The 115343-nt window shown below is 70.1% G+C and carries 101 protein-coding genes, 3 tRNA genes and 1 pseudogene (1 of these 105 running past the window's edge); 56 read left to right on the top strand and 49 right to left on the bottom strand.

From position 1 onward, the window contains the following. From ACWCPN_RS06400 to ACWCPN_RS06380, 5 genes are all read left to right on the top strand, one after another. Positions 1–1282: the 3' portion of an SDR family oxidoreductase gene (locus ACWCPN_RS06400; protein ID WP_451202795.1), read on the top strand. 473 nt of this gene lie to the left of the window's left edge; 1282 of the gene's 1755 nt are visible here — the last part of the coding sequence; its start codon lies off the left edge, out of view; the stop codon is at positions 1280–1282. A 75-nt stretch (positions 1283–1357) separates the two neighbouring features. Continuing rightward, positions 1358–2305, top strand: a complete 948-nt coding sequence (locus tag ACWCPN_RS06395) for a MerR family transcriptional regulator (RefSeq protein ID WP_451202792.1) — start codon at positions 1358–1360, stop codon at positions 2303–2305. 122 nt (positions 2306–2427) lie between these two features. Further along, on the top strand, positions 2428–2976 hold the full coding sequence (locus tag ACWCPN_RS06390) for an RNA 2'-phosphotransferase (RefSeq protein WP_451202790.1): 549 nt from the start codon (positions 2428–2430) through the stop codon (positions 2974–2976). 105 nt (positions 2977–3081) lie between these two features. Next, positions 3082–3984 carry an LLM class flavin-dependent oxidoreductase gene (locus ACWCPN_RS06385; RefSeq protein WP_451202787.1) on the top strand — a complete coding sequence of 301 codons (903 nt, stop codon included), beginning with the start codon at positions 3082–3084 and terminating at the stop codon, positions 3982–3984. An 82-nt stretch (positions 3985–4066) separates the two neighbouring features. Continuing rightward, complete coding sequence (locus tag ACWCPN_RS06380; protein ID WP_451202785.1) at positions 4067–4954, top strand: Cof-type HAD-IIB family hydrolase; 888 nt, start codon at positions 4067–4069, stop codon at positions 4952–4954. A gap of 40 nt (positions 4955–4994) precedes the next feature. Here the strand turns inward: ACWCPN_RS06380 and cydD are convergent, their stop codons facing one another. From cydD to hisC, 4 genes are all read right to left on the bottom strand, one after another. After that, positions 4995–8516, bottom strand: coding sequence for a thiol reductant ABC exporter subunit CydD (cydD, locus tag ACWCPN_RS06375; RefSeq protein WP_451202783.1), 3522 nt, complete (start codon positions 8514–8516; stop codon positions 4995–4997). Positions 8517–8576: 60 nt separating this feature from the next. Then, on the bottom strand, positions 8577–9581 hold the full coding sequence (cydB, locus tag ACWCPN_RS06370; RefSeq protein ID WP_199211193.1) for a cytochrome d ubiquinol oxidase subunit II: 1005 nt from the start codon (positions 9579–9581) through the stop codon (positions 8577–8579). A gap of 15 nt (positions 9582–9596) precedes the next feature. Continuing rightward, positions 9597–11105, bottom strand: coding sequence for a cytochrome ubiquinol oxidase subunit I (locus tag ACWCPN_RS06365; protein ID WP_451202780.1), 1509 nt, complete (start codon positions 11103–11105; stop codon positions 9597–9599). 245 nt (positions 11106–11350) lie between these two features. Next, positions 11351–12430 (bottom strand): histidinol-phosphate transaminase, encoded by a 1080-nt coding sequence (hisC, locus tag ACWCPN_RS06360; RefSeq protein ID WP_451202777.1) that lies wholly within the window; start codon positions 12428–12430, stop codon positions 11351–11353. Positions 12431–12859: 429 nt separating this feature from the next. Here hisC and ACWCPN_RS06355 point away from each other — a divergent pair, with 429 nt between their 5' ends. The 3 genes from ACWCPN_RS06355 to ACWCPN_RS06345 all read left to right on the top strand — a co-directional run bounded on the left by ACWCPN_RS06355 (position 12860) and on the right by ACWCPN_RS06345 (position 16457). After that, complete coding sequence (locus ACWCPN_RS06355; RefSeq protein ID WP_199211195.1) at positions 12860–13972, top strand: LacI family DNA-binding transcriptional regulator; 1113 nt, start codon at positions 12860–12862, stop codon at positions 13970–13972. A gap of 363 nt (positions 13973–14335) precedes the next feature. Continuing rightward, complete coding sequence (locus tag ACWCPN_RS06350; protein ID WP_451202774.1) at positions 14336–15412, top strand: metallophosphoesterase; 1077 nt, start codon at positions 14336–14338, stop codon at positions 15410–15412. Positions 15413–15593: 181 nt separating this feature from the next. Next, positions 15594–16457 carry a hypothetical protein gene (locus ACWCPN_RS06345; RefSeq protein WP_451202772.1) on the top strand — a complete coding sequence of 288 codons (864 nt, stop codon included), beginning with the start codon at positions 15594–15596 and terminating at the stop codon, positions 16455–16457. 86 nt (positions 16458–16543) lie between these two features. Here the strand turns inward: ACWCPN_RS06345 and thiC are convergent, their stop codons facing one another. Further along, positions 16544–18328 (bottom strand): phosphomethylpyrimidine synthase ThiC, encoded by a 1785-nt coding sequence (gene thiC / locus ACWCPN_RS06340; RefSeq protein WP_451202769.1) that lies wholly within the window; start codon positions 18326–18328, stop codon positions 16544–16546. Between the two features lie 237 nt (positions 18329–18565). On the opposite strand from thiC, the gene ACWCPN_RS06335 reads away from it, so the two are divergent. Then, positions 18566–19945 (top strand): YibE/F family protein, encoded by a 1380-nt coding sequence (locus ACWCPN_RS06335; RefSeq protein WP_451202766.1) that lies wholly within the window; start codon positions 18566–18568, stop codon positions 19943–19945. Positions 19946–20042: 97 nt separating this feature from the next. Here the strand turns inward: ACWCPN_RS06335 and ACWCPN_RS06330 are convergent, their stop codons facing one another. From ACWCPN_RS06330 to ACWCPN_RS06315, 4 genes are all read right to left on the bottom strand, one after another. Beyond that, positions 20043–20480: an SsgA family sporulation/cell division regulator gene (locus ACWCPN_RS06330; RefSeq protein WP_143630291.1), complete on the bottom strand. Its 438-nt coding sequence runs from the start codon at positions 20478–20480 to the stop codon at positions 20043–20045. A gap of 102 nt (positions 20481–20582) precedes the next feature. After that, positions 20583–21497 carry an IclR family transcriptional regulator gene (locus ACWCPN_RS06325; RefSeq protein ID WP_451202764.1) on the bottom strand — a complete coding sequence of 305 codons (915 nt, stop codon included), beginning with the start codon at positions 21495–21497 and terminating at the stop codon, positions 20583–20585. Between the two features lie 195 nt (positions 21498–21692). Further along, positions 21693–21905, bottom strand: a complete 213-nt coding sequence (locus ACWCPN_RS06320; protein ID WP_199211200.1) for a DUF5326 family protein — start codon at positions 21903–21905, stop codon at positions 21693–21695. Positions 21906–22070: 165 nt separating this feature from the next. Next, the gene (locus tag ACWCPN_RS06315) at positions 22071–22388 is read right to left on the bottom strand and encodes a cupin domain-containing protein (RefSeq protein ID WP_199213584.1); all 318 of its coding nucleotides are present in this window, start codon (positions 22386–22388) and stop codon (positions 22071–22073) included. Between the two features lie 58 nt (positions 22389–22446). On the opposite strand from ACWCPN_RS06315, the gene ACWCPN_RS06310 reads away from it, so the two are divergent. From ACWCPN_RS06310 to ACWCPN_RS06285, 6 genes are all read left to right on the top strand, one after another. Continuing rightward, entirely contained in the window at positions 22447–22824 is a 378-nt protein-coding gene (locus ACWCPN_RS06310) for a phage holin family protein (RefSeq protein ID WP_392293051.1), read from the top strand. Positions 22825–22831: 7 nt separating this feature from the next. Continuing rightward, complete coding sequence (locus ACWCPN_RS06305; protein WP_451202761.1) at positions 22832–23362, top strand: low molecular weight protein-tyrosine-phosphatase; 531 nt, start codon at positions 22832–22834, stop codon at positions 23360–23362. Beyond that, positions 23359–24507, top strand: a complete 1149-nt coding sequence (locus tag ACWCPN_RS06300) for a cystathionine gamma-lyase (RefSeq protein WP_451202758.1) — start codon at positions 23359–23361, stop codon at positions 24505–24507. The genes ACWCPN_RS06305 and ACWCPN_RS06300 overlap by 4 nt, the downstream gene beginning before the upstream one ends. A gap of 217 nt (positions 24508–24724) precedes the next feature. Beyond that, positions 24725–25630, top strand: coding sequence for a LysR family transcriptional regulator (locus ACWCPN_RS06295; protein WP_451202755.1), 906 nt, complete (start codon positions 24725–24727; stop codon positions 25628–25630). A gap of 87 nt (positions 25631–25717) precedes the next feature. Then, a complete protein-coding gene (locus ACWCPN_RS06290) occupies positions 25718–26200 on the top strand; it encodes an NUDIX domain-containing protein (protein ID WP_199211205.1) in 483 nt (160 codons plus the stop codon). Between the two features lie 182 nt (positions 26201–26382). Continuing rightward, positions 26383–27249: a GNAT family N-acetyltransferase gene (locus ACWCPN_RS06285; protein ID WP_451202752.1), complete on the top strand. Its 867-nt coding sequence runs from the start codon at positions 26383–26385 to the stop codon at positions 27247–27249. Positions 27250–27303: 54 nt separating this feature from the next. Here the strand turns inward: ACWCPN_RS06285 and ACWCPN_RS06280 are convergent, their stop codons facing one another. Next, the gene (locus ACWCPN_RS06280) at positions 27304–27723 is read right to left on the bottom strand and encodes a GlcG/HbpS family heme-binding protein (protein WP_451202750.1); all 420 of its coding nucleotides are present in this window, start codon (positions 27721–27723) and stop codon (positions 27304–27306) included. A 123-nt stretch (positions 27724–27846) separates the two neighbouring features. Continuing rightward, positions 27847–29055, bottom strand: coding sequence for an MFS transporter (locus tag ACWCPN_RS06275; protein ID WP_451202747.1), 1209 nt, complete (start codon positions 29053–29055; stop codon positions 27847–27849). 142 nt (positions 29056–29197) lie between these two features. On the opposite strand from ACWCPN_RS06275, the gene ACWCPN_RS06270 reads away from it, so the two are divergent. Both ACWCPN_RS06270 and ACWCPN_RS06265 read left to right on the top strand, forming a co-directional pair. Continuing rightward, on the top strand, positions 29198–29656 hold the full coding sequence (locus tag ACWCPN_RS06270; RefSeq protein WP_199211209.1) for a MarR family winged helix-turn-helix transcriptional regulator: 459 nt from the start codon (positions 29198–29200) through the stop codon (positions 29654–29656). A gap of 9 nt (positions 29657–29665) precedes the next feature. Further along, complete coding sequence (locus ACWCPN_RS06265) at positions 29666–30118, top strand: N-acetyltransferase family protein (protein ID WP_451202744.1); 453 nt, start codon at positions 29666–29668, stop codon at positions 30116–30118. Between the two features lie 56 nt (positions 30119–30174). Here the strand turns inward: ACWCPN_RS06265 and ACWCPN_RS06260 are convergent, their stop codons facing one another. Together ACWCPN_RS06260 and dnaB are read right to left on the bottom strand one after the other, a co-directional pair. Further along, positions 30175–31563: a serine hydrolase domain-containing protein gene (locus tag ACWCPN_RS06260; RefSeq protein ID WP_451202741.1), complete on the bottom strand. Its 1389-nt coding sequence runs from the start codon at positions 31561–31563 to the stop codon at positions 30175–30177. Between the two features lie 86 nt (positions 31564–31649). Further along, entirely contained in the window at positions 31650–33128 is a 1479-nt protein-coding gene (gene dnaB, locus ACWCPN_RS06255; protein ID WP_199211212.1) for a replicative DNA helicase, read from the bottom strand. 459 nt (positions 33129–33587) lie between these two features. On the opposite strand from dnaB, the gene ACWCPN_RS06250 reads away from it, so the two are divergent. Beyond that, positions 33588–34925, top strand: a complete 1338-nt coding sequence (locus ACWCPN_RS06250; protein ID WP_451202738.1) for an MATE family efflux transporter — start codon at positions 33588–33590, stop codon at positions 34923–34925. Positions 34926–35053: 128 nt separating this feature from the next. Here ACWCPN_RS06250 and rplI read toward each other — a convergent pair whose 3' ends face one another. The 4 genes from rplI to rpsF form a co-directional block, all read right to left on the bottom strand. Continuing rightward, positions 35054–35500 carry a 50S ribosomal protein L9 gene (rplI, locus tag ACWCPN_RS06245; RefSeq protein WP_199211213.1) on the bottom strand — a complete coding sequence of 149 codons (447 nt, stop codon included), beginning with the start codon at positions 35498–35500 and terminating at the stop codon, positions 35054–35056. Positions 35501–35518: 18 nt separating this feature from the next. Then, on the bottom strand, positions 35519–35755 hold the full coding sequence (gene rpsR, locus ACWCPN_RS06240) for a 30S ribosomal protein S18 (protein ID WP_003949403.1): 237 nt from the start codon (positions 35753–35755) through the stop codon (positions 35519–35521). Positions 35756–35795: 40 nt separating this feature from the next. Beyond that, a complete protein-coding gene (locus ACWCPN_RS06235) occupies positions 35796–36392 on the bottom strand; it encodes a single-stranded DNA-binding protein (RefSeq protein ID WP_199211214.1) in 597 nt (198 codons plus the stop codon). A gap of 73 nt (positions 36393–36465) precedes the next feature. Continuing rightward, the gene (rpsF, locus tag ACWCPN_RS06230; protein ID WP_004985983.1) at positions 36466–36756 is read right to left on the bottom strand and encodes a 30S ribosomal protein S6; all 291 of its coding nucleotides are present in this window, start codon (positions 36754–36756) and stop codon (positions 36466–36468) included. Between the two features lie 286 nt (positions 36757–37042). On the opposite strand from rpsF, the gene ACWCPN_RS06225 reads away from it, so the two are divergent. From ACWCPN_RS06225 to ACWCPN_RS06215, 3 genes are all read left to right on the top strand, one after another. After that, positions 37043–37360 carry a hypothetical protein gene (locus tag ACWCPN_RS06225; RefSeq protein ID WP_199211215.1) on the top strand — a complete coding sequence of 106 codons (318 nt, stop codon included), beginning with the start codon at positions 37043–37045 and terminating at the stop codon, positions 37358–37360. Between the two features lie 176 nt (positions 37361–37536). Further along, positions 37537–38658: a peptidoglycan bridge formation glycyltransferase FemX gene (gene femX / locus ACWCPN_RS06220; protein ID WP_358929689.1), complete on the top strand. Its 1122-nt coding sequence runs from the start codon at positions 37537–37539 to the stop codon at positions 38656–38658. A gap of 84 nt (positions 38659–38742) precedes the next feature. Further along, positions 38743–39774, top strand: a complete 1032-nt coding sequence (locus tag ACWCPN_RS06215) for an alanine racemase (protein ID WP_199211216.1) — start codon at positions 38743–38745, stop codon at positions 39772–39774. Between the two features lie 97 nt (positions 39775–39871). Here ACWCPN_RS06215 and ACWCPN_RS06210 read toward each other — a convergent pair whose 3' ends face one another. Both ACWCPN_RS06210 and ACWCPN_RS06205 read right to left on the bottom strand, forming a co-directional pair. Next, entirely contained in the window at positions 39872–41404 is a 1533-nt protein-coding gene (locus ACWCPN_RS06210) for a glycosyltransferase family 87 protein (RefSeq protein ID WP_451202734.1), read from the bottom strand. 129 nt (positions 41405–41533) lie between these two features. Continuing rightward, positions 41534–43801 carry a transglycosylase domain-containing protein gene (locus tag ACWCPN_RS06205; protein WP_451202731.1) on the bottom strand — a complete coding sequence of 756 codons (2268 nt, stop codon included), beginning with the start codon at positions 43799–43801 and terminating at the stop codon, positions 41534–41536. Between the two features lie 717 nt (positions 43802–44518). On the opposite strand from ACWCPN_RS06205, the gene ACWCPN_RS06200 reads away from it, so the two are divergent. From ACWCPN_RS06200 to ACWCPN_RS06190, 3 genes are all read left to right on the top strand, one after another. Continuing rightward, on the top strand, positions 44519–45202 hold the full coding sequence (locus tag ACWCPN_RS06200) for a PadR family transcriptional regulator (RefSeq protein ID WP_451202729.1): 684 nt from the start codon (positions 44519–44521) through the stop codon (positions 45200–45202). 43 nt (positions 45203–45245) lie between these two features. Beyond that, positions 45246–46328, top strand: coding sequence for an inositol-3-phosphate synthase (locus ACWCPN_RS06195; protein ID WP_451202727.1), 1083 nt, complete (start codon positions 45246–45248; stop codon positions 46326–46328). A gap of 111 nt (positions 46329–46439) precedes the next feature. Next, a complete protein-coding gene (locus tag ACWCPN_RS06190) occupies positions 46440–47756 on the top strand; it encodes an MFS transporter (RefSeq protein WP_451202724.1) in 1317 nt (438 codons plus the stop codon). 45 nt (positions 47757–47801) lie between these two features. Here ACWCPN_RS06190 and ACWCPN_RS06185 read toward each other — a convergent pair whose 3' ends face one another. Continuing rightward, complete coding sequence (locus tag ACWCPN_RS06185; RefSeq protein ID WP_451202721.1) at positions 47802–49268, bottom strand: CCA tRNA nucleotidyltransferase; 1467 nt, start codon at positions 49266–49268, stop codon at positions 47802–47804. A 256-nt stretch (positions 49269–49524) separates the two neighbouring features. Here ACWCPN_RS06185 and ACWCPN_RS06180 point away from each other — a divergent pair, with 256 nt between their 5' ends. The 7 genes from ACWCPN_RS06180 to trxA all read left to right on the top strand — a co-directional run bounded on the left by ACWCPN_RS06180 (position 49525) and on the right by trxA (position 59282). Beyond that, positions 49525–51891: a DUF6049 family protein gene (locus tag ACWCPN_RS06180; protein ID WP_451202718.1), complete on the top strand. Its 2367-nt coding sequence runs from the start codon at positions 49525–49527 to the stop codon at positions 51889–51891. Between the two features lie 46 nt (positions 51892–51937). After that, the gene (murJ, locus tag ACWCPN_RS06175; protein WP_451202716.1) at positions 51938–54295 is read left to right on the top strand and encodes a murein biosynthesis integral membrane protein MurJ; all 2358 of its coding nucleotides are present in this window, start codon (positions 51938–51940) and stop codon (positions 54293–54295) included. Positions 54296–54413: 118 nt separating this feature from the next. Beyond that, positions 54414–56111 carry a protein kinase family protein gene (locus ACWCPN_RS06170; RefSeq protein ID WP_451202714.1) on the top strand — a complete coding sequence of 566 codons (1698 nt, stop codon included), beginning with the start codon at positions 54414–54416 and terminating at the stop codon, positions 56109–56111. A 26-nt stretch (positions 56112–56137) separates the two neighbouring features. Then, the gene (sigM, locus tag ACWCPN_RS06165) at positions 56138–56863 is read left to right on the top strand and encodes an RNA polymerase sigma factor SigM (RefSeq protein ID WP_392293036.1); all 726 of its coding nucleotides are present in this window, start codon (positions 56138–56140) and stop codon (positions 56861–56863) included. Next, positions 56860–57744 (top strand): anti-sigma factor family protein, encoded by an 885-nt coding sequence (locus tag ACWCPN_RS06160; RefSeq protein WP_451202712.1) that lies wholly within the window; start codon positions 56860–56862, stop codon positions 57742–57744. Before sigM ends, ACWCPN_RS06160 begins: the two co-directional genes overlap by 4 nt. 170 nt (positions 57745–57914) lie before the next feature. Continuing rightward, positions 57915–58886 carry a thioredoxin-disulfide reductase gene (gene trxB / locus ACWCPN_RS06155; protein ID WP_199211224.1) on the top strand — a complete coding sequence of 324 codons (972 nt, stop codon included), beginning with the start codon at positions 57915–57917 and terminating at the stop codon, positions 58884–58886. Between the two features lie 63 nt (positions 58887–58949). Further along, positions 58950–59282 (top strand): thioredoxin, encoded by a 333-nt coding sequence (trxA, locus tag ACWCPN_RS06150; protein WP_199211225.1) that lies wholly within the window; start codon positions 58950–58952, stop codon positions 59280–59282. Between the two features lie 110 nt (positions 59283–59392). On the opposite strand, the gene ACWCPN_RS06145 is transcribed toward trxA, so the two are convergent. The 9 genes from ACWCPN_RS06145 to rpmH form a co-directional block, all read right to left on the bottom strand. Next, positions 59393–60010 (bottom strand): GNAT family N-acetyltransferase, encoded by a 618-nt coding sequence (locus ACWCPN_RS06145; protein WP_365121857.1) that lies wholly within the window; start codon positions 60008–60010, stop codon positions 59393–59395. Positions 60011–60320: 310 nt separating this feature from the next. Continuing rightward, complete coding sequence (locus tag ACWCPN_RS06140; RefSeq protein ID WP_451202708.1) at positions 60321–61418, bottom strand: ParB/RepB/Spo0J family partition protein; 1098 nt, start codon at positions 61416–61418, stop codon at positions 60321–60323. Further along, positions 61415–62488: a ParA family protein gene (locus tag ACWCPN_RS06135; protein ID WP_451203044.1), complete on the bottom strand. Its 1074-nt coding sequence runs from the start codon at positions 62486–62488 to the stop codon at positions 61415–61417. The genes ACWCPN_RS06140 and ACWCPN_RS06135 overlap by 4 nt, the downstream gene beginning before the upstream one ends. 287 nt (positions 62489–62775) lie before the next feature. Further along, complete coding sequence (rsmG, locus tag ACWCPN_RS06130) at positions 62776–63492, bottom strand: 16S rRNA (guanine(527)-N(7))-methyltransferase RsmG (RefSeq protein ID WP_199211226.1); 717 nt, start codon at positions 63490–63492, stop codon at positions 62776–62778. Positions 63493–63607: 115 nt separating this feature from the next. Then, positions 63608–64120: a Jag family protein gene (locus tag ACWCPN_RS06125; RefSeq protein ID WP_451202706.1), complete on the bottom strand. Its 513-nt coding sequence runs from the start codon at positions 64118–64120 to the stop codon at positions 63608–63610. 15 nt (positions 64121–64135) lie between these two features. Beyond that, complete coding sequence (gene yidC, locus ACWCPN_RS06120; RefSeq protein ID WP_451202705.1) at positions 64136–65410, bottom strand: membrane protein insertase YidC; 1275 nt, start codon at positions 65408–65410, stop codon at positions 64136–64138. 3 nt (positions 65411–65413) lie between these two features. Continuing rightward, positions 65414–65779 carry a membrane protein insertion efficiency factor YidD gene (gene yidD / locus ACWCPN_RS06115; protein ID WP_199211229.1) on the bottom strand — a complete coding sequence of 122 codons (366 nt, stop codon included), beginning with the start codon at positions 65777–65779 and terminating at the stop codon, positions 65414–65416. Then, complete coding sequence (rnpA, locus tag ACWCPN_RS06110) at positions 65776–66147, bottom strand: ribonuclease P protein component (protein ID WP_451202702.1); 372 nt, start codon at positions 66145–66147, stop codon at positions 65776–65778. The genes yidD and rnpA overlap by 4 nt, the downstream gene beginning before the upstream one ends. A gap of 20 nt (positions 66148–66167) precedes the next feature. Next, complete coding sequence (gene rpmH / locus ACWCPN_RS06105) at positions 66168–66305, bottom strand: 50S ribosomal protein L34 (protein ID WP_005482975.1); 138 nt, start codon at positions 66303–66305, stop codon at positions 66168–66170. A gap of 396 nt (positions 66306–66701) precedes the next feature. Here rpmH and dnaA point away from each other — a divergent pair, with 396 nt between their 5' ends. The 9 genes from dnaA (at position 66702) to ACWCPN_RS06060 (ending at position 79774) form a co-directional block, all read left to right on the top strand. Beyond that, positions 66702–68729, top strand: coding sequence for a chromosomal replication initiator protein DnaA (dnaA, locus tag ACWCPN_RS06100; protein ID WP_451202700.1), 2028 nt, complete (start codon positions 66702–66704; stop codon positions 68727–68729). 1073 nt (positions 68730–69802) lie between these two features. Beyond that, on the top strand, positions 69803–70933 hold the full coding sequence (dnaN, locus tag ACWCPN_RS06095) for a DNA polymerase III subunit beta (protein ID WP_358929641.1): 1131 nt from the start codon (positions 69803–69805) through the stop codon (positions 70931–70933). Positions 70934–71143: 210 nt separating this feature from the next. Continuing rightward, on the top strand, positions 71144–72019 hold the full coding sequence (gene gnd, locus ACWCPN_RS06090; protein WP_365121843.1) for a phosphogluconate dehydrogenase (NAD(+)-dependent, decarboxylating): 876 nt from the start codon (positions 71144–71146) through the stop codon (positions 72017–72019). A 52-nt stretch (positions 72020–72071) separates the two neighbouring features. Beyond that, positions 72072–73193 carry a DNA replication/repair protein RecF gene (recF, locus tag ACWCPN_RS06085; protein ID WP_392293029.1) on the top strand — a complete coding sequence of 374 codons (1122 nt, stop codon included), beginning with the start codon at positions 72072–72074 and terminating at the stop codon, positions 73191–73193. Continuing rightward, on the top strand, positions 73190–73723 hold the full coding sequence (locus ACWCPN_RS06080; RefSeq protein ID WP_451202697.1) for a DUF721 domain-containing protein: 534 nt from the start codon (positions 73190–73192) through the stop codon (positions 73721–73723). The genes recF and ACWCPN_RS06080 overlap by 4 nt, the downstream gene beginning before the upstream one ends. Positions 73724–74104: 381 nt before the next feature. Further along, a complete protein-coding gene (gyrB, locus tag ACWCPN_RS06075; protein ID WP_451202694.1) occupies positions 74105–76186 on the top strand; it encodes a DNA topoisomerase (ATP-hydrolyzing) subunit B in 2082 nt (693 codons plus the stop codon). A 42-nt stretch (positions 76187–76228) separates the two neighbouring features. Continuing rightward, entirely contained in the window at positions 76229–78826 is a 2598-nt protein-coding gene (gene gyrA, locus ACWCPN_RS06070) for a DNA gyrase subunit A (protein ID WP_451202692.1), read from the top strand. Between the two features lie 18 nt (positions 78827–78844). Next, positions 78845–79588, top strand: a complete 744-nt coding sequence (locus ACWCPN_RS06065; RefSeq protein WP_451202689.1) for a DUF3566 domain-containing protein — start codon at positions 78845–78847, stop codon at positions 79586–79588. Positions 79589–79697: 109 nt separating this feature from the next. Continuing rightward, a tRNA-Ile gene (locus tag ACWCPN_RS06060) sits at positions 79698–79774 on the top strand. 69 nt (positions 79775–79843) lie between these two features. Here ACWCPN_RS06060 and ACWCPN_RS06055 read toward each other — a convergent pair. The 3 genes and pseudogenes from ACWCPN_RS06055 to ACWCPN_RS06045 all read right to left on the bottom strand — a co-directional run. Continuing rightward, a pseudogene (locus tag ACWCPN_RS06055) lies at positions 79844–79993 on the bottom strand (site-specific integrase); the annotation flags it as partial. A 296-nt stretch (positions 79994–80289) separates the two neighbouring features. Continuing rightward, positions 80290–80847 carry a hypothetical protein gene (locus ACWCPN_RS06050; protein ID WP_451203041.1) on the bottom strand — a complete coding sequence of 186 codons (558 nt, stop codon included), beginning with the start codon at positions 80845–80847 and terminating at the stop codon, positions 80290–80292. 640 nt (positions 80848–81487) lie between these two features. Beyond that, entirely contained in the window at positions 81488–85798 is a 4311-nt protein-coding gene (locus ACWCPN_RS06045) for an nSTAND1 domain-containing NTPase (RefSeq protein WP_451202686.1), read from the bottom strand. Positions 85799–86293: 495 nt separating this feature from the next. On the opposite strand from ACWCPN_RS06045, the gene ACWCPN_RS06040 reads away from it, so the two are divergent. After that, positions 86294–86482: a ferredoxin gene (locus ACWCPN_RS06040; RefSeq protein ID WP_451202684.1), complete on the top strand. Its 189-nt coding sequence runs from the start codon at positions 86294–86296 to the stop codon at positions 86480–86482. Between the two features lie 15 nt (positions 86483–86497). On the opposite strand, the gene ACWCPN_RS06035 is transcribed toward ACWCPN_RS06040, so the two are convergent. Both ACWCPN_RS06035 and ACWCPN_RS06030 read right to left on the bottom strand, forming a co-directional pair. Next, positions 86498–87256: a glycosyltransferase family 2 protein gene (locus ACWCPN_RS06035; protein ID WP_451203038.1), complete on the bottom strand. Its 759-nt coding sequence runs from the start codon at positions 87254–87256 to the stop codon at positions 86498–86500. 251 nt (positions 87257–87507) lie between these two features. Then, complete coding sequence (locus ACWCPN_RS06030) at positions 87508–87849, bottom strand: DUF6344 domain-containing protein (RefSeq protein WP_451202681.1); 342 nt, start codon at positions 87847–87849, stop codon at positions 87508–87510. Between the two features lie 349 nt (positions 87850–88198). On the opposite strand from ACWCPN_RS06030, the gene ACWCPN_RS06025 reads away from it, so the two are divergent. Beyond that, complete coding sequence (locus tag ACWCPN_RS06025) at positions 88199–88327, top strand: DLW-39 family protein (RefSeq protein ID WP_003999697.1); 129 nt, start codon at positions 88199–88201, stop codon at positions 88325–88327. A gap of 397 nt (positions 88328–88724) precedes the next feature. Then, positions 88725–90002 carry a hypothetical protein gene (locus ACWCPN_RS06020; protein WP_451202680.1) on the top strand — a complete coding sequence of 426 codons (1278 nt, stop codon included), beginning with the start codon at positions 88725–88727 and terminating at the stop codon, positions 90000–90002. Here the strand turns inward: ACWCPN_RS06020 and ACWCPN_RS06015 are convergent. Together ACWCPN_RS06015 and ACWCPN_RS06010 are read right to left on the bottom strand one after the other, a co-directional pair. After that, positions 89966–91501 (bottom strand): protein kinase domain-containing protein, encoded by a 1536-nt coding sequence (locus ACWCPN_RS06015; RefSeq protein WP_451202679.1) that lies wholly within the window; start codon positions 91499–91501, stop codon positions 89966–89968. The genes ACWCPN_RS06020 and ACWCPN_RS06015 overlap by 37 nt on opposite strands. Positions 91502–91638: 137 nt before the next feature. Next, on the bottom strand, positions 91639–92187 hold the full coding sequence (locus ACWCPN_RS06010; protein WP_365121821.1) for a helix-turn-helix domain-containing protein: 549 nt from the start codon (positions 92185–92187) through the stop codon (positions 91639–91641). A gap of 183 nt (positions 92188–92370) precedes the next feature. Here ACWCPN_RS06010 and ACWCPN_RS06005 point away from each other — a divergent pair. Next, positions 92371–92443: transfer RNA gene (locus ACWCPN_RS06005), tRNA-Ala, on the top strand. A 152-nt stretch (positions 92444–92595) separates the two neighbouring features. Here the strand turns inward: ACWCPN_RS06005 and ACWCPN_RS06000 are convergent. Beyond that, on the bottom strand, positions 92596–93294 hold the full coding sequence (locus ACWCPN_RS06000; protein WP_199211239.1) for a DUF5324 family protein: 699 nt from the start codon (positions 93292–93294) through the stop codon (positions 92596–92598). Between the two features lie 242 nt (positions 93295–93536). Between ACWCPN_RS06000 and ACWCPN_RS05995 the strand changes: the two genes are divergently transcribed. Then, positions 93537–94070 carry a peptidylprolyl isomerase gene (locus ACWCPN_RS05995; protein ID WP_199211240.1) on the top strand — a complete coding sequence of 178 codons (534 nt, stop codon included), beginning with the start codon at positions 93537–93539 and terminating at the stop codon, positions 94068–94070. A gap of 118 nt (positions 94071–94188) precedes the next feature. Then, positions 94189–95076 (top strand): rhomboid family intramembrane serine protease, encoded by an 888-nt coding sequence (locus ACWCPN_RS05990; protein ID WP_451202677.1) that lies wholly within the window; start codon positions 94189–94191, stop codon positions 95074–95076. Positions 95077–95336: 260 nt separating this feature from the next. Here ACWCPN_RS05990 and crgA read toward each other — a convergent pair whose 3' ends face one another. Beyond that, complete coding sequence (gene crgA / locus ACWCPN_RS05985; RefSeq protein ID WP_143630171.1) at positions 95337–95591, bottom strand: cell division protein CrgA; 255 nt, start codon at positions 95589–95591, stop codon at positions 95337–95339. Positions 95592–95731: 140 nt separating this feature from the next. Here crgA and ACWCPN_RS05980 point away from each other — a divergent pair, with 140 nt between their 5' ends. The 5 genes from ACWCPN_RS05980 (at position 95732) to ACWCPN_RS05960 (ending at position 99360) form a co-directional block, all read left to right on the top strand. After that, entirely contained in the window at positions 95732–96520 is a 789-nt protein-coding gene (locus ACWCPN_RS05980; RefSeq protein ID WP_451202676.1) for a DUF881 domain-containing protein, read from the top strand. 222 nt (positions 96521–96742) lie between these two features. Further along, entirely contained in the window at positions 96743–96904 is a 162-nt protein-coding gene (locus ACWCPN_RS05975) for a hypothetical protein (RefSeq protein ID WP_390053729.1), read from the top strand. Next, the gene (locus ACWCPN_RS05970) at positions 96901–97539 is read left to right on the top strand and encodes an aminodeoxychorismate/anthranilate synthase component II (RefSeq protein ID WP_199211242.1); all 639 of its coding nucleotides are present in this window, start codon (positions 96901–96903) and stop codon (positions 97537–97539) included. The genes ACWCPN_RS05975 and ACWCPN_RS05970 overlap by 4 nt, the downstream gene beginning before the upstream one ends. Further along, positions 97536–98594, top strand: coding sequence for a class E sortase (locus ACWCPN_RS05965; RefSeq protein WP_451202675.1), 1059 nt, complete (start codon positions 97536–97538; stop codon positions 98592–98594). The genes ACWCPN_RS05970 and ACWCPN_RS05965 overlap by 4 nt, the downstream gene beginning before the upstream one ends. Positions 98595–98607: 13 nt before the next feature. After that, positions 98608–99360, top strand: coding sequence for a class E sortase (locus ACWCPN_RS05960; RefSeq protein WP_365121811.1), 753 nt, complete (start codon positions 98608–98610; stop codon positions 99358–99360). Between the two features lie 154 nt (positions 99361–99514). Here ACWCPN_RS05960 and pknB read toward each other — a convergent pair whose 3' ends face one another. The 6 genes from pknB to ACWCPN_RS05930 form a co-directional block, all read right to left on the bottom strand. Beyond that, complete coding sequence (pknB, locus tag ACWCPN_RS05955; RefSeq protein WP_451202673.1) at positions 99515–101512, bottom strand: Stk1 family PASTA domain-containing Ser/Thr kinase; 1998 nt, start codon at positions 101510–101512, stop codon at positions 99515–99517. A 173-nt stretch (positions 101513–101685) separates the two neighbouring features. Next, positions 101686–103164 (bottom strand): penicillin-binding transpeptidase domain-containing protein, encoded by a 1479-nt coding sequence (locus ACWCPN_RS05950; protein ID WP_199211245.1) that lies wholly within the window; start codon positions 103162–103164, stop codon positions 101686–101688. Then, the gene (locus tag ACWCPN_RS05945) at positions 103161–104612 is read right to left on the bottom strand and encodes an FtsW/RodA/SpoVE family cell cycle protein (RefSeq protein ID WP_199211246.1); all 1452 of its coding nucleotides are present in this window, start codon (positions 104610–104612) and stop codon (positions 103161–103163) included. Before ACWCPN_RS05945 ends, ACWCPN_RS05950 begins: the two co-directional genes overlap by 4 nt. A gap of 27 nt (positions 104613–104639) precedes the next feature. Then, positions 104640–106226: a Stp1/IreP family PP2C-type Ser/Thr phosphatase gene (locus ACWCPN_RS05940; protein WP_451202671.1), complete on the bottom strand. Its 1587-nt coding sequence runs from the start codon at positions 106224–106226 to the stop codon at positions 104640–104642. Between the two features lie 92 nt (positions 106227–106318). Then, entirely contained in the window at positions 106319–106834 is a 516-nt protein-coding gene (locus ACWCPN_RS05935; protein WP_365121802.1) for an FHA domain-containing protein FhaB/FipA, read from the bottom strand. 10 nt (positions 106835–106844) lie between these two features. Next, positions 106845–107699: an FhaA domain-containing protein gene (locus ACWCPN_RS05930; RefSeq protein ID WP_392293019.1), complete on the bottom strand. Its 855-nt coding sequence runs from the start codon at positions 107697–107699 to the stop codon at positions 106845–106847. 405 nt (positions 107700–108104) lie between these two features. Between ACWCPN_RS05930 and ACWCPN_RS05925 the strand changes: the two genes are divergently transcribed. From ACWCPN_RS05925 to ACWCPN_RS05905, 5 genes are all read left to right on the top strand, one after another. Next, positions 108105–108188 (top strand) — tRNA-Leu (locus ACWCPN_RS05925). A 213-nt stretch (positions 108189–108401) separates the two neighbouring features. Beyond that, positions 108402–109829, top strand: coding sequence for a DUF2252 domain-containing protein (locus tag ACWCPN_RS05920; protein ID WP_451202669.1), 1428 nt, complete (start codon positions 108402–108404; stop codon positions 109827–109829). Positions 109830–109842: 13 nt separating this feature from the next. After that, the gene (locus tag ACWCPN_RS05915; RefSeq protein ID WP_451202667.1) at positions 109843–110319 is read left to right on the top strand and encodes a hypothetical protein; all 477 of its coding nucleotides are present in this window, start codon (positions 109843–109845) and stop codon (positions 110317–110319) included. A gap of 49 nt (positions 110320–110368) precedes the next feature. Further along, entirely contained in the window at positions 110369–111181 is an 813-nt protein-coding gene (locus ACWCPN_RS05910) for a hypothetical protein (RefSeq protein ID WP_451202666.1), read from the top strand. Positions 111182–111229: 48 nt separating this feature from the next. Continuing rightward, positions 111230–111559 carry a rhodanese-like domain-containing protein gene (locus ACWCPN_RS05905; protein WP_199213588.1) on the top strand — a complete coding sequence of 110 codons (330 nt, stop codon included), beginning with the start codon at positions 111230–111232 and terminating at the stop codon, positions 111557–111559. A gap of 182 nt (positions 111560–111741) precedes the next feature. Here ACWCPN_RS05905 and ACWCPN_RS05900 read toward each other — a convergent pair whose 3' ends face one another. Genes ACWCPN_RS05900 through paaA form a run of 5 tightly spaced genes read right to left on the bottom strand, consistent with a single transcriptional unit; the run spans position 111742 to position 115343 of the window. Further along, positions 111742–112806 (bottom strand): 2Fe-2S iron-sulfur cluster-binding protein, encoded by a 1065-nt coding sequence (locus ACWCPN_RS05900; RefSeq protein ID WP_451202665.1) that lies wholly within the window; start codon positions 112804–112806, stop codon positions 111742–111744. Next, positions 112806–113330, bottom strand: coding sequence for a 1,2-phenylacetyl-CoA epoxidase subunit PaaD (gene paaD, locus ACWCPN_RS05895; RefSeq protein WP_451202664.1), 525 nt, complete (start codon positions 113328–113330; stop codon positions 112806–112808). Before paaD ends, ACWCPN_RS05900 begins: the two co-directional genes overlap by 1 nt. Further along, on the bottom strand, positions 113324–114043 hold the full coding sequence (gene paaC, locus ACWCPN_RS05890; RefSeq protein WP_451202662.1) for a 1,2-phenylacetyl-CoA epoxidase subunit PaaC: 720 nt from the start codon (positions 114041–114043) through the stop codon (positions 113324–113326). Before paaC ends, paaD begins: the two co-directional genes overlap by 7 nt. Continuing rightward, positions 114040–114327 (bottom strand): 1,2-phenylacetyl-CoA epoxidase subunit PaaB, encoded by a 288-nt coding sequence (gene paaB / locus ACWCPN_RS05885; RefSeq protein WP_451202661.1) that lies wholly within the window; start codon positions 114325–114327, stop codon positions 114040–114042. Before paaB ends, paaC begins: the two co-directional genes overlap by 4 nt. Then, positions 114324–115343 (bottom strand): 1,2-phenylacetyl-CoA epoxidase subunit PaaA, encoded by a 1020-nt coding sequence (gene paaA, locus ACWCPN_RS05880; RefSeq protein WP_451202660.1) that lies wholly within the window; start codon positions 115341–115343, stop codon positions 114324–114326. Before paaA ends, paaB begins: the two co-directional genes overlap by 4 nt.

The raw sequence follows: 115343 nt of genomic DNA, 5'->3' as shown, positions 1-115343 counted from the left end.
CCTCGGCCAGGGCGCCAAGTCCTGGTACGTCTACCTGCTGCACACCCCCGCCCTGCCGGAACTGGCCTGGCGGGGCCCGCTCGGCAAGCGCTGGCCCCGGATCCTGGAGCGGGCCGAGAAGATCCCCACCGGCGACTACCCGACCGCGTCCCTGCCCTCCGACGCCGCGCACGGCGCCTGGCTGTACCGGGACAACGTCCGCGCCCGCCTGCGCAGGCCCCGCCCGGACGCGTTCGCGCACGCACCCGTGCAGCTCATCACACCCCTGGGCGACGCGTTCCTGTCGGAGCGGCTCTACGACGACCTGGACGCGTGGGTACCGCGGCTGACCCGCCGCACACTGCCCGCCAAGCACTGGATCCCGCGCACCCGGCCCGACCAGGTGGCGTCATGGATCGAGGAGTTCGTCACGAGCGTCGAGGGCGGCCGGCCGGAGACGAAGGCCACCGGCCGCCACGCGGACCGATTCGGCGGCCGGCTGGTGCTCGTCACCGGCGCGGGCAGCGGCATCGGCCGGGCCACGGCGTTCGCCTTCGCGGAGGCCGGGGCGCGCGTGGTGGCCGTCGACCGCGACGCCGAGGCGGCCGCCCGCACCGCCGAACTGTCCCGGCTGATCGGGGCCCCCGAGGCCTGGGCGGAGACGGCGGACGTCTCGGACGAGCAGGCCATGGAGAAGCTGGCCGAGCGGGTGCACAGCACCTACGGCGTGCTGGACGTGCTGGTCAACAACGCGGGCATCGGCCTCTCGGGCTCCTTCCTCACCACGACCACCGACGACTGGCGCAACGTCCTGGACGTCAACCTGTGGGGCGTCATCCACGGTTGCCGGCTCTTCGGCGCGCGCATGGCCGAGCGCGGACAGGGCGGCCACATCGTCAACATCGCCTCGGCGGCCGCCTATCAGCCGTCCCGCGCGCTGCCCGCCTACAGCACCTCCAAGGCGGCGGTCCTCATGCTCTCCGAGTGCCTGCGGGCCGAACTCGCCGAACAGGAGATCGGGGTCACGGCCGTCTGCCCGGGACTGGTCAACACCAACATCACCGCCACGGCCCGCTTCACCGGCGTCGACGAAGCGGAGGAACGCCGCCGTCAGCAGCGCTCGGCCCGCCTGTACGGGCTGCGCAACTACCCCCCGGAGAAGGTCGCGGACGCCGTCCTGGACGCGGTGACCCGCAACCGGGCGGTGGTCCCGGTGACCCCGGAGGCCCGAGGCGCCCACCTCCTGTCCCGCTTCATGCCGGGAGCACTGCGAAGGCTGGCCCGCGTGAACCCGAAACTGTGAGGCCCGACCGCCGGATCCGTCACGGGCACCGCTCAGCCGCCCGGCCGGCTCCGGCAACCAGCCAAGGACGTCCACATGACCGACCTGCCGCCCCGGAAGACCTACCGCATCGAGGACTTGGCCCACCGTTCCGGCACCAGCGTGCGGACCATCCGCGCCTACCAGGACAAGAACCTCCTCCCCCGTCCGCAGCGCCAGGGCCGGGCCAACCTCTACTCCGACCTCCACCTCACCCGCCTCCGCCAGATCACCCATCTCCTGGACCGCGGCTACACCCTCGCGTCGATAGGGGAACTCCTGGACGCCTGGGACACCGGACGCGGCCTGGGCGGGGTCCTGGGGCTGGCCACGGAGGTGGAGGGCCCGTGGACCGACGAGCAGCCGGCCCGCGTCACCCGCGCGGAGCTCAACAGCCGCTTCAGCGGTGCCCCCGACGAGGACGCCGTGAGCGAGGCCCTCGAACTGGGTGTGCTCGAACCGGTGTTGGACGACCCTGACACGTTCCTCGTTCCCAGCCCCCAAGAGCTCTATGTGGCAGCCGAGTTGCACGCCGCGGGTGTACCACTTTCAGCGATCGCTGGCCATCTGCGGGAGTTGCGTGGCGACATCGAGCACATCGCGGCCCGTTTCCTGGAGTTCACCACCGAGCACGTCTTCGCCCGCTACCTGGACGATCCCGCGCACCGCACGGACGCGCACGCGGCCGAAGCGGCCTCGCTGGTGCGCCGGCTGCGCCCGTTGGCCAGGCAGACGGTGGACGCCGAACTGGCGCGCGCGATGCGGACGTTCGCGGTGCGGCACCTCCGGGAGGGCCTCGCCCCCGACCCTCCGTCGCAGTCGACGGAGGACAGGCGGTCCGTCGAGCTGCCCGAGGATGTGATCAGCGCTGTCGAGGCCCTGGTTGGCCGGGAGCACGCATCCACCTTCATAGCTCTGTCCACCGAACGGGAGTTCAGGGCAAGGGCTTTGGACAACATGATCACAAAGCGACACGGCAGAACAGTAGTTGATCAAACCCCATGAACCACCCGCCCGTTGTCCACACCTTCTCCAAATAGCCTGTGGATAACGCGAGTTGCCTGTGGATCAAACCTCAAGAAGAAAAACAACCTGCGTGATCCGTGTCTCTCCCGCACCCTGGAGAGATGGACGACAGACGCACCGTGAAGGTGTCGAAGTACCTCTCGAAACACCTCCGCCACCAGCCCGAGCGCATCGGCCTGACGCTGGACCCGGCCGGCTGGGTCGAGATCGACACACTGATCGCCGCGGCCTCCGCGCACGGATTCCGCCTCACCCGCGAGGAACTCGACCACGTGGTGGCCGTCAACGACAAGCGGCGGTTCGCCGTCGAGGGCACCCGGATCCGCGCCAGCCAGGGACACAGCGTCGAGGTCGACCTCGGCCTGCCCTCCGTGCCCCCGCCGCCGTACCTCTACCACGGCACCGTCGCCCGCAGCCTGGACGGGATCCGCGCCGAGGGCCTGCGGCCCATGAACCGGCACGACGTCCACCTGTCCGCCGACCGCGAGACCGCGACCCGGGTCGGCGCCCGCCGTGGCCGGCCCGTCGTCCTCACCGTGGACGCGGGCGCCATGCACCGCGACGGCCACGTATTCCACGTCAGCGCGAACGGGGTGTGGCTCACCCGCGCGGTACCACCCCGCTACCTGCGCTTCCCCGCCGCGCAGTGACCCCCGGCCCGCACCCCCGCACCGGCCCGCTCACCCCGTCGCCCGGCGGCCACACACAGTGACCGATTTCGGCCATTGCCGAGCCGTCCCCGTACGCTCGGACCCATGAGTCTGCGTCTGAGCACCGTGATCCTGCCGTACCGCCGCTGGAGCGAGGGCGGCCGTGCGGCCTGGGTACGGGCCGAGGAGCTCGGTTTCCACACCGCGTACACCTACGACCACCTGTCCTGGCGCAGCTTCCGCGACGGCCCCTGGTTCGGTGCCGTGCCGACCCTGACCGCCGCGGCGGGCGTCACCGACCGGCTGCGTCTCGGCACGCTGGTCACCTCCCCGAACTTCCGGCACCCGGTGACCCTCGCCAAGGAACTGATCTCCCTCGACGACGTCTCCGGCGGGCGCCTGACCCTGGGCATCGGCGCGGGCGGCACCGGCTTCGACGCCACCGCCCTCGGCCAGGAGCCGTGGACGCCGCGTGAGCGTGCCGACCGGTTCGCCGAGTTCGTGCCACTGCTCGACCGGCTGCTCACCGAGGACTCCGTGACACATGAGGGCCGGTTCTACTCGGCGGTCGAGGCGCGCAACATCCCCGGCTGCGTGCAGCGGCCCCGACTGCCCTTCGCCGTGGCGGCCACCGGCCCGCGCGGACTGCGGCTCGCCGCACGGTACGGACAGGCGTGGGTGACCACCGGCGACCCGAAGCTGTACGAGAACGGCACCCCGGAGGAGTCCGTCGCCGCACTGCGCGGGCAGACGGCCAAGCTGGCCGAGGCCTGCGCGGAGGCCGGCCGGGACGTGGCCGAGCTGGACAAGGTGCTGCTCACCGGCTTCACTCCGGACCGCGGCAGGCCGCTGGAGTCGCTGGACGCCTTCGTGGACTTCGCGGGTCGTCACCGGGAGCTGGGCTTCACCGAGATCGTGCTCCACTGGCCGATCCCGGACTCCGACTTCGCCGCCGACGAGAAGGTCTTCGAGCGGATCGCGATGGAAGGGCTCGCCCAGCTGTCCTGATCGGTGACGGAGACGTCCGCCGGCCAACCGTGGTGTGTCGGTGGACTCATCTGTGCGGACTCCCGCACGGGCGTGCGGGCATATGCGCCAGAATGGCCCGGTGACCTCAGCGACCAGACAGCCCGGGACCCCGGCCGCCGCCTTTCGGCCGCGGCTGATCGCCACCGACCTCGACGGCACTCTCCTGCGCGACGACAAGTCGGTCTCCCCGAGGACGGTCGCCGCGCTGGCGGCCGCGGAGGAGGCGGGCATCGAGGTCTTCTTCGTCACCGGCCGGCCGGCCCGCTGGATGAACGTCGTCAGCGAGCACGTGCACGGCCACGGCCTGGCGATATGCGGCAACGGCGCCGCCGTGGTCGACCTGCACGGCGGACCGGGCACACACCGGTTCGTGAAGGTGCGCGAACTGGCCCGTCGCAACGCGCTGGACGCCGTACGGCTGCTGCGCGACGCGGCACCCGGCACGGTCTTCGCGGTCGAGCAGACGTACGGCTTCCACCAGGAGCCCGCCTATCCCAAGCTGCACATGGAGACGCCGGACAACCTGCTGCCCGCGGAGGAGCTCCTCGCAGCCGACGGCCCGGACTCCGACCAGCCGGTGCTCAAGATCCTCGCCTACCACCCCGAGCTCGACCCGGACGCCTTCCTCAACCTGGCCCGGCCGGCGGTCGGCGAGCGCGCCAACGTCACCCGCTCCAGCCCCAGCGCCCTGCTGGAACTCAGCGGCCCGGGCGTGTCCAAGGCCAGCACCCTCGCCCTGTGCTGCGCCGAACGCGGCATCTCGCACGAGGAGGTCGTCGCCTTCGGCGACATGCCCAACGACGTCGAGATGTTGACCTGGGCCGGCCGGTCGTACGCGATGGGCAACGCCCACCCGGACGTCATCGCGGCCGCCTCGGGCCGTACGGTCGCCAACAACGAGGACGGCGTGGCGATCGTCATCGAGCGGATGCTCGCCGGACGGGACTGACCTCCGTCCGGCGCCGGCCGTACCGGTTCCGGCGCGCCCCTCAGCGCGCCGCCATCAGCGACTCCGCGGCCGCCTCCCGCCGTGCCATCGCCCGCAGCGGCCCGTCCACGGCGGCCAGCTCCGCGTACGGTCCCCGCTGCACCACCCTGCCCTCGTCGAGCACGACCACCTCGTCCACCGCGTCGAGCCCGGCCAGCCGGTGGGTGATCAGCAAGGTCGTACGGCCCTCGGTGGCGGACAGCAGGTCCGCGGTGAGCGCGTCGGCCGTCGGCAGGTCCAGATGCTCGGCGGGCTCGTCCAGAACGAGCACCGGGAAGTCGGCCAGCAGCGCCCGGGCCAGGGCGAGACGCTGACGCTGCCCGCCGGACAGCCTCGCCCCGTGCTCGCCGACGAGCGTGTCCAGGCCGTCCGGCAGCCCGTCCACCCAGTCCAGCAGCCGGGCCCGGGACAGCGCGTCCCGCAGGTCGGCCTCGCCGGCGTCCTTCCGGGCGAGCAGCAGGTTCTCGCGCACCGTGCTGTCGAAGAGGTGGGCGTCCTGGGCGCACAGTCCGACGAGCCGCCGCACGTCGTCGCCCTCCAGGGCGTAGGCGTCCACACCGGCGAGCGTGTACGAGCCCGCCCCGGCGTCGAGGAACCGCAGCAGCACCTGGGCGAGGGTCGTCTTGCCGGAGCCGGACACACCGACCACGGCGATCCGCCGTCCGCGTTCCAGGGTGAGGTCCAGCCCGTCGAGGGCGTCGCTCCGCTGACCCGGGTGGCGGGCGGTGAGGTCCCGGACCACGAGGGGGAACGGCGAGAGGGGCGCCTGCCGCGGCCGGTCCGGCTCGGTGACGGGTTCCGGGGCGTCGAGCACCTCGAACACCCGCTCCGCGCTCCGGCACATCCGCTGGCGGTGGCGCACCGCGAGCGGGAGCCCCAGGACGGCCTCGAAGGCGGCCAGCGGGGTGAGCACCACCACGGCCATCGCCACTCCGCCGAGCCGGCCCGCGGCCACCGCCTGGGCACCGAGCAGCGCGGTCGCGGCGACGGTCAGCCCGCAGACCAGCGCGGTGAGCCCGTCGCCGAGTGCGGTGGCGGCCGCGCCGCGCGCGGCGATCCGGGTGAGGGTGCCGTCGGCCCGCCGGGCCGCCGCGGTACGGGCCGGCAGGGCGCCGGCGACGGTCAGCTCGGCGGTGCCGGTGAGCAGGTCGGTGACCCGGGTGGCGAGCGCACCGCGGGCGGGCGCCAGTCGGCGCTCGGCGCGCCGGGCCGCGGCTGCGGTGACCATGGGGACACCGGCGCCGGCCGTGAGGAGGCCGGCGGCGAGGGCGGCCCCGGCCTCGGGCAGCAGCCAGGCCGTGAAGGCGACGGACACCGTGGAGACGGCGGCCGCGACCCCGGCGGGCAGCAGCCAGCGCAGCCAGTAGTCCTGGAACGCGTCCACGTCGGCGACCAGGCGGGTGAGCAGATCGCCACGGCGGGCCATCCGCAGCCCGGCGGGTGCCAGCCGCTCCAGCCGCCGGTACACCGCGACCCGGGTGTCTGCCAGCATCCGCAGCACGGCGTCGTGCGAGACGAGCCGTTCGGCGTACCGGAAGACGGCACGGCCGATCCCGAACGCCCGCGTCGCCGTCACGGCCACCATCAGATAGAGCACCGGCGGATGCTGCGAAGCCCGCGAGATGAGCCAGCCCGAGGTGGCCATCAGTCCGACGGCGCTGCCGAGTGCCAGGCCGCCGAGCAGCAGCGCGAGCAGCAGCCGGCCGCGCCGGGGGCCCGCGAGGCCTCGTACCCGGGCCAGTGTCCGGCCGCGCGGTGCCGGGACCCCGGTCTCCGGCTCCGGCCCGGCCCCGGCAGGGCCGCCGGCCTCGACCGAGCGCACGGGGTCGGACGTGTCGGCCGCCCTGGCCGCCGCGAGCGTCCCGGCATCGGCCGTCCCGACGACGGGCGGCGCGGAAAGGTTCAGCCGGACCACCCGGTCCGCCACCTCCAGCAGCGCCGGCCGGTGCACCACCAGCAGCACCGTACGGCCGACCGCCAGCCGGCGCACCGCCGCCACGACATCGGCCTCCGTCGCCCCGTCCAGCGCGGCCGTCGGCTCGTCCAGCAGCAGTACGGGCCGGTCGGCGAGGAAGGCACGGGCCAGCGCGAGCCGCTGGCGCTGACCGGCGGACAGTCCCGCCCCGTCCTCCCCGAGCACCGTCCCGGCACCCTCGGGCAGCGCGTCCACGAACTCCAGCGCGCCCGCGTCCCGCAGTGCCCGGCGCACAGCGGTGTCGTCCGCGTCCGGCCGGGCCAGCCGTACGTTCTCCGCGATGGTCCCGGCGTACAGGTGCGGCCGTTGCGGCACCCACGCGATCCGCGAGCGCCACTCCTCGAGGTCGATGCCGGCGAGGTCGGTCCCGCCGACGCGCACCCGGCCCTCGGTGGGACGGACGAAGCCCAGCAGCATGTTCAGCAGGCTTGTCTTGCCCGCGCCGCTCGGCCCGACCAGGGCCACGGTCTCACCGGGCTCGACGGTGAAGGACACGTCCGTCAGGGCATCGGCCGAGCGCTGCGGGTAGCGGAGCGTCACCGCGTCGAAGGTGATGGCGCCCGGAGGTACCGCTGCGGTGCCCGACACCGGAACCGGTGTCTCCAGCACGGCGAAGATTTCCTCCGCCGCGGCGAGCCCCTCCGCCGCCGCGTGGTACTGCGCCCCCACCTGGCGCAGCGGCAGATAGGCCTCGGGGGCCAGCACCAGGATGACCAGCCCGGTGTACAGGTCCATGTCGCCGTGCACGAGACGCATGCCGATCGTCACGGCGACCAGCGCGACCGAGAGCGTGGCCAGCAACTCCAGGGCGAACGAGGAGAGGAAGGCGACGCGCAGCGTACGCATGGTGGCCTGGCGGTACTCACCGGTGATCCGCCGGATGGACTCGGCCTGCGCCTTGGCCCGGCCGAACACCTTCAGCGTGGGCAGCCCGGCGACCACGTCCAGGAAGTGACCGGACAGCCGGGACAGCAGCCGCCACTGACGGTCCATCCGGGACTGGGTGGCCCAGCCGATCAGCATCATGAAGAGAGGGATGAGCGGCAGGGTGCCGACGATGATCGCCGCGGACACCCAGTCCTCGGTGACGATGCGCGCCAGCACGGCCACCGGGACGACCACCGCGAGCCCCAACTGCGGAAGATAGCGGGAGAAGTAGTCGTCGAGGGCGTCGACTCCGCGCGTGGCCAGGGTGACCAAGGAACCGGTCCGCTGCCCGCCGAGCCAGCCGGGACCGAGCTGAACCGCTCGGTCCAGAACGCGTCCACGCAGCTCCGACTTCACGGCCGCGCTGGCGCGGTGCGCGGCGAGTTCAGTGAGCCACGCGATGATCGACCGGCCCACGGCCACGGCGGCCAGCGACAGCAGGGGAGTGCGGAGTTCGGCGACCGCCTGACCGTGCTGGAACGCCCCGGTGACCACCTCGGCGATGAGCATCGCCTGGGCGATGACCAGCACGGCCCCGACGGTTCCCAGAGCGACGACGGCCACCAGGAAGAGGCGGGTGGCGCGGGCGTGTCGCAGCAGGCGCGGATCGATCGGTTTCACGTGAAACATGCCCTTCCGTCCGGAGGGTGTGTTTCACGTGAAACACACCCTCGGCGGGTCTCAGTGCGCGGCGTCGGCTATGTGCTGCGTGCCGATCCGCTTGCGGAACACCCAGTAGGTCCACCCCTGGTAGAGCAGCACGAGCGGCGTGGCGACGGCCGCGCACCACGTCATGATCTTCAGGGTGTACGGGCTCGACGAGGCATTGGTGACCGTGAGGCTCCAGTCGCCGTCGAGCGTGGACGGCATGACGTTCGGGAAGAGCGACAGGAAGAGCATCGCCACAGCGGCCACGATCGTCACGCCGGACAGGGCGAACGACCAGCCCTCACGCCCCGCCTGGTTGGCCGCCAGCGCAGCCACCAGTGCGGCGACCGCCACGATCAGCGCCACCAGACTCTTGCCGTCACCGCTGTCGGCCTGCGTCCACAGCAGGAAGGCGAGCGCCACCACGGCGGTGACGAGCCCGACCTTCAGCGCCAGCTTCCGCGCCCGCACCCGGATGTCGCCCACGGTCTTCAGTGCGGTGAACACCGCCCCGTGGAAGGTGAACAGCGTCAGCGTCACCAGACCACCGAGCAGGGCGTACGGGTTGAGCAGATCCAGGAGGCTGCCGACGTACTCGAAGTGCCGGTCGATCTTCACGCCCCGCACGATGTTCCCGAAGGCCACGCCCCACAGAAACGCCGGGACGAGCGAGGTCCAGAAGATGGCCGTCTCCCAGTTGCGCTGCCAGTTCTCCTCGGGCCGCTTGGCCCGGTACTCGAAGGCGACGCCCCGCACGATCAGGCAGACCAGGATGGCGAGCAGCGGCAGGTAGAAGCCGGAGAAGAGGGTGGCGTACCACTCCGGGAAGGCGGCGAAGGTCGCGCCGCCCGCCGTGAGCAGCCACACCTCGTTGCCGTCCCAGACGGGCCCGATGGTGTTGATGAGCACCCGCCGTTCCGGCCGGTCCCGGGCCAGGAGCTTGGTGAGGATGCCGACCCCGAAGTCGAAGCCCTCCAGGAAGAAGTAGCCGGTCCACAGGACGGCGATCAGGACGAACCAGACGTCGTGAAGTTCCATGACTGTCCCCTCGGCCTAGTACGAGAAGGCCATCGGCTTGTCGGCGTCACGGGTGTCGCCGCCGATCTTCGTGGGCGGGTTGAGGTCGGCCTCGGTCAGCTCGGGCGGGCCGGCCTTGACGTACTTCGCGAGCAGCTTGACCTCTACGACGGCGAGGACCGCGTACAGCGCGGTGAAGACGAGCATCGAGGTGAGGACCTCGCCCTGGGAGACACCGGGGGAGACCGCGTCACGGGTCTGCAGGACGCCGTAGACCACCCACGGCTGCCGGCCCATCTCCGTGAAGATCCATCCCCAGGAGTTGGCGATCAGCGGGAACGCCAGGGTCCAGATCGCGAACCGCCAGCACCAAGGGGTCAGCTTCGGACCGAGCGCCTTGTTCCGGAACAGGACCAGGTGCGGCACCTCGTCGTCGCCCACCCGTAGGTGCTGCGGCAGCATGAACCTCTTGCGGGTCAGCCAGAGACCGGCGAGGCCGATGGTGAAGGAGGCCATGCCGAAGCCGATCATCCAGCGGAAGCCCCAGAAGGCGACCGGGATGTTGGGCCGGTAGTCGCCGGGCCCGAACTTCTGCTGCTCCGCCTTGTTGACGTCTTTGATGCCGGGCACGTACGAGCTGAAGTCGTCGTTGGCGAGGAACGACAGCAGGCCCGGGATCTCGACGGCCACGCTGTTGTGGCCCTTGTCCACGTCGCCGTAGGCGAAGACGGAGAACGGCGCGGGTGCCTGGCCGTCCCACAGCGCCTCGGCGGCCGCCATCTTCATCGGCTGCTGCTTGAACATGACCTTGCCCAGCACGTCACCGCTGACCGCGGTGAGCAGACCGGCGATGACCACGGTGATCAGGCCGAGCCGCAGTGAGGTCTTCATCTCGCGGACGTGCTTCTCGCGGGCCAGGTGGTAGGCGGCGATGCCCACCATGAAGGCGCCACCGGTCAGGAAGGCCGCGGACAGGGTGTGGAAAGCCTGGCTCAGCGCGGTGTTCTGGGTCAGTACGGCCCAGAAGTCGGTCAGCTCGGCCCGTCCCCGCACCTTGTCGATCTTGTAGCCGACCGGGTGCTGCATCCAGGAGTTGGCGGCGAGGATGAAGTACGCCGACAGGATCGTGCCGATCGACACCATCCAGATGCAGGCCAGGTGGATCCTCTTGGGCAGCTTGTCCCAGCCGAAGATCCACAGGCCGATGAACGTGGACTCGAAGAAGAAGGCAATCAGGGCCTCGAAGGCGAGCGGGGCACCGAAGATGTCCCCGACGAAGCGCGAGTAGTCCGACCAGTTCATGCCGAACTGGAACTCCTGCACGATGCCGGTGACCACACCCATCGCGATGTTGATCAGGAAGAGCTTGCCCCAGAACTTCGTCGCCCGAAGGTACTTCTCCTTCTCCGTGCGCACCCACGCCGTCTGCAGCCCGGCCGTGAGGGCGGCCAGGGAGATCGTCAGGGGGACGAACAGGAAGTGGTAGACGGTGGTGATGCCGAACTGCCAGCGCGCCAGTGTCTCCGGCGCCAGAGCCAGGTCCACGTCGTCACTCTCCTTACTACGCCGGGTACAGCGGCGGTTTGCTCCTTTTGTCACGCACAAACAGAGCAATCGGGACGCGCTTGTGAACGCGTTCACATTCACAAGCCATTATGACGCACTGATATTCGGTAACCGCAAGGGGGTACCCCCACGGGGTTTCCCGGCAGAACGGATCAACGAGAAGGGCCCCGCACATGGCGGGGCCCGGACGAGGCCGCCGGTACTCCGGCCGCGGCCACGCGTTCTCAGATCTCCCGGTGGAACGCCTCCGCCACCTTCAGGAAGATGTCGTTGGCCTCGGTCTCGCCGACCGTCACCCGCACACCCTCACCCGGGAACGGCCGGACCACCACACCGTGCTCCTCGCAGGCCGCGGCGAAGTCGAGCGTGCGCTCCCCCAGCCGAAGCCACACGAAGTTGGCCTGGGTCTCCGGCACCGTCCACCCCTGGGTGCGCAGCGCGTCGACCACGCGCGTGCGCTCGCACACCAGCGAGCCGACCCGGCCCAGCAACTCGTCCTCGGCCCGCAGGGAGGCGACCGCCGCCTCCTGCGCGAGCTGGCTGACACCGAACGGCACCGCCGTCTTGCGCAGCGCCGCCGCCACCGGCTCGTGGGCGATCGCGAAACCGACGCGCAGCCCGGCGAGACCGTAGGCCTTGGAGAACGTGCGAAGGACGCAGACGTTGGGCCGCTCCCGGTACAGCTCGACGCCGTCCGGCACCTCGGGATCGCGGATGAACTCGCGGTAGGCCTCGTCCAGGACCACCAGCACGTCCTTGGGCACCCGGTCGAGGAACCGTTCCAGCTCGGCCCGTCGCACCACCGTGCCGGTCGGGTTGTTGGGGTTGCAGACGAAGATCAGACGCGTCCGCTCGGTGATCGCGTCCGCCATGGCGTCCAGGTCGTGGACGTCGCCGGGGGTCAGCGGCACCTGGACCGAGCGCGCCCCGTTGATCTGCGTGATGATCGGGTACGCCTCGAAGGAGCGCCAGGCGTACATCACCTCGTCACCGGGCCCGCTGGTCGCCTGGATCAGCTGCTGGGCGACGCCCACCGAACCCGTGCCGGTGGCGAGGTGGGCGAGCGGGACGGCGAACCGCTCCGAGAGCTCCTCCATCAGCCCGCTGCAGGCCATGTCCGGGTAGCGGTTGAAGTTGGCGGCGGCCGCGGTCACGCTCTCCATCACGCCGGGCAGCGGGGGATACGGGTTCTCGTTGGAGGACAGCTTGTAGGCGACCGGCCCGCCGGCCGCGGCCGGCTTGCCCGGCTTGTAGGTGGGGATACCCTCCAGCTCGGCGCGCAGCTTGGGGCTCGTCTCGCTCACCGCAGTCCTCCTCGCGACCACCGGCGGCCCGTCGACGCCGCCGGCTTCCAATACTCCACACCTTATGAGGATTCGGCCCCGCTGCGTACAGGTGCGGGACGACGGGAGTCCAGCCTCTTCCGTCACACCGGCATCAGGGGCATCACCGTACGAAGGCGTACGTACCAGGGGGCGCGCCACACATATATCTACGCGCCGGTGGCTCGCGCCCTGGCGCGCATCCCTCGTGAAGGTGAGTTGAGACCTCTTCGAGACATCGGCCCCTTGGCAGGCCCACGCCCGTCGGCACGTCACGTCCTGTGATCGAAACGTTCAAGTGCCTTGCTTTCCAAGGCAGTTAGTCGCCTTCAGCCATGCAGAAACGTGCCTGTCAACGCGTGCATATGCGTCCGCACTACCCCACCGCATGAGCCCTACTATCGGCTCGCCATGACAGCAGCAGGGAAGCACCAGGTGAGCCGCGCGGAAACCTCACGTCGAGGCAGCCGGCCGGGCCGGGCGGGCATCAGAGACGTGGCCGCCGCCGCCGGGGTCTCCATCACGACCGTGTCCGACGCCCTCAACGGAAAGGGCCGGCTCCCGGACGCCACCCGGCGCCACGTCCGCGAGGTCGCCGACCGCCTCGGGTACCGCCCCTCGGCCGCCGCCCGCACCCTCCGTACCGGCAAGTCGGGACTCATCGGCCTGACCGTGACGACGTACGGGGATGAACCTTTCACCTTCACGGAGTTCGCCTACTTCGCCGAGATGGCCCGGGCCGCCACCTCCGCCGCGCTCGCCCGCGGCTACGCCCTGGTGATCCTGCCCGCGACCTCCCGCCACGACGTGTGGTCCAACGTCGCCCTGGACGGCACGGTGGTCATCGACCCCTCCGACCATGACCCGGTGGTCAGCGAGCTCGTCCGGCAGGGCCTGCCGGTCGTGTCCGACGGCCGCCCGGCCGGCTCCCTGCCGGTCACCGCCTGGGTCGACAACGACCACGAGGCGGCCGTCCTCGACCTCCTCGACCACCTCGCCGACGCCGGCGCCCGCCGCATCGGCCTGCTCACCGGCACCACGACCGACACGTACACCCATCTGTCCACCACCGCCTACCTGCGCTGGTGCGAGCGGGTCGGCCAGGACCCGGTCTACGAGGCCTACCCCGCGCACGACCCCTGCGCGGGCGCCGTCGCCGCCGACCGGCTGCTCGCCCGGCCCGACCGGCCCGACGCCGTGTACGGGCTCTTCGACCCCAACGGCACCGATCTCCTCGCCGCCGCCCGCCGGTACGGCCTGCGCGTCCCGGACGACCTGCTGCTGGTGTGCTGCAGCGAGTCCACGGTCTACGCCAACACCGAGCCGCCCATCACCACGCTCTCCCTGAAGCCGCGCCGGATCGGTACGGCCGTGGTGCAGCTGCTCATCGACGCCATCGAGGGTGTCGAGTCGGACCAGCCCGTCGAACAGGTGATACCGACCGAACTGATCGTGCGTACCTCGTCCCAGCGACGTCCCCCGCGCACGACCATCAGCCCGCCGCGGGCCCCGGAGAAGGGGTAGCGGACGGGTCTCGGCCCGGACGGTGACCGCGGGACGCACGGTGGCCGCCCCGGGGCGAAGGGCCCGAGGGAACCGAAGCGGCAGGGCCGGCCCGTGCGCGACCCGCCGGGCCCGCGGCTCCGTGCACCCCGGGGCGGGCCGCCCGGCCGGTGCGTGACACGGCAGACCGGCATTGGGCAACCGGTCGAAACCCCGCCCAAACGGACCGAAAGCCGCGGCGAACTGGAGTCTCGCTCCGATTCACCACCCCTGGGTCATCACACGGAACGACGCGCATTCCTATGATGGGCCCACGACACCGCGGGCCGCTGCGACCAGGCAGTCCGAAGCGGTGCAGTTGCGGCGCGATGGTGGAGGGGTCTGATGACTCAGGGGGCCGGTCAGGGACCCGAGGTGGAGCGGACGGCGACGTTGCGCGACTTCCGGGTGCCCGCGTACGTCAACGAGACCGGTCCGTACGCCCACACCCACCCCGGTGACACCGTGCCGCCCCTGGACGAGGCCTACCCCGAGGGCTACACACCCACCCAGCGCGACCTGCCCGTCATCAACCGCGGCGACACGCTGCAGGTGTCCGTCGAGCCGGGTCCCGCGGCGCCGGACCCGCAGCCGTCGACCGGTCCGGGCCCGCTGTACGTCGTCGGTGACGTCCACGGCTACCTCGACGAACTGCTGGCCGCCCTCAGGGAGAAGGGGCTGGTCGACGCCGAGGGCCGGTGGAGCGCGGGCACCGCCCGGCTGTGGTTCCTCGGCGACTTCACCGACCGCGGCCCCGACGGCATCGGCGTCATCGACCTGGTCATGCGGCTGTCGGCCGAGGCGGCCGCGGCCGGCGGCTACTGCAAGGCCCTCATGGGCAACCACGAGCTGCTGCTGCTCGGCGCGAAGCGGTTCGGCGACACCCCGGTCCACTCCGGCGCGGGCACCGCCACCTTCCAGGCGGCCTGGCTCCTCAACGGCGGCCAGAAGACCGACATGGACCGCCTCCAGGACCACCACCTGCAGTGGATGTCCCGCCTCGACGCCGTGGAGGAGGTCGACGGGCATCTGCTCATCCACTCCGACACCACCGCCTACCTCGACTACGGCGACTCGATCGAGGCGGTCAACGACACCGTCCGCGAGACCATCACCCGCAACGACGCGGACGAAGTCTGGGACCTGTTCCGCAAGTTCACCAAGCGCTTCTCCTTCCGCGACGAGGGCGGCGCGGAAGCCGTGCGCTCCCTCCTCGACATGTACGGCGGCACCCGCGTCGTGCACGGTCACAGCCCCATTCCCTACCTGCTCGGCGAGGTCGGCTCCGAGGACACCGAGGAGGACGACGGCCCCTCGGTGGAGGGACCGCACATCTACGCCGACGGTCTCGCCATCGCCATGGACGGCGGCGTGACCATGGCCGGGAAGCTGCTGGTCCAGCAACTGCCGCTCAATGCCTGAGCGTTCACCGGGCTGATCGGGTCCGACCGGATGCGCCCGGGTCGGCACGCAATTTCCGGCAACCCCCTGTCACCGCGTGGCGTCACGGCTCTACCATCGGCTTATCCGTAGCAGGCTCCCCTCCGTTTCTGCCCGACGGCTCGCCGGCGTGCGAGCCCCAAGCCCTACGGAGCATCGGGGGATGCACATGAACAGCGTTCCGCAGCACCTGCTGAGCGAGGACCGCCAGGAATTCGAGCGGATCCTCGATGAGGCGCTGCGCTCCGCACCCCAGCGACCCGAACTCGCCGCTGTCGGACAGCGGCTCAACCCGGAACAACTGCGCACCATGGCACTCAACGCCACCGCGCTCATCACGGCGGCCGCGGCGACCGAGTACCAGCACTACGTGAAGGCCCGAGAGGAACTGCGCCGCCCGGCGCCGTCCGTCCCGTCGGCCGCCGACGACACCGGCTCCGCGGAGCCGGGCGCGGACCCGGTGGGCCTCGCCGCCGCCCTCGGCGAGGCCGCCGAGACGACCGGAGCGGGCGCCGTCGCCGTGATCGCGGTGCTGGCACCCCTCCTCGCCGGGACGGCCGCGGCGATCTTCCTGCTCGTCGGCTACATCCTGAAGATGCTGGCCCCCGGCCAGGCCTTCGCCCAGACCATGCTCACCGCGGGCTGGGTGTTCGGCGCCCTCACCGCCGCCGCGATCCTCGTCGCCGGCGCCGGGCTGCTGCTCACCGCCCTGCGCAACAGCGCCGCGGCGGAAGCCGGAGCGCATGACGCCGCCGACGCGGAGGTGACCAGGGCCAGAGAGGCCTGGCGGGAGGCCCTGCTGGAACGCGGTGTCCTGCCGTTCCTCCAGGACGCGCTCGCCCACCCCGGTGCGGCCCCGGCCCACCGCACGGCGCCCTCGGCCCCGACGAGCCGCATGCCGCGCCTCGGCTACGACCGCCCCGGCTTCAGCAGCCCGGACGACGGCTCCGTCACCGACCGCCCGAGGTTCAGCAGTCCCGACTACACCAGCCCCGACTTCGGCGGCCCGGACCACCAGCCGGAGTAGCCGGCCCGCGCCCCCTCACGGGGGCGCCCGCCGGACTCCGGCCGGCGGGCCGGTACGACCCCGGGCCGGCGGCCGTCGCGGCCGGATCAGTCGGCGATCGGCAGGTACACCCGGTTGCCCGACGCCGCGAACTCCTTCGACTTCTGAGCCATGCCCTCCTCGACCTCGGCCCGGGTCCCGCCGTGTTCGCGGCGGATGTCCTGGGAGATCTTCATGCTGCAGAACTTCGGCCCGCACATGGAGCAGAAGTGGGCCGTCTTGGCGGGTTCGGCCGGCAGCGTCTCGTCGTGGAACTCCCTTGCCGTGTCCGGGTCCAGGGCGAGGTTGAACTGGTCCTCCCACCGGAACTCGAAGCGGGCGTCGGACAGCGCGTCGTCCCACTCCTGCGCGCCCGGGTGGCCCTTGGCGAGGTCCGCCGCGTGGGCGGCGATCTTGTAGGTGATGACCCCGGTCTTGACGTCGTCGCGGTTGGGCAGGCCCAGGTGTTCCTTGGGCGTGACGTAGCAGAGCATCGCCGTGCCCCACCAGGCGATCATCGCGGCACCGATGCCGGAGGTGATGTGGTCGTACGCCGGCGCGATGTCGGTCGTCAGCGGGCCGAGCGTATAGAACGGAGCTTCATCGCAGATCTCCTGCTGAAGGTCGATGTTCTCCTTGATCTTGTGCATCGGGACGTGGCCCGGGCCCTCGATCATGGTCTGTACGTTGAAACGCCTGGCGATCCGGTTGAGTTCCCCGAGCGTGCGCAACTCCGCGAACTGCGCCTCGTCGTTGGCGTCCGCGATCGAGCCGGGCCGCAGACCGTCGCCCAGCGAGTACGTGACGTCGTAGGCGGCGAGGATCTCGCAGAGCTCCTCGAAGTTCTCGTACAGGAACGACTCCCTGTGGTGCGCCAGGCACCACGCGGCCATGATCGAGCCGCCCCGCGAGACGATGCCCGTCTTGCGGTTCGCGGTGAGCGGCACGTACGGCAGGCGCACACCGGCGTGGACGGTCATGTAGTCCACGCCCTGCTCGGCCTGCTCGATGACGGTGTCCTTGTAGATCTCCCAGGTCAGTTCCTCGGCCCTGCCGTCGACCTTCTCCAGCGCCTGGTAGAGCGGAACGGTGCCGATGGGCACAGGGGAGTTGCGCAGCACCCACTCGCGGGTGGTGTGGATGTTGCGGCCGGTGGAGAGGTCCATGACCGTGTCGGCGCCCCAGCGGGTCGCCCAGGTCATCTTCTCGACCTCCTCCTCGATGGAGGAGGTGACCGCGGAGTTGCCGATGTTGGCGTTGACCTTCACCAGGAAGCGCTTACCGATGATCATCGGCTCGATCTCCGGGTGGTTGACGTTGGCCGGCAACACCGCGCGGCCCGCCGCGATCTCCTCACGGACCACCTCGGGAGAGACGTTCTCCCGGATGGCCACGTACTCCATCTCCGGTGTGACCTCGCCCCTGCGGGCGTAGGCGAGCTGGGTGACCGCCTGGCCCTCACGGCCGCGGCGTGGCTGACGCGGGCGCCCGGGGAACACCGCGTCGAGGTTGCGCAGCCCGCCACGGGGCGAGGTGTGCTTGATCCCGTCGTCCTCGGGGCGGACGGGGCGGCCCGCGTACTCCTCGGTGTCGCCGCGGGCGATGATCCAGTTCTCCCGCAGCGGCGACAGCCCCCTGCGGACATCGGTTTCGACGAGCGGATCGGTGTACGGGCCCGATGTGTCGTACAGCGTGACCGACTGCCCGTTGGTGAGGTGCACCTGACGGACCGGCACACTCAGGTCGGGGCGTGAGCCCTCGACGTACGCCTTGTGCCAGCCGATGGACTTTCCGGCCTCCTGGGAATTCTCGTCCTGAACGGAGGCAGGCGTGCGTGCGTCCTTGTTGGTCATGAGACCTACTCCCTACGCCGGCATTACCCGGTAACAGGTTCGGCGGTCGACGCAGCGGTTTCCGACTTCGGACGTCTCGCGGGGACCCACGTTCCACGTGAAACATCGCGTATGCGGAGGTCAGCGTCCTCTCAGCCCGGTGCTCCGAGCTCCCGCGTGTGCAAAGGTGACTCCACGCTAGCGTCAGTTCGGGCGCGGTGAACAGAGGGCCCCCTCCGTTCTTGCGATGATCGGGCGGTGACCACGACGGAGCAGCACCCCTACCCGCCCTCCGAGCCGCCGCGTCAAGGCGGCTCCGAACCGGGCCATGGTCATGGCCATTCGCACAGCCACAACCATGGGCCGGCCGCGCCCGTCTCGAAGCATCTGCGCAAGGTCATCGCGGCGATCCTCGTCCCGTTCACCGCGGCCGTCGTGGTCGGCCTGGTCGTTCTGTGGCCCGGAGGCGCGCCGCCGCACGAGCGCACCGGCGTCGGCTTCGACCGGCAGACGCAGCAGGCCACGGTCACCCAGGTGACCGAGCTGAGCTGCAAGTCGGTGAACGCGTCGGGCGGTACGGCGGCGGGCGGTACCTCCGCCCCGGGAGACGGCTCGGCACAGCACGAGGCGAAGGGCACCTGCAAGAAGGCGACGATCCGGGTCGACACCGGCAAGGACGAGGGCCGGACCTTCACCGAGATCGTGCAGCCGGACCAGTCACGGCAGTTGCACCAGGGCCAGAAGGTCGTGGTCGCCTACGAGCCCTCGGCGCCGAAGGATCTGCAGTACTCGGTGACCGATGTGAACCGGAAGTTCCCCATGGCGCTGCTCGCGGGCATCTTCGCGCTCGCCGTCGTGGTGGTGGGCCGACTGCGCGGGGTCATGGCCCTGGTCGCGCTGGCCGTGAGCTTCATGGTGCTGACGTTCTTCATCCTGCCCGCGATCCTGCAGGGCTCGAACCCACTGCTGGTGGCCGTCGTCGGGTCGAGCGCCATCATGCTCATCGCGCTCTACATGTGCCATGGCCTTTCGGCGCGTACCTCGGTCGCGGTGCTCGGCACCCTGGCCTCCCTGCTGCTGATCGGTGTTCTCGGCTCCGGGTTCATCGACTGGGCCGCGCTGACCGGCAACACGGACGACAGCACCGGTCTGATCCACGGCCTGTTTCCGTCGATAGACATGAGCGGTCTGCTGCTGGCCGGAGTCATCATCGGTTCGCTGGGAGTCCTGGACGACGTGACGGTGACCCAGACGTCGGCGGTCTGGGAGCTGCACGAGGCGAATCCGGCGATGGGCTGGCGCGACCTGTACCGGGCGGGCATCCGGATCGGCCGCGACCACATCGCCTCGGTCGTCAACACCCTGGTCCTCGCCTACGCCGGTGCCGCCCTGCCCCTGCTCCTGCTGTTCTCGATCGCGCAGAGCAGCGTGGGCACGGTGGCCAACAGCGAGCTGGTGGCCGAGGAGATCGTGCGCACGCTGGTGGGCTCGATCGGCCTGGTGGCCTCGGTCCCGGTCACCACGGCGCTCGCCGCCCTCGTGGTGTCGGCCGACCGGCCCGGGTCGGCCGGCACCGTGAACGCGGGGGCGCAGCCCGCCCCGGCGCGCGGTGGCAGGGGGCGGCGGCGAAAGCGCTGAGAGAGGGGCATCGGGCCGGGACACCGCCGAAGAAGCGTTCCTGCGGTGTCCCGGACGGCAGTACCTGAGTGCCCGCGCCCGCTTCCGGACGAGACCCTCAGCCGGCGCTCTGCTCCTCGGCCAGGATGCGGTCCAGAGCCTCGTCGAGGTGGGCGTCGAAGTCGGCCAGCGCACCCTCCTGGCCGAGGGGCACCAGCTTGTCCGTGCGGTCGAGGAAGGCCACGAGCGGGGGCGTCGAGGACCGGAACAGGGCCTGGTCGCTGCCCACCTGAAGCCGGATCAGCACCTCGCCCAGCACCTCGGTGTCGGCGGGGGCGATGTGCACATCACCCTCCCCGCACGGCCGCCCCACCCCGTCGATCAGCAGTTCCCGTCCGAAGGCCCAGGTCACCGGGGCGTCACCGGGCAGATGGAAGGTGAGCCGCACGGCGTAGGGATCACAGGTCTCGTAGCGCAACTCCACCGGGATGCGGAAGGAGAGCTCCTCGGACACGAGAAAACTCATCATGACTTCTGCCTGTACGGATTCGCGCATCGCCTACCCCGTCATATGACGTCGATCTGGCCGGGAATGATCCCCCTCGACTGTGCATCAAATCTTGCTCAACGTGCACGACAGATCACAAGGAGTGAGTTTTCAGATACTGATAGAGAGCGACAGCGCGCCCAGGTGACGCCCGATCCCGGCCTGCAGGCACAGGGCGGCGGGCAGCAGCTGTTCGCTCTGATGTACGGGGAGTGAGATGGCCATCGTCGCCGCTGTCGTGCCCACCGTGATGGGGATCGCCGCGCACACCGTCCCGAGCGCGTACTCCTGCCGCTCGACCACCGGTTCCATGCGCGGTGTCCTGGCCAGCCGGCGCAGGAGGGCGTGGTTGTCCCGTACCGAGTACGGCGTGAGGGACCGCACCGGATAGCGGTTCAGGTGGTCCCGGCGGGCCTCCTCGTCGAGCTGGGAGAGCAGGCACTGTCCGATCGCGTGCGCGTGCCCGGTCTCGCGGAAGTCGGCCCACTCCTCGACCGCGGGCGTCTCCCGCGAGTCGGAGACGCACATGACCTCGATCTCACCGGCCTGGTACATGGCGTAGTACACCGGGGCCCCGATGGAATCGCGCCAGTACCCGAGGGTGTCGGCCAGCGTGCTGCGACGTTTCTGCTGCGCTCCGCTGCTGCTCAGCCGCTCGGCCGCGTCGCCGAGGAAGAACAGTCCCTTGTCGCGGCGCAGATAGCCCTCGTGCACCAGGGTGCGCAGGAGGTGGTAGGCCGTGGGCAGGGCGAGGCCGGTCTCACGGGCGAGCTGCTTGGCGGGTGCGCCGTACTCGTGGACCGCGACGGTCTCCAGCAGACGCATCGCCCGCTGCACGGAGCCGATGAGGGTCGCCGCCTGCGGTTGCTCCGGCACGTCCGGGGACAGCGCGCATCCGGGCCCGCTCGCGGAACGCGGTTGTCCCGGGACGGCCGCCGCACGGGGCCGCTGCACATGGGGCACGCAGGGCCGTGGTGGAGCGGGAGGTGCGTGGGGTTCTGCCGGTGCGGTGTCAACCGTGGCCAAGGGTCACTCCGGGAGCGCGAGGGTGGGGCGGCCCGTGCGATGGAACACGGGTGGGGTGTGCCGCCCGCGGGGCCCGGCCCCGCGTGGGTTCCGAACCTAACCGTCCGCCACCGCGTGCGGACGGCCTGCCGGGGAAACTTCCCTCCCCCGAGGGAACCGGTGACTTCCGTTACCGGTCACCGGCTCCCCTGCTCCTCACCAGTCGCTGCGGGACGAGGAGTTCGACATGAACTTGCGCACGATGTAGATCAGTCCGCCGACCAGCGCGACGAAGACCAGCGCCTTGAAGAGAAGGCCGATCACGAAGCCGATGACGGTCGCTATCAGGCTGCCGAACACGACCAGGGCGATGACCGGCACCGCGACCCACTTCACCCACCACGGCAGCCCCGCGAAGATCTCTCGCATTGCCCTCGTCCTTTGCGTTCCGTTGCGTCCACGACGTCCTGCGTTCTGTCCTGGACACAGTCCCGATGTCTGCCATCGATGCTAGGGCCGCCGAGGGGGCCTGCGGGCGCCTCGCACCCCTTGTCCTCCCCTGACCCGACCCCTAGGGAACCCCGAGCCCGGGACTCAGGCCTCGGGTGGAGAGAAGACGACCAGTACCCTCAGGTCCTCGCTGATGTGGTGGAACTTGTGGGCGACGCCGGCCGGGACGTACACCACGCTGCCCCGTGAGACCTGGGTGGTCTCCAGGCCGACCGTGATCGACGCGCGGCCGCTGACGACGAAGTACACCTCGTCCTGGTCGTGCGGCTTCTGCGGGTCGTGCTCGCCCGCGTCGAGGGCGTACAGGCCCACCGACATGTTCCGCTCCCGCAGGAACTGAAGGTAGGCCCCTTCGTTGGCGGCGCGCTCCGCCTCCAGTTCGTCCAGCCGGAATGCCTTCATCGCCGTTGCCCGCCCTCGCCCCTGCTCGCCCTGTATCCGGTCTGCCACGATCAGACACATGAAGAATTTCGTAGTCAAGACGATCGCCAACGCGGCCGCTCTCGCGATCGCGGTGTGGCTGCTCGACAAGATCACCCTCACGGGCGACAGCACGGCCAAGGAGGCCGGCACGCTGATCGTCGTCGCGCTGATCTTCGGCCTGGTCAACTTCCTGGTCAAGCCGATCGTGAAGGTGCTCACCTTCCCGCTGTTCCTGCTGACGCTGGGGCTGATCACCCTGGTCGTCAACGCGCTGATGCTGCTGCTGACCTCCTGGGTGTGCGGCAAGCTCGACCTGAGCTTCCACGTGGAGGGCTTCTGGACGGCCGTGCTCGGCGGTCTGATCATCTCCGTCGTCTCCTGGGCGCTGAACCTCGTCCTGCCCGACGAGGACTGAACTCGCCATGACCTACCGCGTCTGTTTCGTGTGCACCGGCAACATCTGCCGCTCCCCGATGGCCGAGTCCGTGTTCCGCGCGCGCGTGGAGGAGGCGGGCCTGGAGGACCTGGTGGAGATCGACAGTGCCGGCACCGGCGACTGGCACGAGGGGGAGGCCGCCGACCCGCGCACCGTCGCGGTCCTCGACGAGCACGGCTACCGCAGCGAGCACGTCGCGCGGCAGTTCCAGCCCTCCTGGTTCGCCCGCCTCGACCTGGTGATCGCCCTGGACACCGGGCATCTCAAGGCCCTGCGCCGGCTCGCGCCCACCGAGGAGGACGCTCGCAAGGTCCGCCTGCTGCGGTCCTACACGCCCCCCTCGCCCGACGGGCGCACCGCGGCCGACGCTCCCGGGGACGCCTGCGCCGACCTCGACGTGCCGGACCCGTACTACGGGGGCACCGACGGCTTCCAGGAATGCCTTGAGATGGTGGAGAAGGCGAGCACCGGTCTGCTCGCCGCCGTACGGGAACAACTGGAGGGACGGATCGCATGAGCGGATCCACCATGGGCGCGGACCACACCGGCGACGGCACGCGCGCGGTACGGGCCGGACTGCCCGAGCCGGTCAAGCACGAGCCCACCCTGCCCGGGCCCGTGTTCGCCGCGCACTTCCACCTGCCGGGCGAGGTGACGGGGCCCTACTCCTACGGCCGGGACGACAACCCCACCTGGACCAACCTCGAGCGCGCCATCGGCGAGCTGGAGGCGCCGGGACGGGACGACACCGAGACGCTGGTGTTCGCGTCGGGCATGGCCGCGATCTCGGCGGTGCTCTTCTCCCAGCTGCGCGCGGGCGACGCGGTCGTCCTGCCCTCCGACGGCTATCAGGTGCTGCCCCTGGTCCGCGCCCAGCTGGAGGCCTACGGCGTCGAGGTGCGCACCGCGCCCACCGGCGGAGACGCCCAGCTGGAGGTTCTCGACGGGGCGCGGCTGCTGTGGATCGAGTCGCCGTCGAACCCGGGGCTCGATGTGTGCGACATCCGGCGGCTGGTGGAGGCCGCACACGCGCGGGGCGCTCTCGTCGCCGTCGACAACACGCTCGCCACCCCGCTCGGCCAGCGTCCGCTGGAGCTGGGCGCCGACTTCTCCGTGGCCAGCGGTACCAAGCAGCTGACCGGCCACGGCGACGTCCTGCTGGGCTACGTGGCCGGTCACGACGGTGAGGCGATGGCCGCCGTGCGCCGGTGGCGCAAGATCGTGGGAGCGATCTCCGGGCCGATGGAGGCCTGGCTCGCCCACCGCTCCATCGCCACGCTCCAGCTGCGTGTCGACCGGCAGAACGCCACGGCGCTCGCGGTCGCCGAAGCCCTGCGGCAGCGGCCCGAGGTCTCCGGGCTGCGCTATCCGGGGCTGCCCGACGACCCTTCGCACAAGGTCGCCTCGCAGCAGATGCGCCGCTACGGATGCGTGGTCTCCTTCACGCTGCCCACGCGCGCGCGTGCCGAGCGGTTCCTGGAGGCGCTGCACCTGGTCGAGGACGCGACGAGCTTCGGCGGAGTACGGTCCACGGCCGAGCGCCGCCGCCGCTGGGGCGGGGACGCGGTTTCCGAGGGCTTCATCCGCATGTCCGTCGGCGCGGAGGACCCCGAGGACCTGGTGGCGGACGTCCTGCGCGCGCTCGACGAATCGGCCGACTGAGCCGGTCAGCAGCGGCGATCCCGGTCGGCGGACGGTCCGAACCTCCCCCCTCGTGGCTCGGACCGTCCTCGGTTCTGCGCGCGAAGAACCGCGCGAACAAGGCTAGTTGACTCTCTGTCAGTGTCCAATCACGGTAGCGACAGAGACCTATCGACTTATTTATAGTTGGTGCCTGCCCGGGGGCCGGAAGAGGGCGGGGAAAGGGGGAGGGCACGCCATGGATCTGGCCTTGCTGCGCACTTTCGTCACCGTGCACCGGGCCGGTTCCTTCACTCGCGCCGCGGCCCTGCTGGGTCTCTCCCAGCCTGCCGTCACCTCGCAGATCCGCACCCTGGAGCGGCAGCTCGGCCGGCCACTGTTCCTGAGGCAGGCCCGCGGAGTGACGCCGACGACCATCGGCGACGAACTCGCCCACAAGGCCGCACCCCACCTCGACGCCCTGGTCGAGATAGCCGAGAGCGCCCCGGACGAGGGATCCCCGTTACGGACGCTGCACCTCGTCGGTCCGCCGGAGTTCACCGCCGAGCGCGCCCTTCCCGCCCTGACCCGACTGACCGGTGAGGACGGCCAGGCCTTCGCGTTGCGCGCTTCCTTCGGCACCGCGGAAGAGGCCCTGGAAGGGCTGGCCGCCGGACACCACGACCTGGCCATCAGCACCGCCCGACCGCGCGGCGCCCTGCTGACCGCGACCCCGCTCTGCGACGAGGAGCATGTGCTGGTCGCCGCCCCCCGCTGGGCCGAGCGGATCGGCCACGGAGACCTGCGCCTCAAGGGGGCAGCGATCCTGGAGAACCTGCCCGTCGTGGAGGTCCACGAGTCCCTGCCGTTCGTGTCGCGCTACTGGGCCTCCGTCTTCGACTCCCGTCCGGCCGCTTCGGGCGCGGTCATCGTTCCCGATCTGCGCGCCGTGCTCGCCTGTGCGGTCTCGGGCGCCGGACTCGCGGTGCTGCCCCGCTATCTGAGTGCCCCTGCCCTCGACCGCGGCGAGATCACGACGCTGTACGACCCCGCGGTGCCCCCACTGCGCACCTACTTCCTGACCGCTCGCACCGGCTCCCTCGCGATGCCGCACATCGCCCGGGCGCACGAGTGGCTTCAGCGGGTCGCGACCGGCTGGAGCTGAGGCAGCCGGCCCGCCTGGATGGCCCGCACCCGAGCAGTGTCGCGGGCGTGATGTTTCACGTGGAACGAGCCGGGCCACATTTCCTCCATGACCGTCCGACCCGTGGTCAAGCGCACCGCCCGCGCCGTTCTGCTCGACGGTGACGACCTGATCCTGATCAAGCGCACCAAGCCCGGCATCGATCCCTACTGGGTGACCCCCGGTGGTGGAGTGGAAGCCGCGGACCCGACCGTCGTCCACGCCCTGCACCGAGAGGTGTACGAGGAACTCGGCGCCAAGATCACCGACGTCGTGCCCTGCTTCGTCGACACCGTGGAGCACATCGGCGAGGACGGCGGTGCGACCGGCGTGAAGGTGCAGCACTTCTTCGTCTGCCGACTGGAGTCCATGGACCCGTCACTGCGCCACGGCCCCGAGGTGGATGAGCCGCTGGGCGAGTATGAGATCGTCCGTGTTCCCTTCACTCGCGTCGGCATCGCCTCCGTCCATCTGGTGCCGCTGTCCCTGCGGCACTACCTGGACGGCAATATCGAGGGCGTACGCGCCATGCACGCCCCCGACCTCGGGTAGGCCGCACGGCGCGTCCGGAAGTGCCACTACGCGCCACGCCCCCCTGGCCCACCGGTGTTTCACGTGAAACGCGTACGCCCAACCCGGGCCCACGCGAAACGGGCCATGACGTGGCTGAAAGCGTCCGCGTCCACATCGAAACAGGTGGACGCGCGGGGGGCTGGTCGGACAGCCTGACCTGCGTGCCGACTCCTTCACTCGCCGCCCTGCCCATCCGGCGTCTGACGCTCCACGATCTCGCCGCTTGCGCCGACCTGTCCGAGGACCGGGGGTGGCCACGCGAGGAACACAAGTGGGGCCTCCTCCTCACCGCGGGCCAGGGCTACGGCATCGACGACCCCGACGGCGGCCTCGTCACCGCGTGCGTCGTCACTGAGTACGGTTCCTGGGAGCGCTCGGCCCTCGGCGCCATCGGCATGGTCCTCGTGGCCGGACGCCATGCCCGTCAGGGGGTCGGCCGCCGCTTGATGCGGCATGTCATGTCGCTCATGGACACCACCCCGCTGACTCTGTACGCCACCCCCTTCGGGCGCCCGCTCTACGAGGAGCTGGGCTTCAAGGTCACGGGCCGCTCGGAGATGCTGCGGGGGTACTTCACCCCCGACGGGCTTGAGTCCGGGGTCGCGACACGGCCGGCCGTCGCCGCGGACCTGCCCTCGATCCTCCGGCTCGACGAGGAGGCGTTCGGCACCGACCGCACTCCCCTCCTCACCCGTCTCCCCTCCTTCGCCGACCAACTGCGCGTGGCCGAGGAGAACGGCCGGATCATCGGCTACACGGCCGCGTGGCCCAACATGGACACCCATGTCGTCGGCCCGCTGATCGCCAGGGACACGGAGACGGCCAAAGCCCTCATCACCTCACTCGCGGCCCGTACGAACCGCCCCCTGCGAACCGACATCGACGTACGGCACGAGGAGCTGCTGGCCTGGGCCAGGGCGCGGGGACTGGCCTCCGTAGCCGTCAACGCCGTCATGAACTACGGCATCACTGAACTGCCGGGGGACTGGCGGCGCCGGTTCGCGCCGCTGACAGTGGCCGCAGGGTGACCGTCGGCCCCCGCTGAAGAGCGGGGGCCGACGGTTCCGGACGGAGGGGTCCGGTCAGACGAGTGCCGCAACGGCCGCGGCGGCGAATCCGTGGTCCTGCTCGGGCGCACCGCCGCCGACACCGATCGCGCCGACCAGACGGCCGTCCCGGTGGACGGGGAGACCGCCCGCGATGAAGAGCAGGGGACGGTCGAGGGCGGTGGGCAGCGTGTGGAAGGGGCCACCGGGCTGCACGGCGTCCACGAGGTCGGCGGTGGCCGCGTTGAGCTGGAGTGCCGTGTAGGCCTTGCGGGTGCTGGTCTCACCGGAGATCAGGACGGCCCGGTCGTCCCGCCGGAAGGCGAGCAGGTGGCCGCCGGCGTCCAGGACGGTGACGCTGACGGTGACTCCGGCCTCTTCGGCGGCGCGGCGAGCCGTGGCGACGAGCAGTTCGGCGTCCTCGATGGTGAGCGGGGCGACGGTGGTGGTGCTCATGGGGAGCGTTCTCCTTGTGCGGTGGTGCGTGGGGTGAGGTGATGCCGCACGGGCCGGGGCGCTCACGCCCCGGTGTTCCGGGCGATGGCGGCCGGGACGGACGTGCTGTCCGGTGGCCGGGGCTCAGTGGTGGATTGGGGTCCGCTGCTCGGTGGGCACCCCCGGGGCGACCACCGTGTGGCGTGTGCTCTGACGGCGCTCGAGGGTGGCCGAGAGCACGGCCAGGACCAGGGCGCTCGCGGCGAGGGCGGCACCGACCCAGTTGGGGGCGGTGTAGCCGAGGCCGGCCGCGATGACCATGCCGCCGAGCCAGGCGGAGAGGGCGTTGCCCAGATTGAAGGCGCCGATGTTGACGGCCGACGCGAGCGTCGGGGCACCGTGGGCCTGGTCGAGGACGCGCTTCTGCAGGGGCGGGACGGTCGCGAAGCCGAGGGCGCCGATGAGGGCGATGGTCACGGCGGCGGCGATCTTGTTGTGCGCGGTGAGCGTGAAGAGTGCCAGGACCACGGCCAGCGCACCCAGGGAGACGTACAGCATCGGCATCAGCGCGCGGTCGGCGAACCTGCCGCCGATGAGGTTGCCGCCGACCATGCCGAGGCCGAACAGGACCAGCAGCCAGGTGACCGAACCGTCGGCGAAGCCCGCGATGTGCGTCATCATCGGCGCGATGTAGGTGATGGCCGCGAAGACCCCGCCGAAGCCGAGGACGGTCATCGCCATGGCGAGCAGCACCTGGGCGTTCTTGAAGGCGGCCAGCTCGTGACGCAGGTGTACGCCCTCCGGCCGCGGCAGGTCCGGCACCAGCCGGGCGATGCCCACCAGACCGACGGCACCCAGGGCGGCGACGATGCCGAAGGTGACGCGCCAGCCGACGTTCTGGCCGATCAGCGTGCCCAGCGGAACGCCGACCACATTGGCGACGGTCAGACCGGTGAACATCATGGCGATGGCTCCGGCCTTCTTGTCGGGAGCCACCAGGTCGGCCGCGACGACCGAACCGATGCCGAAGAAGGCGCCATGGGCGAGGGACGCGATCACCCGTCCGATCAGCATGACCGCGAAGGCCGGGGCCACCGCGGAGAGCAGGTTGCCGATGATGAAGAGCCCCATGAGGAGCATCAGCATCCGCTTGCGCGGGACCTTGGTCCCGAGCACCGTCATCAGCGGGGCGCCGATCACCACCCCGAGGGCGTATCCGGTCACGAGCATGCCGGCCGTGGGGATGGAGACCCCGAAGTCACCCGCGACCTCGGGCAGCAAGCCCATGATCACGAATTCGGTCGTGCCGATTCCGAAGGCCCCGATCGCGAGGGCCAGAAGCGCGAGAGGCATGTGGGGGTACACCTTCCAAACGATTGCAGGAGCGCTTTGCGTGCGTTCACAATAGTTGCAGACGCGGGCTAAATGCAAGCGCCGACTATCGCGGAAATGCTCTACCCTGAATACAGCCGCTCCGGGACGGAGGAAGACGCCAATGACAGCGACAGACCCTGCACTCACCGCCCTTGCCCAGGGCTGGTGCGCTCTCTCCCTGTTGCACGGGAGGATCGAGGCGCACATCGAGCGCGCCCTGCAGGCGAAGCACGACCTGAGCGTGCGCGAGTACTCCCTGCTCGACGTCCTCAGCCGCCAGCACGAGGGCGAGGGCGGCCATCTGCAGATGAAGCAGGTCGCCGACGCGGTCGTCCTCAGCCAGAGCGCGACCACTCGGCTGGTGACCCGCCTGGAGGACCGCGGTCTGCTGGAGCGCTACCTGTGCCCCACCGACCGTCGCGGCATCTACACCAATGTCACGGAGACGGGTCTGCGGCTGCTGGACGAGGCACGGCCCACCAATGACGCGGCCCTCCGCGAAGCCCTGGACGAGGCGGCCAGGAGTCCCGAGCTGGCCCCGCTGGTGAAGGTCGTGGAGTCCTTGAACGTGCCCGCATAGGGTTCGGGCATGGGAGATCTTGAGATACGCGGGGCGACCGCGCCCGACCTGCCGGCGATCGTGGCCATGCTCGCCGACGATCCGCTCGGAGCACAGCGCGAGTCACCCGACGACCTGTCGCCGTACCTGACCGCCCTGGAGCGGCTGACCGCGGACCCGAACCAGCGGCTCGTCGTCGCGGTGCGCGAGACCCGAGTCGTCGGCACGCTTCAGCTCACGATCGTTCCCGGCCTCTCACGCAAGGGAGCCACCCGCTCGATCATCGAGGGCGTCCGCGTCCACGCCGACGAGCGCGGCAGCGGCCTGGGTACGCAGCTCATCCAGTGGGCGGTCGAGGAATCCCGGCGCCAGGGCTGCCACTTGGTTCAGCTGACCTCCGACAGCAGCCGCACCGACGCCCACCGCTTCTACGAGCGGCTCGGTTTCACCGCTTCCCACGTCGGCTTCAAGCTGCCGTTGTGAAAGGGCTGTTGGTGGGTGTTTCACGTGAAACTCCCACCAACAGCCGCGTGGTTCGGTCAGTCCGCGATCCCTCGCCAGCCCGCCGGATCCACTCCGCCGGGCACTCCGGCTCCGTCCTCGTAGGGCTGCCGTGTGAACACGAAGGACCCGAGGTCCAGATGGCTCACGGACCCGTCCGGGCGCCGCACGGGCCGCAGGATCTCTCCCGCGTAGTAGCCCTCCAGTCCGGTCCAGGTGCCATCGGCGTTGAGCTGGAAGCGCGCCCGACGCCCCGCACCGGACATCGGCCCCAGGGAGACACGGCCGTCCGCCGTCACGCGCAGGGCGAAGGCGTGCGTTCCCCAGTACCACGGTCCGGCCAGCTCCAGTACGGCCGGGTCGACTTCGCTCAGGGGACGCCAAGGGGCGGGAATCCGGGGTTCGGCCTCCGCGACGATGCGGACGAGATCGGCGCCGACCGCCGACACCACCGGGCCGGACGTGCAGTTGGTCAGCACCACGGCCGCCACGCCGTCCTCCACGCTGATGCTGAGGTTCGCGAGGAACCCCGGCAGCGAGCCGGAGTGCCCCACGATCAGCCGGCCGTCGCGCTGCTGGATCTGCATGCCGAGACCGTAGGCGGCGCCGTCGACGACGTCCGAGGTCTCCGCCGGTGCCGACGGGGTGCGCATCTCCCGGACCGATTCCGCGCTCAGCACCCGGTCGTCTCCCCCGGCCAGAAAGGCGGCGAAGCGCGCCAGATCGGCGGTGGTGGACCAGAGCTGCCCGGCCGGCGCCATCCGGCCCAGGTCCTCCAGGGGCTCGGACAGCAGCGCGTCGGCCCACGGATGAACGGCCCAGCCGCCCGCGTGCGGCGCCTGCGGCTGAGCGCTGGTACGGGTCAGTCCCAGCGGCTCCAGCACCTCCCGGTCGAGCACATCCGTCCAAGCGGCGCCGCGCAGCCGTTCCACCAGCGCCCCGAGCAGGGTGTAGCCGGGGTTGGAGTAGTGGTGCCGTCGGCCGACGGGATGCAGTACCGGCCGCTCTCCCAGGACGTCGCTCAACTCCGGACGCAGCGAACCAGGCGTCCGCTCCCACCAGGGTGCGGGTGACTCCGCCGCCAGACCGCTGGTGTGCGCGAGCAGTTGGGCGATGGTCGCCTCCCCCGCGCCGGTGCCCGGCAGATGCTTCTCCAGCGGGTCGTTGAGGTCGAGCAGTCCCTCGTCACGCAGTCGCAGCACCAGGACCGCGGTGAACGTCTTGGTGATCGAACCGATCCTGTACTGCACGTTCTCGTCCGGTGCGTGCCCGTCGACCGAGGACCGCGCACCGTTCCACACGGTCCGCCCGTCCCGGACCACCGCGGCGACCAGCGAGGGCGTCCGCCCTTCGGTCTGCGCTACGGCGATACGGTGCAGCAACGCCCGTCGCGTACCGGGGAGCAGCTCTTCCTGGGATGTCGTCATGCCCCCAGTTCAGCGGCTGTTCCGACGCACGTCGAGTCCATTTCGGCGGCCCCCCCGTGTGACGGCGACAACCACCGATGCGATGGTCAGGTCTGGGCCATGTCCACGAAGCGTGAGTAGTGGCCCTGGAAGGCGACCGTGATCGTCGCCGTGGGACCGTTTCGGTGCTTGGCCACGATCAGGTCGGCCTCGCCCGCACGCGGGGACTCCTTCTCGTACGCGTCCTCACGGTGCAGCAGGATGACCATGTCGGCGTCCTGCTCGATGGAGCCGGACTCACGCAGGTCGGAGACCATCGGCTTCTTGTCGGTGCGCTGCTCGGGACCACGGTTGAGCTGGGAGAGCGCGATGACCGGGACCTCCAGCTCCTTGGCGAGGAGCTTGAGGTTACGGGACATGTCCGAGACCTCCTGCTGACGGCTCTCGGCGCGCTTGGAGCCGCCGGACTGCATCAGCTGGAGATAGTCGATGACCACCAGCTTCAGGTCGTTGCGCTGCTTCAGCCGCCGGCACTTCGCGCGGATCTCCATCATCGACAGGTTCGGTGAGTCGTCGATGTAGAGCGGGGCGGCGGACACGTCCGGCATGCGCCGGGCGAGCCGGGTCCAGTCCTCGTCCGTCATCGTGCCGGACCGCATGTGGTGCAGGGCCACGCGGGCCTCCGCCGAGAGCAGACGCATCGCGATCTCGTTGCGCCCCATCTCGAGGGAGAAGATGACACTGGGGAGGTTGTTCTTGATCGAGGCGGCCCGGGCGAAGTCCAGCGCGAGGGTGGACTTACCCATGGCGGGACGGGCCGCGATGACGATCATCTGGCCCGGGTGCAGGCCGTTGGTCAGCGAGTCGAAGTCCGTGAACCCGGTCGGCACACCCGTCATCTCGCCGCTGCGCGAGCCGATCGCCTCGATCTCGTCGAGGGCGCCCTCCATGATGTCCCCCAGCGGGAGGTAGTCCTCGCTGGTGCGCTGCTCGGTGACGGCGTAGATCTCGGCCTGGGCGCGGTTGACGATCTCGTCCACGTCGTCGTCGGCCGCGTATCCCATCTGGGTGATGCGGGTGCCGGCCTCGACCAGACGGCGCAGCACCGCGCGCTCGTGCACGATCTCCGCGTAGTACTCGGCGTTCGCCGCGGTCGGCACGGTCTGCACGAGGGTGTGCAGATAGGACGCCCCACCCACCTTGTTGATCTCGCCACGCTTGGTGAGTTCGGCGGCGATGGTGATCGGGTCGGCCGGCTCGCCCTTGGCGTAGATGTCGAGGATCGCCTGGTAGATCGTCTCGTGCGCGGGCTTGTAGAAGTCGTGGCCCTTGAGGATCTCCACGACGTCGGCGATGGCGTCCTTGGACAGGAGCATGCCACCGAGGACGGACTGCTCGGCGTCCAGGTCCTGCGGAGGCAGCCGTTCGAAGGAGGAGCCGCCGCCGTCCCAGCCGCCGCTCTCCCGGCCCCGGTCGTGCTGCTCGTCACGACCCCGGCCGCCGTCGCTCCGCCGACGGGAGGCCGGCAGACGATCACTGGGCCCGGCCTCGGCCCACGGATCGTCCAAGGGCTCGGAAATGCTCACCGAGCCACCTCCTCCCGTCCGCACGGCGGACCTAGCCGTGCCCTCTGTTGTACGGCACGACACTGACAAATAAGGGGGCCCAACTCCGGTTCTCACGGGTCTGTTTTGTGACGCTTGCCGGGTCGGAGGAAGGAGCGGGCGCCGGACAACGTTAGGCCTGTCGGGAGCGTCAGCCAATCTGGTTATCCACAGGCCGTGTGGACGACGGCCCAGATGCTGTGGAGAACTTCCCCAAACCTGTGCACGACCCGGTGGACAGCCCTGTGAACAAGCCCTCCCTGTGGTTCACGCCACCCTCCTGAACTGCTGTTTTACCGTCCACCGGCTGTGCAGAAGAAAAACTTCCCCAGTCGGATCAAGATCGCTGCGAACGGTCCGCACGGCCGCGCGACCGATGACAGGAAGTAAGGGTCTATAGGCAATTGCATCTCTTACCTGTGGACGATTAGATTGGTGCTCATGACACAGGCTCCCGCGATCCCCAAGGCCACCCGCCGTCGGCACGACCAGGAGATCATCGCGCTGGCCGTCCCGGCCTTCGGTGCGCTGGTCGCCGAGCCCCTGTTCGTGATGGCCGACAGCGCCATCGTCGGCCACTTGGGGACCGCCCAGCTCGCCGGCCTGGGGGTGGCGTCGGCCCTCCTCACCACCGCCGTGAGTGTCTTCGTCTTCCTCGCCTACGCCACCACGGCCGCCGTGGCCCGGCGGGTCGGCGCCGGCGATCTCCAGGCCGCCATCCGCCAGGGCATGGACGGCATCTGGCTCGCACTGCTCCTCGGTGCGGCGGTCATCGCCGCCGTCCTCCCCCTGGCCCCGGGCATCGTGGACCTGTTCGGCGCCTCCGACACGGCGGCGCCGTTCGCCACGACCTATCTGCGCATCTCCGCGCTCGGCATCCCGGCCATGCTGATCGTCCTGGCTGCGACCGGCGTACTGCGCGGCCTGCAGGACACCAGGACACCCCTCTACGTCGCCATCGCGGGTTTCGTGGCCAACGCCGTGCTCAACGCGGGCCTTGTCTACGGCGCCGGGCTCGGCATCGCGGGATCCGCCTGGGGCACGGTGATCGCCCAGTGCGGTATGGCGGCGGCCTATCTCGTCGTGGTCGTTCGCGGGGCCCGGCGGCACGGGGCCTCGCTGCGACCGGACGCGGCAGGTATCAGGGCCTCGGCACAGTCCGGAGCGCCTCTGCTTGTCCGCACCCTGTCGCTGCGGGCCATTCTCATGATCGCCACAGCGGTCGCCGCGCGTCTCGGCGACGCCGACATCGCCGCCCATCAGATCATCCTGTCCCTGTGGAGTCTGCTGGCGTTCGCCCTCGACGCGATCGCCATCGCCGGGCAGGCCATCATCGGCCGCTACCTCGGAGCCAACGACTCCGAAGGTGCCCGGTTGGCCTGCCGTCGCATGGTCCAGTGGGGCATCGCCACGGGCACCGGGCTGGGGCTGCTCGTGGTGGCCGCCCGCCCCCTGTTCCTACCGCTGTTCACCAGTGACACCCTGGTCAAGGACACGGCACTGCCCGCACTGCTGATGGTGGCTCTCTCGCAGCCCGTCTGCGGGATCGTGTTCGTCCTGGACGGCGTCCTGATGGGCGCCGGCGACGGCCCGTATCTGGCCGGGGCCATGGTCGTGACCCTGGCGGTCTTCGCACCGGTGGCGCTGCTCGTTCCCGCGCTCGGCGGTGGCCTCACAGCTCTCTGGGCGGCCATGACACTGATGATGACGGTCCGGATGGTCACCCTCTGGCTGCGGACACGCTCCGGCCGGTGGGTCGTGACGGGCGCGACCCGCTGAGTGGATCAGCGGGCTCGCCCTGGCCCGGTTTCACGTGAAACAGGCCGTATGGCGAGCCAAGCCCGACACGAAGAGGGGCCACCCCAGTGGGGTGGCCCCTCTCTCAGCTGTTCAAGCCGAGCGCGACGTTACGCCGCGACGACCTCGATGTTGACCTTGGCGGCAACCTCGGGGTGCAGACGCACGGACGTCTCGTGGGCGCCCAGCGTCTTGATCGGCGTACCAAGCTCGATGCGGCGCTTGTCGACCTCGGGGCCACCGGAAGCCTTGATCGCGGAAGCGACGTCGGCCGGGGTGACGGAACCGAAGAGACGACCGGCGTCGCCCGAACGGACGGCCAGACGGACCTTGACGCCCTCGAGCTGGGCCTTTACAGCATTGGCCTGCTCGATGGTCTGGATCTCGTGGATCTTGCGAGCGCGACGGATCTGCTCGACGTCCTTCTCGCCACCCTTGGTCCAGCGGATAGCGAACTTCCGCGGGATCAGGTAGTTGCGAGCGTAGCCGTCCTTGACGTCGACGACGTCGCCAGCGGCACCGAGGCCGGAAACCTCGTGGGTGAGGATGATCTTCATGAGTCGGTCACCCCTCCCTTAGCGCGCGGTGGACGTGTAGGGCAGCAGCGCCATCTCACGGCTGTTCTTGACGGCCGTGGCGACGTCACGCTGGTGCTGCGTGCAGTTGCCGGTCACGCGGCGGGCACGGATCTTGCCGCGGTCGGAAATGAACTTCCGCAGCATGTTCGTGTCCTTGTAGTCCACGTACGTGACCTTGTCCTTGCAGAAAGCGCAGACCTTCTTCTTAGGCTTGCGCACAGGCGGCTTCGCCATGGTGTTTCTCCTGTGTGATCAAGAAGTTGGGATTCGAGCCCTAGAAGGGGGGCTCGTCCGAGTAGCCGCCACCGCCGCCGGAGCCGCCGGAGCCGCCGCCCCAACCGCCGCCACCCTGGTTGCCACCGGCGGGAGCGCCGGTCGCCCACGGGTCGTCGGCAGGAGCGCCGCCCTGCTGGCCGCCCTGCTGGCCGCCGCCGGAGCCGCCGCCCCAGCCGCCGCCACCCTGGCCGCCACCGCCGCCGTAACCGCCCTGGCCACCGCGAGCGCCACCGGAGGTCTTGGTGACCTTCGCCGTGGCGTTGCGCAGGCTGGCGCCGACTTCCTCGACGTCCAGTTCGTAGACCGTGCGCTTGACGCCCTCACGGTCCTCATAGGACCGCTGCTTCAGCCGGCCCTGCACGATGACGCGCATGCCTCGCTGGAGCGACTCGGCGACGTTCTCCGCCGCCTGGCGCCAGACCGAGCAGGTGAGGAACAGGCTCTCGCCGTCCTTCCACTCGTTCGTCTGGCGGTCGAAGGTGCGGGGAGTGGACGCGACGCGGAACTTCGCGACCGCCGCACCGGACGGGGTGAAGCGCAGCTCGGGGTCGTCGACAAGATTGCCGACGACCGTGATGACGGTCTCGCCTGCCATGGGGAACCTCTCGGCGGGTTTGCTGCTGGCTGCTTGCTGCTACTCGAATCCCGAGATCAGCTGAGCGGGAGGCTCAGTGGGTCTCGGGACGGAGGACCTTGGTCCGGAGGACCGACTCGTTCAGGTTCATCTGGCGGTCGAGCTCCTTGACGACCGCAGGCTCGGCCTGCAGGTCGATGACCGAGTAGATGCCCTCGGGCTTCTTCTTGATCTCGTACGAGAGACGACGACGGCCCCAGGTGTCGACCTTCTCAACCTTGCCGCCGCCATCGCGGACGACGGACAGGAAGTTCTCGATCAGCGGGGAGACAGCGCGCTCCTCGAGATCGGGGTCGAGGATGACCATCACCTCGTAGTGACGCATGTGGAACCCACCTCCTTTGGACTCAGCGGCCACGGTCGTTCCGTGGCAGGAGGGTCGTGATGCGTACGCAACGGTATCGGCCACCACTGACAATCGAAGGGGTTCCGCTGGGGATCCCGCAGTGCGACCGCAGATATTTCCGACTGGCCTGGGCAGACACCGGTGCAGACGGTACAGACTACCTGCACACCTGCTTCCGGTTGAAATCCGGCGGTGGGCACCGTCAGTCTGTACACATCGGGTGTGTATGGCGCTACGGTGCGCCGCGATCCGCAGGAGGTGCCCCATGGCACAGCAGGCATTGCAACCCAACACCGCCGGATCCCTTCTCGCCACGGACGGCAAGCCCCATCCGCTCCAGGACGCCCTCATGGCGGTGACGCTGGTCCTGGGTGTGCTGGCCTTCATCACGTCCTTCTTCTCCGGTCTCCACCTGATCGCTTCCTGGGCCGGCCTCGTGGGCATCGTGATCGGGGCTTACGGCCAGTGGATCTCGGTGACGACGCGTGAACGGTTCGGCCTGATCCTGGGTCTGGGTGCCTCCGGCGTCGGCTTCATGCTCGGCATGGCCAACGGCGGGCTGTTCGGCGGACTCGTCGGCTGAGTCCGCCGACCTCCGACCACCCCCACTGAGCACCGCGCGGACGCCCCGGCAGCCGACAGGCCGGGGCGAAGGTGCCGTGCGCCCAGTCGGGGTGGTCGCACGGCGCAGTAGGCTTCGGCGCGTGAGCCGGAGCCCCTGAACCCATGGGGACACACCAGCCCGAGGAGCGCCCCGACATGAGCCTGACCCTGAGGACCATCAGCCGCGAGCAACATCTGGCCTACATCCAGAGCCTGCCGTCGGCGAGCCACATGCAGGTCCCGGCCTGGGCCGACGTGAAGGCGGAGTGGCGCTCGGAGCACCTCGGCTGGTTCGACGAGCGCACCGGCGACATGGTCGGCGCGGGTCTGGTCCTGTACCGCCAGCTGCCCAAGATCAAGCGCTACCTCGCCTACCTCCCCGAGGGCCCGGTCATCAACTGGTTCGCGCCGAATCTGGACGACTGGATCCAGCCGATGCTGGCCCACCTCAAGCAGCAGGGCGCCTTCTCCGTGAAGATGGGCCCGCCCGTGATCATCCGCCGCTGGAACGCGGAGACGATCAAGAAGGGCATCCAGAGCCCGGACGTGAAGCGCCTGCGCGACATGGAGGCCGACTTCATCGAGCCGCGCGCCTTCGAGGTGGCCGACAAGCTGCGCCGCATGGGCTGGCAGCAGGGCGAGGACGGCGGCGCCGGCTTCGGCGACGTCCAGCCCCGCTACGTCTTCCAGGTGCCGCTGGCGAACCGCTCCCTGGAAGAGGTGCACAAGAACTTCAACCAGCTGTGGCGCCGCAACATCAAGAAGGCCGAGAAGGCCGGCGTCGAGGTCGTCCAGGGCGGCTACCAGGACCTCGCCGAGTGGCAGCGGCTGTACGAGATCACGGCGGTGCGCGACCACTTCCGGCCCCGCCCGCTCTCGTACTTCCAGCGCATGTGGACGGCCCTCAACACCGAGGACCCCAACCGCATGCGGCTGTACTTCGCCCGCCACAACGGTGTGAACCTGTCGGCCGCGACCATGCTGATCGTTGGCGGCCACGTCTGGTACTCCTACGGCGCCTCCGACAACATCGGCCGTGAGGTCCGGCCCTCGAACGCGATGCAGTGGCGGATGCTGCGCGACGCCTACGCCCTCGGCGCCACCGTCTACGACCTGCGCGGCATCTCGGACTCGCTGGACGAGACGGACCACCTGTTCGGCCTGATCCAGTTCAAGGTCGGCACCGGCGGCCAGGCCGCCGAGTACCTCGGCGAGTGGGACTTCCCGCTGAACAAGCTGCTCCACAAGGCGCTCGACATCTACATGTCGCGCCGCTGAGCGCGGGACATTTGATTCCATAGCCTTCACAGCTCACCACCCCACTGACACACGGCAGCCACGAGAAAGGGTCCGGGTCCGGCCATGGCGCTCACGCTCTACGTCGACACCGCGCGCTGGCGGGCGCACCACAAGCACGTGCAGGAGCAGTTCCCGGGGCTCGTCCCGGTCTGCAAGGGCAACGGCTACGGCTTCGGACACGAACGGCTGGCGGAGGAGGCGACCCGTCTCGGCTCGGACATCCTCGCCGTCGGCACCACGTACGAAGCCGCGCGTATCAAGGACTTCTTCGGCGGCGACCTGCTGGTGCTGACGCCCTACCGGCGGGGCGAGGAGCCCGTTCCGCTGCCGGACCGGGTGATCCGTTCGGTGTCGTCGGTCGACGGCGTGTACGGCCTCGTGGGCGCGCGCGTCGTCATCGAGGTGATGTCCTCGATGAAGCGGCACGGCATCAGCGAGCAGGACCTGCCGCAGCTGCACGCCGCCATAGAGAACGTCCGGCTGGAGGGCTTCGCCATCCACCTGCCGCTGGACCGCACCGACGGCTCGGACGCCGTCGAGGAGGTCATCGGCTGGATGGACCGGCTCCGCGCGGCACGGCTGCCGCTGCACACGATGTTCGTCAGCCACCTCAAGGCAGATGAACTCGCCCGGCTGCAGCAGCAGTTCCCGCAGACCCGGTTCCGCGCCCGCATCGGCACGCGGCTCTGGCTCGGGGACCACGACGCCACCGAGTACCACGGCGCCGTTCTGGACGTCACCCGGGTGACCAAGGGCGACCGCTTCGGCTACCGGCAGCAGAAGGCGGCCTCGGACGGCTTCCTGGTGGTCGTGGCGGGCGGTACCTCGCACGGGGTCGGCCTGGAGGCCCCCAAGGCGCTGCACGGCGTCATGCCGCGCGCCAAGGGCGTCGCACGGGCCGGCCTGGCCACGGTCAACCGGAACCTGTCCCCGTTCGTCTGGGGCGGCAAGCAGCGCTGGTTCGCCGAGCCGCCGCACATGCAGGTGTCGATCCTCTTCGTCCCCTCGGACGCTCCCGAGCCGAAGGTGGGCGACGAACTGGTGGCCCACCTGCGGCACACCACCACCCAGTTCGACCGGATCGTGGACCGCTAGCCCGGACCGCCGGACGGAACGGGCCCCGAACCGGGAAGGCCGTACACGCGTCGCGCGTGTACGGCCTTCCTCATGTGCGCCCGGGACACCCGTTCGCTCAGAGCGAACCCTCCCCGTTCGGCGGCAGGCCGGGCCGTCCCCAGTCCACCTGAGGCGCGTCGAAGTGGGCTGCGTGGCGCGGCGGATGGGCCGCGGCGCCCAGCACGAAGACGTCCTCGGCGCCGTCGAGCACTCCGCCCGAGGGGTCGTCGTCCCCGGACCGGCGCACCACGTCCCGCTCGGGCATCAGGATGTCCCGCACGACGACGGCACACAGGTAGAGCGTGCCGAGCAGATGCACCGCGATCACCCAGTCGTACCCCAGCGTGGGCAGTCCCTTGTGGGCGTCACCACTGGTCGTGTAGGCGAGGTAGAACCAGATGCCCAGGAAGTACGCCACCTCGCAGGCCTGCCAGATCAGGAAGTCCCGCCACTTGGGCCGGGCGAGAACGGCCAGCGGCACCAGCCACAGGACGTACTGCGGGGAGTAGACCTTGTTGGTCAGGATGAAGACCGCGACGATCAGGAAGGCCAGCTGCGCGAAGCGCGGCCGCCGCGGGGCGGTGAGCGTCAACGCCGCGATACCCAGGGAGCACAGCGCCACCAGCACGACGGCGGCGTTGTTCACGAAGTCGGTGGAGGGCGGGTTGCTCGAGTTCTGGGCCCAGATCAGCCAGAGCGATCCGAAGTCGACGCCCCGGTCGTGGCTGAACGTGTAGAACTTCGACCACCCCTCGTAGGCGAAGAGCATCACCGGCAGGTTCACCACCAGCCAGGCGACGGCCGCGCCGCCCACGGCCCGGAAGAACTCCCGCCACTTGCCGGCCCGCCAGCACAGCACCAGCAGAGGGCCGAGCAACAGGACCGGGTAGAGCTTGGCGGCGGTGGCGAGTCCCAGCAGAACACCGAAGGCCAGTGATCGGCCCCGCGACCACATCAGCATCGCGGCGGCCGTGAGGGCCACCGCGAGCAGGTCCCAGTTGATCGTGGCCGTCAGGGCGGCCGCGGGCGCCAGAGCGACCAGCAGACCGTCCCAGGGGCGCCGGGCATGGGTGCGGGTCACGCAGACGGCGACGACGGCCGCGCACGCCATCAGCATTCCGGCGTTGACGAACCAGTACCACTGCTCCTGGTGCTGGATGCCGCCGCTGCCCGGTGTGAGCCAGGCGGCCACCTCCATGAACACGCCGGTCAGGACCGGGTACTCGAGGTAGTCCATGTCGCCCGGGAGCCGGTCGAAGTACGGCACCAGCCCGTCGGCGAATCCCCGTCCCTGATACAGGTGGGGGATGTCCGAGTAGCAGGCATGGGTGTACTGCGAACTCGCGCCGAAGAACCAGGCGCTCTGGTAGCAGGGCGCCTTCTGCACCAGTCCGAGGGCGAACATGCCGATCGCCACGAGCACGATGACGCGCAGCGGTGTCCACCAGGTCGTCCCGAGCAGGGCGCGGCGGCCGATCGGCCCGCCGATCAGCTCGCTCCCGGCCGCGGCGACCTCGTCCTCACGGGTCGGCCGCACCGGCTCAGCGCCGGCGGGCCGTACGGGCTCGGGCTCGTGCACGCCTGCGGGCGTCGTCTCTGCACTGGGCATGGGGCACATCCTGCCGTACCAGTCCGGGAATACACCGAGGGCCGCCGCACCCGGTGGGTGCGACGGCCCATGTTTCACGTGAAACGTGCCTGGCGGCCCAAATGGTCACCAATCGGTGCGAGCGGCACGCTAACCGTTCTGGCCCGAGAAGAGGCCTCCGTTGCCATTGCCTCTGGTGCTGCCGGTCCCGCTCGTGTCCGTGACCGTGGGCGTGGGTGTCGTTCCTCCGTCCGTGCCACCTGTATCGGTGCCACCGTTGCTGCCGTTGCAGTTGTTGCCCCAGCCACCCCACTGGCAGGTCTCGCTGGCCGAGGGGGAGGGGGACGGCGACGTCAGGCTCGGCGACGGGCTCGGCGAGTCACTGGGCGTCTGGCTCGGCGTGATGGTGACCGACGGCGTCGGGGACGGCGCACCGGCTTCGTCGTGCACCTTGCCGATCTTGATGGCGTCCGGGAAGCCCGGGTCGTTCGCGTTCTTCAGCGCGGCCTTCATGTACTCGGTCCACACCTGCGTCGGGATGTCACCACCGTGGATGGAGTCCTTGCCCGCGGTGCCGTTCATGGAGAGCAGCTTGTGGTTCTTGGGGTTCTCCCGGAACATCGCCACCGAGGTCGACAGCTGCTGGGTGTAGCCGACGAACCAGGCGGACTTGTTCTTGTCGGTGGTACCGGTCTTGCCCGCCGCCGTACGGCCCAGGGCCTTGGCGTTCTGAGCCGTACCGTTCTGGATGACGTTCTGCAGGACGTCCGTGACGTTGTTGGCGATGTTCGATTCCATCGCCTGCTTGACCTTGGGCCGCTCGAAGCCGGGCTGGTCCACGCCGTCCTTCTTGACGGAGGTCACCGAGTACGGATCCGCCTGCTTGCCGGACGCGGCGAAGGTCGCGTAGGCGTCGGCCATGCGGATCGCGCTGGGGGTGGAGGTACCGATGGCGAACGACGGGTTGAGGTCCACCGACATGCTCTGGTCGAGGATGCCGGCCGAGCGGGCGACGTCGCGGACGTGCGACATGCCGACATCGACGCCGAGCTGCACGAACGGCGTGTTGATGGACTGCTCCATCGCCTTGCGCAGGGTGATGTAACCCCACGGGTGCGGGCTCTCGTTCTTCTGGAAGAAGAACGAGTTGTCCTTGTTGAGGTAGTACGACCCGTCCGGCTTCTTCACCTTGAGGTGGTCGTTGCCGTTGTACTTGCTCAGCGGGGAGATCCCCACGCCATCGGAGTCGTACGTGCCGTACTGCATGGCCGCCGCCAGCACGAACGGCTTCCACGTCGAACCGACGGGGACACCCTGGGTGTCGGCGTTGTTCGTGAAGTGACCGTTCTCGTAGCCGTCACCGCCGTACAGAGCGACGATCGCACCGTCGTCGGGGCGCACCGACGCCGCACCGAACTGGACGTACTTGTCGAGTTCGCGCTTCGGGTTGAGCCGTTCCTTCTGGATCTTCTTCACGGCGGCACTCAGAGCGTTGACCTTGTCCTTCTTGAAGGTCGTGTAGATCTGGTACCCGCCCCGGTCGAACTCCTGCTCGGAGATCTTCGAGTGGTTCAGGACGTACTTCTTCGCCGTGTCGGCCAGATAGCTGATCTGGCCGGTCATGCCCTTGGTCGCCTTGCGGTCCTTGGGCATGGGGTAGGTCTTGATGGCCTCCTGGTACTGGGCGTCGGTGAGGCGCTTGTCCTTGTGCATCTCGCCGAGGATCCAGGACCACCGCTCCTCCGAACGCTTGCGGTTGGCGCTGGCCGTCGCCGACTTGTCGAGGTTCTCGTTGCCCGCCGGGTCGTAGTACGTCGCTCCCTTGAGCAGCGCGGCGAGGAAGGCGCACTCGCTGGGCTTCAGGTCGACGGCGTCCTTGTTGTAGTACGTACGCGCGGCGGCCTGGATGCCGTAGGCGCCACGGCCGTAGTACGAGGTGTTGAGGTAGCCCTGCAGGATCTGCGGCTTCTTGAGCTTCGTCCCCACCTTGATGGAGATGAACATCTCCTTGAACTTGCGGGTGACGGTCTGGTCCTGGCTGAGGTACGTGTTCTTGACGTACTGCTGGGTGATCGTCGATCCGCCCTGCGTCTGACCGCCTCGGGCCATGTTGGCCAGGGCACGGGCGATACCCATGGGGTCGACGCCGGAGTCCTGGTAGAAGCTCTTGTTCTCGGCCGAGATCACCGCGTACTGCATGGCCTCGGGGATCTTGTCGATGGTGACGTTCTGACGGTTCACACCCGTGCCCGTCGCGACCATCTGTGACCCGTCGGCCCAGTAGTAGACGTTGTTCTGGGACTTGGCCGCGTCGTTCTCGTTGGGGATGGAGACCATCGCGTAGCCCACGCCGACCATGGCCACGAGGCTGCCGACCAAGCCGATGAACAGCCCGGTGACGAGCTTCCAGGAGGGCACCCAGCGGTGCCACCCGTCCCTGTCGTAGCGCGGGTAGTCGATGAAACGCTTCCTGCCGGGATCGGCCGCACGGCCTCTGCCGCGTCCGGGCCCGGCCGGTTCGGCGGCCCTGCGCCGGCCGCCACCTCTCTGCGCCGCCCGGCGTGCCTCGGCACGGCCGCCGTAGGCGCGCTCCTCACCCCCAGAGCCATAGGACCCCGACCCATGAGAACTGGACCCATAGGAGTCGGCAGAGGACCCGGTGGCGCCTCGCGGTGCCGCGCGGTGGCCGGAGGCGGGGCCGGACTGACCGCGTCGGGCCGCGGCACGTCCGCCTCCCTGCGGCTGCGGCGGTTTGCGACGGTGCTCGCTCATCGAACGACTACTCCTCGGGCAGGCGCACCCTTGCGCGCCTGGAAACGGCGGCTGGTTTCCGGTCCCCCCGAAGTACGGATGTGGTCGCTTCCGCATTCACCCGTACTGCTCCAGGGACGAGGACGCCCCCAGGCGTCACTCGGTTCCCGGTGATGTGCATGCCGCACAGACTACGCACCACCAAAACCCGCCGAGTCCTGAAGTTCACCCCAAATCAGGCAACTTGCCTCCTACGAATCGGTGATGTGATCCCGTTCACCATCAACCCTCTTGTCGCGCGCGTAAGGCCGTTCTATCGTCATGATGTATCGAGTCGATACATCAGTGTGAGATAAAGACGCGGCGGACCAAGAGGAGGCGATCATGAGCCGGCGCTCCGGCATCCTTGAGTTCGCCGTTCTCGGCCTGCTGCGCGAGTCCCCGATGCACGGCTATGAGCTGCGCAAACGACTCAACACGTCACTGGGTGTGTTCCGGGCGTTCAGCTACGGAACCCTGTACCCCTGTCTCAAGACGCTGGTCACCAACGGCTGGTTGATCGAGGAACCGGGCAGCACCCACGAGGACGCCCTGGGCGCTCCCCTCACCGGGCGGCGCGCCAAGATCGTCTACCGGTTGACGGCAGAAGGTAAGGAGCACTTCGAGGAGCTGCTCTCGCAGACCGGTCCCGACGCGTACGAGGACGAGCACTTCGCCGCACGGTTCGCCTTCTTCGGGCAGACCTCACGGGATGTGCGCATGCGCGTACTGGAGGGCCGGCGCAGCCGCCTGGAGGAGCGTCTGGAGAAGATGCGTTCCTCCCTGGCGCGCACCAGGGAGCGCCTCGACGACTACACGCTTGAGCTGCAGCGCCACGGAATGGAGTCCGTGGAGCGCGAAGTGCGCTGGCTGAACGAGCTCATCGAGAGCGAGCGGGCCGGGCGGGACCTCAAGGGTTCCGCGTCCGGGGGAGCCGCTCAGCAGGACACCACCACTGGATCGACGGGCGGCCTGCCCCGTACCGGAGAGCACTCCGCTACGGATACGCCCGGCGACACCGCCACGTGAGTCCCACTCAGGGCCTCACTCGTACACACAGGGAGCAACCGGAATGGGTTCGGTTCGCGTAGCCATCGTCGGCGTGGGCAACTGCGCCGCGTCGCTGGTGCAGGGAGTCGAGTACTACAAGGACGCCGACCCGGCGTCCAAGGTCCCCGGCCTGATGCACGTGCAGTTCGGCGACTACCACGTCGGTGACGTCGAGTTCGTCGCCGCGTTCGACGTCGACGCGAAGAAGGTCGGCCTCGACCTCTCGGACGCCATCGGTGCCAGCGAGAACAACACCATCAAGATCTGCGACGTCCCGAACAAGGGCGTCACGGTCCAGCGCGGCCACACCCTGGACGGTCTCGGTAAGTACTACCGCATGACCATCGAGGAGTCCGCCGAGGAGCCCGTGGACATCGTCCAGATCCTCAAGGACAAGCAGGTCGACGTTCTCGTCTGCTACCTGCCCGTGGGCTCCGAGGACGCGGCGAAGTTCTACGCCCAGTGCGCCATCGACGCCAAGGTCGCCTTCGTCAACGCCCTCCCGGTCTTCATCGCCGGCACCAAGGAGTGGGCGGACAAGTTCACCGAGGCCGGTGTGCCGATCGTCGGTGACGACATCAAGTCCCAGGTCGGCGCCACCATCACGCACCGCGTGATGGCGAAGCTGTTCGAGGACCGCGGTGTCCGCCTCGAGCGCACGATGCAGCTCAACGTCGGCGGCAACATGGACTTCAAGAACATGCTCGAGCGCGACCGCCTCGAGTCGAAGAAGATCTCCAAGACGCAGGCCGTCACCTCCCAGATCCCCGACCGGGACCTCGGTGAGAAGAACGTCCACATCGGTCCGTCCGACTACGTGGCCTGGCTGGACGACCGCAAGTGGGCCTACGTCCGTCTCGAGGGCCGCGCCTTCGGTGACGTTCCGCTGAACCTGGAGTACAAGCTCGAGGTCTGGGACTCCCCGAACTCCGCGGGTGTCATCATCGACGCCCTGCGCGCCGCGAAGATCGCCAAGGACCGTGGCATCGGTGGCCCGATCCTGTCCGCGTCCTCGTACTTCATGAAGTCCCCGCCGGTCCAGTACTTCGACGACGAGGCCTACGAGAACGTCGAGAAGTTCATCCGCGGCGAGGTCGAGCGCTAACCAGGCCGATTCGGCCGCCCGGCGCGCCGAAGAGAACGCTCCTGCCAGGGCTGCGAAGGGTCCCCGGGTCTCCCGATCCGGGGACCCTTCGCATATGTGAGGGTGGGGTCCATGCCCGTCGTGCGTGACCTGCGCGTCCTGCTGCGTCTGCGGGACTTCCGCCGCCTGCTGACCGTGCGCCTGCTGTCCCAGGGAGCCGACGGCGTCTACCAGATCGCACTGGCCGCGTACGTCGTCTTCTCCCCGGAGAAACAGACCTCGGCTGCGGCGATCGCCTCGGCGATGGCGGTCCTGCTGCTGCCCTACTCGCTGATCGGCCCCTTCGCCGGAGTCCTGCTGGACCGATGGCGGCGTCGCCAGGTCTTCGTGTACGGCAACCTGCTGCGCGCCCTGCTGGCGGGAGCCACCGCCGTACTGATGGTCAGCCATGTGCCGAACTGGCTCTTCTACGCCTCCGCGCTCTGTGTCACGGCCGTCAACCGCTTCGTCCTCGCCGGACTGTCGGCCGCGCTGCCGCACGTGGTCGACACCGAGCGCCTGGTGATCGCCAATTCCTTGTCACCCACGGCGGGGACGCTCGCCGCGACGGCCGGGGGCGGCCTCGCCTTCGTGGTCCGCTTGGCGGCGTCGGACTCGGATGCCGCGGTGGTCCTGCTGGGCGCCTTCCTCTATCTGTGTGCGGCGCTGACCGCCCTGCGCATGGCTCCCGCTCTGCTCGGTCCCGACAGGGAGCCCGCGCAGCCCCACCTGCGGACCGCGCTCCTCGACACCGCCCGCGACCTGCTCTCGGCCGTGCGGCACCTGGCAGCCCCCCACCGCCGGGAGGCGACATGGGCACTGGCCTCCATGACACTGATGCGCTTCTGCTACGGAGCGCTCCTCGTGCTGCTGCTCATGCTCTGCCGCTACGCCCTCTCCACAACCCCCGAGGAAGGACTGCGGCTGCTCGGACTCGGCCTGGCCGTGTCCGGCGCGGGCTTCTTCGCGGCCGCGGTGGTGACACCGTGGGCAGTGGGACGACTCGGACCGGGCCGCTGGATCGCGGTGTGCGCCGGTACGGCCGCCGTGCTGGAGCCCGCGCTCGGCCTCCCGTTCGCCGCCGGCCCGCTTCTGGTGGCCGCCTTCGTTCTGGGCCTGATCACTCAGGGAGCCAAGATCGCGACGGACACGGTGGTCCAGTCGTCGGTGGAGGACGCCTTCAGAGGCCGGATCTTCGCGCTGTACGACGTCCTCTTCAACATCGCCTTCGTCGGCGCCGCCGGAGTCGCCGCGCTGATGCTCCCACCCGATGGGCGTTCGGCCCTGCTGGTGGTTCTCGTCGCGCTGGTCTACGGCGGGGTAGCCGTGGGCATGGGCCACTTCGAGCGCCACCACGGCCGGGACAGCCGAGGGGGCGATGTTTCACGTGAAACATCGCCCCCTCGGTAGGGCAGCGGGTCCGTGTTTCACGTGAAACATGGGCCCCGCCACATGTCAGCCTTGGCCGGCCCACCACTCCTTGAGGGCAGTCATCGCCTCGTCGTGGGTCATCGGCCCGTTCTCCAGGCGCAACTCCAGCATGTGCTTGTACGCCTTGCCGATGACGGGACCGGGGCCCACGCCCAGGATCTCCATGATCTGGTTGCCGTCGAGGTCCGGCCGGATCGCGTCCAGCTCCTCCTGCTCCTGAAGCTGACCGATGCGCTCCTCCAGGCCGTCGTAGGCCCGCGAGAGCGCGACCGCCTTCCGCTTGTTCCGGGTCGTGCAGTCGGACCGGGTCAGCTTGTGCAGACGGTCCAGCAGCGGACCCGCGTCACGGACGTAGCGCCGCACCGCCGAGTCCGTCCACTCGCCCGTGCCGTAGCCGTGGAAGCGCAGGTGGAGCTCGACGAGCCGTGAGACATCCTTCACCAGCTCGTTCGAGTACTTCAGGGCCGTCATACGCTTCTTGGTCATCTTCGCGCCGACCACCTCGTGGTGGTGGAACGAGACGCGGCCGTCCTTCTCGAAACGCCGGGTACGCGGCTTGCCGATGTCATGGAGCAGCGCGGCCAGGCGGAGCGCGAGGTCCGGGCCCTCCTGCTCCAGCTCGATGGCCTGCTCCAGCACGATCAGCGTGTGCTCGTAGACATCCTTGTGGCGGTGGTGCTCGTCACTCTCCAGCCGCAGAGCCGGCAGCTCGGGCAGGACATGGCCGGCCAGCCCGGTGTCGACCAGAAGGGTCAGGCCCTTGCGCGGCCGTTCGGAGAGGAGCAGCTTGTTCAGCTCGTCCCGGACCCGCTCGGCGGAGACGATCTCGATCCGTCCGGACATCTCCGTCATCGCGGTGACGACCTCGGGGGCGACCTCGAAGTCCAGCTGGGCGGCGAACCGGGCGGCCCGCATCATGCGCAGCGGATCGTCCGAGAACGACTCCTCGGGGGTACCGGGGGTACGCAGCACCTGGGTCGCGAGGTCCTGAAGGCCCCCGTGCGGGTCGATGAACTCCTTCTCCGGCAGCGCCACGGCCATCGCGTTGACCGTGAAGTCGCGGCGGACGAGATCCTCCTCGATCGAGTCGCCGTAGGACACCTCGGGCTTGCGTGAGGTGCGGTCGTACGCCTCCGACCGGTAGGTCGTGATCTCGATCTGGAACTGCCAGTCGGTGTCCGCGACGCGGGCGCTCTTCTGTGCGCCGACCGTCCCGAAGGCGATCCCGACCTCCCAGACGGCGTCCGCCCACGGCCGCACGATCTTCAGTACGTCCTCGGGACGCGCGTCGGTGGTGAAGTCCAGGTCGTTGCCGAGCCGGCCGAGCAGCGCGTCCCGGACCGAGCCGCCCACCAGGGCGAGCGAGAACCCGGCCGCCTGGAAGCGGCGGGCGAGGTCGTCGGCGACAGGGGCCACCCGCAGCAGCTCGCTGACCGCGCGGTGCTGCGCCTGGCTCAGGGCAGAGGGAGTGTCTTCGTTGGCGTTCGGCACAACAGAAGAGGGTACGTGTCCACGGCGGTCCGGGTCTCCTCCATTGAGCGGCGCGGACACCTCACGGCATACCCGCACAAGCGCTGTGCTTACGGCGTACAAGCGCTCTCCCCTCGATACTGGATATAGAGGACGTGGCGCAACCGCTCCCCGGTCTTGCGGAGCAGACCGCGGCACTTCCACTCGGCGAGCCTCGTTACCATGCGTGGACGCACATTCCGACGACCACTGACGACGACGAGGGACGGGCGAGCGCGTGGCCGAGGCGGCTGACTTCCAGGGGACCAGTGCCTCACCTGCCCGCCGGTGGCTGCGGCGCACCGGAGCACTGCTCGCCGGTGTGCCGCTGCTGGCGGGACTCCTGCAGCTGCCCGCGGCGGCGCCCGCACAGGCCGCCTCCTCCAACCCGGTGTCCGTCTCCCTGGACTCGCTCAGCCCCGGCGCCCCCACGGACGGGGACACGGTGACCGTGTCCGGCACCGTGACGAACAGCGGCAAGCAGAACGTCACCGGCGCCCACGTCGGCCTCCGGGTCGGCCCCCTGCTGAACACCCGCTCGGCGATCGACGCCGTCTCCCGGCACCCCGACGACCTCCGTACCCGCACCGGCCCCGAGCTCGGTGGGAAGTACGTGCAGAAGTTCGCCAAGCTCACGCCCGGCGTAGCACAGCACTTCAGCATCTCCGTCCCGGTGGACCAGCTCGACCTCGGCCAGGACGGTGTCTACGAGTTCGGTGTCGCCCTGTCCGGCCAGACCTCCGCCCGGCCCTGGGACCAGGTGCTCGGCATCCAGCGGACCTTCCTGCCGTGGCAGCCGTCCGACGCGGACACCAAGACCCGGACCACCGTCCTGTGGCCACTGATCTCCACGTCCCACATGACGGCCCGGACGGGCGCGGGTGAGCTGCAGACGCCGGTCTTCCGCAACGACGACCTGGCCAAGGAGATCTCACCGGGCGGCCGGCTGGCGCAGATGCTGGACCTGGGCAAGGACCTCGACGTCACCTGGGTGATCGACCCGGATCTGCTGGCCTCGGTGGACGCCATGGCGGGCAGCTACCGGCTCCAGGGCGAGGACGACACCACCAAGGCCGGCTCGGACCAGGCGGTCGCCAAGCAGTGGCTGGCCAAGCTGCAGAAGGCCGTCGTGGGCAAGGAGGTCATCGCCCTGCCCTTCGCCGACCCGGACCTGGCCTCCCTGGCACACGGCGGTACCAGCGTCACCGGATCACTCAGTCACCTCAAGGACGCCACCGACGTCGCCGCCACCACCGTGAAGACCGTGCTTCACGTCACACCGACGACCGACTTCGCCTGGCCCGTGGAAGGCGCCGTCGACCCGTCGATCATGAAGGTCGCCACCTCCGCCGGAGCCGACCGCGTGATTGCCCGCAGCGACAGCCTCCAGGAGACGGCCGGGCTGCCGTACACCCCGTCCGCGGCTCGCCCGGTCGGCGGCGGCACGACGGCGGTGGTCTCCGACGCACGGCTGTCCACGGCCTTCGAGGACGACCTGACCAAGGCGGGCTCGGCGACGCTCGCCGTCCAGCAGTTCCTGGCGCAGAGCCTGGAGGTGAACGCGCAGACGGACGCGCAGCGCAGCGTCGTGGTCGCACCGCAGCGCATGCCGTCGGCGAGCCAGGCACAGGCGATGGCGAAGGCGGTGAAGGAGCTCCAGGACGGCACGTGGTCCCAGGCGCAGAACCTCACCGCGGCCGCCAAGGCCAAGCCGGACCCGGACGCCACCACCCGCATCCCGTCGACGTCCGACTACCCCTCCTCGCTGCGCAGGCAGGAACTCCCGAGGACGGCCTTCGAGCAGATCGCGCGCACCCAGGACAAGCTCGACAACTTCAAGGTCGTCCTCAGCGACCAGTCCCGGGTGATCACCCCGTTCGGCCGGGCCATAAACCGCGAGATGTCGACGTCCTGGCGCGGCCGTGGTTCCGAGGCGGACAGCTTCCGGGGCGACGCCGAGGCCTGGCTCGACGAGCTGACCGACCAGGTCAAGCTGATCGACAAGTCCGAGACGAAGCTCTCCGGGCGCAGCGCCACCATCCCGGTGACCGTCCAGAACAACCTCGTGCAGCCCGTGAGCCATCTGGTCCTGCGGCTCACCTCGAGGATGCCGACCCGCCTGAAGATCAACGGCAAGGCCTACGACGAGCAGCTCGTCGAGGTCTCCGGCGGCCACAGCCAGACCGTGAAGTTCACCACCGCGGCCAACGCCAACGGCCGGGTCACGGTCGACGCCCAGCTCTACACCCAGGACGGCCAGGAGTACGGCGACCCGGTCAGCTTCGACGTGAAGGTCACCGAGGTCACCCCCACCGTCATGCTGGTCATCGGCGGCGGTGTGCTCCTGCTCGTCCTGGCGGGCTTCCGGATGTACACCCAGCGCAAGCGCGCGGCGGCCCGTCAGGCGGAGGACGAGGGACCCGGCGCGGATGGTGGGGAAACCGACGACGATCCCGGGAACCCCGACGCCCCCGGAGACCGTCTCCCCGACGAGTCCGGCGCCCCGTCCGGGGCAGAGGACCCGGAGCAGCCGAGTGACCCTGCGCCGGACACCGCACCGGAAAACACCGACCCGTCCGGGACGGGTGAGAGAGTGGACCGTTGAGCGATGTCGTGGCCGGTGTGGCCCGGGACGATGAGGTGGGGTAACCATGAACGCGCCGTACGACGGTGATCGCGGCCAGGGCACGGCCGGCTCGGGCTACCCCGAGCCGTCGCCCGAGCCCGGCCAGGTGCCGCCGCAGCACGCGGCGGACATGTACCTCCAGGACGCCTACGACCAGGACCCCTACCGGGCGCAGGACCTCGCCGCCCAGGACCCGGTCGCCGAGGCGCTGTACGACCGCGCCGCGCACCCGCCGCCGCCCCCGGGCACGTACGAGCGGCAGCAGCCGCTGTACGCACCGCCGGCCCAGTCACCGCACGCGCCGGACCCGCGGGTCTGGGCGCAGACCCCGGCGCCGGAGCCCGACGGCGCGGCCCCCTACCTGCCCTACGGCGACGACCCCCGCACGACCCAGTTCGTGGGCGTGGACGACCTGGTCACGCACTCCGGCGAGGAGTACCACGAGCCGGACGCCTTCGCGCACCTCTTCCGGGACCAGCAGCAGGGCGGCGGGTCCGCCCCGGTCGATCCCTCTGCCGTCTCCGGCCCGGCCGCGGGCCCGGGCACCGGGCAGGGCCCCGCCGGCCCCCACCCGGCTCCGCCGCACGCCCAGGGCCCTCAGCACCCGAACCGGTACGCGGACGCCTCGTACCAGGCCGGACCCACCGTTCCGGGCGGCCCCACGCCGTCCTCGGTGCCGGCCCCGGCCACAGCCCCCGAGCACTCCGGTACGGCCGCCACCGCGACCGCTGCCCCGCCCGCCCCGAAGAAGGGCGGGAAGGCCGCGGGACTGCTGAAGTCCAGCGCGGTCATGGCGGCGGGCACGATGGTCTCCCGGCTCACCGGGTTCGTCCGCTCGGCGCTGATCGCCGCCGCACTGGGTCTCGGCCTGCTCGCCGACTCGTTCCAGGTGGCCTACCAGCTGCCCACGATGATCTACATCCTCACCGTGGGCGGCGGCCTCAACTCCGTCTTCGTGCCGCAGCTGGTGCGTTCCATGAAGGAGGACGAGGACGGCGGCGAGGCCTTCGCCAACCGCCTGCTGACCCTCGTGATGGTGGCCCTGGCCGCGCTGACCGGCCTCGCGATGTTCGCGGCGCCGCTGCTGGTGCGGCTGCTGTCCCCCACCATCGCGGACGCCCCGGCGGCCAACGAGGTCGCGGTCACCTTCACCCGGTACTTCCTGCCCTCGATCTTCTTCATGGGCATCCACGTGGTGATGGGTCAGATCCTGAACGCGCGGGGCAAGTTCGGTGCGATGATGTGGACCCCGGTCCTGAACAACATCGTCATCATCATCTCGCTCGGCATGTTCATCTGGGTCTACGGCACCGCGGCCAACTCCCACCTGGCCGTCGAGAGCATCCCGCCCCAGGGCCAGCGCCTGCTCGGCGCCGGTGTGCTGCTCGGTCTGGTGGTGCAGTCGCTGGCGATGATCCCGTACCTGCGGGAGACCGGGTTCCGGATCCGGCTGCGCTTCGACTGGCGGGGCCACGGCCTCGGCAAGGCCGCGATGCTCGCCAAGTGGACGGTCCTGTTCGTGCTGGCCAACCAGTTGGGCGCCATGGTCGTGACCCAGCTGTCCACGGCCGCGGGTGACGACTCCGGTATCAAGGGAACCGGCTTCGCCGCGTACGCCAACGCCCAGCTGATCTGGGGTCTGCCGCAGGCCATCATCACGGTGTCCCTGATGGCGGCGCTGCTGCCGCGCATCTCGCGCTCGGCCGCCGAGGGCGACGGCGGGGCCGTCCGCGACGACATCTCCCAGGGGCTGCGCACGACCGCGGTCGCCATCGTGCCCATCGCCTTCGGCTTCCTCGCGCTCGGCATCCCGATGTGCACGCTGATCTTCGGCTCGGCCGGCATCAGCTCGGCCACCAACATGGGCTACATGCTGATGGCCTTCGGCCTCGGCCTGATCCCGTACTCGGTGCAGTACGTCGTCCTGCGCGCCTTCTACGCGTACGAGGACACCCGCACCCCCTTCTACAACACCGTCATCGTGGCGGCGGTCAACGCGGCCGTCTCCGGACTCTGCTACTTCCTGCTGCCGGCCCGCTGGGCGGTCGCGGGCATGGCCGCCGCGTACGGCCTCGCCTACGCGATCGGAGTGGGTGTCGCCTGGCGGCGGCTGCGCAAGCGGCTCGGTGGTGACCTGGACGGTGCCCGGGTGCTGCGGACCTACGCCCGGCTCGGCATCGCCTCCGTGCCGGCGGCCCTGCTCAGCGGTGCGGCCTGCTACGGCATCGGGCACACTCTCGGCCAGGGCGTCGTCGGTTCGTTCGCCGCGCTGATCGCCGGTGGCGCGGTCCTGCTCGGCGTCTTCTTCGTCGCCGCCCGCAAGATGCGCATCGAGGAGCTCAACTCGCTCGTGGGTATGGTCCGCGGGCGTCTGGGGCGCTGAGGCGGGGGTAGGCGCACAACCATCGTCCGCGGCCGTGTGTCGTGCATAGCGGCGGACTGTGGGCACAATTGGATTCGGCGTCGGACAGCGTGCAACGGATGGGGAGGCAGGGACGACGGTGGCGGAACGGAGCACGGCTGCCGTCGACGTGGCAGACAACAGCGGCGACGAGCCGCTGACCGCGAAGGCGGACCAGTCCACGGCCGACGGGGTGGCCCATAACCCGGAGCGGGACACGGACAGCGACGAGGCGCAGGGGAGCGGCGGGACGGAGGGCCCCGGCAGGAAGGCTTCGCCGCCCGAACTGCACAGCGGTCACAAGCTCGCCAGACGCTACCGTCTCGAGGAGTGCGTCACCCGTCTGGACGGATTCAGCAGTTGGCGTGCGGTCGACGAGAAACTCCGTCGCGCCGTAGGCGTCCACATCCTCCCCGCGGATCATGTGCGGGCACGGTCGGTGCTGGCCGCCGCCCGGTCATCGGCACTGCTCGGTGATCCGCGTTTCGTCCAGGTCCTCGACGCCGTCGAGGAGAACGACCTCGTCTACGTCGTACACGAATGGCTGCCCGACGCCATCGAACTGACCGCGCTGCTCGCGGCCGGCCCGTTGGAGCCGCACGACGCGTACCAGATGGTGAGTCAGGTGGCCTCCGCCATGGCCGCCGCCCACCGCGAGGGCCTCGCCCACCTCCGGCTGAACCCGAACGCCGTACTGCGCGCCTCCACCGGCCAGTGGCGCATCCGCGGTCTCGCCGTGAACGCGGCGCTGCGCGGCATCAACTCGGACACCCCGCAGCGCACGGACACCGAATCCATCGGCGCACTGCTGTACGCGGCGCTCACCCAGCGCTGGCCGTACGAGAACGACGCCTACGGCCTGGCGGGACTTCCCAAGGACATCGGCCTGATCGCCCCGGACCAGGTACGGGCCGGTGTGCACCGTGGTCTGTCCGAGCTCGCCATGCGGGCCCTGGTCAACGACGGCGCCACCGCCTCGCGTCACGAGGCCGCCTGCACCACACCGGAGGAACTGGTCAAGGCGATCGGCGAGATGCCCCGCATCCGCCCGCCGGAGCCCGCCTTCACCGCACCGCCGGAGTACCAGCGCACCACGTACCAGCAGGGCACCTACGGGCGGCCCGCGCCGCACCCCGGCGCCACCCAGCAGCTCACGTCTCCGCCGGCCCCGCTGGAGAGCCGTACCGGCAAGGTCCTGAAGTGGGCGGTCTCCGCCCTGCTCATCGCCGCACTGGGTCTGGGCAGCTGGCAGCTCGCGGACGCCCTGATGGACGGCGACAAGTCGAACGACACCGACAACACCCAGACGCAGGACGGCGGCGACAAGAGCCCCAAGAAGCCCACGGACGGCAGGCCCATCGCCATCAAGGGCGCCCGGGACTTCGACCCGTTCGGAAGTGACCAGTCCGAGAAGCCGGCCGACATAAGCAAGGCCTACGACAACAGCACCGCTTCCTACTGGCAGACGGACTTCTACCTGAGCCCGGAGTTCGGCAATCTGAAGTCGGGCGTCGGCGTCAAACTCGACCTCGGCAAGGTCCAGCAGGTCGGGAAGGTGAGCATCACGTTCGTGGGCGAGACCTCGGTCGAACTCCGCGCCGCCGACGCGGGCGCGGGATCCGAGCCGACGACTTTCAACGCCTACACCAAGGTTGCCAGTGGCTCGGGCACCACGGTGACGCTCAAGCCCGGCAAGACCCTCAAGACGCAGTACCTCCTCGTGTGGTTGACCAAGCTGCCCGCGGACAACGAGGGCCACTGGCGGGGCCGAGTGGCAGACATCAAGGTGACCAGCTGAGGTAGGTCTCCACTCGGGAGGGGCCGATGGGAGATGGCGCCGGATACGGCGACGCACGGGACGAGGATCTGCTCGCCCGACACGTGGAAGGCGACCCCGATGCCTTCGCCGAGATCGTCCGACGGCATCGGGACCGGCTCTGGGCCGTGGCGCTGCGGACGCTGGGCGACCGGGAGGAGGCCGCTGACGCCGTCCAGGACGCCCTGGTGTCCGCCTATCGGGCCGCGCACACCTTCCGGGGTCAGTCGGCCGTCACGACCTGGCTGCACCGGATCACCGTGAACGCCTGCCTCGACCGCGCACGGAAGGCCGCCACCCGGAAGACCGCCCCGGTCGACGACACCGAGCGGCTCGAGCAGTTGCTGGAGCCGCATGAGTCCGCCGCGGCCCCCGCCGAGCGGAACGATCTGCACCGGCAGCTCCTCGAGGCGCTCGGCACGCTTCCCTACGACCAGCGCGCCGCGCTGGTCCTTGTGGACATGCAGGGCTATCCCGTCGCCGAGGCCGCCCGGATCCTCGATGTGCCCACCGGCACGGTGAAGAGCCGATGCGCCCGGGGCAGAGCCCGGCTCCTCCCTTTGCTCGGCCATCTGCGGCCCGGAAGCACCGGAGACGAAAAAGAACCCGCTCCGGGACGGAACCGGGTGCAGGGGACATCCGTCCCACCTGCAACGGGCCTTCACGGCAGAGATGCCGGAGGCACGGGTCCGAGCGATTCAGCCGTAGCGAAGGGCGGAGGTGGGCGAGCGTGACTTCCCCGACAGACACGGCCGGGCACCCGGACGTCGCGGAGATCTCCGACCTCACCGAGGATCTGCTCCCATCCGACCGGGCCACCGCCGTACGGCGGCACCTGGAGGCGTGCGAGCTGTGCGCTGACGTCCTCGCCTCACTGGAGGAGATCCGAGGGCTGCTGGGCACGTTCGAGGACGCCCCTTGTATGCCTGCGGACATCGCCGGCCGTCTCGACGCCGCTCTCGCCGCCGAGGCGGTGCCGACCTCGACCGTCTCCATGGAGAGCGGTGGTCGTGTTTCACGTGAAACATCGATCCCGTCGGACCGCCCTGCTGGACGGTCCCCCGCGGCGACAGGTCCAGGACGCAAGGAGGCTCGGCGTGGCCGTCGCCGAAGGACCGTAGTCCTGGGCTCCCTTCTCACCGCCGCGGTCCTGGGCGCCGGATCCCTCGTGCTGCAGTCCCTGAGCGGTGGGGACTCCGGTACGACGGCTCATGGCACGGCGACGCCATCCTCCGGCAGCTTCTCCGGAGACAGCGTCCAGAGCCAGGTCAGGGGTCTGCTGGCCGCCGGCACGACCAGGCAGCATCACTCCAAGGAGCCGCGCTCGGGGGTCGAGACCGAGCACACCAGCCCCGGGTCCACCCAGAGCGCCAACACCTTGCTCCAGGCTCAGCCCCCCGTCCCGGAATGTGTCCGCCAGGCGATCAACAGCCACGACGACGTCCTGGGCTCCAAGACCGGCATCTACGCCGGTAAGAGCGCCTACCTGGTCGTGGTGCCCGACGCCGACGACAGCACCCGGGTCACCGCCTACGTGGTCGACGCGCAGTGCGTCCATCAGCATCCCGACTCCGCCGGCAAGGTACTGATGAAACGGTCGTTCCCTCGGTCCTGAGTTCGTCGGAGGATTCCTCGGCGCCTGTGCGGTCATCCGTACCCTGTGGCATCCCCGTGTGCCCGGACACACTGGGAATGCGGACCCCCTAGGATCCGTTGGGTGGGGTGAGAGCTCCGAAAGGGGCTCCACCGGTCGACTGACACAGACCAGAGACGAGGAATCAAGCCGTGAGCGACGTCCGTAACGTGATCATCATCGGCTCCGGGCCCGCAGGCTACACGGCGGCGCTCTACACCGCGCGCGCGTCGCTGAAGCCTCTGGTGTTCGAAGGTGCCGTCACCGCCGGCGGTGCCCTGATGAACACCACCGAGGTGGAGAACTTCCCGGGCTTCCGCGACGGCATCATGGGCCCGGACCTGATGGACAACATGCGGGCCCAGGCGGAGCGCTTCGGCGCCGAGCTGATCCCGGACGACATCGTCTCCGTCGATCTGACCGGTGAGATCAAGACCGTCACGGACACCGCCGGGACGGTTCACCGCGCCAAGGCCGTGATCGTCACGACCGGCTCCCAGCACCGCAAGCTCGGTCTGCCGAACGAGGACGCCCTCTCCGGCCGTGGTGTCTCGTGGTGCGCCACCTGTGACGGGTTCTTCTTCAAGGACCAGGACATCGCCGTGATCGGCGGTGGCGACACCGCGATGGAGGAGGCCACCTTCCTCTCCCGGTTCGCCAAGTCGGTCACGATCGTCCACCGCCGGGACACGCTGCGCGCCTCGAAGGCGATGCAGGAGCGTGCCTTCGGCGACCCGAAGATCAAGTTCGTCTGGGACAGCGAGGTTGCCGAGGTCCAGGGCGACCAGAAGCTCTCCGGGCTCAAGCTGCGCAACATCAAGACCGGCGAGCTGTCGGAGCTGCCGGTGACCGGTCTGTTCATCGCGATCGGCCACGACCCGCGCACCGAGCTCTTCAAGGGTCAGCTGGACCTCGACGAGGAGGGGTACCTGAAGGTCGCCTCCCCGTCCACCCGCACCAACGTGACCGGGGTCTTCGGCGCCGGTGACGTGGTCGACCACACCTACCGGCAGGCGATCACCGCGGCCGGCACCGGCTGCTCCGCCGCTCTCGACGCCGAGCGCTTCCTCGCCGCCCTCGCGGACGAGGACAAGGCCGAGCCCGAGAAGACCGCCGCCGTCTGAATCGCCGCCGTCCGACCCTCGCCCACTCCCGCCTCACCGCACGACCAAGTTAAGGAGCCCGCCGTGGCCGGCACTCTGAAGAACGTGACCGACGACTCCTTCGAGCAGGACGTCCTCAAGAACGACAAGCCCGTCCTGGTCGACTTCTGGGCCGCCTGGTGCGGTCCCTGCCGCCAGATCGCCCCGTCGCTGGAGGCGATCGCCGCCGAGTACGGCGACAAGATCGAGATCGTCAAGCTCAACATCGACGAGAACCCGGGTACGGCTGCCAAGTACGGCGTCATGTCCATCCCGACGCTGAACGTCTACCAGAGCGGCGAAGTCGCCAAGACGATCGTGGGCGCCAAGCCGAAGGCCGCCATCGTGCGGGACCTCGAGGAGTTCATCGCCGAGTAGTCGGTAGGTGCCGTCGAACCGGCGGCGCATGTTTCACGTGAAACACGAATGGGCCAACCCCAACGGGTTGGCCCATTCGCATGAGGTGGGCTTCGCTGACCGCGCGCCCGCTACAACGGTCGCAGTGCCGGCTCCTTCTGGACCGCACCCAGAAGGCGGTCCAGTGCCATCTCCACGTCTTCCTTCCAGGAGAGGGTCGAGCGAAGGTCCAACCGCATACGGGGGTGCGTGGGGTGCTGCCGGACCGTCTTGAACCCCACGGCCAGGAGGTGGTCTGCGGGCAGCAGACAGGCCGGCTCCTTCCAGCGGGCGTCGCCGAACGCCTCGATCGCCTTGAAGCCGCGGCGCAGCAGATCCTTGGCGACCGTCTGGACCATCACCCGGCCCAGCCCCTGCCCCTGATAGCGGGGCAGGATGAACGCCGTCATGAGCTGGACGGCGTCAGGGGAGAGCGGACTCGTGGGAAAGGCCGTGGAGCGCGGCACGTAGGCCGGGGGCGCGTAGAGCACGAAGCCGACGGGGATGTCGTCGACGTAGACCACCCGGCCGCACGATCCCCAATCCAGCAGCACGGCGGAGATCCAGGATTCCTTCTCCAGTCCGGAGGTGCCGGCCTTTACCGCGGCCTCGCCGCTGACGGGATCCAACTCCCAGAAGACACACGAGCGGCAGCGCCGGGGAAGGTCCTCCAGGTTGTCCAGCGTGAGCGGTACGAGCCGACGCCCCATGAAAGCTGTTCCTCGCTTCCTTCGCCCGCCGCATCGCGAGCTGTCGTCAGGACGCTCCGTCTCCCGAGCAGGCTGCCGACGAATCCGCCGACCACCCCGATGCCCAGGCCCGCGCTCACCAGTCCGGTGCGGCTCATCGATCGCATGGCCCCTGTCTCCCCACTCAGAGTCCGCCAGGTGGATGCGCCATACCCACACGCATCGTATCCACGATGCGATTGCCTCGATACCGCCTCAAAGCAAAGAGCGGACCGCCTTCCGGTACCACCGGACGCCGTCCGCTCTTCAGCTCACTGGGCAGGAGTGACGATCAGTCGTCGGCTCCGTCGGCCGCACTCTCCTGCAGGCTCTGCTGGAGGGCCAGGCGCTCTCCGGGAGCGAGCGTGTTCAGAATCCGTTCGAGGTCCTCCGGGGAGGCGAACTCCACGGTGATCTTGCCCTTCTTCTGGCCCAGCTCGACCTTCACCCGCGTCTCGAAGCGGTCCGACAGTCGCGTCGCCAGCTCGTTGAACGCCGGGGAGACGCGTCCTCCGGCCCGAGGGCCCTTGGACCGCGAAGCCTTCTGGGGCCGGGACCCCATCAGCGTCACGATCTCTTCGACGGCCCGAACGGACAGCCCCTCCGCCACGATGCGGTGAGCGAGCCGGTCCTGCTCCTCCGAGTCCTCGACGGACAGCAGGGCTCGGGCGTGGCCGGCCGAGAGAACACCGGCGGCCACCCGCTTCTGCACGGCGGGCGAGAGCCTCAGCAGACGCAGCGTGTTGGAGACCTGCGGACGCGAACGCCCGATGCGGTCGGCCAGCTGGTCATGGGTGCAGTTGAAGTCCTTCAGGAGCTGGTCGTAGGCGGCCGCCTCTTCCAGCGGGTTCAGCTGCGCGCGGTGCAGGTTCTCCAGCAGCGCGTCGAGAAGCAGCTTCTCGTCGTCGGTGGCCCGGACGATCGCCGGGATGGCCTCGAGGCCGGCCTCACGGCAGGCACGCCAGCGCCGCTCACCCATGATCAGCTCGTAGCGGGCGGGCCCGAGCTGCCGAACGACGACGGGCTGGAGGAGACCGACCTCCCTGATGGAGGTGATCAGCTCGTGGAGCGCGTCTTCGTCGAAGACCTCACGCGGCTGGCGCGGGTTCGGCGTGATGGAGTCCAGGGGAAGCTCAGCGAAGTGAGCCCCCACCGGGGGCGCGGGCGTTTCCGCGGCTGGGCTCGCCGGGGGCTCCTCTGTTTCATGTGAAACAGACGGCAGCGTGGCCACCTTCGCCGCGGCGACCCCTCGGTCCGACAGCAGCGGTACCGCGGCCGGAGAAGTGGAAGCCTGGCTCCCCCTCGCGGCCGGAGCCGGCTCCTTCTCGGTCGGGGCAGCAGGGATCAGTGCGCCGAGCCCACGGCCCAGCCCCCTCCGTCGCTCGCTCACTGGATGCCCTCCACCATGTTCGGATCGTTCTGGGCGCCGATGTGGGCCTGGCTGGCGTCGTAGTTGATGCCAATGCCCCTCAGCGCGATTTCTCGGGCGGCCTCAAGGTAGGACAGGGCGCCGCTCGATCCAGGATCGTAGGTCAGCACCGTCTGCCCGTAGCTCGGCGCCTCGGAGATCCGGACCGAGCGGGGAATGCTCGTCCGCAGTACCTCGTCACCGAAATGGGTGCGCACCTCTTCCGCGACCTGCGAGGCGAGACGCGTCCGACCGTCGTACATGGTGAGCAGGATGGTCGACACATGCAGGGTCGGGTTGAGGTGGCCTCGTACCAGGTCGACGTTGCGCAGCAGCTGCCCCAGTCCCTCCAGCGCGTAGTACTCGCACTGGATGGGGATGAGGACCTCCTGGCCGGCGACGAGCGCGTTGACGGTCAGCAGGCCCAGCGACGGCGGGCAGTCGATGAGGACGTAGTCCAGCGGCTGCTCATAAGCCTGGATCGCCCGCTGCAGCCGGCTCTCCCGGGCCACCAGGGAGACCAGTTCGATCTCCGCACCGGCGAGATCGATGGTGGCTGGAGCGCAGAAGAGGCCTTCGACGTCCGGCACGGGCTGGACGACATCGGCGAGAGGCTTGCTCTCGACCAGGACGTCGTAGATCGAGGGAACCTCGGCGTGGTGGTCGATCCCCAGCGCGGTGGAGGCGTTGCCCTGCGGGTCGAGGTCGATCACCAGGACGCGGCCGCCGTGCAGAGCCAGCGAAGCGGCGAGGTTGACGGTCGTCGTCGTCTTGCCGACGCCGCCCTTCTGGTTGGCGACCACGATGACTCGGGTCTGCTCGGGTCGTGGCAGGCCTTCACCGGCCCGCCCCAGAGCTTCCACCGCCAGCTGGGCAGCACGACCGATGGGAGTGTCGTCCATCGGGGGCGGTGTTTCACGTGAAACATCCGCCCCCATCGACTCGGTACGGGGACCGGGGACCGGATCGGTCATCGGTCCCGCGATGTTGGCGTCGGACCGCAAGGATTCACTCTCCTCGACTTCAGGCTCGCAATGAACAGAGCCTCCCATGCCTTCGGGGTCGTGAACCAGTGAGGCCTGTTGTTCTGTGGAGAAATCCACCTCTGTGGACAACTCCGCTGCCTTTCCGAGTGAACCGAGAGGCTTGCGGTCACGAGGTTCGGCCGCAGCGCGGCCCCTACTGATGATGCCGTGCAGCAGTGAGCGACGTTTCACGTGAAACACGATGCACAGCTACAGCGACCGGATCTTCGCGACACTCCGGCTTGCACGGGTTTGGCAGCTTGGGTGGAGTACGTCTCGTTCTCAGTACGACCCCGAGACGTCACCCCCAGGAGTCAGCGACGACGCCGTGCCCGTCCCGTTCGAGCGGCCTTGGCCCGCTTGGCGGCGAACCGCACACCGCCGGGGCTCTCACCGACCTCCACCCGGACCACGGTGGACGGCGGATCCACCACGCCGTCGCCGACATGAAGGATGGACGTCGACACCGCACCGAGCTTGCTGAGGGCCGTCGCGGCCGACTTCAGCTCCTCCTCGGCGGTGTCCCCCTTGAGGGCGAGCATCTCGCCGTAGGGACGAAGCAGGGGGATACCCCAGGTGGCCAGCCGGTCCAGCGGAGCCACGGCACGGGCGGTCACCACATGGACCGGCGGCAGCTTGCCCATGACCTCCTCGGCCCGGCCACGCACCACCGTGACGTGGTCCAGGCCCAGCAGCTCGACCACCTCGGTGAGGAAGTTGGTGCGCCGCAGCAGGGGCTCCAGCAGGGTGATGTTCAGGTCGTTCCGGACCAGGGCCAGCGGGATACCCGGCAGGCCGGCTCCGGAGCCGACGTCGCACACCGTCACCCCCTCAGGAACCGCCTCCGAGAGGACCGCGCAGTTCAGCAGATGCCGTTCCCACAGGCGGGGCACTTCGCGCGGGCCGATCAGGCCGCGCTGCACTCCCGCCTCGGCGAGCAGCTCCGCATAGCGAACCGCATCGGCGAAGCGCTCACCGAACACTTCCCGCGCCTGTTCGGGCGCGGGGGGAAGCTCCGCTGCCTCCGTCACGGGGACCGTCCTTCCGTACAGCGCCGGGCTTCGTGCACCGGCCACCAGAACTACCAGGCTGACAAAGTTCGGCCCCGTCTGCAGGCAGACGGGGCCGTAAAACGAGAGGGGCCGATCAGGCGGGCAGTACGACGACGAAGCGCTGCGGCTCCTCGCCCTCGGACTCACTGCGCAGCCCTGCGGTCTTGACCGCGTCGTGCACGACCTTGCGCTCGAACGGCGTCATCGGCTTGAGCTTCACCGGCTCGCCCGTGCTCTTGACCTCGGCGGCGGCCTTGGCGCCCAGCTCCGACAGCTCGGCGCGCTTATTGGCCCGGTAGCCCGCGATGTCCAGCATCAGCCGACTGCGGTCACCGGTCTCCCGGTGCACGGCCAGGCGCGTGAGCTCCTGAAGAGCCTCGAGCACCTCGCCGTCCCGGCCGACCAGTTTCTGCAGGTCACGGCTGCCGGCGTCGCTGATGATCGACACAGAGGCGCGGTCGGCCTCGACGTCCATGTCGATGTCGCCGTCGAGGTCGGCGATGTCGAGCAGGCCCTCCAGGTAGTCCGCCGCGATCTCGCCCTCCTGCTCCAGGCGGGTCAGGGTGTCTGCACCCTCGGCAGCGGCGGAGGTGGTGCCTTCCGTCACGGGATGGGCTCCTTCTTACTTCTTGGACGGGGACTTGGGCCGCTGCGGGCCACCCTTGCGCTGCCCGGACTGGGCCTTGCTGCGGGTGCCGGAGCCGGGCTTCTGGGGCTGCTTGGCAGCAGCGGGCTTGACGTCGTCCTGCGGCTCGTCGGTGGACTTCTCCAGCGAGGGCCCCTCGTCCGCCTGCTTGGTCGGGCCGGACTGACGCTGAGCCTTGCTCTGGCGCTTGGGCTGCTGACGCCGCACGGCGGTGGCGGTGGCGGTCGTCGTACCGTCCTCGGCCTGTGCCAGGGCCTGGCTCTCGCTCTTCACCACGGTGCCGTCGGCCTGGGCCGCGAGGCCCGCCTTGGTGAGGCCGTTGATGAACTTGCGCTCGGACTCGTTGCGGTCGCGGCCCTTGGCGACGATCGCCTTGACGATGGTCTTCTCGCTGCGGCGGCGGATCTTGCCGTGCTGGGTGACGTGCTTGGTCAGCCGCTCGAGGTAGGCGGCCTGGGCCTTGGAACCCGGGGTCGGGTTGTTGTGGATGACGTACATCTGCTGGCCCATGGTCCACACGTTGGTGGTCAGCCAGTAGATGAGGACACCGACCGGGAAGTTGATACCGAAGACGGCGAACATGATGGGGAAGACGTACATCAGCATCTTCTGCTGCTGCATGAACGGCGTCTTCACCGTGGTGTCGACGTTCTTCGTCATCAGCTGGCGCTGCGTGTAGAACTGCGACGCCGACATCATGACGATCATGACCACGGTCACGACGCGGACGTCGGTGACCGAGGCGCCCAGGGCCTCGATCGTGCTGGCGCTGTCCTTGAACTTCGCGGCCAGCGGGGCACCGAAGATGTGCGCCTTACGGGCGCTCTCCAGCAGCGACGCGTTGATGACGCCGATGGTCTGGCCCGAGGCGATGCCGTTGAGCACGTGATACAGGGCGAAGAAGAACGGCGACTGCGCCAGGATGGGAAGGCACGAGGAGAGCGGGTTGGTACCCGACTCCTTGTACAGCTTCATCATCTCTTCGGACTGGCGCTGCTTGTCGTTCTTGTAGCGCTCCTGGATCTTCTTCATCTCGGGCTGGAGCGTCTGCATGGCCCGGGTCGCCTTGATCTGCTTCACGAAGAGCGGGATCAGGCAGATGCGGATCAGGATCACCAGGGACACGATGGACAGGCCCCAGGCCCATCCGGTGTCAGGGCCGAAGATGGCGCCGTACACCGTGTGGAACTGGACGATGACCCACGAGACGGGTGTCGTGATGAAGCTGAAAAGACTGGCAATCGTGTCCACTAATCATGCTCCTTGGGCATGGGACGAAGTCTCTGCGGCCGGGCTCGAGGAGAGCTCGGATCGAGTCCTCTCCTCGGTGGCCGGTTCGGCGGCGGAGGTTCCGCCCTTGCGTGCGCGCCAAGCGTTGCGCAGCATTTCGTGCCACCGCGGGCGCTTGCGCGGCGGGACATGGTCCACACCGCCGAGCGACCACGGATTGCACCGGAGGATGCGCCAGGCGGTGAGTGCCGTTCCCTTGATCGCACCGTGCCGGTCGATGGCCGTGTAGCCATAGTGGGAGCACGACGGGTAGTACTTGCACACCGGCCCAAGGAGTGGACTGATCGTCCACTGGTACAGCTTGATCAGGGCCAGCAGTGGGTACTTCATCGCGCGCCCCCTCCCAGCAGCCGCTCCAAGGCGGCATCCAGGTCTCGGGCCAGCTGTGCGTGGTCTGCGTCGCCCGCTCCGGGCAGCGCTCGTACGACTACCAGGCTACCGGGGGGGAAAACAGCGACTCGGTCACGCATCAGGTGGCGCAGTCTGCGCTTGACTTGGTTGCGCACGACCGCTCCACCCACTGCCTTGCTCACGACGAAACCCGCACGCGTCGGGGGAGCGCTCTCCCCAGGCGCGTGCGGGTCCGTGGCACCGCTACGAAGGTGGACGACGAGGGTCGGGCGACCGGCCCGGCGACCTCGTCGTACCGCGGTCGCGAAATCCTCGCGCCGCCTCAGCCGGTTCTCGGTGGGCAGCACGACGTCATGACCTGATCGAATCAGGCGGACAGGCTGGCGCGACCCTTGCTGCGGCGGTTCGCGAGAATCGCGCGGCCGGCACGGGTGCGCATCCGCAGGCGGAAGCCGTGGGTCTTCGCGCGACGACGGTTGTTCGGCTGGAAGGTGCGCTTGCTCACTCGGGGGCTCCAGAGAAAATCGGTAGTGGCGGGGTGCCGTCCTGGCTGTCACCGTGCGCCCACGAGTAGCTCGCGTCACGCCCGAGTGCACCGCTTCCCGATCACCTGCTAGTGATCTGTGCCCATCGGAGGCAGGCGGCAGCAGCCATCGACAACTCGACCTGGTTACGGTACGCGGGGCTGCGCCATTCGGTCAAACCAGCAGCCAGGAGGGACACTGTCCACAGGCTGGGGACAACAACTTGAACCCTACCCGCCGCGCTGACTACCGTGGCTGAACTCCGATTCGTTCCCTTGTCCCCGCCCGAGCGGGATCGCCCCACCTTCCACCCGATCTTCATCCCGAACCCCGTCCCCGAACCACACGTTCGTGGGACCTGCGAGAGAGCGTGCCCTGTGGCTGACGTACCTGCCGATCTTGCCGCAGTGTGGCCACGAGTACTGGAGCAGCTCCTCGGTGAGGGCCGCGGCCAGGGTGTCGAGACGAAGGACGAGCACTGGATCCGGCGCTGCCAGCCGCTCGCGCTGGTGGCGGACACCGCCCTGCTCGCCGTGCCGAACGAATTCGCGAAGGGCGTACTGGAAGGCCGTCTCGCGCCGATCGTGAGCGAGACCCTCAGCCGCGAGTGCGGACGTCCCATCCGCATCGCGATCACCGTCGACGACTCCGCGGGCGAGCCGCCGGCCCCCGCGTCGTCCACGCCCCAGCCGCAGCCGCGCTACGACGAGCCCGAGCCGCAGCCCGGACCGTACGAGGGCTACGGCCGCCACCGCGCGGCCGATCCGCAGCAGGGTGGCGAACCGCCGTCGCGCGGGGACCAGCTCCCCACCGCGCGGCCCGCGTACCCCTCCGAGTACCAGCGGCCCGAGCCCGGCGCCTGGCCGCGCCCCGCACGGGACGAGTACGGCGGCTGGCAGCAGCCGCGGCTCGGTTTCCCCGACCGCGACCCCTATGCCTCCTCACCGCAGGACCCCTACGGCGGTTCCTCCCAGGACGGCTACGGCCCGCCGTCGCAGGACTACCGTTCGCCGGGCCGGGAGCGCCAGGCGTACGAGCAGCAGCGCGGCGAGTACGACGGCCACCGCTCCGAGTACGACCGCCCGGACGACCGCCGGGACCGGCAGGACTACGAGCGCAAGGACCGCCAGGACTACGAACGTCCGGACGACCGCCGGGACCGGCAGGACTACGACCGCCCCGACTACGACACCCCGCGCGCCGACTACGACCAGCGCGACCCGGTCCGCCGGGAGCTGCCCGACCAGCCGCCGGGCGCCGGCCCCGCGCACCGCGGCGGCCCGGTCCGTCCGAACCTGCCGTCGGCCGGTGCGGGCGGCGCCCCCGGACCGCTGGCCGCGCAGCCCGCGCCGGCGAGCGGTCCCGGTGAGCCCACCGCGCGGCTGAACCCCAAGTACCTCTTCGACACCTTCGTCATCGGCGCCTCCAACCGGTTCGCGCACGCGGCCGCCGTGGCCGTCGCCGAAGCACCGGCGAAGGCGTACAACCCCCTGTTCATCTACGGGGAGTCGGGGCTCGGCAAGACGCACCTGCTGCACGCCATCGGGCACTACGCGCGCAGCCTCTACCCGGGCACGCGGGTGCGGTACGTCAGCTCCGAGGAGTTCACCAACGAGTTCATCAACTCCATCCGCGACGGCAAGGGCGACAGCTTCCGCAAGCGCTACCGCGAGATGGACATCCTGCTCGTCGACGACATCCAGTTCCTCGCGGACAAGGAGTCGACGCAGGAGGAGTTCTTCCACACCTTCAACACGCTCCACAACGCCAACAAGCAGATCGTGCTGTCCTCCGACCGGCCGCCCAAGCAGCTCGTCACGCTGGAGGACCGGCTGCGGAACCGTTTCGAGTGGGGTCTGATCACCGACGTCCAGCCGCCCGAGCTGGAGACGCGCATCGCGATCCTGCGCAAGAAGGCGGTACAGGAACAGCTCAACGCCCCGCCGGAGGTACTGGAGTTCATCGCCTCCCGGATCTCGCGCAACATCCGCGAACTGGAGGGCGCGCTGATCCGGGTGACGGCGTTCGCGTCGCTCAACCGGCAGCCGGTGGACCTGGGTCTGACCGAGATCGTGCTGAAGGACCTGATCCCCGGCGGCGAGGACTCCGCTCCGGAGATCACGGCGCCGGCCATCATGGCGGCCACCGCCGACTACTTCGGTCTGACGGTGGAGGACCTGTGCGGCACCTCGCGCGGCCGCGCGCTGGTCACCGCCCGGCAGATCGCCATGTACCTGTGCCGTGAGCTGACCGACCTGTCGCTGCCGAAGATCGGCGCGCAGTTCGGCGGCCGCGACCACACGACGGTCATGCACGCCGACCGCAAGATCCGCGCGCTGATGGCCGAGCGGCGCTCGATCTACAACCAGGTGACCGAGCTGACGAACCGCATCAAGAACGGCTGATCCGGCCACAGGACCACACGGCAGGGCGCCCCCGGGAGGAGATCCCGGGGGCGCCCTGCCGTGTGGGCGGAAAGCCTCCCGCGCGCTCGCCGGCACCCGGCCGCGCGCTGCCACGACGGCGGCGGACGGGCGGCGGACCGGCCGCGGGCGGGCACCGGTCCGGCACCGGACGGGCACCAGACGGGCCTCAGACGGGCTCCGGACCGGCTCCGGACCGGCTCCGGAGGTGCTCCGGAGGGGCTCCGGAGGGGCTCCGGAGGGGCTGCCGGCAGGGCGTCGCCGTCCGCCGTTCGTTCCTCCAGGGCCACCGGGTGTTCGAATACCTGCGTGGTTACGGCCCCCCTCCACAGATTCGCCGACTTTCTTCCCTCCACATCCTGGGGACTGTGGAGTTGTCCCGAACCGCGTCCACAGGCGCCCTGAGGAAGTGACGTTCGCGCAGCTCAGTGGCCTGTGGAATCGTGGACGACGGATCTCCACAGACTGTGGACGAGACGGAGATCCACAGGCTGTGCACGGAGTTGTCCACGGGCGGCCCACAGGCTGGAGCGGGTTGTCCCCAGCGATCCCCAGCTTCTCCACATGGCTGTCCACTGTTCGGCAACGCGACGCACCAGATCACCGCGTCGAGTGAAAGCCGTCACACGAGGCTGCCGGATTGGGGTGTGGGAAACGTGGGTAAAGCTGGGGACGCAGCTGGGGAGAACTGCGCTCGGGCTGTGGGCGGTGTGTGCAGAACTTTCCGTTCTCCACAGAGACCCTGAGTTGTCCACCGTCTCCGCCCACAGGGTCAGTGGACAAAATTCCGGCTCTGAGCTGGGAAAACGTGGTTATCCACGGTATCCACAGCCCCTACTACTACTCCCAACTAGAGAGAGCTGGGAATCCGTTTCGAAGCGGGGCCTGTGCACAACTCGCCGTCTCGAGCCCGGCTGCCCCCCGGAGCGACTTGACCCCGACAGGCACCTACTGTCAGTGCGGTGCGTCAGACTGGTCCCCGGTGTCCTTCCCGTCGCAGTGGGCGGTGACACCGAGTCGGAGGACTCAGTAGCAACAGCAGGAGGCGGCTTACGGTGAAGATCCGGGTGGAACGCGACGTACTCGCGGAGGCAGTGGCCTGGGCGGCACGCAGCCTCCCGGCCCGTCCGCCGGCGCCTGTCCTCGCCGGCCTGCTGCTGAAGGCCGAGGACGGCCAGCTGAGCCTGTCGAGCTTCGACTACGAGGTCTCCGCGAAGGTCAGCGTCGAGGCCGAGGTCGACGAGGACGGCACCGTCCTTGTCTCCGGCCGCCTGCTCGCCGACATCTCCCGCGCCCTCCCCAACCGGCCGGTGGAGATCTCCACAGACGGTGTACGGGCGACCGTGGTCTGCGGTTCCTCGCGGTTCACACTCCACACCCTGCCTGTGGAGGAGTACCCGGCGCTGCCGCAGATGCCGAACGCGACGGGCACCGTGCCCGGCGAGGTCTTCGCGGCCGCCGTGTCCCAGGTGGCCATCGCCGCCGGCCGGGACGACACCCTGCCCGTCCTCACCGGTGTGCGCATCGAGATCGAGGGCGACACCGTCACCCTGGCCTCCACCGACCGCTACCGCTTCGCGGTCCGCGAGTTCCTGTGGAAGCCGGAGAACCCGGACGTCTCCGCGGTCGCCCTGGTGCCCGCCAAGACGCTCCAGGACACCGCCAAGGCCCTGACCAGCGGTGACAGCGTCATCCTCGCGCTGTCCGGCTCGGGCGCCGGCGAGGGCCTGATCGGTTTCGAGGGCGCCGGGCGGCGTACGACGACCCGTCTTCTCGAAGGCGACCTGCCGAAGTACCGCACGCTTTTCCCGACCGAGTTCAACTCCGTCGCGGTGATCGAGACCGCCCCCTTCGTGGAGGCCGTCAAGCGTGTGGCCCTGGTCGCCGAGCGGAACACCCCGGTGCGGCTGAGCTTCGAGCAGGGTGTGCTGATCCTGGAGGCCGGCTCCAGCGACGACGCACAGGCTGTGGAAAGGGTGGACGCCCAGCTGGACGGCGACGACATCTCGATCGCCTTCAACCCCACGTTCCTGCTGGACGGCCTGAGCGCGATCGACTCCCCGGTGGCGCAGCTGTCGTTCACGACGTCCACCAAGCCGGCGCTCCTCAGCGGCAAGCCCGCGCTGGACGCCGAGGCGGACGAGGCCTACAAGTACCTGATCATGCCGGTGCGGCTCAGCGGCTGAGGCCGTCCACAGCTGTGCACAGTCGCCGGGCACCGTTGCGGTGCCCGGCACCGTGACCGGGCGACGAGCCCCGCAGCCGGATGGGATTCCGCAGGTCAGGCCGTGCGTGTGAGCGCGTATGCCCACAACTGTGCACGCGCGTCCGGGTTTAGGCTCGGCTCGGCACTCCGGTGCCTGTCACGGCACACACCGACCTAAGGAACACAACTGATGGAGCTCGGTCTCGTCGGCCTCGGCAAGATGGGCGGCAACATGCGCGAGCGGATCCGCCGCGCGGGCCACACCGTCATCGGGTACGACCGCAACGCGGACCTCGCGGACGTCCACAGCCTCGAGGAGCTTGTGGGCAAGCTCTCCGCTCCCCGCGTGGTCTGGGTGATGGTTCCGGCCGGCGAGGCCACCCAGACCACGGTCGACCAGCTGGCCGAGCTGCTGGAGCCCGGTGACGTGGTCGTGGACGGCGGCAACTCCCGCTGGACGGACGACGAGAAGCACGCCGGGGAACTGGCCGCCAAGGGCATAGGTTTCGTGGACTGCGGCGTCTCCGGCGGCGTCTGGGGCCTGGAGAACGGGTACGCGCTGATGTACGGCGGCGACGCCGAGAACGTCGCCAAGGTGCAGCCGGTCTTCGACGCGCTCAAGCCGGAGGGCGACTTCGGCTCGGTGCACGCCGGCAAGGTCGGCGCGGGCCACTTCGCGAAGATGGTCCACAACGGCATCGAGTACGCCATGATGCAGGCCTACGCCGAGGGCTGGGAGCTGCTGGAGAAGGTCGACTCCGTCACGGACGTGCGCGAGGTCTTCCGCTCCTGGCAGGAGGGCACGGTCATCCGCTCCTGGCTGCTCGACCTCGCGGTGAACGCGCTGGACGAGGACGAGCACCTCGACGGCCTGCGCGGTTTCGCCCAGGACTCCGGTGAGGGACGCTGGACCGTGGAGGCCGCCATCGACAACGCGGTGCCGCTGCCCGCGATCACCGCCTCGCTGTTCGCGCGGTTCGCCTCCCGGCAGGAGGACTCGCCGCAGATGAAGATGATCGCCGCGCTGCGCAACCAGTTCGGCGGCCACGCCGTAGAGAAGAAGTAATCCACAGGATCCCTCCGGGATCCACAACCCTGGGGGAGGTCGGCGGACGACCATGCACGTCACGCATCTTTCGCTGGCCGACTTCCGCTCGTACGCCCGGGCCGAGGTCCCTCTCGACCCGGGCGTCACCGCCTTCGTCGGCCCCAACGGGCAGGGCAAGACGAATCTCGTCGAGGCCGTCGGCTACCTCGCCACCCTCGGCAGCCACCGGGTCGCCTCGGACGCCCCGCTGGTCCGCATGGGCGCCGAGCGCGCGGTCGTCCGGGCGCAGGTCCGCCAGGGCGAGCGGCAGCAGCTGATCGAGCTGGAGCTGAACCCGGGCAAGGCCAACCGGGCCCGCATCAACCGTTCCTCGCAGGTCAGGCCGCGGGACGTGCTGGGGATCGTGCGGACGGTGCTGTTCGCGCCCGAGGACCTCGCGCTGATCAAGGGCGACCCCGGTGAGCGGCGCCGGTTCCTGGACGAGCTGATCACCGCGCGCTCCCCGCGCATGGCGGGGGTGCGCTCCGACTACGAGCGGGTGCTCAAGCAGCGCAACACGCTGCTGAAGTCCGCCGCTCTCGCGCGCCGGCACGGCGGGCGTTCCATGGACCTGTCCACCCTGGACGTGTGGGACCAGCATCTGGCCCGTGCGGGCGCCGAGTTGCTCGCCCGGCGCCTGGACCTGATCGCCGCGCTGCAGCCGCTGGCGGACAAGGCGTACGAGCAGCTGGCCCCCGGCGGTGGTCCGGTGGCGCTGGAGTACAAGCCGTCGGCGCCCGGTGAGGCCCACACGCGCGAGGATCTCCACGGTCAGCTGATGGCGGCCCTGGCAGAGGCGCGCAAGCAGGAGATCGAGCGGGGTGTGACCCTCGTTGGCCCGCACCGGGACGATCTCGTTCTCAGACTCGGTCAGCTGCCCGCCAAGGGGTACGCGTCGCACGGCGAGTCGTGGTCGTACGCGCTCGCGCTGCGGCTGGCCTCGTACGACCTGCTGCGCGCGGAGGGCAACGAGCCGGTGCTGGTCCTGGACGACGTCTTCGCCGAGCTGGACGCGCGCCGCCGGGAGCGGCTGGCGGAGCTGGTCGCGCCCGGTGAGCAGGTGCTGGTCACCGCCGCCGTGGACGACGACGTACCCCATGTGCTGGCCGGTGCGCGGTACGCGGTGGCCGGCGGGACGGTGGAGCGCGTATGAGCACCGGGGAACCCGCGCCGAAGAAGGACGAGCCGTCGGGCGTCGACCTCGCGCGCGTGGCGTTGCGCGCGGCGAAGGAGCAGGCACGCGCGCGCGGTGACGCGGCGCGGCAGAAGAAGCAGGCGCGGCGCGGCGGTGGGCTGCGCTCGGGCGCGCGGGCCGACGGCCGTGACCCGATGGCGCTCGGGGCGGCGATCAACCGGCTGCTCACCGAGCGGGGCTGGGAGACGCCGGCCGCGGTGGGCGGGGTCATGGGCCGCTGGCCGCAGATCGTGGGCGAGGACCTGGCGAAGCACTGCGTGCCGCAGCGGTACGACGAGGACGAGCGGGTGCTGTCGGTCAGCTGCGACTCGACGGCCTGGGCGACCCAGTTGCGGCTGCTCGCCCCGACGCTGGTGGCCCGGCTCAACGAGGACCTCGGCCACGGCACGGTCCGGCTGATCAAGGTGAACGGTCCGGGAGGTCCGGCCCGGCGTTACGGCCCGCTGAGGGCTCCGGGGAGCACCGGTCCCGGCGACACCTACGGGTGACGTACATCACGTCGGACGGTCCCCGTGCGGTGCCTTCGCGGCCCGCGCCGCGGTGCCGTGCACAGGTGTGGATCACGTGCTGACCCGCCAGTAGCCAAGGGTTGACGGCTCGAAGCGCTGAGTGCCGCTGTGAGCCCCTTGGAGCCCCCTTCCGCATATCGGTACCCGGCCGAGACCGGTTCAGGGCGGCACATGGGGACTCAGGTACCGGCAAACCCCCATCACTGTCGGCGCTACCGGTAGACTGGGAGACAATCCCGCCCCAGTCGTGGGGACGTCCGGGAAAAGCTGAGCAACGCTGATCAAGGCTTACCGACGCAACATGCCGCAGCCGCTCCGGTTGACCCTTCCCAGGAGGGGGCCCGCCCAGGAGCCTGGCTCGTGCTGTGCCAGAAAGGGCGCTTCGTGGCCGATTCCGGCAACCCCAACGAGAACATCCCGTCCACCGACGCCGGCGTCACCGGCGAGGCCGCGGCACCCGGCACGGCCTCCGCCTCCTACGACGCCAGCGCCATCACCGTGCTCGAAGGGCTGGACGCGGTCCGCAAGCGACCCGGCATGTACATCGGCTCGACCGGTGAGCGGGGACTGCACCACCTGGTGTACGAGGTCGTCGACAACTCGGTCGACGAGGCGCTGGCCGGTTACGCGGACACCATCGACGTGACGATCCTCGCCGACGGCGGCGTGCGCGTCGTCGACAACGGGCGTGGCATTCCGGTGGGCATCGTGCCCTCCGAGGGCAAGCCGGCTCTCGAGGTCGTGCTGACCGTGCTGCACGCGGGCGGCAAGTTCGGCGGCGGCGGCTACGCGGTCTCCGGCGGTCTGCACGGTGTCGGCGTCTCCGTGGTGAACGCGCTGTCGTCCAAGGTCTCCGTCGAGGTCAGGACCGACGGCCACCGCTGGACGCAGGACTACAAGATGGGCGTGCCGACCGCCCCGCTGGCCAAGCACGAGGCCATCGAGCGGACCGGTACGTCGGTCACGTTCTGGGCCGACCCGGAGATCTTCGAGACCACCGAGTACTCCTTCGAGACGCTGTCGCGGCGTTTCCAGGAGATGGCGTTCCTCAACAAGGGGCTGACGCTCAAGCTCACCGACGAGCGTGAGTCGGCGAAGGCCACCAGTGGTGCGGACGAAGCGGGCGCGGACGAGAAGGCCGAGGTCAAGTCGGTCACGTATCACTACGAGGGCGGCATCGTCGACTTCGTGAAGTACCTCAACTCCCGCAAGGGCGACGTGGTGCACCCCACCGTCATCGACCTGGAGGCGGAGGACAAGGACAAGAGCCTGTCCCTCGAGGTCGCGATGCAGTGGAACAGCGGCTACAGCGAGGGCGTGTACTCCTTCGCGAACATCATCCACACGCATGAGGGCGGTACGCACGAGGAGGGCTTCCGGGCGGCCCTCACGAGCCTGATCAACAAGTACGCGCGCGACAAGAAGCTGCTGCGCGAGAAGGACGACAACCTCACGGGTGACGACATCCGCGAGGGTCTGACCGCGATCATCTCGGTGAAGCTGAGCGAGCCGCAGTTCGAGGGCCAGACGAAGACCAAGCTGGGCAACACGGAGGCGAAGACCTTCGTGCAGCGGGCGGTCTACGAGCACCTCAACGACTGGCTGGACCGCAACCCGGTCGAGGCCGCGGACATCATCCGCAAGGGCATCCAGGCGGCCACCGCGCGCGTGGCGGCCCGCAAGGCCCGTGACCTGACCCGGCGCAAGGGTCTGCTGGAGTCGGCGTCCCTGCCGGGCAAGCTCTCCGACTGCCAGTCGAACGACCCCACCAAGTGCGAGATCTTCATCGTCGAGGGTGACTCCGCCGGCGGTTCGGCCAAGTCCGGCCGCAACCCGCAGTACCAGGCGATCCTCCCGATCCGCGGCAAGATCCTCAACGTCGAGAAGGCCAGGATCGACAAGATCCTGCAGAACCAGGAGATCCAGGCGCTGATCTCCGCGTTCGGTACGGGCGTGCACGAGGACTTCGACATCGAGAAGCTCCGCTATCACAAGATCATCCTGATGGCGGACGCCGACGTCGACGGCCAGCACATCAACACCCTGCTGCTGACCTTCCTGTTCCGCTTCATGCGGGACCTGGTCGAGCGCGGGCACGTGTACCTCTCCCGTCCTCCGCTGTACAAGATCAAGTGGGGCCGGGACGACATCGAGTACGCGTACTCGGACCGCGAGCGGGACGCGCTGCTGGAGATGGGCCGTCAGCGCGGCAAGCGCATCCGCGAGGACTCGATCCAGCGCTTCAAGGGTCTCGGCGAGATGAACGCCGAGGAGCTGCGTGTGACCACGATGGACCAGGAGCACCGGGTGCTCGGCCAGGTCACCCTCGACGACGCCGCCCAGGCCGACGACCTGTTCTCGGTGCTGATGGGCGAGGACGTCGAAGCCCGCCGCGCGTTCATCCAGCGCAACGCCAAGGACGTCCGCTTCCTCGACATCTGAGTCGGTCTCAGCTGACCGCACCAGGAAGGATCTTCACCAGCAATGGCCGACGAGAACACTCCCGAGACGCCTGAGACCGAGGGCGGCGAGATCACCCTGCGTGTCGAGCCCGTCGGGCTCGAGACGGAGATGCAGCGCTCGTACCTGGACTACGCGATGTCCGTCATCGTGTCCCGTGCGCTGCCCGACGTACGCGACGGACTCAAGCCGGTGCACCGCCGCGTGCTGTACGCGATGTACGACGGCGGCTACCGGCCCGAGCGCGGTTTCTACAAGTGCGCCCGCGTCGTCGGCGACGTCATGGGCAACTACCACCCGCACGGCGACTCCTCGATCTACGACGCCCTGGTGCGCCTCGCCCAGCCGTGGTCGATGCGGATGCCGCTGGTGGACTCCAACGGCAACTTCGGCTCCCCGGGCAACGACCCGGCGGCGGCGATGCGCTACACCGAGTGCAAGATGGCACCGCTGTCGATGGAGATGGTCCGTGACATCGACGAGGAGACCGTCGACTTCACGGACAACTACGACGGCCGCTCCCAGGAGCCGACCGTCCTGCCGTCGCGGTTCCCGAACCTGCTGATCAACGGCTCGGCCGGTATCGCGGTCGGCATGGCCACCAACATCCCGCCGCACAACCTGCGCGAGGTCGCGGCCGGCGCCCAGTGGTACCTGGAGAACCCGGAGGCCTCGCACGAGGAGCTGCTGGACGCGCTCATCGAGCGGATCAAGGGCCCGGACTTCCCGACCGGCGCCCTGGTGGTGGGCCGCAAGGGCATCGAGGAGGCGTACCGCACCGGTCGCGGCTCCATCACGATGCGCGCGGTGGTCGAGGTCGAGGAGATCCAGAACCGCCAGTGCCTGGTGGTGACCGAGCTGCCGTACCAGGTGAACCCCGACAACCTGGCGCAGAAGATCGCCGACCTGGTGAAGGACGGGAAGATCGGCGGCATCGCCGACGTCCGTGACGAGACCTCGTCCCGTACGGGCCAGCGCCTGGTCATCGTGCTGAAGCGGGACGCGGTCGCCAAGGTCGTGCTGAACAACCTGTACAAGCACACCGACCTGCAGACGAACTTCGGCGCCAACATGCTGGCGCTGGTCGACGGCGTGCCGCGCACGCTGTCCCTGGACGCGTTCATCCGTCACTGGGTGACGCACCAGATCGAGGTCATCGTCCGCCGGACCCGGTTCCGGCTGCGCAAGGCCGAGGAGCGGGCGCACATCCTGCGCGGTCTGCTGAAGGCCCTGGACGCCATCGACGAGGTCATCGCGCTGATCCGGCGCAGTGACACCGTCGAGATCGCGCGCGGCGGCCTGATGGGCCTCCTGGAGATCGACGAGATCCAGGCCAACGCGATCCTCGAGATGCAGCTGCGCCGGCTGGCCGCCCTGGAGCGCCAGAAGATCGTCCAGGAGCACGACGAGCTCCAGGCGAAGATCAACGAGTACAACGAGATCCTCGCCTCGCCGGTCCGCCAGCGCGGGATCGTCAGCGAGGAGCTGGCGGCGATCGTCGAGAAGTACGGCGACGACCGGAAGACCAAGCTGATCCCGTACGAGGGCGACATGTCCATCGAGGACCTGATCGCCGAGGAGGACATCGTCGTCACCGTCACGCGCGGTGGCTACGTCAAGCGGACCAAGACGGACGACTACCGGGCGCAGAAGCGCGGCGGCAAGGGCGTGCGCGGCACGAAGCTGAAGGAAGACGACATCGTCGACCACTTCTTCGTCTCCACCACGCACCACTGGCTGCTGTTCTTCACGAACAAGGGCCGCGTGTACCGGGCGAAGGCGTACGAGCTCCCGGAGGCCGGCCGCGACGCGCGCGGTCAGCACGTGGCGAACCTGCTCGCCTTCCAGCCGGACGAGGCGATCGCCGAGATCCTCGCGATCCGGGACTACGAGGCGGCGCCTTACCTGGTCCTCGCCACGAAGTCCGGTCTGGTCAAGAAGACGCCTCTGAAGGATTACGATTCGCCCCGCGCCGGCGGTGTGATCGCGATCAATCTGCGTGAGCGGGAGGACGGAACCGACGACGAACTGATCGGTGCCGAACTCGTCTCGGCCGACGACGATCTCCTTCTGGTCAGCAGGAAGGCGCAGTCGATCAGGTTCACCGCCTCGGACGACACGTTGCGACCGATGGGCCGTGCGACCTCGGGCGTCAAGGGCATGAGTTTCCGTGAGACGGACGAGCTTCTCTCGATGAATGTCGTTCGACCCGGTACGTTCGTGTTCACCGCTACGGACGGCGGGTACGCGAAGCGGACCGCCGTCGACGAGTACCGCGTCCAGGGTCGCGGCGGCCTCGGTATCAAGGCCGCCAAGATCGTGGAGGATCGCGGTTCGCTGGTCGGCGCGCTGATTGTCGAGGAGAGCGACGAGATCCTCGCCATCACCCTGTCCGGCGGTGTGATTCGTACGCGAGTCAGCGAGGTCAGGGAGACGGGCCGTGACACCATGGGCGTCCAACTGATCAACCTGGGCAAGCGCGATGCCGTGGTCGGTATCGCACGTAACGCCGAGGCGGGGCGCGAGGCGGAGGAGGTCGACGGCGGGGACGTCGTCGACGAGACCGCCGAGGCCGCCGCGCCCACCGGCACGGACGAGGGTGAGGCGCCCTCGGCCGAGTAGCACGAGGAGTGAGTCATCGTGAGCGGAGCCACGGGCGCCGGATCGGCCGGTACCCCCACGGGTACGGAAACGGGCGGCGGCCGTGGCTCCGCCGCGCAGGGGACGGGTGCGGCGGACCCGCACACGACCCAGCTGAGGGCGGTCAAGTCCTCGGCGAAGGACTCGCCCTCCACCGACACGCCGGCACCCCAGGGGGGAACAGTGACGGACACCCGAGGCCCGCAGACCCAGGCCGGCGCGGGCCCGGCCGAGGGGCAGACGTCCTCCCCGCTCCCCGGTGAGCGGCGCTCCGAGCAGCACTCCGGGCCGTACCACCCGCCGCAGGCGTACCCGGCGCAGACGCCGACCGGTGCCGTACGCCGGCCGCGCACCGGCGCACGGACCGCGCCGCGCACCCGCAAGGCACGGCTGCGCGTGGCCAAGGCCGACCCGTGGTCGGTGATGAAGGTCAGCTTCCTGCTCTCCATCGCGCTGGGCATCTGCACGGTCGTCGCCTCGGCGGTGCTGTGGATGGTCATGGACGCGATGGGCGTGTTCTCGACCGTCGGCGGCACGATCTCGGAGGCGACCGGCTCCAACGAGGCCAACGGCTTCGACCTGCAGTCCTTCCTCTCCCTGCCGCACGTGCTGACGTTCGCGTCGATCATCGCGGTCATCGACGTCGTCCTCGCCACGGCCCTCGCCACGCTGGGCGCCTTCATCTACAACCTGTCCGCGGGCTTCGTGGGCGGCGTCGAACTGACGCTGGCCGAGGACGAGTGACCCACCTCCCGGACCTGCCCGACAGCCCTCCGACAACCGATTTTGGGACTGCCGCCCTCGTGCGCTAATCTTCAGGAGTCAGCGCGCGGGACACACCGCAGAGCGCGGCGGGGCTATAGCTCAGTTGGTTAGAGCGCATCCCTGATAAGGATGAGGCCACAGGTTCAAATCCTGTTAGCCCCACCAGCGAAAAGACCCCCGGTCCATCAGGACCGGGGGTCTTTTGACACCCACTCTTGACACCAACAGCGGCGGTCAGCCGATGAGCGGGTCTTCCAACAGCTCGGCAAGCATCGCAACGGCTTCGCGCTCACTGTCGCCGACCACATGCGTGTACACGTCCATGGTCATGCTGATCTGGCTGTGCCGGAGGATCGCCTGAGCGACCTTGGGGTGGACCTTCAAGCCCCGGCTGCGCTCCGCTTCGCCGGGCGCGCTCCCGGCTCCGCTGCGCGCTGCGCTCCTGCCTTCGGCCCGCTCTGCGCGCGCTGCGCCGACGGGCGCCCACGTGTGGATAGGGCCGGTGGCCATGAGTCGATCACCGCACATCGCGGCCACGGTCAGAACAGTGCCTCCGGCGGGGGGATCGGCCGGCACCGGGATGGAGGGGCGCCGCTTCCGGCTGCGGGTCCGTAGTGGCGTGCGCGGGGAGCCGGGGGACGGCTGTGGCTTATGCGAGTGGTGAGCGTTTGGGCCAGATGTCACTCCGGGCGAAGCCCGTACTCGCTCAACCATTCGAGTACGTCTTGACGAGACGCCTCAACAAGGCGGCCTCCGGTGAAGCGGGGATCGTGGGTCACCTCGGCCACGCACTCCGGAGGGGGTACAAAGGCCTGCGCCTCCTCATCGGTGGTGAACTCAGCCTCCGCCAGGATCAGGCCCTGGAGGTGACCGCCAAAGACGTCGATGCCCAGGGGAGGCACGCTGGAACGCGACTTGGCGAGAACCGCAGCTGGTAGTGAGGCAAGCAAGTCGTACTCGTTCGGCGACAAGTACGTATTCGTGATCAGGCCTTGAACGGCGCCCGTACGACCCATCGGCACCTTCTGGGTCAGCTTGAGCTCGCAGCCGCCGTCCGAGAAATCGGCACGTCGCAGCCGCAGACGTGTTCCCACCAGATACCGATCGGTGATCACACGGGTGACGGTCACTGATGATGGCGCTGGAGGCTCAGCCAGCAGGAATCGTCTCTCCCTCTCGACGCGGGCGTACTTTCCAGGGCGCACCGCCTGACCTCGAACTCCACCAGCCTTGTCCATCACGAGGACAGTTTCTCAGCTGCGCCCCTTCCGGAGAACTGACAGCAGATCTGTCAAGAGGGGATCGGTCGGCTGACACCAACGGCTGACACCAACAGGTGCGGACAGCGCCGACCAACGCCGCATGGCAACGGACGATCAGCCAAGGAACCCGCCGGTTGACCGACGTTGCCGACTCCGTGTGAGCGACCTGATAAGGACGAGGCCACAGGTGCAAATCCTGTTGGCCCCACATACGAGAAGACCCCCGGTCCACCAGGACCGGGGGTCTTTTGACACGCACTCCTGCCTCGGCTGTGCAAATTGCTCGACGAACGGTCGATCGCCTTCCGCGCCGCGGTCGCCTCCGCGCCCAGCCTCGACGTACAGGTGCCGACCTGCCCCGCGTGGACATCGGCCAGGGCGACCAGTCGTGGGTCGTCATAGCGGATCCCGAAGGCAACGGGCTCTGTCCGCAGGCCCGCCGGCCTCAGTGAGAGCCCCTGGGAGCCGTGTCCGCCCGATCCGGGCACGCGGAAGGCCCGACCGCTGGCGACGGGGGATGCACCAGCGATCGGGCCATGGCCAAGGGTAACAAGGTTGGAGTGGTTGTGGGAGGCAACCGGCTTGTTGCGAAGGGGAGTTGGCCGATCTTGATCGGTCAGTGGCACGGAGGGTCATAGGACAGGCGGGGCAGGTACTCGTGCCACTTCTGCGGGGTCAGCACGCCCCGGGTGACGGCGCAGATGTGCCGGATGGCCGCGTCGGCGTCCAGCCGCCACAGCCGGACCGTGTCCGCGCCGCTGGACACGCCGAGGACATGGCTGTTGGGGCTGAACGCCAGGAAGTTGCCGGTCTTGGCGTAGGGGCTCATCGACTGGCCGATGGGGCTCGCCGACGAGGGCCGGACGACGTTCCAGAGCCGTACGGTGTTGTCGTTGCCACCGCTCGCCAGGATGTGGCCGGATCCGCCGAACGTCAGCGACGTGACCGCCTCGGTGTGTCCGGTGAGCGGCCGGCCCGGCTCGGTCGCCGCACGGGGGTCGGTGACGTCCCAGAGCCGCACGGTGTCGTCGTCGCCGCCGCTGGCCAGCGTATGGCCGTCGGGGCTGAAGGCGAGCGTGTTGACGGGGCCCGAGTGCCTGGTGAGGGGCTTGCCGAGCGGCGCGGTACGGGCGGGGTTCGTCACGTCCCACAACCGGACGGTGCTGTCCGCGCTGCCGCTCGCCAGGGTCCGCCCGTCGGGGCTGAAGGCGAGCGAGTTGACGAAGCCCCGGTGCCCGGTGAGCGGCTCGCCGAGCGGTACGGCGCGGGCGGGATCGGTGACGTTCCACAGCCGGATGGTGCGGTCGTCGTAGGCGGTGGCCAGGGTGTGCCCGTCCGGGCTGTACGCCAGCGCGTCCGGGCCCATGAACCGGGTCCGCAGGGCCAGCGGCGGTCCGGCGGAGACCGGGTGGGCCGGGTCGGTGACGTTCCACAGGCGTACCGTCCGGTTCCCGGTGAGCACCGCGAGGGTGCGGCCGTCGGGCGAGAACACCAGGGACCGCTGGTCGCCGTTGGTGCGCATGAAGGGCTTGCCCAGGGCCACGGGCCGGCCGGGCGCGGTCACGTTCCACAGCCGGATCGCGCCGTCGCGCGCGGCGGTGGCGAGCACCTTGCCGTCCGGGCGGAACGCGCCGCCGCGGCCGGTCATGTCCGACGTCGGCACCGACCACAGGCGGACCTTGCCGTCACCGCTGCCGGTGGCGAGGGTGCGGCCGTCCGGGCTGAATCCCAGGGCGTACATCTCGCCGCTGCCGCCCGCCAGCGGCTCGCCGACCTGTGACGCGGATTCCGGATCGCCGACGTTCCACAGGCTCGCGGTGCTGTCCGCGCTGGCCGCGGCGAGCCGGTCGCCGTCGGGGCTGAAGGCCACGGACCAGATGGGGCCCGTGTGACCGGTGAGCGGTGAGCCGGCGGGTGCCGCGCGCGCTGGGTCGGCGACGTTCCACAGCCGGATGGTGTCGTCCGCGCTGCCGCTGGCCAGGGTGCGTCCGTCGGGGCTGAACGCGACCGAGTGCACCAGGTCCGTGTGGCCGGTGAGCACCTTGGGCAGCGGTCGCGGGTGACGCGGGTCGGCCGTGTTCCACAGCCGGATCGTGCCGTCGTCGCCGCCGGCCGCGAGGGTGCGTCCGTCGGGGCCGAACGTCACGCAGCGCACCGCGGCCGTGTGACCGCCCAGCGCGCCGAGCGGTTCGGGCCGGCGCGGCTCGGAGACGTTCCACAGGCGCACCGTGCGGTCCTCGCCGGCGGAGGCCAGGGTGCGCCCGTCCGGGCTGAAGGCGACCAGGTAGATCGTGCCCTCGTGGCCGGTGAGCGGCTTGCCGAGCGGGATCGGGTGGGCGGGGTCGGTGACGTCCCAGAGCCGGATCGTGCCGTCGTCCCCGGCGCTGGCGAGGGTGCGGCCGTCGGGGCTGAAGACCGCGCTGCTGACCCAGCTGGTGTGACCGGTGAGGGGCTTGCCGAGCGGCGCGGGCCGGCCCCGGTCGGCCACGTTCCACAGGCGGACCGTCCGGTCGTAGCCGGCCGTGGCGAGGAGTCTGCCGTCGGGGCTGAACGACGTGAGGTAGACGGCGCCGTGATGGCCGAGCATGGGGGTGGCCAGGGGGGCGTTGACGACCGAGATCAGCCTGCTGTAGGTCCCCTCGTCGTCGGGGCGCAGGTCGTGGGCCACCAGGTCGAGCTGGGCGGCCAGCGACGGGTCGGTGTGCTGGACCCGGTCCGCCTCCGCGATCACCTGCTCGAACACGGCGTCGTCCCGCTGCTGCCAGGCGACCACCGCCGAACCCGCCGCCAGCACGGCGAGCACGACCAGCGCCGCCACCGCGGCGCGGCTGATCAGGACGGTGCGCCTGCGCAGCCGGACCGAGGCGGCCAGGAACTCCACCGCGCCGCGGGTCAGATAGGTGTCCCCGGCCGACTTCGCCCAGCCCCGGGCCTGCTCCAGGCGGGAGCCCCGGTAGAGCAGCGCGCTGTCCCGGTCGGATTCCTCCCAGGCGCGGCCGTCCTCCTCCAGCCGCTGGCGCAGCAGGTGGTCGCCCCGGTCCGCGTCGATCCAGTGCCGCAGCCGTGGCCAGGCGTGCAGCAGCGCCTCGTGGGTGATCTCCACGGTCTCCGCGTCGAGCGTCACCAGCCGGGCGCGCACCAGCGCCTCGAGCGACTCCTCCGTCTTCCCGGGGTCGGCCGACTCCTGCGCCAGCTGGCGCCGGGTGCCGCGCCTGCGGGTGGCCTGCGTGTCCTCGCCCAGCCGGACCAGGCGCAGCAGCAGCAGCCGGGCCGCGCTGCGGGCGGCCGGGTCGAGGCTGGTCCAGGCGCGCTCGGCGGTGGCCGCCACCGCGCCCTGGATGCCGCCCGCCGCGCGGTAGCCGGCCAGCGTCAGCCGGCCCGCCTTGCGGCGCTGCCAGGTGGCGAGCAGGGCGTGCGAGAGGAGCGGGAGCACTCCGGCGTCGTGCGCCCCGCGCGGGCCGTCCGCGCTCACCTCCCGCACGATCAGCTCCGCGAGGCCCGGCTCCAGCTCCAGGCCCACGGCCTTGGCGGGGCCGGTGACCGCCTCACGCAGTTCGGCCGTGGTGAGCGGCCCGAGCACCATGTGCCGGTGCTGGAGCGCGTCGGCCAGCTCCGGGTGGGCGAGGCACTGCTCGTAGAAGTCGGCGCGGATGCCGAGGACGACCAGGACGGGTGCGGGCCCGGGCGAGTCCGGGGGCGGGGTGCAGGCCGCGTGCAGCAGCCGGACGAAGGCGCGGCGGGCGGCCTCGTCGGGGCAGAGGGTGAAGGTCTCCTCGAACTGGTCGACGATGATCACCGCTCGCGGCCGCGCGGGGGGCCCGGCCGGGTGCGCGGAGGGTGGGCCGGGGGTGTCGTCCGGGGTGCGGCGTGGCGCACCGGACCGGTGCGGAATCGGAAGGGTGCCGTCGCCGGACCCGGCCGGGTACGGGTGGGCGCCCGTCTCGTCGAGGAGGGTGGTCCGGGGGCCGCCGCCGTCCGCCCGCGTGCCGGCCGGTTCGGCCGCGGGCGTCCGTGTGTCCGCCGGGCCGGTGCCGGCCCGGCGCGCGTCCTGGGACGTGTCGCCGGGCGGCTCCTGGTGCTGCGGGGCGGACGTCTCCCGGAGCGCCCACGCCGTGACCGCCTCGCGCACCGCGGGGACGAGGCGCGGGGTGCCGGAGCCCGGCGTGTCCGGCCGGTGGGCCGACCCGGTCTCGGCCACGTGCGCGTCGGCGGCGAGGGCGTCCAGTTCCGGGATCCGGCGGGTCAGCTCGCCCAGCGGATCGGCGCCCGGCACCAGCTGGAGCACGGCCGTCGGCGGACCGCCGCTGCCGTCCCCGAGCGCGCCGTCGCGTATCGCGGGCACCAGGCCGGCGTTCAGCAGGGAGGACTTACCGGCGCCCGAGGCGCCGACGACCATGATCAGTCCGCCGGTCCGCTCCGCGGCGCGGAGCTGGGCCATGAGGGACTCGGTGCTCCGCTCCCGGCCGAAGAACCAGCGGGCGTCCTCCTGGCGGTAGGGGGCCAGACCCCGGTACGGGCACACACCGCCGGCGACGGGCGGTGCCTGGGCCGGCGGCCGCCGGTTCTCCTGGGCGGGCACCACGGGGCGGTCGCCTGCCGGGTCGGCCAGCGCGCGTTCCCACAGGCGCTGCCACTGGGGCAGGTCGTACAGGCCGCCGGAGACCGGGACCGGCCGCGCGCGGCGCGCCTCCGGGATCAGGATCTGCAGGACGGCCGCGAGGGCGGCGAACTGGGCCGGTACGTTCTTGGCCCGCCGCCAGTCACTGATCCGCTGGGCGGACACCCGTACCGGCCGTCCGCGCTCATCCACCCGTTGCAGTCGTACGACCGCCTCGGACACGCTCTTCAGGGGTGGATTGCCGGCCTCCTTGTACAGCAGTGCGAGGCGCTCGGCGAAGGCCGTGCGTGTCCCTGAGTCGGAACTCAAGGTCCCACCCCTTACTCCCCCCGCATCAGGACGTCCGGACCGGAAAACTCACCCTATACGGCTGACCTGCGGCTACGCCCTGGACCGGAGACCGGGACCTCCTCGTGGGGGGCCGTAAATGGCAGGATCACGACGCGGTAGCGGAATCGTCACACTCGGTCCGGACAGGCCACCGGGCCGGTACCCGGGCGGACGGCCCGATGTGCCGAACGTTCTCGGCCAATGTGCCCGCGGGCGCGGCGGAGATCGACGGCACGAGGTGCATGACCGTCCAGGACACCCGAGCCCCCGCACCGATCCGCCGACACGGTGCGGGCGACGCCACCCGATCCGTCCGGTACCGGTCCCCACGAGGGGAGGGACCGGTGCCGGACGGGCCGGGTACCGGGCGGCGGTTCACCGGGCGGCCGAACCGGGCAGTCACGTCCTGGTGGTCAGTCACCGACCGCCGGCCGTCCCGTGGGGGCGCCGGCGTCCCGCAGGGCTGGAGGACGTATGAAGGTCTCGGTGGACCGCGCCGTGTGCTACGGCTCGGCCGAGTGCGCGCACCGCGCCCCGTCGGTGTTCGCGTTCGAGGACGGGTACGGCGTGGTCCGGCCCGGCCAGGAGGACGCGGGGGAGGACCCGGGGGTGCGCGAGGCGGCCGAGAGGTGTCCCTCCCAGGCCGTCGTGCTCGGCGAATGACGTGGTGAGCGCGGATCACCGGCCGGGCGGAAAGGTCCAGCCGAGGTCCGCCAGGGCACGCGCCCTGGCCTCCACCACCGCCATGCGGGCGTCCCGCTCGGCCGGGTCGGTGTGGGCCGCCTGACCGGTCACCTGCCCTTCCCACTTCCGGTACAGCAGCCCGGGCTCACCGGTGAACCAGCCGCGGCTGACCGTGTTCAGCGCCAGCAGCAGGCCGGTGTCCTCGGAGGCGGGCAGGGCCATCCAGCCGCCGAGCGCCGTCAGCAGGTCCCGGCGGACGCAGAGCGACGCCGGATGGACCTGGGCCCGGAACCCGTGCTCCTTCCAGTGGCGCAGTACGGCACCGCGCTCGACGGGGCCGTCGTCCGGATCGCCGGGGAAGCCGGCCGTTGAGCCGTCGGGGAGCAGGTCCAGCGTCCGCGCGGTGGTCCAGCCGAGGGTGCGGTCGGCCTCCAGGACGGCCAGGTCACGGGCGAGGGCGCCGGGCGTGAGCAGGTCGTCGGCGTCCAGGACCTTCACATACGCGCCGTCCGCGCGCGCCAGCGCGATGGTGCGGGCGACGCCCGGCCCGCCGGTCCGCCCCTGCCGGAAACTCACCCGCTCGTCGTCCGGCACGTACGGGCGCACCGCGTCGGTCAGGCCGTCCTCCTGGATCAGCCACTGCCACTCCCAGCCGTCCGGGAGCCGCTGCTCGCGCAGGGACTTGTGGGCGTCCGGCAGGAAGCGGGCGGACGGGGCGTGGACAGCGGTGACAACGGTGACGCGCCGGGGCACGGCGGCATCCACCACCTTTCCGGGCACGTGGTGAGGAGCGGGCCGTGCGGTCGCCGGGCAGCACGAGGTCCGAGACCCTGGGCATCCGCCCAGGCTAGGGCGTCGAGTCGGGCCTGACGAGCCGGTACCGGCGTTCTCCGGACAGCGCGAGACCCCCGGCCGATCCCGGCCGGGGGTCTGTCCGTGTCGACTGATGCGTACGCAAGTCGCCCTTGTGTCGAAACGTCTGCGTTCTCAGTACCGCGGGGGCTTCAGCAGTTCAGCGGGTCCGTGGACTGAAGGTCCGGGTCCGTCTCGGCTTCGGTGTCGGTGAGGGGGCTGTGCCGGCAGCTAGGGGACTTTCCGTGGGCCTCGGCCCGGATGCGCTGCTTCATCGTGGGAGGCAGGGCCCTGGCATGCGAGCGGGTCCAGGGATGCGCGAGGGGGCCGGCCGGGACGATCCGTTGCGCGACGCTGTCCTGCGGGGCCTCGGTCCGGGGTGCGGCCGCCGCGGTGGCGGTGGTCGCGGTGACGAGTCCGAGCGCCGTGCACAGCGCGAGGAAGGCGGTGACGATGGCGGTCCACAGCTGCACGACCTTGTTGTTCCTGGTCATGGCCCCTCACTTTCAGGTTGGGCGATTTGCGTACTTTCCTCATGATGTGTATCGGCGTCGCGAAGTGGTGGACCTGCGACCGTGGCGCGTCGATGTTCTGATCAACACCACTCGGATGGACGTAAGAGAACCGGAAATCTCCCGAAACCGGGCGAGGTGGAGCGAAACGCGAGCAAAGTGACGGCCCGTGGGGGTGTGATCACCCTCCGGTCACGGCGGTGCCGACCGGGCCTATCGCGCGCCCCGGAGGCGGGAGTTGGGGCCCGACGCAGGTCACCGATCGATATCGGCCGGTGTGTATAGTCGGGCGCCAGAGGTCCCCTACGTCAAGGAAAGACGAGGTCGCGCGGTGAAGAAGCTGCTCCTGGTCGCACTGGCCGCCATCGGCGGGCTCCTCGTGTACCGCCAGATCCAGGCGGATCGCGCCGAGCAGGACCTGTGGACGGAGGCGACTGACTCCGTGCCCACGGGTTCGTGAGTACCGATTCGGACTGATCAGACCCCGGCCGCCTTTGCGGTCGGGGTTTTGTGTTGTCCGGGCGGACACGCGCCTCCGCGGCCCTGGAGCCCGCCTTTCTCCACCATCCGGTCCTCTTGTCCGATTGTCCGGTGGTCCTATGGCTCGTGTTGCCGGATCACCGGAGGTGGTGTAGCCGTCACCGGGCGGGCCGCAGCCGCGCGCTTCGCCGGTACCGGTGCTTCGGACGGCCGTACGGATTCCCCGGATGGCGCAGGGCTGCCCGGGGCAGGATGGGCCACGGCCGGATGCGCGGCGCGGAACGTGAGGGGAGCGGCACGTGCGGGGGCGAAGGTGCAGGACATGGTGGCCGCGGAGCGATGGCCGGCCGAGGAGCGCGGCGGCCAGGGCGGGCGTCGTGACGGCCGCGCTGTGCGCCGTGGCCGCGCTGCCGACCGGGATCGCGGCGGCGGCCGGAGCCCAGGACGCCTACGCCTTCGACCCCGCCGGCCGGTCCGTGACGGGCGCCACCGGCACCGCCGGCGCACCGCGCCTGGAACCGGGCCGTACCTACCGCGACTCCCTTCCGGGCAGCGGCCCGCTCACCTACCGGCTCGACCTCACCGCCGCCGAGTCCGCGTACGCCCCGGTCACCGCCGTCCCCCCGGCCGGCACCACCGGCAACGCCACCGACGGCATCCGGGTGTCCCTGGAGGACGCGCGCGGCACCCGCTGCTCCACCGCCTCCGCGCTCTTCGGCGCGGGCCTCAGCGCCCGCCCGGTGACCGCCCTGGGACAACGGCAGACCGGCCGCTCACTGTGTCAGGGAGCCGGAACCTACTACCTGCGCGTCGAGCGCCTGAGCGCCGGCGGCACCGCGAGGGACACGGCCTCCCCCGCGCCGCGCTGGGACCTGGAGATCGCACCCGTCACCGAGCCCGGCCTGGCCGCCGCCGGACCCACCACGGCGCCCCCGGAGCAGAACGACGCCACCCCCGAGCCGCTCACCGGAGACCCCCGTGACCGCGCCGGCGGCACCGGGTTCACCTCCGCCCGCCCGCTCGGCCGGGGGGTCTGGCGGACCGGCATCACACCCGGGAGCACCCTCTTCTACAGGGTCCCGGTCGACTGGGGCCGCCGGGTGCACGCCGTCGCCGAACTGGACGCCTCCACGAGCGGCCACGGCTATGTCGGCGGCGCCCTGAACCTCTCGCTGTACAGCCCCGTGCGCGGATACGTCGACGGCGCCTCCCTCGGCTACACCGGCACCCGCAGGTCCGCGGCCCTCGATCCGCTGCCGCCCGTGGAGTACGCCAACCGGTACGCCGTCCTCACCGGCGAGAACACGGTGCGCTTCGCCGGCGACTACTACCTCGTGCTGCACCTCAGCGAGAAGATGGCCGGCACCTTCGGCACGGGCCCGTTCCACGTGACGCTGCGGGTACGCGTCGACGGGCAGGCGCACGACGGACCGCGATACGCCGGGCGGCCGGAGCCGGGAGACGTCTTCACGGTCACGGAGCAGGACCGGCGGGCCGCCGCCACCGGCGACACCGGGGGCGGCGGCATCGCGATGAAGGCGGTCGCGGCCGGCGGCATCGGCACCGGGACCGCACTGCTGCTGGTGCTGGGCGGCTGGACCGTCGCGGCCCGGCGGGCTCAGACGCGGGCCAGCGCCCAGAAACCCACGGCGTAGCAGGCCAGCGCCAGGAGCAGGATCGGTATGGCCGCCTTCGCCGGGGGCCCGGGACGCCGGACCGCCCGACGAGCCCGGCGTCCCCGCCCGGACGCGCGCCCGGCCATCGACCCGGCGTGGGGAACGGCGGCGGGACCGGCCGGCCGGGCGGGCGGAGGTACGCGCGGGTCCTGGGCGGTGTACGAGGCGGTGGAGGGATCGGTGCGCGGCGGCGCCCAGGGGACCGGGGGCGCGGAGACCGCCGGGTCCGTCGGAGCCTCCGGGGCGACCGGGAAAGCAGGGGAGTCCGCGGCGGCATGCCGGCCGGAGTGGAACCCGGGGGAGGGTTCCGGACGGTGTGCCGGGGTGTACGGGACGCCCGCGCCCGGCTTCGCGACGGGAGCCGGCGCACGACCGGCCGGAGGCCCGTCGTTCCGCGGCACCGGGGCCGCCGCCTGCTCCGCACGCCGGACGTACGGCTGGGGGCTCGGCGTCGGCTGCGGCGGCGGAAGATGGAAACTCCCGGTGTCCGACATCGATCCGGTGCCGGAGCGCTCCGCCCCGGCACTCCCCGCGCCGTCACCGCCGTGGACGCCCGCGGCCGGGGGCGCCTCCCGTACCCGCACCCCCGAAGCGGGTTGCAGCGGTCCTCCGGGTCCGAACCCGGGCGGAAGCGGACCGAGTTGGTCGAATATCTCGATCAACTCGTCGTCCGGGCCCGGCTCCGGCAGCAGTTCGACGGCCGAGGCGAGCGCCTTGCGCGCTCCTGTGGCGGTGCGGAACCGGGCCGCCGGATCAGGCTGGAGCAGGGTGGCGACGACCTGCCACAGCGGTTCCGGAACTCCCCTGGGCGGGCCGGGCGTTCCGTGCTCCGCGAAGTACTGCACCAGAGCCTTGGCGTCCGGCTTGGCACCCTCGAGCAGATACAGGGCGACCAGACCCACCGCGAACAGATCGGCCGGGAAGTCCGGTTCGGAACCCAGCAGTTGCTCGGGCGCCAGATAACCCGGCGTACCCACCACGAGATTGGTCTCCGTCAGGCGGGGCTCACCGAACCGCATGGCGATGCCGAAGTCGGACAGCCGCAGGCGCGGGCGGCCGGTTCCGGTGGCCTCGAGCAGCACGTTGGCGGGCTTGATGTCGCGGTGCACGACGCCCTCCGCGTGCACCGCGGCGAGCCCCGACAGAAGCTGGTCCAGCAGGGTGCACACGAAGCCCGGCGGGAGCGGGCCGTAGTCACCGACGAGATGGACCAGCGAGCCGCCCCCCACCAGGTCCATGGTGAACAGGACCTTGTCGTCGTCGGCCGCCCAGCTGGCCGGAGCGAGGACATGCGGATGGTCGATGCGCAGGGCCTGCTCGCGTACGAAGCGCAGCAGCGAGTGGGCGTCGCTCTGCTGGAGCACCTTGGCGGCCACATAGCGTCGGCGCCGGTGGTCCCAGGCACGCCAGACGGCACCCACCCCGCCACGCCCGATCGGATCGGCCAGTTCGTACCGGCCGGCGAAGACCTCACCCATGACAGTCCGCCGCTCCTCCCCCAGCCCCTCGACGAGTGACACACCCCCGGCCCACCGGGAGACGGGCATTCCCGCGGTCCCCCTGGAACACACCCCGGGCCCGGTCCAGGACCCCCTCCGAGGACCGGGCCGTGAGATCAGTTCTGGTGGGACTGGTAGTGCGCGACCGCGTCGGAGGTACGGCCGGCCCCGTAGACCCGGAGGAACTCTGCCAGCTCGGGGTGGGACCGGGCGAGACTGTCGGCGGCCTCGATTATGTCCCCGGCGGCGGCCACCGAGCGCAGCAGCGACTGGATCTCACGCACCACGCGCTTGACCGTCGGCGCACCGGAACTGTTCGTCGTATGCGTGGTGTTGCTCAGCACCGAGCCCCCCTGGGACTTCTTGATCTCGTCCATCCGCTCGGTCGCCTCGGCCGCGCTGACGCTGCCGTCCGCGACCAGGGCCGCCAGCTCCTGCAGCAGCTGAACCCGCTGGACCACGGCGGGATTGCCGATCTTGGCGCGCTGGCCGCTCATCAGCTGCGACAGCATCGGAGCCGACAGCCCGAGCACCGCCGCGAGCCGGGCCTGGTTGAGCCCGAGATCGTCGATGAGCTTACGGAAGAGCGCCCCCAACGGCTCTCCGTACCAGTTCCGCTGCAGCTCCCGCGCTCTCGCGGTGGCTTCCTGCTGTGCGGCGTCCATTGCGTCTCCCCATCGCTACCCCTGAAACCGCGGTTCGCTGTAGCGAACCACGCCGAGCATCTTACGGAGAGTGGTCATTCGCCGGGACCCCCAATCTTTTTGCGGGATACGGGGGGTGACCCGGTACTCTGGTGCCCGGCGCCCGCCCGGGACGTGGTTCCTACGGCCGGACGCTTCCTTTCCGGGGCCTTAGCTCAGTTGGTAGAGCGCCGTCTTTGCATGGCGGATGTCAGGGGTTCGACTCCCCTAGGCTCCACCTGGAAAAGCCCTCCGAGCTGCGACGACGCAGCTACGGAGGGCTTCTTCGTGGCCTTCCTCGGGCCTGTTTCACGTGAAACGGATGTGGGGCGGACGACCTTCGGGTCGTCCGCCCCACCGCTGTTTCGGGGAGGGTGGGATATCGCCGGCTCAGTCCTTGTCGTCCCGGTCGGCGGCCTCGTCCTCGGCCTGCTTCGCCTGGACCTCGGGGTCCAGGACCGCCGAGCCACTGCCGTCCACCGCGCTCAGGCCCGACTCCGGCACCTCGGTCGCGGCAGGCGGCTCCACCAGCCAGTCGGGGTTGGCCTGCTTGTCCCACCACTTCCAGGCCGCGAACGCACCTCCCGCGACCAGGCCCAGCAGCGCCAGCGCCTTCACGGCACGGCCGGCCCGGCAGCGCCGCTCGTTCCTGCGGGCCAGCTTCCGGATCTCCTCGGCCGTGACCTGGCCGCGCAGCGCGGCCAGTGCGGCGGCACCCCGCGTCGCGGCCTCGTCGGCCACCGGCGCGGCCGCGGCCACCGCCTGCTCGATCCTCGGACGTGAGTAGTCGGCCGCCTGCCGGGCAGCCTTGCGGGTGCGGACGGCGGCCTCGTGTGCGGCCATGTCCACCTTCGGCGGTACATGCGCGCGAGCCTGCTCCAGACGCGGGGCGAGCCGGGCGTCGTACTGTTCGCGGGCCTGTTCGGCGGCCTGCGACACCACGGGCGCCAGCCGTACGCGTGCCTCTTGCGCGTAATACGCGGCACGCTCCTTGGCCGTGTCGGCGTAGGGCGCCACCACTTCCGCGGCGTGCAGCACGCTGTCCTTCGCCGAGCCGGTCGCGGCGCGCACGCTTTCAATGCGGGTCACGGGTTCCTCCTCCTCGGTGGCGTACGGTAATTCGACTTTCCACCCTTTTACGGATCATGCCTCCCGGGGGCCGGTGCGGCATGCGAGGGCGGGCATATGGGTGCAACAGGGGCCTGTCGACGACACTGCCACGAATCGCCGCCGTGCGCTCCCTCTCCGCGGAACTCGCCACGGGCCGGGCGCCACCCGACCCCCGCCGTGCGAGGATCGGGGGGTTACACGAGGACAACGGAAGGCACACCGTGGCCGAGCAGCTCTACGCCACCCTGAAGACCAACCACGGCGACATCGAGGTACGGCTCTTCCCGAACCACGCGCCGAAGACCGTCAGGAACTTCGTCGAACTCGCACAGGGCGAGCGTGAGTGGACCCACCCGGGCACCGGCACCGTGAGCACGGACCGGCTCTACGACGGCACGGTCTTCCACCGGGTGATCAGCGGCTTCATGATCCAGGGCGGCGACCCGCTGGGCAGCGGCATCGGCGGCCCCGGCTACGAGTTCGAGGACGAGTTCCACCCGGACCTGTCCTTCAACAAGCCCTACCTGCTCGCCATGGCCAACGCCGGCCCGGGCACCAACGGCTCGCAGTTCTTCATCACCGTCTCCCCGACGACCTGGCTGAACCGCAAGCACACCATCTTCGGCGAGGTCACCGACCCGGCCGGTCAGAAGGTGGTGGACGCCATCGCCGCCGTCCCCACCACCAAGCCGAACGACCGGCCGGTCAACGACGTCGTCATCGAGTCGGTCGTCATCGAGAAGCGCGCGAGCTGAGCGCGGGCGCGCTCACGCCCCCGGCCCTCACCAGGGAACCAAACGCCCCGCTCGTCCGTATGGAAGAGCGGGGCGGGGTAGTGCCGGAGGGAAGGCCCACGACCAGCAAGGGGTGCTCATGGAACACGCCGCAGACCGCACGCACGACGCCCGGAGCGTGCCCGTGTGCTACCGGCACCCGGACCGCGAGACCGGCGTGCACTGCACCCGCTGCGAGCGCCCCATCTGCCCCGAGTGCATGGTCAGCGCCTCGGTCGGCTTCCAGTGCCCCGAATGCGTCCGCGCGGGCTCGGGCACCGGCCACTCTCCCGCAGCCTCCCGCCCGCGCACGGTCGCGGGGGGCACGGTGGCGGCGGACCCCCGGCTGGTCACCAAGATCCTCATCGGGATCAACCTGGCGCTCTACCTGGTCCAGATGGCCGTCGGTGACAGCTTCACCGACCGGTTCGACCTCGTCGCCCGTGCCCAGATGACCCCCTTCGGCGCCCTCGAAGGGGTGGCCGAAGGACAGTACTACCGCCTGCTGACCTCGATGTTCCTGCACGGCGGCTATGTGCACATCCTGTTCAACATGCTCAGCCTGTGGTGGATCGGCGGCCCCCTGGAGGCCGCCCTCGGCCGCGCCCGGTACCTGGCCCTGTACTTCGTCTCGGGCCTCGCCGGCAGCGCACTCAGCTATCTCATCGCCGTTCCCAACCAGCCCTCGCTCGGCGCCTCGGGCGCGATCTTCGGGCTGTTCGGGGCCACGGCGGTGCTGATGCGCCGGCTCAACTACGACATGCGCCCGGTCATCGCCCTGCTGGTGATCAACCTGATCATCACCTTCGGCTGGGGCGGCATCGCCTGGCAGGCCCACATCGGCGGCCTGGTCGCCGGCATCGTCACCGGGTACGCCATGGTGCACGCCCCTCGGGAACGGCGGTCACTGATCCAGTACGGCACGTGTGCGCTCGTCCTGGCCGTGGTGCTGGTTCTGGTGCTGGTCAGAACCGCTCAGCTCACCTGACGTCGAACCGTTGTCCACAGTGTGTGGTGAATCTTGTGCATACTGTGCGGACACAGCTGTGCCCCCTGCCGCTCGGATGTGTTTCCGCAGGTGGGGCAGGGGGCGAACGCTCGTCCGGGGACCGGTAGGGCAGTCACACCGGCGTCAACGGCTGAGAGGTTATCCACAGATCGTAGTCTTTTCCCCAGGAGGGTGTGGACGACGCTCAATCCTGTGGATAACTCAGTGAACAGCCCTGGGCAGAGCCGGCCTGGAGCAGGCTACTTCCACTGGGTGGAGACACCGAAGCCGGCGGCGATGAAGCCGAAACCGACCACGATGTTCCAGTTGTCCAGGCTGTCGATCGGCAATGAGCCGTCCGTGACGTAGAAGACGACGATCCAGGCCAGGCCGATGAGGAACATGGCCAGCATGACCGGCGCGACCCAGGCGCGGTTGGTGAGCTTGATGGCCTGCCCCTGCTTCGCGGGCGGGGGCGTGTAGTCGGCCTTCTTGCGGATACGTGACTTCGGCACGAGGGTCTCTCCTGTCGATGCGCTGCGTGGCCGCGCAGGTAACTGGGTCGGTCCGGGGCAGCGTACAAGGGGACACTTAGCGCTCCCCCGGGCGTCCGTTAGCGTAGTGCTTCCGCGGCGCCGAAGGAGATAAGGGTACGTTGAGCAATTCTGCCGACTCCCCCGGGACGGGATCAACGGGTTCCGGCCCGGTTCGTTCGTCGCGCCTGCGTCCGGCGCGGATTCTCACGGTGGCCGTGTTCGCCCTGGCCGGCCTGATCTTCTTCACCAGCTTCAACACGGCCAAGGGCACCGACATCCGGCAGGACGCCTCCCTGCTCAAGCTGTCCGACCTCATCCAGGAGCGCAGCCACAAGAACAAGCAGCTCGACGAGTCCAACGCGGCCCTGCGGGACAACGTGGAGTCGCTCGCCGAGGGGGACGACGGCAGCACCAGGGCGCAGGACGAGAAGCTGAGCGGCCTGGAGCGGGGCGCGGGCACCCAGCAGGTCAAGGGCAGCGCGATCACCGTCACCCTGAACGACGCCCCGCCGAACGCCACGGCGAAGCTGCCCGGCTACCCCGAGCCGCAGCCCGACTACCTGGTCATCCACCAGCAGGACCTGCAGGCCGTGGTGAACGCGCTGTGGCAGGGCGGCGCCAAGGGCATCAAGGTCATGGACCAGCGGCTGATCTCCACCAGCGCGGTGCGCTGCGTCGGCAACACCCTGATCCTCCAGGGTCGGGTCTACTCGCCGCCGTACAAGATCACCGCGGTGGGTGACCCGGAGCGGCTGCAGCAGTCGCTCGCCGCGAGCAAGGCGATCCAGACGTACATGGTGTACGTCAACGTCTACGGTCTCGGCTGGAAGGTCACCGAGGACGGGACGGTGACGCTGCCGGGCTACTCGGGCACCGTGGATCTGCACTACGCGAAGCCGGTGCAGTAGCCATCCGTCCGGGCGCGGGCGGTGCGCGGCTCCCGTGAAACCGTCACGGCGGGCGTTGAGGTGATCGGCCCCCCGCCACGTACGTCCGGGTACACGCGTCCGGCGGGTCCCCCGCGCTGACCAAGCAGCCCGCCGAGTCAGGCCAACCAAGGGCTCCACGCCGTTAGTCTGGTGCCGTACGGCGTGGGTTACCGGTGCCGTGGTGAGACGGGAAGGGACGGCATGTACGGCTGGATCTGGCGGCATCTGCCGGGGAACGTGTGGGCGAAGGCGCTGGTCTCGCTCGTCCTGGTCCTGGCCGTGGTCTACGTCCTCTTCCAGTACGTCTTTCCCTGGGCCGAACCGCTGCTGCCCTTCAACGATGTGACGGTGGACAACCAGTGAGCGCGCGGATTCTCGTCGTCGACAACTACGACAGCTTCGTCTTCAACCTGGTCCAGTACCTGTACCAGCTCGGCGCCGAGTGCGAGGTGCTGCGCAACGACGAGGTGTCGACCGCGCACGCGCAGGACGGCTTCGACGGCGTGCTGCTCTCACCGGGACCGGGCACGCCGGAGCAGGCGGGCGTGTGCGTGGACATGGTCCGGCACTGCGCGGCGACCGGTGTCCCCGTCTTCGGGGTGTGCCTGGGCATGCAGTCGATGCAGGTGGCGTACGGCGGTGTGGTGGACCGGGCGCCGGAGCTGCTGCACGGCAAGACCTCGCTGGTGGAGCACGGCGGCCGGGGCGTCTTCGCCGGACTGCCCTCGCCGTTCACGGCGACCCGCTACCACTCGCTGGCGGCGGAGCCCGCGACCGTCCCGGCCGAGCTGGAGGTCACGGCCCGGACCCACGACGGCATCATCATGGGCCTGCGCCACCGTGAACTCCCGGTGGAGGGCGTGCAGTTCCATCCCGAGTCGGTGCTGACCGAGCACGGGCACCGGATGCTGGCCAACTGGCTGGTCGAGTGCGGCGACGAGGGCGCGGTGGCGAGGTCGGCGGGGCTCGCCCCGGTGGTGGGCAGGGCCACGGCGTGACCGCGCTGCGCCCGGAGCGCGAGACCGATGCCTCGTACGGGGATCAGTCGTACGGGGCTTCCGGTGCGCACGGGGACTGGCACGTCGCGGGGACGTCGCCGGGGCAGCCGTACCGGGCCGCTCTGGACGACGAGACGATGGCGCTGCGGCTGCCCGATCGGGCGCAGGGTCCCGAGAACGGCGCTCCGCGCGCCTCAGAGGCCTCTTCCGCCTCGTCCGCCCCCGGACCCCCGGCGGGTGGCCGTGCGGCCCGCAGAAAGGCCGCCAAGCGGCGCGGTGGGCGTCACGGCGGAGTGCACCGGGAGGCCACGGCCGCGGCGGAACCGGAGGGCGGCCGGCCGCTGTCCCGGGTCGAGGCCCGGCGGCAGGCGCGGCTGCGCAAGCCGGGTCCGGGCGTCATCGCGAGCCGGGCGATCGGCGAGGTGTTCATCACCACCGGCGTGCTGATGCTGCTGTTCGTCACCTACCAGCTGTGGTGGACGAACGTCCGCGCGCACGCGCAGGCGGGCAGCGAGACGCACCAGCTGCAGGACGACTGGGCGAACGGCAGGCGGGCCCCGGGGGTGTTCGAACCGGGGCAGGGCTTCGCGATACTCCACATCCCCAAGCTGGACGTGGTGGCGCCGATCGCCGAGGGCGTCAGCAACAAGAAGGTGCTCGACAAGGGGATGGTCGGGCACTACGGCGAGGCGCCGCTGAAGACGGCGATGCCGGACGCGAAGGCGGGCAACTTCGGCCTTGCGGCGCACCGCAACACGCACGGCGAGCCGTTCCGGTACATCAACAGGCTGACGCCCGGTGACCCGGTCGTGGTCGAGACGCAGGACGAGTACTTCGTGTACAAGGTGACCTCGACGCTGCCGGTGACCCCGCCGTCCAACACCAGCGTCCTGAACCCGGTGCCCAAGGGCTCGGGGTTCACCGGGCCGGGCCGCTACATCACTCTCACCACCTGTACGCCGGAGTTCACCAGCAAGTACCGGCTGATCGTCTGGGGCAAGATGGTCGAGGAACGCCCGCGCAGCAAGGGCAAGCCGGACGCGCTCATCGAGTAGGGGCAACAAGACTGTGGCAGCGACCGCCGACGAGACCGAAGACCACACGGAGACGTCCGGCGCGACGCCCGTCCCGGGCCGCCGAGGCCCCGGCCGGGTCGCGCTGGCGGTCAGCTTCTTCGGTGAACTGCTCATCACCGCCGGCGTGGTGATGGGACTGTTCGTCGTCTACTCCCTGTGGTGGACGAACGTCATAGCGGACCGCAAGGCGGACCGGCAGGCCGACCGGGTCCGCGACCACTGGGCCCAGTCCACCGACACGGGTCCCGGGGCACTGGACACCAAGGACGGCATCGGCTTCCTGCACGTCCCGGCGATGCGCAACGGCGCGGTGCTGGTGGAGAAGGGCACCGGGGAGGACATCCTCAACGACGGTGTGGCCGGCTACTACACGGAGCCCGTCAAGGCCGCGCTGCCCACCACCGGGAAGAAGGGCAACTTCACCCTCGCCGCCCACCGGGACGGCCACGGCGCGAAGTTCCACAACATCGACAAGCTGAAGGACGGCGACCCGATCGTCTTCGAGACGAAGGACGACTGGTACGTCTACAAGGTCTACTCGATCCTCCCGGAGACCTCGAAGTACAACGTCAAGGTCCTCTCCCAGATCCCCGACCAGTCCGGCAGGAAGAAGCCGGGCCACTACATCACCCTGACGACCTGCACCCCGGTCTACACGTCCCGCTACCGGTACGTGGTGTGGGGCGAACTGGTCCGCGTGGACAAGGTGAACAGCAAGCGCACGCCGCCGGCGGAACTGCGCTGACGGTCCCTTCGGCCCGAAGCCGCACCTCCTCCTCGCGGCTTCGGGCCTTCGTGCGGGTCCGCGGCGCCCACTCCCGGGTCGACAGGTGATCGCTGAAAACGAGTGGGCCCCTGCCGGAACCGTCCGGCAGGGGCCCACTCGTGTGTGGCGGGCGTCAGCCTCCGGCGCCGCCGAAGAAGTTGGTGCCGCCGTCGTTTCCGCCGTTGTTGCCGTTCTGGCCGCCGACGGTGACCAGGTCGACGGCCGAGCCGCGCTGGACCGTGCTGCCCTGGCCCGGGTTCGCCGTGAAGACGATCGCGTTGTCGTCCTGGGTCGGGGTGACGTTGCCGACCTTCAGGCCGACCTGCTCCAGCAGCTTCCTGGCGTCCTTGAGCTTCTGGCCCTGCACGTTCGGGACCTGCACCTGCTGGTTCTGCACCTTGCCGACGTTGATCGTCACCGGGGTGTTCTTGGCGACCTCGCTGCCCGCCGTCGGGGTGGTCGAGAGGACCTTGCCGTCGTCGTCGGGGTTGTCGGTGGGGGTGTCGTTGCAGGTCGCGTTCGGGGCCAGGCCCTTCGACTGCAGTTCGGCCCTGGCCTCGTCACAGGTCTTGCCGGTGACGTCGGGGACCGCGACCTTCTCCTCGGCCTTGGCGACCGTGAGGACGATGGTCGAGCCCTTCTGCCGGCTGGTGCCGCCGTCCGGGTCCTGCTTGGTGACCACGTTGGGCGTCTGGCTGGACACCTCGGTCTTCTTCTCGACCTCGAAGCCCTTCTTGCGCAGCTGGGCCTCGGCCTGGTCGTACTGGATGCCGAGCACGTCCGGGACGGTGACCTTCGGTGCGCCGGTGGACACCACCAGCGTGATGGTGTCGCCCTTGCTGACGTCCGAGCCCGGCGTCGGGTCCTGCTCGCAGACGTTGCCCTTCGGCTGCGCCTCGCAGGGCTTGCGCGTGGGCGGCGCCAGCTTCAGGCCCCGGTTCTCGGCCATCTTCTGGGCCGTGCCGTAGCTGTTGCCGACGAAGTTCGGGGCGGCGAACGAGTCGTTCTCGCTGCCGTGTCCGCTGAAGATCCACTGGCCGATCAGGATCGCGCCCACGAGCACCAGGATGCCCGCGACCACGAGGAGGATCGTCGAGGAGTTGTTCTTCTTCTGCTGGCGGCGGCGGTCCGGGCGTTCGTCGTAGCCGTACCCGCCGTCGTCCGGGTTCATCGGCGGGAGCATGGAGGTCGCTCCCGCGTCCGAGCGCAGTGCCGTCGTCGGCTGGTCGTCGGGGTAGCCGCCGTAGCCCGCCGCGCCCACGGCGCCCATCGCGGCCGTGGCGGCGACCGGCTGGCCGTCGAGGCAGGCCTCGATGTCGGCGCGCATCTCGTCGGCCGACTGGTAGCGGTAGTTCGGGTCCTTGACCAGTGCCTTGAGGACGATGGCGTCCATCTCGGGCGTGATCTCGGGGTCGAAGACCGAGGGTGCCTGGGGCTCCTCGCGGACGTGCTGGTAGGCCACGGCCACGGGGGAGTCGCCGACGAAGGGCGGGCGGACCGTCAGCAGCTCGTAGAGGAGGCAGCCGGTCGAATAGAGGTCCGAGCGGGCGTCGACCTGCTCGCCCTTGGCCTGCTCCGGGGAGAGGTACTGGGCCGTGCCGATGACGGCCGCGGTCTGGGTCATGGTCATGCCGGAGTCGCCCATGGCGCGGGCGATGCCGAAGTCCATCACCTTGACCTGGCCGTTGCGGGTCAGCATGACGTTGGCCGGCTTGATGTCGCGGTGGACGATGCCGGCCCGGTGCGAGTACTCCAGGGCCTGGAGGATGCCGATGGTCATCTCCAGCGTCCGCTCCGGCAGGAGCTTGCGGCCGGAGTGAAGGAGCTCACGGAGCGTGGAGCCGTCGACGTACTCCATGACGATGTACGGGATCGAGACCCCGTCGATGTAGTCCTCGCCCGTGTCGTAGACCGCGACGATCGCGGGATGGTTGAGCGAGGCGGCCGACTGGGCCTCCCGGCGGAACCGGGCCTGGAAGGACGGATCGCGCGCGAGGTCCGCGCGCAGCGTCTTCACCGCAACGGTGCGGCCGAGGCGGGTGTCATGCGCGAGGTAGACCTCCGCCATGCCACCACGACCGAGCACCTGGCCCAGCTCGTACCGGCCGCCGAGGCGACGCGGCTCTTCCATAGCTACCTACCAGCCCTCTCCGTCGGTCCCGGCCGCGCACATGTCGTGTGCGGCCGGAGGCTGCCGTCCGGGCCTACCGTACCCGGCTCGCTCCGTGTGCCCTGGCCAAGCCCGGAACCCGATACAGGACCGGTATCGCAACGTGCAACGATGTGAAGGGGACGTGAGCGGGTTCACTTCTTGGAGTTGATGACCGCCTCCATGACGTTCTTCGCGATCGGCGCGGCCAGGCCGCCGCCGGAGATGTCGTCACGGTTGGCGTTCTCGTCCTCGACCACCACGGCCACGGCGACCGGCGAGCTGTTGTCGCTGAGCTTGGCGTACGAGATGAACCACGCGTAGGGGTTCGCGCTGTTCGCCACGCCGTGCTGGGCGGTACCGGTCTTGCCGCCGACGGTCACTCCGCCGCCGATCTGCGCCCGCTGGCCCGTGCCGCTCTTGACGACCGTCTCCATCATCGACTGCAGGATCTGCGCGTTCTGCGGGGACAGCGGCCGGCTCAGCTCCTCGGGGTCGGTCTTGGCGACCGGGTCGAGGTTGGAGGACTGCAGCTGGTCGACCATGTACGGCTTCATCAGCTTGCCGTCGTTGGCGACGGCCGAGGCGACCATGGCCATCTGCAGCGGGGTGGCGGCGGTGTTGTACTGGCCGATGGAGGACAGCGCGGTCTGCGACGGGTTCATGTCGTCGGAGAACACCGAGGCGCTGGAGCGGACGGGGGTGAACTGCTCGGCGTCGAAGCCGAACTTCTTCGCCTCGTCCAGCATCTTGTCGTTGCCGAGGTCGGCGCCGATCTTGCCGAAGACGGTGTTGCAGGACACCCGCAGCGCCTCGCGCATGTTGGCGTCCTTGCAGGGGATGTTGCCCTCGTTCTTCAGCTCGGTGGTCGTGCCCTTCATGATGTAGGGCAGCGGCGAGTCGGTCTTCTCGTCGGCCGACTTGTACAGCCCGTTCTCCAGCGCGGCCGCCGCGGTGACCACCTTGAAGGTGGAGCCCGGCGGGTAGGTCTCGCGCAGCGCCCGGTTGAGCGCCGGGTCGGACGGGTCGTTCTTCTTGAGGATCTTGTTCCAGGCCTTGGAGTCCTTGTCCGTGTTGCCCGCGAAGCTCGACGGGTCGTACGACGGGTAGGAGGCCAGGGCGAGGATCTTGCCGGTGGAGGGCTCGAGGGCCACCACGGCGCCCTTGGCGCCCTGGGCCTTCAGGCCGCTGTAGGCGGCCTTCTGCGCCGCGGCGTTGAGCGTGGTGACGACGTTGCCGCCCTGCTGGCCCTTGCCGGTGATCATGTCGAGCGTCTTGCGGAAGAACAGCCGGTCGTCGTTGCCGGTGAGGATGCCGTCCTCGATGCTCTCCAGCTGGTTGGCGCCGAAGGCCTGCGAGGAGTAGCCGGTGACCGGGGCCCACATGGCCCCGTCCTTGTAGGTGCGCTTGAACTTGAAGTCGCCGCTCTTGGCCTCGACCGACCCGGTTATGGGGTCGCCGTCGACGATGATGTCGCCCCGCGGGTTGGCGTACCGCTCGATGGCGACCCGGCGGTTGGCCGTGTCGGTGCGCAGCTGGTCGGCCTTGACGTACTGGAGCCAGTTGTCGCGGATCAGCAGGGCCAGGACGAGCAGGCCGCAGAAGATCGCGATCCGGCGCAGGGGCTTGTTCATGACGGGCGGACCACCTGGGTCATCTCGGCGTCGGGGTTGGCGGCGGGGGCGGGTGCCGGTCTCCGCGCGGTGTCGCTGATCCGGATGAGGATGCCGATCAGGGCCCAGTTGGCGATCACGGAGGAACCGCCGTAGGCGAGGAACGGCATCGTCATACCGGTGAGCGGGATGAGGCCCATCACACCGCCGGCCACGACGAACACCTGGAGCGCGAAGGCGCCGGACAGGCCGACGGCGAGCAGCTTGCCGAACGGGTCGCGGGCGGCGAGGGCGGTGCGCACGCCGCGTTCCACGATCAGGCCGTAGACCAGGAGGATGGCCATGACGCCGGCCAGGCCCAGCTCCTCGCCGAAGGTGGCGAGGACGAAGTCGGAGTTGGCGGCGAACCGGATCAGCTCGGAGTGGCCCTGGCCCCATCCGGTGCCGAGGGTGCCGCCGGAGCCGAAGGCCCACAGGGCCTGCTGGAGCTGCTCGGAGTGGACCTTGCCGTCGTGCACGCCCGAGCGGCTGGCCAGGTACTCGTGCATGGGGTTGAGCCATGCCTGCACACGGGTCTGGATGTGCGGTTCGAAGCTGGCCACGCCGACGGCGCCGAGGGCGGACATCAGCAGACCGAAGACGATCCAGCTGGTCCGTTCGGTGGCGACGTACAGCATGATCACGAACATGCCGAAGAACAGCAGCGAGGTACCGAGGTCGGTCTCGAAGACGAGGATGAGGATCGAGATCGCCCAGACGACGAGGATCGGGCCGAGGTCGCGGCCGCGAGGCAGGTACAGGCCCATGACGCGACGGCTGGCCAGGGCCAGCGCGTCGCGCTTGACCATCAGGTAGCCGGCGAAGAACACCGCCAGCACGATCTTGGCGAACTCACCGGGCTGGATGGTGAAGCTGCCGACCTTGATCCAGATCTTGGCGCCGTAGGTGAGGTCCGCGCCCAGGCCCGGCACCAGCGGGAGCAGCAGCAGCACCAGCGCGGCCGCCATGGAGATGTACGTGTAGCGCTGGAGCGTGCGGTGGTCCTTGAGGAAGATCAGCACTGCGACGAACAGGCCGATGCCCAGCGCGGTGTAGATGAGCTGGTTGGTCGCCTTGCCGCCGGCGACGCCGATGCTCTGCAGCAGCTTTGACTGGTCCAGCCGCCAGATGACGACGAGTCCGAGCCCGTTCAGCAGGGTCGCCAGCGGCAGCAGCAGCGGGTCGGCGTAGGCGGCGAACTTGCGCACCACGACATGGGCGATGCCGGCCATCAGGCCGAGGCCGAGGCCGTAGCCGAGCAGGCCGGCCGGGACCGACCCGTCGATGGCCAGGCCCACGTTGGCGTAGGCGAACACCGGGATGACCACCGCGAAGACCAGCAGGGCCAGTTCGGTGTTGCGGCGGCTCGGTGCGCCGATGGCGCCGATGGTGGACGTGTGGTGCGTCGGTGTGTTCGAAGTACTGCTCATCGTGTGACAGGGCCTCTCACGGCGTGCTTACTGCTTGCCGCACTGATCGACGACCTTCTGCTCATTCTCGGAGAGGCTCGGGCCGGGGCTGGGCTTGGCGGTCGGGGACTTCGAGGGGGACGACGGGGACTTCGACGACGCCGACGGGTTCGGCGTGGGTGATGCCTTGGACGTGAAGGAGGCCGGGGTGGTTCCCGTGGTGCCTCCGGCCTCGCCCTCGCCGGTCTTGGCGTTCTTCTCGGTCTCGGCGGCCGCGCGCTCCGCCTGCTTGCGGCATGCGGAGGCCTGCAGGGACAGGGCGTCGATCTTCGCCCGGGCCTGGTCCAGGCCGCCCGCCGTGATCGTGTTCTTGACCTGCTTCTGCTGGTAGGGCGGCAGGTACTTGAGTTCGATCTCGGGGTGGTCCTTCTCCACCTTGGACAGCGACACCCAGGCCAGGTCCTGGCTGATGCCGCGGTACAGGGCGACGTGCTCCCCGTTGGTCCCGACGTAGTACTGGGTCTGCGTCCAGCGGTAGCCGCCGTACAGGCCGCCGCCGATGACGGCGAGGGCGAGGACGCTGTAGAACGACCGCTTCAGCCACCTGCGGTTCTTGCGCGGCTTGGTGAAGTCCTCGTCGGAGTAGTCCCCGTAACCGCCGGTGGGGACGTAGCCGGTGGTGTCGCCGGAGCCGGGCGGGCCGAACTCGCCGCCGCCCCCGGGGTGGCCCTGGCGCCCCAGGTGGGAGGCGCGGCCGGCCGGGGTCTGCATGATGCCGTTGTCGTGCAGGTGGTGCTGGTTCTCGGCGACGGCGCCGACCACGACGGGGGTGTCGGACAGCTGGCCGGCGAGGGTGTCGCCGGTGTCCAGGTCGAGCACGTCGGCGATAATGACGGTGATGTTGTCCGGGCCGCCGCCGCGCAGCGCGAGCTGGATCAGCTCCTGCACGGTCTCCTGCGGGCCCTGGTAGCTGGCGAGGGTCTCCTCCATCGTCTGGTGGGAGACGACTCCGGACAGCCCGTCGGAGCAGATCAGGTAGCGGTCGCCGGCCCGGACCTCGCGGATGGACAGGTCGGGTTCGACGTGGTCGCCGCTGCCGAGGGCGCGCATCAGCAGGGAGCGCTGCGGGTGGGTGGTGGCCTCTTCCTCGGTGATGCGGCCCTCGTCGACGAGGCGCTGCACCCAGGTGTGGTCCTGGGTGATCTGGGTCAGGACCCCGTCGCGCAGCAGGTACGCGCGCGAGTCGCCGACGTGCACCAGGCCGAGCCGCTGCCCGGTCCACAGCAGGGCGGTGAGCGTGGTGCCCATGCCCTCGAGCTGCGGGTCCTCCTCGACCATGCCGCGCAGCTGGTCGTTGGCGCGCTGCACGGCGTGGCCGAGGGAGGTGAGGATGTCGGAGCCGGGGACGTCGTCGTCGAGCGTGACCAGGGTGGAGATGACCTCGGAGGAGGCGACCTCGCCGGCCGCCTGGCCGCCCATGCCGTCGGCGATCGCGAGCAGGCGGGGACCGGCGTAACCGGAGTCCTCGTTGCCCTCCCGGATCATGCCCTTGTGCGATCCGGCGGCGAAGCGCAGTGACAGACTCATGCGCACCTCGCCCGTCGGCTCCGGGTACAGCCGGTCGTGTCGAGCCACACTGCCCACCCTCCGGTCGGGAGCGCGCCGGAGACCGGGGTGCGGCCTGCCGCTGCGTGCTCGCTCCGCTCGCGCTCACTCATGACGTAGCACTACTTCCGCAGCTCGATGACGGTTTTGCCGATGCGGATCGGCGCGCCCAGCGGGATCGGCGTGGGGGTCGTCAGCCGGGACCGGTCCAGGTAGGTGCCGTTGGTGGAGCCGAGATCCTCGACGATCCACTGGCCGTCGCGGTCCGGGTAGATCCTGGCATGGCGGCTGGAGGCGTAGTCGTCGTCCAGCACGATCGTGGAGTCGTGCGCCCGGCCCAGGGTGATGGTCTGGCCCTGCAGCGCGACGGTGGTGCCGGTCAGGGTGCCTTCGGACACGACCAGCTTGGTGGGGGCGTTGCGGCCGCGCCGGCCGCCGGCCTGCTGGCCGCGCTGCTGCGGGGGCGCGGACTGCTGCCGGGCGGCCTGCTGCGGCCGCGCCGCCTCCCTGCGCGCTCCGCGCTGGGTGACGCGTGTCCCGAACAGGTCACTTCTGATGACCTGCACGGCCACGATCACGAACAGCCACAGTACGGCCAGGAAACCCAGCCGCATGACCGTGAGGGTCAGCTCTGACATTGCCCCCGCTTCACCCTTCGGCTTGCCGGTAAATGATGGTGGTGCTGCCCACGACGATCCGCGAGCCGTCGCGGAGCGTAGCGCGGGTGGTGTGCTGCCCGTCCACCACGATGCCGTTGGTGGAGCCGAGATCCTGGATCGTCGAGGGCGTTCCGGTCCGGATCTCACAGTGCCGGCGGGAGACGCCGGGGTCGTCGATCCGCACGTCGGCCTCGGTGCTGCGGCCCAGCACCAGGGTCGGGCGGGAGATCTGGTGGCGGGTGCCGTTGATCTCGATCCAGTAGCGGGTGCGTCCGCCGCTCATGGGCGCGGCCGCGGGCCGCTGGGTGGCGGGCTGCGGGTAACCGTAGCCGCCGGGGCGGGTGCCGGGCGGCGGGGCGGACGGCATGGGGGGTGCTCCGGCGGGCGCGGCGGGCGGGTAGCCGTAGCCGCCGCCCTGGGCGGGGCCGGGACGGCCCGCGGGCGGGCCGGGGGGCGCCTGCTGGCTGCTGGAGGAGGCCAGGGTGCGGCTGCGCACCCGGTACAGGCCGGTGTCCAGGTCGTCGGCCTTCTCCAGGTTGACCTTGATCGGGCCCATGAAGGTGTAGCGCTGCTGCTTGGCGTAGTCGCGCACCATGCCGGCCAGCTCGTCGCCGAGCTGCCCGGAGTAGGGGCTGAGGCGCTCGTGGTCGGGCGCGCTCAGCTCCACGATGAAGTCGTTGGGGACGACCGTGCGGTCGCGGTTCCAGATGGTGGCGTTGTTGTCGCACTCCCGCTGGAGCGCGCCGGCGATCTCCACGGGCTGGACCTCGGACTTGAAGACCTTGGCGAAGGTGCCGTTGACCAGACCTTCGAGACGCTGCTCGAACTTCTTCAGGACTCCCATGAGGCACCTCCTCCGTCGCTGCCGTTATGCCTTGCCCTGCTCTGTGCCTGCTGCGGGCCGCTGTGCCGCCCGTACTGCTCACCGATCGTATCTACGCGTCCGGCAATCAGCCGGTTCCCCCAGCGGCTGCCCTTCGAACTCCTGCAGACAAGGATCGTAGAGGGGGGCAAGGACCAGTGTCCCGCACCCGGCTGTGGACCCGGCCCGCCTCCTGGACAGATGACGGGGACCGGTACGAGGTTGATACGTGAACAGGCTCTCCTTGAGACGTGACCGCCCCCTGCGCTCTCCCTACCCGGCCGGGCGGCAGGTAAGGGATGTGAATCCACCCCGTGCGACGTGCTAATGTTCTGGATGTCGGAAGGGGCCGCCCCGCAAGGGACGGAGACGGAAGACACACCCAATGCGCGGGTGGCGGAATAGGCAGACGCGCTGGATTCAGGTTCCAGTGCCCGCAAGGGCGTGGGGGTTCAACTCCCCCCTCGCGCACACAGTGGCTACGGGCCCATCGTGAAAACGGTGGGCCCGTAGTCGTTTTGGCGTTCCTGCCCTGTGAGGAAGCTCTCAGGGGTGCCGGCGGCTCCGGGGGACGGCGTTTTCCACAGGTCTTCGCTTGTCCACAGGGTCTGACGCGTTCCGGTCGACGGCGGTACGGTCTGCACGAGTTGATGTTCGATCGTGCGGGCGGGGGAGGCGGTCCTGGTGACGGGATCCGGTGTCGAGGCGGCTGAGCGGGCGGTGACGGCGCCCCGGTTGCCGCGGGTGCGCGGCTTCGCCCAGTGGCCGCCGCAGGGTTCGCCGAAGAAGCAGGGCAAGGCGCTGCGGTCCGCCGTCCCGCGTGACGCACACCGCGTCCTCGACCTGGACGCCGGCCGCCCGGACGCGGTCACGGCGGTGGTGGACTCCAACGCCGGCCGCATCCCCGAACTGACGCCGATACGGGTGGGCAGGATGGCGGCCACCCCGTTCGCCTTCCTGCGCGGCTCCGCCGGGCTCATGGCGTACGACCTGGCCCGCACACCGATGACCAGCATCGGCGCCCAGATATGCGGTGACGCGCACGCGGCCAACTTCGGTCTGTACGGGGACGCCCGGGGCAGCCTGGTCATCGACCTCAACGACTTCGACGAGACGGTGCACGGCCCCTGGGAGTGGGACCTGAAGCGGCTCGCCGCCTCCCTGGTGCTCGCCGGACGCGAGGCGGGCGCCGACGAGGACACCTGCCAGGAGGCCGCCCAGGACGCGGTGGGTGCCTACCGGCGGACCATGAGGCTGCTGGCCGGGCTGTCCGTCCTGGACGCCTGGAACGCCATCGCGGACGAGGAACTGGTCTCCCACACCGACGCCCACGACCTGCTCGGCACCCTGGAGCGGGTCTCGGAGAAGGCGCGGGCCAACACCAGCGGCCGGTTCGCCGCCAGGTCGACGGAGGAGACGGAGGCCGGCGGCCGGCGCTTCGTCGACGCGCCGCCGGTGCTGCGCCGGGTCCCGGACGCCGAGGCGGCCGCGGTGGCCGCCGCCCTGGAGCCGTACGCGGCGACGCTCTCCGAGGACCGGCTGCCGCTGCTGGCCCGGCACGCGGTGCACGACGTGGCCTTCCGCGTGGTCGGCACGGGCAGCGTGGGCACGCGCTCGTACGTGGTCCTGCTGCTGGACCACCGCGGGGAGCCGCTGGTGCTCCAGGTGAAGGAGGCGCGTCCGTCGGCGCTCGTCCCGCATCTGGCGGCCGCCGGTTTCCAGGCGCCCGCGGTGGAGCACGAGGGGCGCCGGGTGGTCCTCGGCCAGAAGTCGATGCAGGTGGTCAGCGACATCCTGCTCGGCTGGACGACGGTCGGCGGGCGGCCCTTCCAAGTGCGCCAGTTCCGCAACCGCAAGGGTAGCGTCGACCCGGCCGCGCTCGCCGCCGACCAGATCGACGACTACGGCCGCATGACCGGTGCCCTGCTGGCCCGCGCCCACGCCCACAGCGCGGACCCGCGGCTGATCGCCGGCTACTGCGGCAAGAACGAGGAGCTGGACGAGGCGGTCGCCGCCTTCGCGGTCGCCTACGCCGACCGTACGGAGGCGGACCACGCGGAACTGGTGGCGGGGGTGCGTGCGGGCCGGATAGCCGCCGAGAGGGGCGTGTGACGGGGGTGACGCGTTGAGGTACGTCGAGCTGAACGGCGCCGAGGGCGAGGACGCGGGTCTCATCGACCCCCGGCCCTACCTGGCGCGGCTGCCCGGCCTCGCGGCCGAACTGCCGCCTGGCGCCCGCGCGTTCGCCACCGACCCCGCGCACTACGACTTCGGTGGCCGGCGCTGTGTGAAGGACCTGCGGCCGTCACGGGTGCGCCTCGGCCGGGGCGGGGACCTGGAGATCCGCTTCCGGCACAACTGCTTCAAGCACGACGAGGACCTCCTCGTCCGCTACACCGGGGTCTCCCGTTTCCAGTCCGGCGTCCTGGGCAGCTGCGACCCCGCCTCCCTCGGCGATGTGATCCTCGACGAGATCCTCCCGGGTCCGGCCGGCTGCACCCATGAGCTGGCCTGCCGGCCGGGCACGCTGGTGGTCGCCTGCCGCGACCTGGTGGCCGAATGGATACCGGCAGACTGCCCGGACGCGGTGCCCCGCGCGTGACCCCGGCCATCCGCGGCGCCGGGTTCCGGCCGTGGCCTACGCTGGTCGGGTGACGACCCCGGAAGCTGAGCAGTCCCAGGCACCGCGGCCCGAGGAACGGCTGGAACAGGCCGTACGGGCAGCCGAGCAGGCGTTGATCGAGTACGAGATCGCCGTGGAGACGTTCCGCGTCGAGGTCGAGAACTTCTCCCGGCTGCACGAGCAGAAGCTCGGCCCGCTCTACATGCGCATCGAGCACCTGGACGCGGAGATCGCCGAGGCGAAGGCCGCCCGCACCGGCGACCCGGAGGACATCCGCCGGGCCGAGGAGGCCCGGGCGCATGTGCTGCCGATCCCCGGCGTCGAGGAGCTGCTGCACGGCTGGATGGACGGCAACGGCCTGTTCCCGGAGGCCACCGCCATGCTCACCGACCAGGCGGTACGCCCTCCGGAGCGGGTGCGGCCCAGCGAGGAGGCCCGCAAGCTCTACCGCGAGCTGGCCCGCAAGGCCCACCCCGACCTCGCCCAGGAGGAAGAGGAGCAGCAGCGGCGCGAGGAGTTCATCAGCCGCGTCAACGCCGCCTACGCCCGCGGCGACGAGGCGCTGCTCAGGGAGCTGGCCGAGGAATGGGCGGCGGGCCCGGTGCCGCCCGAGCGCCGGCCGAGCCCCGCCGACGAGCTGTACGCCCGCCTGGAGTGGCTCTCCCAGCGCAAGGAGCTGCTGACGCTGGTCGCCCGCGAGCTCGAGGACGGTGCCATCGCCGGCATGCTGCGGCTGGCCCCGGACGACCCCGACGGCCTGCTCGACGAGATCGCCGGCCGGCTGCGTGCCGACATCGCGCAGCGGGAGACGGAGCTGGCGGCCCTGCTGGCCGAGGGCTGACCGGGCCGTCCTTCCGGTAGCGTCGGGGGCATGAGTTTTGGAGCTGGGGTGCCCACCGTCGGGGTCACCGACCTCAAGGACGACGACTTCCTGCTGGACGTCCGTGAGGACGAGGAGTGGCAGGCCGGTCACGCCGATGGCGCGCTGCACATCCCCATGAGCGAGTTCGTGGCCCGGTACGGCGAGCTGACCGAGGCCGCCCCGCAGGACGGCCGGGTCCATGTGATCTGCCGGTCCGGAGGGCGTTCGGCGCAGGTCACGATGTACCTGATCCAGCAGGGTCTCGACGCGGTGAACGTCGACGGCGGCATGCAGGTCTGGCAGGCCGCGGGCCGTCCCGTGGTCACCGACGCCGGGGCGCCGGGCGCGGTCGTCTGACCCGCGGCCACGGACCCGCGGCCATGGACTCGCGGCCACTGATCCGCGACCGCTGATCCGCGGCGGCCGTCAGGCACGGCTGCCGCGGATCAGTGGTCGGATCGCGGTGCCCGGTGCACCGACGGCCGAGCGGGCGGGCCGTCGGCGGGTGACCGGGCTCTTCCCCGTGCGCGGGGCGGGACTCAGCGGTCGAAGTCCAGCTCCACCTGCTCCGTGACCGGGTGCGACTGGCAGGCCAGCACATAGCCGGCTTCGGTCTCCTCCGCCTCCAGAGCGAAGTTGCGGTCCATGCGGACCTCGCCCGCGACCAGGAAGGCCCGGCAGGTTCCGCACACTCCGCCCTTGCAGGCGTAGGGCGCGTCGGGCCGGTTGCGCAGCACCGTGTCCAGCAGCGACTCACCGTCCTGCACCGGCCAGGTGCCGCCGCGCCCGTCGAGCCGGGCGGTGACGGTGCTGTGCGCGGGCACCGGGGCGCCGGCCGCCGGGGCCGTCCCCCCGTCCACGTGGAAGATCTCCTGGTGGATCCGGGCCCGGTCCACACCCAGCTCGCGCAGCGCCCGCTCGGCGCCGTCGACGAGGCCGTAGGGCCCGCACAGGAACCAGCCCGCCACCCGCTCCACCGGCAGCAGCGCGGGCAGCAGTCCCGCCAGCCGCTCGCGGTCGAGCCGGCCGGACGGCAGACCCGCCTGCTGCTCCTCCCGGGAGAGCGCGGTGACCAGCTGCAGCCGCTCCGGATAGCGGTCCTTCAGGTCGGCGACCTCTTCGAGGAACATCGTCGAGGCGGCCGTGCGGTCCCCGCGTATCAGGCAGAACCGGGCCCGCGGTTCACGCGCGAGCAGCGTGGAGACGATCGACAGCACGGGGGTGATGCCGCTGCCGCCGACGACCGCGGCGTACAGGCCCGGCGCCGGTTCCAGCGTGAAGCGGCCGGCGGGGGTCATCACCTCCAGCTCGTCGCCGACGTTGATCTCCTTCAGCGCGTATGTGGAGAAGGCGCCGCCCTCGACGAGACGCACCCCCACCCGCAGTGTGCTCGGGCCCTCACCGGCCGGGTCGGGGGCCGCGGAGCAGATCGAGTACGTCCGCCGGATCTCGGTGCCGTCCGTGCGCCGCCGCAGGGTGAGGTGCTGCCCGGGCGCGTGCCGGTACTCCTCGCGCAGCTCCGGCGGGACGGTGAGGGTGAGCGCGACGGAGTCGTCGGTGAGCCGGTCGACCGCGGCCACCGGGAGCGGGTGGAAGCGCGCCATCACAACTCCTTGAAGTGGTCGAACGGTTCGCGGCAGGACAGGCAGCGGCGCAGCGCCTTGCACGCGGTGGAGGAGAACCGGCTCAGCAGTTCGGTGCCGGCCGCTCCGCAGTGCGGGCAGCGCACCGGTTCGCCGTCCTCCTCGGTCCTCGTCGGGCCGAGGGTCAGCGTCACCGGACCGTGGTCGCGGCGCGCACGCGGGGGAGCGATGCCGAACTCCTGGAGCTTGCGGCGGCCTTCGGCGGTGATGTCGTCGGTCGTCCAGGCGGGGCTGAGCACGGTGCGGACGGAGACGTCGCGCATGCCGTGGGCGCGCAGGACCCGCTCGATGTCCGTGCTCATCGCCTCGATGGCGGGGCAGCCGGTGTAGGTCGGGGTGAGGTCGACCTCGACCGTGTCGGTGCCGCGGAGGTGCACCGCGCGCACGACGCCCAGGTCCTGGAGGGTGAGCACGGGCAGCTCGGGGTCGGGCACCGAACCGGCCAGTTCGAGCAGTTCCGCCTCCAGCGCCGTGGTGGTCACCATGACGCCCCCGGATGGCTGCGGTGCAGGTGCTGCATCTCGGCGAGCATCCGTCCGAACTGCTCGGTGTGCAGGCCCTGCCGGCCCGCTCCCGCCGACCAGGCGCCGGTGCGGGGGCCCTCGGGCACGGTCAGGGTGGCCCGGTTCAGGACGTCCGTGACGGAGCGGAGCCAGTTCTCCTCCAGGGCCGCCCAGTCGGCGTCCAGGCCCTCGACCGGCTGGAACATCTCACCGGTGAACCGCCACAGGGCGTCGCACGCGCGCCGCATCCGTTCGTGGCTGTCGTCGGTGCCGTCGCCGAGCCGCAGGGTCCACTGCTCGGCGTGGTCCCGGTGGTAGGCGATCTCCTTGACGGCCTTCGCGGCCAGCGGCGCGAACGGGCCGTCGGAGGCGGCCAGTTCGCTGTAGAGAAGCTGCTGGTAGGTGGAGAAGTACAGCTGGCGGGCGATGGTGTGGGCGAAGTCGCCGTTCGGCTGCTCGACGAGCTGGAGGTTGCTGAAGGCCCGTTCCTCGCGCAGATAGGCGAGTTCGTCCTCGTCGCCGGCCATCGACAGCAGCACGCGGGCCTGGCCGAGCAGGTCGAGGGCGATGTTGGCGAGGGCGACCTCCTCCTCCAGGACGGGGGCGTGCCCGGCCCACTCCCCCAGTCGGTGGGAGAGCACCAGGGCGTCGTCGCCGAGGGCGAGCGCGGCGGTCGCGGGGACGGTGGCGGTCACAGGTGCTTCACGCCTTCCGGGATCTCGTAGAAGGTCGGGTGCCGGTAGGGCTTGTCGGCGGCCGGCTCGAAGAACGGGTCCTTCTCGTCGGGTGAGGACGCGGTGATCGCGGTGGCGGGCACGACCCAGATCGAGACACCCTCGCCACGCCGGGTGTAGAGGTCGCGGGCGTTGCGCAGGGCCAGCTCGGCGTCGGGCGCGTGCAGGCTGCCGGCGTGGGTGTGGGAGAGGCCGCGGCGGGAGCGTACGAAGACCTCCCACAAGGGCCATTCGGTGTCGGTCATCCTCGTGTCTCTCCCGTTCCGCCGGTGCTGCCGGTGTGCTTGGCCGCATACGCCGCGGCCGCCTCGCGCACCCACGCGCCCTCTTCGTGTGCGCGCCTGCGCTGGGTGATGCGCTGTTCGTTGCAGGGGCCGTTGCCCTTGAGGACGTCCCAGAACTCGGTCCAGTCGATGGCGCCGAAGTCGTGGTGTCCCCGCTCCTCGTTCCAGCGCAGGTCCGGGTCGGGGAGGGTGAGGCCGAGGGATTCGGCCTGGGGTACGCAGATGTCGACGAAGCGCTGGCGCAGCTCGTCGTTGGAGTGGCGCTTGATCTTCCACTCCATGGACTGGGCCGAGTGCTGCGAGGCGTCGTCGGGCGGGCCGAACATCATCAGGGAGGGCCACCACCAGCGGTCCACCGCGTCCTGTGCCATGGCGTGCTGCTCGGGGGTGCCGTTGCTGAGGGCCAGCAGCAGTTCGTAGCCCTGCCGCTGGTGGAAGGACTCCTCCTTGCACACGCGCACCATCGCGCGGGCGTAGGGCCCGTAGGAGCAGCGGCACAGGGGGACCTGGTTGGTGATGGCGGCGCCGTCCACCAGCCAGCCGATGGCGCCGACGTCGGCCCAGGTCAGGGTGGGGTAGTTGAAGATCGAGGAGTACTTCTGGCGGCCGCTGTGCAGCTTGTCGAGCAGTTCGTCGCGGCTGGTGCCGAGGGTCTCGGCCGCGCTGTAGAGGTACAGGCCGTGGCCGGCCTCGTCCTGGACCTTGGCCATCAGGATCGCCTTGCGGCGCAGTGAGGGCGCGCGGGTGATCCAGTTGGCCTCCGGCTGCATGCCGATGATCTCGGAGTGCGCGTGCTGGGCGATCTGCCGGACGAGCGTCGCGCGGTAGGCGTCGGGCATCCAGTCGCGGGGCTCGATGCGTTCGTCGGCGGCCACGGCCGCGTCGAAGGCGTGCTGGTACTCCGCCGGTGCTCCGGCGGTGTCCGGCGCGCCGGCGGCGACTGCGCCTGCCGTGCGGTGCGCGGCTGCTGTGGCCAT

Source organism: Streptomyces sp. NPDC002386 (genome assembly GCF_053593175.1).
The sequence above is the reverse complement of the archived record's forward strand: the minus strand, read 5'-3'. Positions and strand labels throughout refer to the sequence as shown.

Bases quoted from the DNA above. Each gene is read 5' to 3' on its own strand.
- gyrA (WP_451202692.1), top strand. From the start codon at position 76,229: ATGGCCGACGAGAACACTCCCGAGACGCCTGAGACCGAGGGCGGCGAG.
- ACWCPN_RS06295 (WP_451202755.1), top strand. From the start codon at position 24,725: ATGGATCTGGCCTTGCTGCGCACTTTCGTCACCGTGCACCGGGCCGGT.
- ACWCPN_RS06300 (WP_451202758.1), top strand. From the start codon at position 23,359: ATGAGCGGATCCACCATGGGCGCGGACCACACCGGCGACGGCACGCGC.
- ACWCPN_RS06050 (WP_451203041.1), bottom strand. From the start codon at position 80,847: ATGGACAAGGCTGGTGGAGTTCGAGGTCAGGCGGTGCGCCCTGGAAAG.
- ACWCPN_RS06345 (WP_451202772.1), top strand. From the start codon at position 15,594: ATGCACATGAACAGCGTTCCGCAGCACCTGCTGAGCGAGGACCGCCAG.
- paaB (WP_451202661.1), bottom strand. From the start codon at position 114,327: ATGACCGACACCGAATGGCCCTTGTGGGAGGTCTTCGTACGCTCCCGC.
- ACWCPN_RS05975 (WP_390053729.1), top strand. From the start codon at position 96,743: ATGTACGGCTGGATCTGGCGGCATCTGCCGGGGAACGTGTGGGCGAAG.
- ACWCPN_RS06250 (WP_451202738.1), top strand. From the start codon at position 33,588: ATGACACAGGCTCCCGCGATCCCCAAGGCCACCCGCCGTCGGCACGAC.
- ACWCPN_RS06210 (WP_451202734.1), bottom strand. From the start codon at position 41,404: ATGCCCAGTGCAGAGACGACGCCCGCAGGCGTGCACGAGCCCGAGCCC.
- recF (WP_392293029.1), top strand. From the start codon at position 72,072: ATGCACGTCACGCATCTTTCGCTGGCCGACTTCCGCTCGTACGCCCGG.
- ACWCPN_RS06380 (WP_451202785.1), top strand. From the start codon at position 4,067: ATGCGCCAGAATGGCCCGGTGACCTCAGCGACCAGACAGCCCGGGACC.
- ACWCPN_RS06030 (WP_451202681.1), bottom strand. From the start codon at position 87,849: ATGACCAGGAACAACAAGGTCGTGCAGCTGTGGACCGCCATCGTCACC.
- ACWCPN_RS06015 (WP_451202679.1), bottom strand. From the start codon at position 91,501: ATGGGTGAGGTCTTCGCCGGCCGGTACGAACTGGCCGATCCGATCGGG.
- rpsR (WP_003949403.1), bottom strand. From the start codon at position 35,755: ATGGCGAAGCCGCCTGTGCGCAAGCCTAAGAAGAAGGTCTGCGCTTTC.
- ACWCPN_RS05935 (WP_365121802.1), bottom strand. From the start codon at position 106,834: ATGTCAGAGCTGACCCTCACGGTCATGCGGCTGGGTTTCCTGGCCGTA.
- ACWCPN_RS06275 (WP_451202747.1), bottom strand. From the start codon at position 29,055: ATGCCTCTCGCGCTTCTGGCCCTCGCGATCGGGGCCTTCGGAATCGGC.
- ACWCPN_RS06145 (WP_365121857.1), bottom strand. From the start codon at position 60,010: ATGGGGCGTCGGCTCGTACCGCTCACGCTGGACAACCTGGAGGACCTT.
- ACWCPN_RS06265 (WP_451202744.1), top strand. From the start codon at position 29,666: ATGGGAGATCTTGAGATACGCGGGGCGACCGCGCCCGACCTGCCGGCG.
- ACWCPN_RS06390 (WP_451202790.1), top strand. From the start codon at position 2,428: ATGGACGACAGACGCACCGTGAAGGTGTCGAAGTACCTCTCGAAACAC.
- murJ (WP_451202716.1), top strand. From the start codon at position 51,938: ATGAACGCGCCGTACGACGGTGATCGCGGCCAGGGCACGGCCGGCTCG.
- ACWCPN_RS06315 (WP_199213584.1), bottom strand. From the start codon at position 22,388: ATGAAGGCATTCCGGCTGGACGAACTGGAGGCGGAGCGCGCCGCCAAC.
- gnd (WP_365121843.1), top strand. From the start codon at position 71,144: ATGGAGCTCGGTCTCGTCGGCCTCGGCAAGATGGGCGGCAACATGCGC.
- ACWCPN_RS06330 (WP_143630291.1), bottom strand. From the start codon at position 20,480: ATGCGCGAATCCGTACAGGCAGAAGTCATGATGAGTTTTCTCGTGTCC.
- yidD (WP_199211229.1), bottom strand. From the start codon at position 65,779: ATGAAGTACCCACTGCTGGCCCTGATCAAGCTGTACCAGTGGACGATC.
- ACWCPN_RS06215 (WP_199211216.1), top strand. From the start codon at position 38,743: ATGGCGCTCACGCTCTACGTCGACACCGCGCGCTGGCGGGCGCACCAC.
- ACWCPN_RS06395 (WP_451202792.1), top strand. From the start codon at position 1,358: ATGACCGACCTGCCGCCCCGGAAGACCTACCGCATCGAGGACTTGGCC.
- ACWCPN_RS06260 (WP_451202741.1), bottom strand. From the start codon at position 31,563: ATGACGACATCCCAGGAAGAGCTGCTCCCCGGTACGCGACGGGCGTTG.
- rpsF (WP_004985983.1), bottom strand. From the start codon at position 36,756: ATGCGTCACTACGAGGTGATGGTCATCCTCGACCCCGATCTCGAGGAG.
- ACWCPN_RS06200 (WP_451202729.1), top strand. From the start codon at position 44,519: ATGAGCCGGCGCTCCGGCATCCTTGAGTTCGCCGTTCTCGGCCTGCTG.
- ACWCPN_RS05990 (WP_451202677.1), top strand. From the start codon at position 94,189: ATGGAACACGCCGCAGACCGCACGCACGACGCCCGGAGCGTGCCCGTG.
- ACWCPN_RS06290 (WP_199211205.1), top strand. From the start codon at position 25,718: ATGACCGTCCGACCCGTGGTCAAGCGCACCGCCCGCGCCGTTCTGCTC.
- ACWCPN_RS06310 (WP_392293051.1), top strand. From the start codon at position 22,447: ATGAAGAATTTCGTAGTCAAGACGATCGCCAACGCGGCCGCTCTCGCG.
- ACWCPN_RS06280 (WP_451202750.1), bottom strand. From the start codon at position 27,723: ATGAGCACCACCACCGTCGCCCCGCTCACCATCGAGGACGCCGAACTG.
- ACWCPN_RS05945 (WP_199211246.1), bottom strand. From the start codon at position 104,612: ATGAGCAGTACTTCGAACACACCGACGCACCACACGTCCACCATCGGC.
- ACWCPN_RS05900 (WP_451202665.1), bottom strand. From the start codon at position 112,806: ATGGCGCGCTTCCACCCGCTCCCGGTGGCCGCGGTCGACCGGCTCACC.
- sigM (WP_392293036.1), top strand. From the start codon at position 56,138: ATGGGAGATGGCGCCGGATACGGCGACGCACGGGACGAGGATCTGCTC.
- ACWCPN_RS05950 (WP_199211245.1), bottom strand. From the start codon at position 103,164: ATGAACAAGCCCCTGCGCCGGATCGCGATCTTCTGCGGCCTGCTCGTC.
- paaD (WP_451202664.1), bottom strand. From the start codon at position 113,330: ATGGTGACCACCACGGCGCTGGAGGCGGAACTGCTCGAACTGGCCGGT.
- ACWCPN_RS06355 (WP_199211195.1), top strand. From the start codon at position 12,860: ATGACAGCAGCAGGGAAGCACCAGGTGAGCCGCGCGGAAACCTCACGT.
- rplI (WP_199211213.1), bottom strand. From the start codon at position 35,500: ATGAAGATCATCCTCACCCACGAGGTTTCCGGCCTCGGTGCCGCTGGC.
- pknB (WP_451202673.1), bottom strand. From the start codon at position 101,512: ATGGAAGAGCCGCGTCGCCTCGGCGGCCGGTACGAGCTGGGCCAGGTG.
- cydB (WP_199211193.1), bottom strand. From the start codon at position 9,581: ATGGAACTTCACGACGTCTGGTTCGTCCTGATCGCCGTCCTGTGGACC.
- ACWCPN_RS06190 (WP_451202724.1), top strand. From the start codon at position 46,440: ATGCCCGTCGTGCGTGACCTGCGCGTCCTGCTGCGTCTGCGGGACTTC.
- ACWCPN_RS06270 (WP_199211209.1), top strand. From the start codon at position 29,198: ATGACAGCGACAGACCCTGCACTCACCGCCCTTGCCCAGGGCTGGTGC.
- ACWCPN_RS05930 (WP_392293019.1), bottom strand. From the start codon at position 107,699: ATGGGAGTCCTGAAGAAGTTCGAGCAGCGTCTCGAAGGTCTGGTCAAC.
- ACWCPN_RS06080 (WP_451202697.1), top strand. From the start codon at position 73,190: ATGAGCACCGGGGAACCCGCGCCGAAGAAGGACGAGCCGTCGGGCGTC.
- ACWCPN_RS06040 (WP_451202684.1), top strand. From the start codon at position 86,294: ATGAAGGTCTCGGTGGACCGCGCCGTGTGCTACGGCTCGGCCGAGTGC.
- ACWCPN_RS06385 (WP_451202787.1), top strand. From the start codon at position 3,082: ATGAGTCTGCGTCTGAGCACCGTGATCCTGCCGTACCGCCGCTGGAGC.
- thiC (WP_451202769.1), bottom strand. From the start codon at position 18,328: ATGACCAACAAGGACGCACGCACGCCTGCCTCCGTTCAGGACGAGAAT.
- femX (WP_358929689.1), top strand. From the start codon at position 37,537: ATGAGCCTGACCCTGAGGACCATCAGCCGCGAGCAACATCTGGCCTAC.
- ACWCPN_RS06010 (WP_365121821.1), bottom strand. From the start codon at position 92,187: ATGGACGCCGCACAGCAGGAAGCCACCGCGAGAGCGCGGGAGCTGCAG.
- paaA (WP_451202660.1), bottom strand. From the start codon at position 115,343: ATGGCCACAGCAGCCGCGCACCGCACGGCAGGCGCAGTCGCCGCCGGC.
- ACWCPN_RS06195 (WP_451202727.1), top strand. From the start codon at position 45,246: ATGGGTTCGGTTCGCGTAGCCATCGTCGGCGTGGGCAACTGCGCCGCG.
- ACWCPN_RS06305 (WP_451202761.1), top strand. From the start codon at position 22,832: ATGACCTACCGCGTCTGTTTCGTGTGCACCGGCAACATCTGCCGCTCC.
- ACWCPN_RS06225 (WP_199211215.1), top strand. From the start codon at position 37,043: ATGGCACAGCAGGCATTGCAACCCAACACCGCCGGATCCCTTCTCGCC.
- ACWCPN_RS06320 (WP_199211200.1), bottom strand. From the start codon at position 21,905: ATGCGAGAGATCTTCGCGGGGCTGCCGTGGTGGGTGAAGTGGGTCGCG.
- ACWCPN_RS06235 (WP_199211214.1), bottom strand. From the start codon at position 36,392: ATGGCAGGCGAGACCGTCATCACGGTCGTCGGCAATCTTGTCGACGAC.
- ACWCPN_RS06350 (WP_451202774.1), top strand. From the start codon at position 14,336: ATGACTCAGGGGGCCGGTCAGGGACCCGAGGTGGAGCGGACGGCGACG.
- ACWCPN_RS06135 (WP_451203044.1), bottom strand. From the start codon at position 62,488: ATGGGAGGCTCTGTTCATTGCGAGCCTGAAGTCGAGGAGAGTGAATCC.